Source organism: Ruminococcus sp. OA3, assembly GCF_022440845.1.
GTDB lineage: Bacteria > Bacillota > Clostridia > Lachnospirales > Lachnospiraceae > Ruminococcus_G.
This window is the reverse complement of sequence record NZ_JAKNTO010000001.1, coordinates 1,670,860-1,785,936: the sequence shown is the minus strand read 5'-3', so window position 1 is coordinate 1,785,936 and position 115,077 is coordinate 1,670,860. Positions and strand designations below refer to the sequence as shown.

The following is a 115,077-nucleotide window of genomic DNA, read 5'->3' as shown; positions in this document are numbered from 1 at the left end:
CTCAAGAATCCCCGGAATTTTGGCAGGGCCGCCGGCAGAATGAATCCAAACGGAATAAACATGACTACATTAGCGGCAACCTGTGAAAGCATTTTTTCCCTGCCCATCGCCCATTCCTCCGTGATCCAGCGAAACGGAATCAGGTTGATATCCATCCTGACTCCCAGCACATCCTGACCGTCCGTCAGACCAAGAATCACAGAAATCAGTACCGTTGCCAGCAGGATGATCAGGCAACAGCCCGCCAGCAGCAAAAATGACATCTGCCTCACAAAACAGACTTTTTTCCTCAGTACAAAATAGACGGGCAGATACAAAACCGCAACAGCCGCCATCAATATAAAGCCGATCAATACATCTCCCAGAATTTCTCCCATAACTTCCTCCTCGAAACTGTAAATTCACATGTAAAAAGCACCTCTGGTTCTGATATGATTTTATCAAAACCTGAGATGCCTTTTCTCTGCAAAGCCAATAAAACTTCCTGTTTTTATCTATTGAAATTCTTACAGTTTTCCTACGAGATCGGAAGTGTCACCTCAAATGTATTCCGTTCTTCCTCGCTCTGCACGGTTATTGTTCCGTGATGCAGCTCCACGATCTCCCGGGCGATGGCAAGACCAAGTCCGGCTCCGCCGCTGTTCGAGCCTCGTGCCGTATCCAGCCGGTAGAACTGTTCGAAAATGCGTTCCAGCTTTTCCACCGCTATCGTGTACCCCTGATTCGACACTGTTATCACCACCGCGCCCTCCTTTGATGCTGCCGCAATTTCCACAGTACTTCCTTCAAAGCTGTAATAAACTGCATTCCTCAGCAGGTTATCCAGAACGCGCTGCATTTTATCGGCATCACACGATATCATAAGACCCGGTTCAGCATGCAGTACATATTCCAGATGCTTCTCGTCAAACATCGGTCTGAATTCAAATGCCAGCTGCTCCAGCATGCGGGTCAGATTGACCCTGCTGTATTCCAGCACAATATTAGAAAGATTAAACCGGGTAATTTCAAAAAACTCATCGATCAGTTCCTCCAGCCGTTCCGCCTTGTCCAGGGAAATTCCCAGATATTTTTCCCGAAGTCCCTCTGAAATTTCCTTCTCATCCCTCAGCAGTGTGAGATAGCCGATCACAGAAGTCAGCGGTGTCTTCAGGTCATGAGCCAGGTAGACCACCAGATCATTCTTCCGCTGTTCCGCCAGCTGCGCATCCAGCTTTCGTTTCTCCAGGGTATGCTTGATATCATTGAGCTTTTTTTCTGTCGCCGACAATTCCGGGGACATTGTGATATCATGGGCATCTTCCTGGATCAGCACATCAATTCCGCGGTTCACTTCACCAAAGTATTTCGTAAACCACCTCAGGTAAAACCAGAAAATACAAAAAAAGACGATGCCGATACCCGCCATAAAAATGAGGTCCATATAGTTGCGGAACGTCTGCTGATACAGGTTCAGAGCCTCCTGATAATCCATCCGGAAAAGCATCTCAAAAACCGATATCATCCACTCCGAAAAGCGTCCGAAGAAAATCAGATCATAGATGATCCAGACAACCACTATCGCACCTGCCACCATCATCAGGGTTCTGAGAAAGATCTTTGTCCTAAGCTGCCCGTAACCGTCTTTTTTCTTTCTCTCCCTACGCTTCAATCTTATACCCCACTCCCCAGACCGTCTTTATAAATCTTGGTTTTTTTGCAGGCTCATGCAGTTTTTCCCGCAGCCGTCCGATATGCGCCATCACAGTATTATTATTATCGAAATATTTCTCTTTCCACACCGCTTCAAATAGTTCTTCTGATGAAACCACCTTTCCCCGGTTTTCACAGAGATACCAGAGTATCGAAAACTCAATGGGCGTAAGAGAAACCTCTTCATCAAACAAACGGCAGCTGTGCCTCTCTTTGTTGATCAGAAGTCCTTTGATATCATATTCACTGACCGTTTCTGTCTGCTGATCGCAGTTGCTGTTGTAGCGCATGTACCTTCTCAGCTGTGTCTTAACCCTCGCCACCACCTCCAGCGGATTGAAAGGTTTCGTGATATAATCGTCGGCTCCGATCGTCAGCCCCATAATCTTATCCGAGTCCTCCACTTTCGCTGTCAGCATAATGATCGGAAAAAAGTACTGCTCACGGATCTTCCTGCAGATCTGGAACCCGTCGATATCCGGAAGCATCACATCCAGCACCGCCAGATCTACCTTTTTTGATTCTATGCATTCCAGCGCCTCCGCACCCCTGTAAAATTTATACACGGTATAACCGTCATTTTTCAGATAAACTTCCATCAGATCGGCAATCTCTTTTTCATCATCGACAATCAGGATACTTTCCTTCATAATACTGTCAAACACTTCCTTTCCTGTCAGTCTCATATGTTTCTCCTGTACAGCATATCCCAAACCGTCCCAAAACGCAACGGTATCTGACTGACACATGCTCACAGCTCCCGAAAAATGTGTGTACGCAGTACCCTGTATGCCCCCGCTCCGAATGCTATCGGGATAAGAATCAGGGGTGCATATCCGGCTTTTGCATAATCCAGGTACATATTTCCGGAAAGAAACATGTTGAAAGACATGACATCAATCTTTTCAATTCCCGCCAGATGAATCAGCAGTGGAAATACGATGAGCAGTGTACAGAACACCATCGTCTTCATCGTGTCCCGAAGCATCACGGAAACTGCAAAGACCGTCATCCACAGACAAAGATAGCACAGTCCGCGCAGCAAAAGAAGCAGCAGGAGATACTCCCCGAGTGATATCATTTCTCCAAATGCAGACAGGGAAGGGACCGCCGCACAGGGAGCAGAAAGGGAAGGAAATCCGTAGTTATGAACTGTATAGATAAAATCCGGCAGATATGCCATCACAAACATGACAGCAGACATTGCAAATCCGAGCAGCAGCTTTTTGTGTACGGTTGCAAGCCCCCCGTTCGGACTGCAGGAGAGCAGCCAGATCATACCGGTGTTATATTCCACAGGAAAAACAGCAGAAAAAGCTGCGATCGTCACCATCATGAGCAGAGCCGCATTGATCATATCATTGCGATACCCTTCATACGAATGTCCACTGATGCGGTCATACCCCGTCTCATATACGAAGCCCAGATTTTTTCTGTGAGTCATGGCATAGTCCCTCAGATACCAGAACCTCTGCACCACGCGCTGGAAGGCACTCCTGTTTTTTGTCTGGTCCGACACCAGGCGCTGCACGGCATTCCATTCTACAGCACTGATTTCTTTTGCCTTATACTGCTTCCTGGCATCTGAGAGCATCGTATCATAGTGCAGCAACCGTTCCTGCTCTTTTTTCAGCACCTCCGTCTTTGCCCGTGTCACCGGTCCTTTAAGACGCTCCATATACTGCCGGTAATACTGTTCCTCCACACTGATATAATCCGATCGGTGCACCCCCAGATAGATCTGCAACGCCGCGAACACTGCCAGGATCACAAAAGCCCGCTGCATGACCAGACATTTGTATCCCTCGTGGCTGAACAGGCCTCCGCTGCATCCGCGCACAGCATTTTTATTTCTGCCAATCCCAATTGACTCCGGTACTTTTGCCAGCCTCTTTGCCGCAAATCCATGCAGATTCAGACAGATAAGCATAACAGCCAGCAATGCAAGCATGCCCCAATACAGTGAAATCATATTAACCGGATGCGACAGCAGACTGACGTTGAAATAGTAGCGGTAAATGGAATTCACCCGCAGAAACGGTATCAGATTAATATACTTAACAAGCTGAAAGACTGAGTTTCCATCGATCAGCTGGTAAAGTCCAAAAGACGCTCCGAACAGCAATGCCGTCTGTATATACAGCATCACGGTTCTTCTGGCATACAGCGTAAAAAAGACGAGGATAAGCGATACCTCGTAACAGATTAAGATTTTAGACATCACAAAAAGCAGCAGGTATTCTCCTGCCGTTACAGGCAGCGCACATCCTATGTAGCCGCTGACTGACTGAATGGGTACATCCCAGTCCATCGGACCGTATTTTGCGGTGGCCAGAACCGCATTCATGCCCCAGAAAACCAGATTGGCAAACACGCTGCCGCAAAACAATGCCCCCATCTTCGCCGCGATCAGGTGCCGCCTTCCCCGGAGAAGGGGAAACAACAGTGCCGTCAGTCCGCGCTCCCGCTCCCATGCTACAAGTAGCAGCACCATATAAAACAGCAGACACAGTACCATAAAATCAGTTCCGGGAAAATCCACCGTATCATGAAACGTATGTGAGTTGACAAATACCAGATGCGTACCTGCAAGCGGCTCGAATGCCGCTGCAGTCTTTCTGGCATTCTCCCGTGAAAAGCGGCTTTCATTCTGAAAGATCACAATCCCGCTCTGACGCTTTGCCTTATCCCTGATACCCTCCAGATATGTCTCATACCCTGAGATATCTCTCAGCTGCTTTTCGAACTCCTGTAAAAGCGAGTATTCCTGATAAGCATCCTGTGCGAATTTTGGCTGATATTTCTCTATCTTTACATACTGGTCATACGCCTCAAGCTCATCCGGTTCTTCTGCAAACAACAGCGCTTTCAGCTCCTTTGTACGTTCCTGCACTTCCCGCAAGCGTTCATCTTCTGACAGGCTCAGATAATAGGCGTACGCTTTTTGATACACGGAGGCATCCATCATCACATCCGGAGCCTTTGTATACAGCAGTACGCCGTTTATCAGCAGCAGGACGGCGAGAACCAGCCAGAAGACCGGACTGAACCAGACTTTCACACACTCATTTTTCCATATCCGCATCCCGCCTCACCTCATCCTCGAAACGGTATAAATACACATCTTCAAGCGTCGGATGACTCCTCTGCCAGGGATATTCGACCGGGACTCTGTCCGCGATCACATGCACCATCAGCTGTTCCCCGCAGTATGACACATTGCTGATCAGATACTGCCTCTCCAGTCCCGTGAGCGCTGACGCCGGAACGACGAGATCATACACCTTTCCCGCCAGTTCTTCAATCAGCTTCTGGGGCCGTGCCGCCGCAAGCACATTCCCCTGTTTCATGAGAATCACGTTCTTTCCGATCTGCTCAATATCTGAGACAACGTGAGTTGCCAGCAGTACGATCTTATCTTCTGCGATCTGGGAGATCATATTGCGCACCCGGATACGTTCCCTGGGATCCAGCCCTGCCGTGGGCTCATCCAGGATCAGCACGGCAGGCTGGTTCAAAACCGCCTGTGCAATCAGAATTCTCTGCTTCATTCCTCCAGAATACGATGCCATCCGCTTTTTCGCCTGCTCCGTCATGTTGACAAATTTCAGCACCTCTTTAATTTCTTTTATTGCCTGGCGCTTCGGCATTCCCTTAAGATCTGCCATATAAGCCAGAAAACGGTAGCCGGTAAACTGATCATACAATGCCTGCTGCTGAGGCATAAATCCCAAAACTTTGCGGAAAGTGGCACTTCCGCCTGTGACATCGATATTGTTGTACAGCACTCTGCCGGTGTCAGGTGCAAGATTGCCGGCAATGATATTCATCAGTGTGCTCTTCCCCGCCCCGTTCGGTCCCAGCAGACCATAAACCCCCGGCGTCAGCTCCAGATTCACCCTCGAAAGAGCATTCTTTTTTCCATACGATTTACTAAGTCCCAGTATTTCGAGTTTCAATTTCCATCCTCCGCCGTGTCCCATTGTCCTGATATGGATACCCGCATTTTTACTGTTTATCCTGATCTGTCTCCCACGCAAGTGGAATAAATGACTCATTTCCGTTATAAAAGTCCTCTTTTGTTATCAAACCGGGCTGTCCGTTCTGACCGGCCGTCACGCCATGGATATACACTCCCGGCGTCTGCCAACAGTAAAACACATTCAGTACAGAGTTCTTTAACTCTACCGTCTTCTTCGTCTCCGCTTCATAATACTGATATGCCTCCCCCTCGGACAGGAATACCTTGCCGTCCGCATACTGCGGCTGCTTGTCGGATTCCCCGCATTTTTCGATATCCCCGGATGTTAAATCCGCTGCGTATACCACATACCGTTCAAACCCATTCTCTCCCCAATTCTCACCATCGTCATACATCAGAATGTCTTGTACCATGTAAAAGCCGCCGTTGCCGTCTGCTCCCTCCAGGGTTTTCTCGTATGTCCCCGCCGAAATGTCGTACGCATACCACGTTATCCTCTGTCCGGCCTCTTCAAAATTCAGACCGTCAAAAGGCTTTTCAAAGGAAATCTCCCTGCAATACAGTTTATCCCCCCAAAGCCCTGCAACCTGCAGCGTCGCATTATTCTCTTTTTGTCTGGGTGTCAGTTCTTTTTGTTTTCCATTTTCCAGATCCACTCTGTAAACCCATGTATCCACGACTCCCGTTGGCACCTGCATTCCATTTTCATCCACCTCCAGTTCGTTCGACGTACCAGCCAGATAAAGGATTCCGTCTTTTACCGCAAAAGTGTCCAGGTGGTCCATCGTCAGCTCCGTTACCTTCTTCTGTCCTGAACGGTCAACGGCAGAACTGGTGATCACAGCCTGCTGAAGCATTGGGTCGATCTGTATAATATACAGTTGATCTTCTGACAGAAACCCACCGATTAGTCCGTCACCAAGATAAGAGTGACATCGCTCCTCATCCGGCGTGTCTTCCTGCCATGCTTCGTGTGTACAGTTCGGTTTGTTGCATACCTGTACGTCCTGTTTTTCCTTATTATCATAGAAGTAAAGAAAGTTCCGACTGTCCATATGGTAAAGTCCGTCATCTGTGGCAATGGCAAGACCCATGGCCTGATTGTAGAATGTGGTATCCGATGAATCTATTTTTCGTACGCTTCTCGCCATAACAGCAACTGCAATAATTGCTGCAGCCATAACTGCCAGCACTGATATGGTTACAATCCGCTTTTTCTTCATCCTTCGTACTTCTCCCTCCATTCGGCGAGCTGGCGATTGGCTTCTGATACGATTTTGTCAGCACCGGCGGCTTTTAGTTTTTGGTTAAATACTTCCAGTGCTGCATCCGGATCATCCACATTACCGCTTAACAACTGCCTGGCCTCTTCCGTATATTCCCCATAACTGCCAAATATCTCTGCTATGGCATCTATTTCTTTCTGAACCGGTTCTGGATCAAAGCGGAAACCATTTGGCATATGTGCCTCATTTTCCTTATAACACTGTTCCAGCATGGCGCGTCTGTCTCGGGGCATTCCCTCCCCGGGATAAGTCAGCAGTGGATTTGTAAAGTGTTTTCCATATATACTAAGCATGTTATGTTTCCCATAAATGGCATATCCATTTTCGACTGAGTAGTTTACACCTTCCACACCATATTGAATCAGATTAGCAATGTCTGCATCCGTATACAGCAACGTCAAAAAGTCAAGCGCTTCTTTCTGATGCTTCGACCAGCTGGCAATTCCAGTTGCAGAATCTGCCCCGTACAGAGCAAGCTGCGGCAATTTTTCATTTGGCACTACCACAATGTCAATTTCCTCTTCGCCTTTCCCGTCTTTATAAACTTTATATACAGATTCGTATATTTGATCCGTATCCACATAATAATCGATTGCGAAAAAGTCTCCGCTACTTTGATCTGATGTATTTATCAAGCCCTGATCCTGGAAATCTTTTAATTTATCCAGAGATTTTTTCAGTTCTTCTGTTTCAAAAACATTCACAAAACTGCCTTCACGACTGCATGCAAGTATCTCACACTCATCTATGATCCAAACTCCAATCCTGCGTAACACTCCTCCGTCCATTATATATGGTATTACTTTTCCTTCCTCACCGTCGCGTACTTTCTTCAGTAAATCCTCATTTTCAAAAATATCGGCAGATAATTCTTCATGTTCTATTTCATACTTTTTCAGAATATCTTTTCGATAAGCCACAGCATTGAATGTCCGCATATGCTGAGCAATTCCATATGTCACGCCGTTAACCTGCGATCTTTTTAACTCCGTCTGAGTGATTGCTTCTTTGATTCTTACTCCTTGTTCCGTTTCCAGTATACTATCCAAAGGCTCCAACAAATTTTTTTGAATCATTTCCCGGTAAGGAAAATAAGCATAAAGATTTTTCCCATTCGCATCCCATTCTGTCATGATAGTTGGTATGGATATGACATCTGCCTGCTTGCCCTCCGCCTTGAAATTTTCAAGCGCCTGAGCCGGGCTGTATTGTTTTCCATCTTTTATCGACTCATAATATACCTCAATTTTTACCCGATAGGGCACCCCCCTCTCTCTCAGAAGACGATCAAGAGAGGCCTGCCATATATCCGCAAATCTTTCACCAAGTTCCTGACTTTCATCATAAATCTGCCAGACAATTGTAGGGAACTCCTTCTGCCCTTCTGCTTTCTCCTCCGAAGATACTTGATCTGTATCCCTGCTCTCTGGTCGCTTTTCACTACATCCGACGCAGCTGTACAGAAGCATACATGCGACAATCAACAGGAAAAATTTTTTTATCATAATCATACCCTCTCCCCTCTCATATTGATTAAAACAGCAGCCATGAGCCCCGGGCGATATATGTTGTCCCTGCCCAAATTGGTGGCAAATCAATCTCTACTGCGTATAGCGGGCATAAATAATAATCATTTAGTGAGTACATTTAATATATCAAAGAGATAAGACCCTGTCATTTATTTATACGCTATCCAAACGCCTTTAACGTTGTTTTATGCTCCTGCCGTAACAGTAAAACCACTATAGGTTGTTGTAGCATTCACTGGGTTTGTTACTGCTCCCGGACTAATACTTCCATACCAATACGAAGAATAAGCAGTTCCATTCGTCGATTGTGTCTTCGTTTGTGCACTGTAGACATATCTAAATCTCCCTGTTGCCTTAGGATAGGATCCTCCGGTAACCTGATGCCATGAACTTTTAGTGCCACAATTAGCCGTTACTTTTTTTCCATTATAGTAACTACTGCTTGTACCAGCTGACACCGATACCGGCACCGCTAAAACCATTGTTAATACCAACAAAAATGCGATACATCTTTTTCTCATCATACGTTTCCCCCTGTTCTTAAATGATATGTATGCTTATCTCTTTGATATCAAAACTGTATATTTATTATATTTTTTATTCTATATTTTCGTTCCAACCCCTAATAATTACTAATATTATGCATTAATATTCTTTTTTTGTCAATATTTTTATACTGACTAATTTATTTTTAATTTGTCTGTACTTTTTTATCGATAAATTTATCCGGGATTTTAAGAGTGTTTTGCAGTTGACTTTACGGTATTTAAATATTATAATATAGAACAAAGGAGGTCCCCATGAAAAAAATAAAATTAAGCAATCGTGAAACGGAAGTAATGGTAGTCCTGTGGAATTCAGACAAGCCGCTGGCAGCCACCGACATTCCGGCAATTAATCCGGAACTAAGTGTTAATACCGTTCAGGCGGCTTTAAAAAACCTGCTGAAGAAATCTTACATCAAGGTAGCAGATATCATCTACCACGGAACGGTACTGACCCGCTCTTACGAACCGCTGTTGACACACGAGGATTATATCAACTCCCAGCTGGAAGATACGGTACTGACACCTTATGGTTATGCCGCCTCACTGGTCAAGAAAGAAAAAAATGAAAATATGCTGAATGAGCTGGAGCAAATAATTCAGGAACAAAGGAAAAAACTTAAGAAGAGGTGATTTTTTGATTCTTTCCTTCTCTTCATTTTTGGCAGCCTTTGCCGCAGCAAATGTGATGGTTCTTTTTCTTGCTATACTTTTGAGAAGTAAATCTCCTCTGTCCAGATTCGGGCTCAATGTTTTACTTCTTTTTACAGCATTTATTGGAATTCGCATGCTGTTCCCACTTGAATTCTTTTACACCATTACATTTCCATCTAAAGTAGCTCTGCCGTTTTTATTTAGCTGGTTGTTTGAACGTCCCTTTTCACTGCCTGGCGGCATATCAGTTTACTTATACCAGATACTGCTCACGGTATGGATTTCCGGAACTTTATGTTTCCTTTTCCAAATTATTTCAGGGCACAGGAAATTGCAAAGACTTATCAGGTTCCTTCCAACTCTGAACAGTACACAGGTTTCAATGATATTAAAGGCGGTACAAAGAGAACGGAATGACAACACACAAGTCCGCATCGTTCAGACACCACATATAGCGACGCCTGCACTGACCGGTTTTATCCGTCCGGTGATTCTTCTGCCAGATCTTGCTTTTGAGGATGAGGAACTGCGCTATATCCTGACCCATGAATTAGACCATTATTACAGACATGATCTGCTATGGAAATTGTGTTTTGAGATATTATCTGCAGTTTACTGGTGGAATCCACTGATGTGGATTTTAAAGAAAGAGCTTTCTGCTCTGACTGAATTAAAAGCTGACGATACGGTCATTGAGAATCTGGATGCAGAGAAGCGGATTGCATATCTCGAATGCCTGACCCGCATTCACAAACATCAGGTACAGCAGTTTCAATCTTCTAATTTGTTGCTGACTTTTAGTAATGCCAGACTGGATAGCTTATTGTATAGGGCATACTATATTATTGATGACAGAAAAAAGAGGCATGGTTTTGGACTTATCATTATATGTTCTATGTTGCTTTTGTTATCAACGCTCTTTATTTTTGAGTCATATTCTATAAGCCCAACAGCTGAAGAAGAATCGATGAAAATCATTCCTGAAAAATGTTATTTTATAAAACTTGATGATAATCTGTACGATTTTTATTCAGGTGATGTATATTTAGGTAATGTTTCTAACCCTTATAGAGATAATTTTAAAGATTATCCTATTTACACAAAAGAAAATGAGGTATTGAGATGAAAAAATTAATAATTGTTGGTATGTTGTTCTTGTTAACTTTTAATACAACTTTAATAACCTTTGCAGGCGAAACAAACGTCCCTTCCGTTCATATAACAGAAAGTACTGACTCCCCTGAAAACATTACCCCACGCGCCGATATTATTGACTGGAGGTATAAAAATGTCAACGGGGTTTGCTATATGCGTCTCTACAATTATACTAAAAAGCAATGGGTCGGCGACTGGATTCGCTGCTAATACATAATTCTGGTTACTCTTCCCTTCTTCATACCGGGAAGATATGGTCCTGATGGACGATATCTTCCCGGTGTTTGCTGTCTGCAGGTTAATTGTCTCATACTTCTGCTCTTCCCACTTTCCTGACTCGCTTTCACAACTTACATAGTCACATCCACAAAATCTGTGTTATAGTAAAAGAAAACGGAGGTATCAATCATATGTATACAACATCACGCCATGAAGCAACGATATCGGTACCAGAATACCTGGAGGGATTTGTGGATGTTCCCACATTTTTGGAAGCCTGCAAGGCCTGTCCCAATTATGACCGTGTGTGGTCCTGCCCTTCGTATGACTTCGATGTTCTGAAATACTGGAACCGCTATAAAACTTTCCGTCTGCTGGCAACCAAGATCACATTTAATGACGAATATCTGACAAAAACTTATACCCCGGAAGAACAAAAAGATCTTCTGGATAAGATACTGCCAGCCGAAAAACAGAAGCTGAGTGATGAGCTGCTGCGAGCGGAAAAGCTGAATCCCGGCAGTATCAGTCTTTCTGCCGGAAGCTGTCATCTGTGCCCTCAGTGTACCAAACCGACCGGCAAATCCTGTCTGAATCCGGAGATGATGCGTTACTCCATCGAATCTCTTGGCGGTAATGTCGGACTGACGATTGAGAAACTTCTGGGTCTCAATCTGGAATGGATGGAAGAAGGCAAACTTCCTCACCATTTTGTGCTGGTATGCGGCCTGCTGCTTCCGTGACACGTGTCAAATGTGGATATCAAACATAAAATAACTGCTCTGAATGAAAACTTTCAGAGCAGTTATTTTATATCTGCGGGCTTTGATTCGCCCTCCGGTATTGTTTCGGCGTGATGCCGGTCTTTTTGATAAACATATTGATCAGACTGGTGCTGGATGCGTACCCCACCTCATATGCGATCTCCGTCACAGTTTTCGTAGTGCGTGCAAGAAGTATCTTCGTCTGCTCAAGCCGCGTATTGGTGAGAAATTCTATCGGTGAATATCCCGTCCGCTCTTTAAAACTGTGTGCATAGTAATAAGCACTCAGATTCGCCACAGCTGCCAGGTCATTCAGCGTGAGCTCTTCCCCGTAATTGGCGCGGATGTACCGGATCGACCGATCGATGGGATTGTCACTCTCCTCCGGTTCCAAATCCGGCGTCAGCAAATATTCAAATATCCTGTAAATTCTCGCCGAGCTGTGTATCATGTGCTCAATCCCTCCATCCATATGAAACTTAATCATATTATAAAGCAGCAGACCAATCTGCGCATTACTCTCCTGCCGTATCAGTGGTCCTGCCTTGTCCAGGATATTTTGACAGATCTCGTGCGAATTCGAACCGTCAAAATGCATATACAGAAATTCAAGCCCGTTAAATGCCTGATAGTAATGCGGTTCTGTACAGTCCAGAAGCACCACATCCCCCTTCTCTGCATCAAATACCTGATCACGATACTCCACATGAAACTGTCCTTTGCGCACATAGGCAATCAGAATCGGCGGATAACTTTCTCTCCGAATAAAATAATTCGAGTTGCAGAAATAATGGCCGCACCAGGTAGGGTAAAAATAAAGCTCCCTCGCCAGTTCGGATGGCGTAAAAGAAAAGCAGACAGACTGTGCCTGAATCCCCGGATCCACACTCTTCATGAAATCCCTCCTTTCAAAAAGCAAGAATGACGAATTTTAAAGCAACTGCTATTGTTTACTCTTGTTTTTTTATAGTTTATAATACAATCACAGTAAAGGAAATAAACAAAATAGACAAATTTTTTAGCTATTTCTTGTCTAATTTGACTTTATCGCGCGTAAAAAAGTAAGATCCTTTTATCTTAATCAAAAAACAATGTAAATGAATTATAAAGGAGTGAATATGATGTTAAATGGAGAAAAAAAGATTCCCAGACCTTATCGCTGGGCTATGGTAGGCGGCGGACGTACCGGAGGGGTCGGCTACAAACACCGTCTAGGCGCCCTGAGAGATAACACTGCATTTCAACTGGTAGCAGGTGCGTTCGATGTTGATTACGATCGCTGTATGGACTTTGGAAAAAACCTGGGCATACCCGAAGACCGCCTGTATCCGGATTATAAGACTCTATTTAAGGAGGAAGCAAAACGACCGGATGGCATCGAAGCCGTATCCATCGCTACGCCAAACTTTACACATTTTGAAATCGCAAAGGCTGCCCTTGAAGCCGGGCTTCATGTAATCTGTGAAAAGCCGCTGTTCTTTAAAGTGGAACAGGGGGAAGAGATCAAGGCACTGGCAGAAAAAATGAATAAGATCGTGGGTGTGACGTACGGTTTTTCCGGAAGCCAGCTGCTCCTGCAGATGCGCCAGATGGTTCAGAATGGTGATCTGGGTGATATCCATATGGTAGAACTCCGCTATACACATGGATTTGCCTGTGACGAGATAGGTGACAGAAAGGCGGAAGGGCAGAAATGGCGTGTCGACCCTGAGAAGTCAGGACCTTCTTTCGTACTGGGTGACCTGTCCACCCATACCTTCTATATGTCAGAGCTAATCTGCCCGGAATTAAAGCTAAAACAGCTGCTGTGCGACCGGCAGAGCTTCGTTGGCTCCCGTGCACCGCTGGAAGACAATGCCTATGTATTGATGCGCTATGAAAATGGAGCTGTAGGACGTATGTGGGCATCAGCCGTAGATGCCGGCTGCATGGACGGACACCGGATCCGGATCGTAGGCTCCAAAGCTTCCGTGGAGTTCTCCGATAATCAGCCGAATGAACTGCTGTACCAGGTTCAGGGGGAACCGATCCGCAAACTGATCCGCGCTATGCCGTATCTCTATGATGAGTGCAACGCCGATGAACGTCTGGGAGCACTCCACGCAGAGGGTCTGCCGGAGAGCTGGTCCAACATTTATCTGAAATTTGCCATCGCTATGAACGCAAAAGACAACGGCGATGAAGAAACGTTAAAAAATCTGGTTTATCCCGATATCAATGCCGGCATCGAAGGCATCCGCTGGGTGACAAAATGCGTGGAATCCGCCGACAAAGGCGGAGTCTGGGTGGATTTCCAGGATTAAACTCATAAAATTCAGGAGGAACAACTAAATGGAACTTGCAATTTGTACTGATGTATTTGCTGATCTTGGCTATACCGATATGCTGGATAAAGTAAAATCCATGGGCATTGACGCCGTTGAGATGACCGCCGGAGGCTGGGGCGCCAGAAAGCACTGCAACACAGAGGAGCTGTTATCCGACGCTGAGAAACTGAGCACCTTTAAAAAAGAGCTGGAATCACGGGGTATGCGGATTTCTGCCCTCAACACATCCTGCAACCCGCTCTGGCCGTCTGCTACCGGAGAAGAGTATAAAAAATCCATGTATCAGTGTGCAGAACTTGCCGGAAAACTGGGGGTGAAAAAGATCGTTGCCATGGCTGGTCTTCCCGCCGGCAATGAAAAGGACACGACGCCAAACTGGATCACATCCACGATATCCTGGCCAGCCTTCATGGCACCAGCCTATCAATATCAGTGGAACGTAACGATCGAGTTCTGGAAGGAATATGCCGATCACTGTAAAAGGTGCGGTGTGGAGCAGATTGCGATAGAAGAATTCCCGGGAACCATGGTATGGTCTGCAGAGACGCTGCTGAAACTTAGAAATGCAACGGACCCGATGATCGGTATCAACCTGGACCCCTCCCATATGATTGTGCTGGGCGCGGATCCGATCGCCGCCGCGAGAGCTCTGAAAGGCTGCATTTTCCACGTACACGGCAAAGATGCCCGTATTGAGCGGGGTACATCCGATGTTAACGGACTTTTGGATCCCCGTCCGGTTACAGAGACTGCCGAGCGCATGTGGAACTATGTTGCCGTCGGCTGCGGGCAGGATCTGGCATGGTGGAAAGAGTTTTTCTCTGTTCTCAGTATGCTCGGGTACCACGGAGATGTCTCCCTGGAAATGGAAGACCTGACCATGTCTGTGGAGGCCGGAGTCGCTACCTCCATAGATGCGCTCCGCCAGACTATCAGCAGATAGAGAAGATTACGCTGGCGTATTTCCATATTTCATTGCAGATACCCCCGCTCAGGACGGCAAAAACCGACTGCGCAGGGGTATCTCTGTTTTATCTCACAGGCTGACTGTTTATTTCGTCAGCAGCATCATGATCTTATTGCTTCTCTCCAGGAACTTCGTCATCTGTTCCGGGGAAAGCTGTTTGTGGCTGAGCATCGCCATATCATACAGCTGCTCACAGATCATATCTGTATTCTCGTCCTCTCTGTGGTCCATAATGTAGGACACCAGCGGATGGTTTACGTTGAGCACGAGTGTCTCGTTTCCGCCTCCGAACATGCTGGAATCCATACCGTACATCTTCATCATATCCTGCATCCGGCGGTTTTCCTCGGAGAGTGTCATCATTGCAGAGACACTGTCATCTTTCAGCTTTTCTGCTTTGATATCAAGTTTCTCTACATTCAGAGCTTTCTTGAACATTTCGGTAAGGGACTCTGCCACTTCCTTCAGTTCTTCACTGTCACCCTCTTTAAAGTCCTCTGTCAGGTCTGCATCGATCCTCTGGAAATGGACTTCCTCTTTCACCTGCTCAACATGAGAGATGAACGCAGAATCGATGTTGTGTTTCAGGACAACGGCATCTTTTCCTTCCTTTCGGAACATATTGATATACTGGCTCTGCTGTACCTCATCCGTCACATAGAAAATATTTGTCTTCTCAGCTTCCTTCTTCTCTTCGGAATCTTTGTTTTCCTCCGTCGTCTCTTCTACTGTCTCTTCGGCTGCCTCATCTGTCTTTTCCTCTTCCGGCTTCTTATTCTCCTCGATGCAGTCAGCGAGCGTGAGGTATTTGCCGTCCAGGTTTTTGTAGAGGATATAGTCCATCATTTTCTCTGAGAATTTTGTCTCTTTGATGCATCCGAACTTGATGAACGGACTGATGTCATCCCAGCATTTTTCATAGGCTTCACGGTCTGTCTTGCACATGCCGGTCAGTTTATCCGCAACTTTTTTGCTGATATATTCAGAAATCTTCTTAACAAATCCATCGTTCTGCAGCGCGCTTCTGGATACATTGAGCGGCAGGTCCGGACAGTCGATAACACCTTTTAGCAGCATCAGGAATTCCGGAATAACTTCTTTAATATTGTCTGCGATAAACACCTGATTGTTGTACAGTTTGATGGTTCCCTCAATGGAATCGTATTCTGTATTGATCTTCGGGAAGTACAGAATTCCTTTTAAGTTAAACGGATAGTCCGTGTTCAGATGAATCCAGAACAGCGGCTCTTTATAATCCATAAATACTTTCCGGTAGAATTCTTTATACTCGTCATCTGTACAGTCATTCGGATGTTTCATCCAGAGCGGCTGTGTATCACTCAGGGATACCGGACGTTTGTTTATCTTCACCATGTCACGGGCAGGAGAGATTTCTACGATTTCTTTCTCGCCGTCTTCATTTTCCTGTTCCTCTGTCTTTGCTTCCTCATGGATACGCTCTACGATCACATCATCTTCTCTTAATTCTGACTCCTCGATCGTCTCATATTCCTGCTCAGCATTTTCCTTGGACAAAAAGATTTCTACCGGCATGAAGGAGCAGTATTTTTCTATGACTTCACGCATCCGGTATTCATTTGCGAATTCCAGGCTCTCTTCATTCAGGAACAGTGTGATCTCGGTTCCTACAGTCTGTTTGTCACCCTCACCAATCTCATACTCTACGCCGCCGTCACACTCCCAGTGTACCGGTTTTGCACCTTCTTTGAAAGACAACGTATCAATATGCACATTATCTGCCACCATAAATGCAGAATAAAATCCAAGTCCAAAATGTCCGATGATCTGGTCTTCATTCGTCTTGTCCTTATATTTTTCCAGAAACTGTGTCGCCCCTGAAAATGCGATCTGAGTGATATATTCCTCGACTTCTTCCTCTGTCATACCGAGTCCGCTGTCGATAAATTTCAGAGTCTTCTTCTCCGGGTTTACGATAACATCAATCTTGCATTTATAATCATCCGGAAATGTGTATTCACCCATAATTTCAAGCTTCTTCAGCTTTGTGATGGCATCACATCCGTTTGAAATCATCTCACGTACAAAAATGTCGTGATCGGAATACAGCCATTTTTTAATAATCGGAAAAATATTATCGCTGTCGATTGATAAATTACCGCGTTTTAAATTCTCTGCCATTGCAGTCCACACTCCTTTGTTCAATTAATATACTGTTTGGTAATATCTTAATACCCAGCGTGCAAAAAGTCAAGAAAAAATTAGCACTCATTTTTAGTGAGTGCTAGTAATTTGTATCCATCCATTGAACCCCTGCACTTGTCAAAATCAGATCTTTTTAAAATAACTGGGCGGATACCCCATCACTTTTTTAAACACCCTTGTGAAATAATTCGGATCATAGATTCCCACCTGCTCAGCCGCCTGTCTGACTGTTATCCCATCACTCTGCAGAAACTCCAATGATTTAATGATACGCACACGTGTGACATACTCAAGTGGTGTCAGTCCTGTCACATCCTTAAAAAGCATCCGAAAGTAACTCTCCGACAGCGCTGAATCCCGGGCCAGTTTTACAACATCCAGTTCTTCACTGTAGTGCTCCTCCATATAGGAGAGTGCACTGGCAACTAACTCCCGTTTTCTTGTATTATGCTTCAGAAGCTTCGGAGGCTGCCGGTTCTGTGCCCGTTTGATCGTGACCAGAATGACCTGCAACAGGGATGCTTTGATATATTCTGCACCAAACTGGGCGCAGTCCTGCTCTTCCAGAATCTGCAGCAGCAAAGCCTCCACGCGGATCGCCTCCTGCGGTGTGAGATGAATGATTCCCTGAATATGCGATTTTTCATCATTTGTGAGCGATTGCTTATCACCTGCATCGCCATCGGATATATTGACGAGCAGATTCTCCCACTGTGAGCGGATATCCTCCATACTGTCCGTAGCAGAGGTCGGCGGAAGTGTTTCACGCATCAGCCGCTTCCAGTCCTCACCCAGCTCATCCGGGAAAAAATAGCAGTTCATAAAGCGGATCTGAGAGTTCATGATATAACCGTGTTTCTGATGCGCCGGAACTAAAAACACGTCTCCGGATATCAGCGGCATCTCAATTCCGCGAAACCGGTGCATACATGCACCTTTCGTAATCAGCACAAATTCCTGAAACACATGCGCATGCTCAGCGATCACCGTATTGCTCTCATATTCAGCGGCCTCTACCCCAATCGCAGTATTTTTCAGTGGAAATTCAATATAAGTATCCATATGCAGCACCTCTGCCAAACGACTCATTGTTCTCACTGTTAACTATAACACAGTGCTAAAAGAAGCTCCAGAAAAATCATAAGATTGTGCTACTTTATTCTTGCATCGTTATGCTAAATCAGGCAGACGTTATGTTAAACTGACAATATCAGATGAGTTCATGCATGACTTCAAAAAGACCGATACCAACCTAATGGGACGGGTGCAGCAAAAACGATCCGAACAGAAAAATATCAGGAGGAGAAAATATGACGTCAAGAGAACGTGTATTAAAAACATTAAACTTTGAGGAGGCAGACCGCATCGCCGTTGACTGGGGCAACAATGCCGTTACCGGAATCCAGGCAGATGCCTACCGCAATCTGCTGAAGTATATCGGGCATGAGGAAGAGGAGATTATCATCCGTGATATCAAACAGGGCCTTGCTCTGGTCAGTGATTATGTGCTGGATTATTTTGATGTGGACACACGTCCGCTGCTCACAAATCCACCCAGCGGATGGCAGATGAAGATTGATAAAGACGGGGGCTTCTACGATGAAAACGGCGTCTACTTTAAACAGATGGGCGAATACTTTGATTTCGTAAAAAATCCACTCGAAGACGCCGACACGATCGAAGACCTGAAAGCCTTTAAACCGTCCGACCCGACAGACCCTGCCAGATTTGCCGGCATGAGAGAACGCGCCAGATATCTGAGAGAGAACACAGACAAGGCGATCGTCATCGGGGAGCACGGCTCTGTATTCTATCAGGCATGGGAATGGAGAGGCATGCAGAACTTCATGGGTGACTTTGCGGGCGATCCTGAATTTGCAGATTACCTGATGGATATGGCCGCCGACTGGTGGAGTGCCTGGTATGAGACTATGTTAAAAGAAGTAGGTGAATACGTTGATATCATGTGGCTGGGAGATGACTGGGGTACACAAAACGGTCCGCTCATCCAGCCTGAACAGTTCGAAAAGCGTGTACAGCCGCGTATCAAAAGAGTCATCGAATCCATGCATAAATATTGTGATGGAAAGGTCGCATACCACAGCTGCGGATCGATCTCGTGGGCATTTGACTCACTTCATGACGCCGGAGTCGACATCATCCAGCCTGTTCAGGCAAATGCCGCAGGCATGCAGGACAGCAGAAAACTAAAAGAGATGACTTACGGGAAACTGGTACTGCACGGTGGTCTTGATAATCAGGGGAAATTTGCAGGACCAACGGATGCAGTGATCGCGGACGTTAAGCAGAAGATACGTGACTTTGCGCCGGGCGGCGGGTATCTGTTCGCATGCGGACACAATATCCAGTCCGACTGTCCGCCTGAAAATATTGTGGCGATCTTTGATACCTATAAAAAATATGGTAAATACCCTGTCAGGATCGACGAGGATTAATCTCCCGGTTCATCTATCTATTCTCTTATTAAAAAAGAGGTCCACCGGACAATGTCATTAAGTTAAGATATTATACTAAGATTCCTATATCAGAAATGATATAGGGGTCTTTTTATTTTGTGAAAAACTGTTGACATTTTAGTTCGATTGTGCGGCCGCTTTCACTACTGATGATTTTAAGCGGTAGTGAAAGCGGCCCTTGTAATTAAGAACTATCTTGATTGCAAGGAGGATTCTATTATGTCAGATTTTATTGAAAGTACTACAAAGTCTCTGGAAACTTTAATATCAGAATTAGCAACAAATCCATCACTTTTTCTTAGAAATCCCAGTGTTGATTTTACAAGAAATCGAAAAATTGATTTCAAAACCCTGGTTGGAATTACTATGAATTCTGGTGGTTGTACTATGAATAAAGAGTTATTGGATTTTTTTGACTTCGATGTAAATACACCTACTGTATCTGCCTACACTCAACAACGGTCAAAAGTTTTACCTGAGGCATTCGAATTCTTATTCCAGGAATTTAATGTTCAGAATCAAAGAATCCAAAATCTATATGAGGGATATCAACTGCTGGCCTGCGATGGATGTAATCTAAGTATTGCAACCAATCCCAAGGATTCCGAAACAGCATGGAAGCAAAATCAGTATGGAGGTATAACTAACCATCTACATCTAAATGCCTTCTATGATATACAAAACCGAGTTTATACGGATGCAATCGTTCAAACGGCTTCAGAATATCAAGAACACAGGGCATGTATTCAAATGATGGAACGCTCACATCAGAGCAATGTAATTCTAGTTGCTGACAGAGGGTATGAGAATTACAACATTATGGCTCATGCAATCAATAAAGGGTGGAATTTTTTGATCCGTATTAAAGATATCGGAAGTAATGGCATGGCATCGGGATTAGAACTGCCTGATAAAGAAACGTTTGATCTAGACGTAGATATTAAGCTAACAAGAAAGCAAACAAAAGCAAAGAGAATGGAGGGCTATAAGTTTATGCCAACGTGCCAAACATTTGATTATCTCCCCGTTGGTAGTCCGAATGAGTATACATTATCTTTTCGAATTGCCAGATTCAAAATATCTGAAGATTCCTTTGAAATGGTCGTAACAAATCTTAATGAATTTGAATTTTCTCCTAAAAAACTTAAAGAAATATATCAGTTACGGTGGGGAATTGAAACATCTTTTAGAGAATTAAAGTATGCCATTGGATTGACAAATTTTCATGCAAAAAAAGTCGATTATATCAAACAAGAAATATTTGCAAGATTGACCCTTTATAACTATTGCGAGTTAATTACTGCATATGTTATCAAGCAAAGCAATAAGTTTCATCAAACAAAACAGGTGAACTTTACCATTGCCATCTATATCTGCAGAGAATATCTGCGAAGAAAGCGCCAATTAAGTTCACCTGCGGTGATTAGGCTTATAGAACAGCATACGTTGCCTGTGAGACCTGGGCGTCGAGACCCTCGGAAAGTCAAACCCCAAGCCTCCGTAAGTTTTCTATATAGAGTAGCATAATCACTCATTAATTATATACGTTTTTTGACAGATGAACAATCTGTCTTTTTGTCTTGCAATCAAAAAGAGACTTTGCCTAATTATAATAAAAACATCATCTTAAGCAAAATCTCTTTTCTTGCATGCTATAGAGTTAAAGAATTAACTTAATGACATTGGTCCACCGGACCTCTTTTTTACTTACCGTAAGAACAGCCGGATCAGCGTCTCTTTCCATTTCGTCAGCGGATAATACCGCATCGGAAGGTCCAGCCAGTTGTATTTCTGCAGTACACTCTTCCTGTGGCTGAATGTCTCAAAAGATGCCTTTCCGTGGTAGCTTCCCATACCGCTTGCGCCGACACCTCCGAATCCCATCTGGGACGTAGCCAGGTGAATGATCGTATCGTTGATACAGCCACCCCCAAATGATAGTTCTTTCAGTACCCGGTGTTCCATGGCGGGGTCCCTGGTGAACAGATACAGTGCCAGTGGCTTATCTCCCGCTTTCACACGTGAGATCGCTTCCGGTATATTACAAAACGTCAGTATCGGAAGAATCGGACCGAATATCTCCTGCTGCATAACCGGTGACTTCCAGGTGATATGATCCAGAATCGTCGGTGCGATCTGCATCGTATCCTGATTCGCATATCCGCCCTCCAGTACTGTCTCATCCTTTATCAGCTCCATCAGGCGGTTGAAATGTTTCTGATTGATGATCTTCGGATAATCCGGATGCATCACCGGTTCACTTCCAAGCATTTTGTGAAGCCACTTCCTCAGATATGTGACAAGCTCATCCTTTACGGTTTCTTCCACCAGGAGGTAATCAGGAGCCACACATGTCTGGCCGCTGTTCAGAAACTTCCCGAACACAATACGGCGTGCCGCGAGATTGAGATCCGCGGTGGCGTCGACGATACACGGACTCTTGCCCCCCAGCTCCAGCGTTACCGGAGTCAGATTCTTTGCAGCCTTTTCCATAACTGTCTTTCCGACTTCTACGCCGCCGGTGAAAAAGATGTAATCAAACTTCTGATTCAAAAGCTCATTGTTTTCTTTTCTGCCGCCCTCGACAACTGCCACATATTTCCTCGGAAACACTTCTGAGATGATTTTCCGGATCACTCTCGAAACGGCTGGTGCATATGCGGAGGGTTTCAGTACACAGCAGTTTCCCGCAGCGATAGCCCCGATCAGCGGCTCCATGCACAGCATGAACGGATAGTTCCACGGGGACATGATCAGCGTCACACCGTAAGGCTCCGGAATTACAAAGCTTTTCGCCGGAAAATGGACAAGCGGCGTGGACACTCTCCTTCCTCTGATCCAGAATGGAAGATGGCGTTTGACATAGCGCAGCTCAGCGAGCGTCATGCCAACCTCCGCCATATAGGACTCCGCACCTGATTTATGCAGATCCTGTTTCAGTGCACTTAAGATCTCTGCCTCATTCCTTTTTATGCCCGCTTCCAGACGGCTCAATGCCGTCATCCGGAACTGAAGATTTTTTGTCTGGTTTCCTGAAAAAAACATCTGCTGTATTTTCACCAGTTTTCTGATATCCATAACCTATCCCCTTTCATCTTCTCCGTTCATCGTTACAAAACCATATTAAAATGCTTTCTCCAATATAAAAATAACGTCCTCAAATTTCACATCGCGCGGATTGACGATCATGGCACCGTCATTCATCGCTGTTCTGGCAATCTGGGCAAAATCACTTTTTTTAACGCCGCATTCCCGCAGTCTGACAGGAAGTCCGCACTCTTTATGCAGTCGCATACGCAATTCCCAGACAGAGCGGATCGCTTCTTTTCCCCGCTCACTTTTGGGAGTCTTGGCAAAGACTTCTTCCCCGGCAAGATGCAGCAGGAGTTCAGCATACATCTCTTTGCGCATCCGGTGGTTAAATGCCATGCCGTGCGGCAGCAGGATCGTCATCGCATCCCCGTGCGGAACCCGGCAGACTCCCCCGAGCGCATGGCCGATGGCATGGATCACGCCGACCATGCTGTTTGAAAATGCCGCCCCCGCCATCATGGATGCATTTGCCATGGCAAGGCGTGCCTTTCTGTCTTTTCCATTTGCCACCGCGCGCTCCAGATTATCTGCGATCAGTCGGATAGCTCCCACCGCATACGCATCGCTGAGTGGATTTTTCTGAATACAGGTATATGCCTCAATCGCATGACAGAGGGCATCCATACCCGTGGAAGCCGTCATTCTCGGCGGAAGCGTCTCTGTCATCCGCTCATCCAGCACCGCTGCATCCGGCTGCAGATAATAAGAGATAAATTCCATTTTCAGCCTTCGGGCCTCATTTTTGATCACTGCTACCAGTGTAGATTCCGAACCCGTCCCGGAGGTTGTCGGAACTGCGATAAACGGAATATGATTCATCCCTGTCATATTTTCACAGCCCCAGATATCCAGCAGGTCCTCCACATTCTGAGAAAGGACCATCCGGACTCCCTTCGCAGTATCGATGACAGAACCGCCTCCGACGGCAATAAGACTGTCGCATCCAAGCCTTCTGTATTCTTTTACAATATTATGCACGACCTTAAGAGAAGAGTCCGGCGGAATGCTGGTATAAATTCCACCCGGTTCAATTCCTCCCCCCAGCAGTGCATCCAGCACAATCTTCAATGTACCGATCTTCTTCAGCATTTCATCTGAGAGCACCATCGGTTTTTCAGCCCCCAGATTTTCAAGCTCTGACGGAATGTTTTCCAGCGCATACCGTCCGGACATCACTTTCGCCGAGCTCTGAAATTCATAATATTCTGGTATCATATGTGTTTACGTCTCCTCAAATTTTTTATGCATGCATTTGATGCGGTATGGTTTCTTCTCCTCCGGCGACATCGTATAAGCGCCCCTCGCCGCACCGATCAGTATTCTTGTGTACAGTGCCAGTGTACCGCAGCGCTTTTGTGCCACTTCCTTTAATATCCGCCTGGTCATCACCTTCGGAAAAAGATAGGATTCGACCACATCCACACAGCGTGTCAGCTCCATCGCCGTTCCAACGTCCCCATGCAGTGTAAAAGCATGCGCTGCGTACGCCTGAGCAATTCCCTGCCTTCCCGTCAGCACCATGAATGCCGCCTCCAGACTGCGAAATGTGATACAGGTGTCATAATACCTTTGAATCCTCGGATTCAGACGCTGCAGCTTATCTTTATTTTTGCGAAAAAACAGTCTCGGTCCATCCTTGGAACAGGCAAGGCAGTACGTCATCCCGTCAGGCCAGCTGTCGATCTCTTCCCTCACCCGGCCGTCAATTTTGTGCAGCTCACAGATACCTGCATACATCACATACAGTACGATTGCGCCAAGCCGCTTTTCCATCTTTTGTTTCATCGCTGATTCTATACTCATATGAATATCCATTGTCATTATTCCCCACTCATTTTACGTAAAATACTTCTCGCCGCACTGATGCCGTTTGCACTTGCCTGCTGCAGCCCCCGTGTCACAGACGCGCCGTCACCGATGGCACGGAGCCCTCTGACACTGGTCTGGAAATCACGGTCCACCACAACTTTATTGGAATAGAATTTCACCTCAACCCCATACAGCAGTGTTTCATCACTGGCAATTCCCGGCGTAACCTTATCAAGCGCCATGATCATCTCCGAAATGTCCACCATGATACGGTGAGGCAGCACGAGTGAGAGGTCCCCGGGCACAGAATCTTTAAGCGTGGGTATCAGGTTGTTCCTGCACAGCCGTTCTTCGGTGGTTCTTCTGCCCCTTCTGAAATCCCCAAAAGCCTGAACCATGATTTTTCCGTCACACAGCATGTTGCTCAGCTGCGCGACGGCTTTTCCGTATTCGATCGGTGTTTTAAATGGTTTGGTGAAATTTTTTGAGACGAGAAGTGCAAAATTCGTATTATTCGTCTTAAATTCAGCAGATTTGTATGCGTGTCCGTTTACTACGGCCAGACCGTCTTCGTAATATTCCGTTGCGACTTCGCCTGAGGGATTTGTACAGAAGGTCCGTACCTTATCGTCAAACGTAGGCGTATAGTAGATCAGTTTTGCCTCATACAGATTTTCGTTCAGAAACTCCATGATCTCATCCCGCACTTCTACACGAACGCCAATATCAACTGTCCCGACCTCCGTCTCAATTCCATGATGACGGCAGACATGGCTCAGCCAGTCGGCGCCTTCCCTGCCCACAGATGCGATGATCTCATCTGCCTGATAAACTTCCCCTGCCTGTGTCACAACATTTTTTGCACAGCCCTCTTCTATTGTTATATCAGATACCATGGTGTTAAATTTCATCTCAATCCCCTGTTCCAGCAGATGATCCTCAAGGCGCTGGTAAATCTTATAACCTTCTTCCGTTCCCAGATGGCGGATGGGGCATTCCACCAGTTTTAGATTTGCATTGATCGCTTTTTTCCTGATCTCCCGCAGTTCTTTCTCTTTGTCGAGTCCGTACACTTTCCGGTCCGCACCAAACTTCAGATAGATATCATCGGATTCTTTTAAAAGCTTTACGGTTTCTTCATAGCCTAAAATTTCCGGCAGATTTCCTCCCACATCCGGCGAGAGTGACAACTTTCCATCCGAAAAGGCACCGGCCCCCGCAAATCCTGTGGTGATCGAACATGGGCTGCAGCCCATGCATTTTTGTGTTCTTCGTTTGGGACAGCTTCTGTTCTCAATCGCACGGCCCTTTTCGATCATCAGAATCTTCAGCCCTGGATTCTCTTTGTTCAGTGTATATGCACAGAATATTCCCGAAGGCCCTGCGCCTATGATTATCACATCATATTTGTTATTCATTCAGACTTTACCCTTCTACAATCAGATATTTTCCGTCTGGCAGCTCAAATACTTCACTGGCCTCTCTCAGCTCATCATCTGTCATATCCTGCACGTCCATGCCGGATTCATCCATATAGTCTCGTACCTCCCGGATAGAATCAACTATGACAGCCATGCAGTCCTCCAGAAACGCCTCGGCCTCCGCTATTGTTCCGGCCACCGGTTCATCAAAAAGCTGTGACTGCTTTTTCAAAAATACTTCCAGACATTCTTCACTGTAACTCTGCATGATATTTCCCCCTTTTCCTTTGTATATCCAGTAACTCTTCCGGTCGTTCAATGATATAATGCGCATGGTTTTCTTCCAGTTCCTTACGTTCCCTGAATCCCCAGAGGACTCCGATCGTCAGCATACAGGCCCTGTTGCCGGTCTTCATATCTGTGTCCGTATCCCCTACATACATGCATTCTTCCGGCTTCACTCCCAGTCTGTGCGCGATCAGCAGTGCACTGTCAGGCGCAGGTTTCCGAGGTATGCTCGGCATCTGTCCCTGAATCACATCAAACAGACCATCCCCGTATATTCCGTGAATTGCTCCTACGGCAGCAGTATGCGGCTTATTCGTACAGACCGCCAGACGTACCCCGCGATCTTTCAGCTTAAGCAGTGTTTCCGGCATTCCGATATACGCACTTACATGGTAAAGCGGATCTTCCGCGAATAAATCCCGGTACATCTGCCTTGCCTCATCGAGGTATGACAGATTCCCGCCAGTCCTGACAAAGCAGCGCCTGATCAGTTCATCTGCACCATCGCCGGCAAAATAATTGAAAAGTTCCACCGGAACCGGTCCCAGGCCATAATGTGCCAGCACCTGATTCGCCACATGCGCAATAGACTCTACGGTATCCAATAGTGTTCCATCCAAATCAAATAAACATGCTTTGTACATCCATGTTCTCCTTTTTCGCGCATTTTTGTTTAAAATTCAAAAAAAAGCATACGCTTTAAGTATACCCCGCTCAAATCGGTGCCGCAACCGATTTTCAGTTTTTTTTACTTTATGCTTTCTTTTTTTACAGAAAAGTATTACAATGATTTTAAATTCAGGTTATAAAAAAGGAGAATGATTGCTATGTGCAAAAACAATGTCATAAAAAAACTGGCATGCCTTGCATTAATCGGTGCCGCTATCGGCGGGCTCATTATTTTTTTCAAAAAATTTGAAAAAGAGGATGATGACCTGTTCGAGGAAGGAGAGGATGATTTTGACTCCTGTCCCGGATGTGCCGACACCGGCCGAAGTTATACAACGATCTCCGGCGATGCGGCGGCTGCCCAGGATGAGCATCCTGAAAAAGCGGCAGAAGAAGCCGTGAAAGAGGCTGTTGAAAAAGCAGAAAAAGAAGCAGAGAATACCTCAGAAACCATATAAGCAGCACTACGAAGGAAGAGGCTGATTTCGTCATTTGAAATCAGCCTCTTCTGTAATCTATTTCCATGCCTTGCAAAGCCTGTCTATCCCCTCCCGGATTTCCTCCTCCGACAGTGTCGCATACCCCAGAATCACCGTCTGGGATTCGTCCGCAGTCATACTTCCTGCGGTATCATAGGCTGAAAGACCATAGATACGAACGCCCTGCTTCGCAGCCCGCTCCACGGCTTCCTGTTCCGTCATTCCACTGGTGAATGTAAGTCCTACATGAACCCCTGCATTTTCCCCAAACACCTGACAGATATCCGTCATCTGTTTCAGTTCTGCAAGCAGAACGTCATGTTTGCCTTTATACAGTGCCCGCATCCGATTCAAATGGCGCTCGTAATGCCCGTCACGGATCAGCTGCTCGATAATCCTCTGGTCTACTTTTGAAACTGTAGCAGAAAAATTGCTTCCTCGCTGCCCATACCGTTCTGCCAGCTTCTCAGGAAGAACCATGTAACTGATACGTATCGCAGGGGCAATGGATTTGGAAAAGGTTCCAAGATAGATCACATTCTGATGACCGTCGTATCCCTGCAGCGCAGGGATGGGTTTTCCGCGGTATCGGAATTCACTGTCGTAATCATCTTCAATGATGTAACGCTCCCTGACCTCATCCGCCCACGAAAGTAACTGCATGCGCCGTTTAACCGGCATGACATTTCCCATGGGGAACTGGTGAGACGGCATTACGTAAGCAATATCCGCCCCGCTTTTCTCCAGTTCGTCGATCTTCATGCCTGCATCATCCATGGGTATGCTGCATACCTGATATTCCAGTTCCAAAAATCCCCGATACGCACTCTTATACGTTGGATTTTCCATAGCGATCACATGGTGCTGCCCCAGGATCACCCTCAGCAGCATCAGAAGATAATCGTTTCCGGCACCCACGATAATCTGTCCCGGTGTACAGTGTACGCCCCGGGCATGATGCAGATAGGATGCCAGGACCTGACGAAGTTCCCATTCTCCCTGTGGATCTCCCAGCTGAAACAACGATATGTCGTCCTGCTGAAGGATTTCCTTTGAGATTTTTCTCCACTGATTCTGTGGAAAGCCCTGCGCATCAATACCATTGACTGCGAAATCATAAACGTATTCTCTCAGCTTTCCCGGCTTCTTTTCGTCCTGCATGATCTCTTCTTCATTAAACTGATACACGCCTTCAAGTTCACACACAAAGTATCCCCTGTACGGAACCGATTCTATATAACCTTCCGATATCAGCTGCATATAGGCAAGGTCCACGGTGCTCCTGCTGACCTGCAGATGGCGGCTCAGTGCACGCGTAGAAGGCAGACACTCCCCCGGGAGTATCTGCCTCTTTTGGATTTCCATTTTCAGGTATTGATAGATCTGTTCATACAGCGGAGTTTTAATCTCCCCATCCAGCGATATGGTCAGCTCTTTCATCCTTCACCCTCTTATTTCGGCAGCTTGAATGAACTTTTCAGAGAAACGATACGGTTAAATACAGGCTTATCCTTCTTCGAGTCTTTTACATCCACACAGAAATATCCGTTTCTCACAAACTGAAAACTGTCGTACGCTTTCGCTTCTGTAAGTGCAGGCTCCAGATAGCAGTCTTTTAAGACTGTCAGGGAATTCGGATTCAGATTCAGGGTTCCGTCTTCATTGTATACCCCTTTTTCTTCATCAATGATATTTTCATACAGGCGCACTTCTGCTTTGACTGCAGTCGCAGCGGCAACCCAGTGAATCGTGCCTTTTACTTTTCTGCCTGTAAAACCGCTTCCGCTTCTTGTCTCAGGATCATATGTGCAGTGTACTTCCGTCACACGGCCGTTTTCATCCTTAACGTAGCTTTCGCATTTTACAAAATATGCATTCATCAGACGAACTTCATTTCCCGGAAACAGCCGGAAGTATTTTCTAGGCGGCTCCTCCATGAAATCTTCGCGCTCAATATACAGCTCCTTTGAAAACGGAACTTTTCTGGTGCCAAGTTCTTCATTTTCCATATTATTGGAGACGTCAAAATATTCCACCTGATCTTCCGGATAGTTGTCGATCACAAGTTTGATCGGATCCAGAATCGCCATCATACGCGGCCGCTTCATCTTGAGATCCTCACGGATACAGTATTCAAGCATCGCATAATCTACTGAGCTGTTCGCTTTTGATACTCCGCAGAGTTCAACGAACATGCGGATAGATTCCGGCGTAAACCCCCTTCTTCTAAGCGCCGCGATCGACACGAGACGCGGATCGTCCCAGCCATCTACAATGCCATCCTCTACCAGTTTTTTTATATAGCGCTTTCCCGTCACAACGTTGGTAAGATATAACTTGGCAAATTCAATCTGTTTCGGAGGTTTTTCGTACCCCAACTCCTGAACCACCCAGTCATACAGGGGTCTGTGGTCTTCGAATTCCAGGGTACACAGGGAATGAGTCACTCCTTCCAGTGCATCTTCTATCGGATGTGCGAAATCATACATCGGATAAATACACCACGCATCTCCTGTATTATGATGCGTCATATGCGTTACCCGGTAAAGGATCGGATCTCTCATATTGATGTTCGGGGAGGACATATCGATTTTTGCACGCAGTACTTTTTCACCGTCCTGATATTTTCCTTCTTTCATCTCCAGGAACAGCTTCAGATTCTCTTCTACACTTCTTTCTCTGTACGGGCTGTTTTTCCCAGGCTCCGTCAGCGTTCCGCGGTATTCTCTGATCTCCTCCGCAGTCAGATCGCAGACATATGCGCTGCCTTTTTTGATCAGCTTCACTGCAGCCTCATACATCTGCGGAAAATAATTGGACGCGAGAAACAGACGATCCTCCCAGTCAGCTCCCAGCCATGCGACATCCTCTTTGATTGAATCTACAAATTCCTCTTTCTCTTTGGTAGGATTTGTATCATCAAAACGAAGATTAAACTTCCCATGATATTCCTGTGCAAGTCCATAGTTCAATAGTATGGATTTGGCATGTCCGATATGCAGGTAACCATTCGGTTCCGGCGGAAATCTGGTACATATCTCTTCATATGAACCTTCCGACAGGTCCTTCTCGATGATCTGCTCAATAAAATTTTTGGAAATCATTTCTTTTTCCACTTGTTTTCCTCCTCAGGTGCGAACTGAGCCGCCTGCTCGGTGGGCGACTCAGCTTTTTACATTATTATTTTAGTATCATACCATAAAATTCCGTCTTGTCAAAGGGTCTTACATCATTCCCCGAAACATACTCATCAGATTCTTTGTTCCGGTATCCGCAATAATCGGAATAAAGACATACAGTATCAGGCATACAGCTGCAGCTGTCAGTACCAGCGAGATTATCAGACAGTAAAGTTTGCGGTCCGGCTCCATCCTGACTCCGTGTTCATAACCTCTCAGGAAAAACAGATAACTGATCACAGAAAATATCAAAAACAGCACCACCGCAAATTTGGGGAATGCCAGTGCAAATATCGCTGTCAGCAAAATACCCGCGCTGTCAGCAAATGAAGATACACCGACAGCAGACAACATTTTATGCAGTGTCGTATTCCCTCCAAACATAGTAACAGTTCCCTTAAAGATTCCCGCCTGGAGATATGCTCCGCCAAAAGCAGCTATGATGATCAGGAGAAACACTTTCAGAATCGATATATCCACTACGCCATAGGAAATACTTTTCAGTTTCGATATGGCAACGAGGCTGACCAGAAAACAGATCAGGGCCTTCAGCCCAACCATCTCCAGCCCCATCACACTGTTGTTGCTGTCACTGATCTTTTTGATCGTTGATTCCGGCCTGGATATCAGCGGAATGATCTCTGCGAACATATTCTTTGTATTCTTTACGAACTGACCTTTTTTTTCATTAAACCACTGGGAGTTGAAGTTACCCTGTGGTCCCCCATATGGATTCCCCTGGTATGGATTTCCCTGGTACGGATTCCCTGGCTGCGGTCCCGTGTATGGGGTTCCCTGATACGGATTCCCCTGGTACGGATTCCCTGGCTGTGGTCCCGGGTATGGGGTTCCCTGATATGGATTCCCCTGGTACGGATTCCCTGGCTGCGGTCCCACATACGGATTCCCCCGATACGAGTTCTCCCGGTATGGATTTTCCTTATCCTGGTCTTTCTGCGGATTTTCGGATACCCCCCCGTCATCGTCAGGAATTTTTGCATCATGGTTCGCCTGTCCCGTTGTCCCCCGGGTATCCTGCTGATCCTGCGCCGAAACTTCTGTCATTTTCTCTTCCTGTGAGTTCCAAACAGATGCTGTTTGCCCCGTGCAGTCACAGGGTTGTCCGTTGATCAGCGGTTTCCCGCATTTTGTACAGAAATTTGCCATAGTCCCCTCCTCTTTCATTTTACAGTTTTACCTATGTTAAAATTATAAGATATTCGCGGGTAATGTCAAGTATTTCCCCATCCTCCGGGATATTGACATATCATAAAATATATGATACGTTATATACCAAAAAGAAAGGTGTGATAAATTTAAATGGACGACAGTGACAATTGCCACAGGGAAGCATTCCTTACTTATTATCATATGATGACATTGACTGTTCCATACAGTATTTTAGATAGCTGAGGTATAGCCTGCACTTCATAACCGGAGTACAGACTATGCCTTTTTATGTTCTCTTACATGTCATATTTACGAAAAAGCAAGGAGGTTTCCAATACAATGATTGGAGCAATTATTTTACAGGTTATCCTGATCATTTTAAACGCGACTTTTGCAAGTGCAGAGATCGCCGTTATTTCCATGAATGAAACAAAACTAAGACTACTCACCGCGCAGGGCGATCCCCGTGCAGTAAAGCTATCATCCCTGACCGAACAGCCGGCACGCTTTCTGGCCACCATACAGGTTGCCATTACGCTTGCCTCTCTGTTGGGAAGTGCTTTTGCCGCTGACAATTTTGCAGGCCCTCTCGTTGATGTCCTCATCAGTGCCGGTGTTCCCATCCCCAAAAATATTCTGAACTCCCTGGCTGTATTTCTTATAACACTGATTCTTTCATATTTCAGCCTGGTATTCGGAGAACTGGTACCGAAACGGATCGCGATGAAAAAAGCCGACTCACTCTCGCTCAAGATGTCACATCTTCTGTACGGGGTATCCAAGGTATTTGCACCTCTCGTTGCGCTGCTCACAGCATCAACAAATGTTGTGCTAAGGGTCATGGGAATCAACCCGGATGAAGACGATGAAAAGGTATCGGAGGAGGAGATCCGTATGCTGCTGATGGAGGGAAGCGAGGATGGAACGATTGATATACATGAAAATGAGATTATCCAGAATGTTTTTGAATTCGACGATATCTCTGTAGAACAGATCTGTACCCATCGTATCGATGTGACCGCTCTGTACATAACAGACGATATCGAAAAATGGGAAGATACGATCTACAGCAGCCGTCACACTTATTATCCTGTCTGTGGCGAGAGCAGTGACGATATTATCGGCATCTTAAATACTAAAGAATATTTCCGGATTAAAAACCGGACGCGTGAACATGTACTGGATGCAGCACTTGACAAGCCCTACTTTGTGCCTGAGAGCATGAAAGCCAATGTATTGTTCCAGAACATGAAAAATTCCCGTATCTATTTTGCCGTTGTACTGGATGAATATGGCGGGATGAGCGGAATCATAACCGTCCATGACCTGATCGAAGAGATTGTCGGTGATCTGTATGAGACCGAAGAGCCGGCGGACATCGAACAGGTCAGTGATGACACCTGGTGCATCCAGGGCTGCGCTTCGCTTGACGATGTTTCCGACTGCCTGGGTATAAAACTTCCTGTTGATGATTATGACACGTATGGCGGATACCTGTGCAGCGTCATCGGCAGGGTCCCCAATGATGAGGAGTGTTTTGAATGTGAAACCGATGATATACACGTCCAGGTGCATTCAGTCTTTAACCACCGAATTGGCAGTACCACGGTTAAAAAATTAAAATAATGACCATACACAGGGAGTCCGCGGGCAATTGCCCGCGGACTCCCTGTGTACTCTGCATCATAACCGTATCTGGCTGGTGCACACATAATCAAGCAGTTCCTGACTGTGGCTGACAACAAGCATTCCAATCTTCCTCTCCTTCACTTCCTGAAGCAGAAAGTTCCATATCTGCCCCTGTGTGATCAGATCCAGCATCGTACTGATTTCATCGGCGATCAGATACCGGGTTCCCCGGCCCAGAGCTCTGGCTATACAAAAACGCTGCAGTTCACCCCCGGACAGTTCCTGCGGATACCTGCCGAGCCAATCCGGCTCAATACCCAGCCCGCTGACTACACGTTCTTCTATCTGGTCTCCTTCCTGCAGTACTGCTTCCATTTTCAGCCTGGGGTTGACTGATTTCTCAGGATGCTGCCAGATCATCTGTACGGGACAGTATCCTTTTTTCGGGAGGGGGCAGCCATCTATCAGGACCTGTCCCGAATCCGGCTGCATATACCCTCCGATAATCTTCATCAGCGTAGTCTTTCCGTAACCGCTGGGAGCGGTCACGCCTATGCGCTCCTCCGGTCCCACCTCCAGGCTGACACGGTTCAGTACAGGCTCACCGTCTTCCTGATATGAAAATACAATGTCTTTAGCTTGCAGACTCATGGCTGTGCCCCTCCTCACCCTTGCATTTCACGCAGCGTACGGTTCCGCAGCGTACAATCCGGGAAGTTATCTCCCCTTCACATTCTTCTGAGAACATCGGGCAGCGCGGTCCGAACACGCATCCTTTCGGAAGTTCTTTAACATAAGGCTGATTTCCTGTAATCGGTGAAAACCCATTTCTTGGCATTGCACGCCAAAGAGCTTTCGTATACGGGTGCCGCAGTGTTTCTTCCGCTTCAAAATCCTCAACCAGAGCCTCTTCGACCGTCGTCCCTGCATAAAAAACTGCAATGCGGTCAGCCACCTTTAGTGCCAGTTCGATATCATGAGTGATCAGCAGTACACCGTTTCCTTCATCAGCGAAACTTCGGAAGTCTTTCATCGCCTTTTTGGCAAGTGAAAGCTCAAGTCCAGGTGTCGGCTCATCCGCTATGATCAGTCTCGGGTTTCCCATGAGCGCGGTACTCAGGAGAATTCTTCTGCTCATGCCCCCTGAACACTCAAACGGATACAGATCCTGTGTATCTTCCTGCAACCGATATTTTTTAAACAGTCCCTGCTGCTTTTTTTTGGTCTCGTCGCCTTTCTTGCCCTGGCGCACCTGCTTTCCAACCTTCATCAATGGGTCCAGATAATTGACGCTCTGCGGAACCAGTGCGATCTCTTTCCCCCTCACCTGCTGCTTACGCTTCTGTGTCAGAAGCTCCTGCTCAAAATAAATTTCTCCGCTGGTACTGGCATTCCCCGGCAAAATCCCGAGGATGGCATGTGCCAGCAGGCTTTTTCCCGAACCGCTCGCACCCACCACCGCCACGATCTCACCTTCATGAACGGAAACATTCAGATCCGATATGACCGGAAGGTCAATCTGCCTGGTTCCCCGGTCATACTGTTTAAACGATACTGAGAGATTACTGATCTCCAGTATATGCCACTTATTCAGACAACTCATACTTACCTCCCGTCTTTATTCATGCGCACTGGATGGGTCCAGAAGCTTTCTAAGGCTGCTGCCAGCCACATCAAACAGTACAACTGTCAGTACCAGCATCACACCCGGCAGCACAGCCAGCCACCATTTTCCGGTGATCAGATATTTCATGCTCTCCGAGAGGATAATTCCGATCGCCGGCTGTTCAGAGGAAAGACCAAAACCTAAAAATGTAATACTGGCCTCATGCAGGATCGCATGCGGAAACATCAGGATCAGCCCAACGATAAACTGAGGCAGCAGATGCGGCATCATATGCTTCATGGCAGTCTTCATTTTGCTGTGTCCCAGTCGATGGGCAATCTGGATATACTGACTGTTCTTCAGCTGCAGCACCTCTCCGCGGATGACGCGCGCAAGTGATGGCCAGTGGGTAAGAGCAACTCCAAGTACAACCCCTTTCAGCCCTTTTCCCAGCGCATACGAAATCAGCAGCAGCAGCAGGATATGCGGAATCCCCATAATCATATCGATCACAAAAGAGATCACACTGTCAACTTTATTTCCAAGGACCGCCGCCATCACTCCCAGTAAAAATGCAATGACAGCACTGATCCCGGCTGCCGCTACTCCGATCAGAATGCTGATGGACAGCCCGGTCAGGGTCCTCGCCAGCATATCCCTGCCGAGCCAGTCGGTGCCAAACAGATATGTAAAACCTGGCGCAAGATTCTTCCTGGAAAAATCTGTCACTCTGGCAGCATCGTAACAGAACACACCGGCTGCCGCCACCAACACAAGAAATACCACTGCCGCTGAAAAAATAATAATCGTCTTTTTTCTCTGGTTCATGATACGGTCCCTCCTTTTCTCATTCGGGGGTCGACCACACCGTACAATGTATTTGCTATAAAATTACCGGAAAATACAATCGCTGCCGTGACAAGCGTAATTCCCATCAAAAGTGGTACATCACTGCCTGTGCCCGCGGCAACAGCAGCCTGTCCGAGTCCCGGGTAAGAAAATACCTGTTCGACCAGTACGGAACCACCAATGATCTCACTGATAGATGCAAACTGGAGGGTAAGCGCCGGAAGAATAATGTTGCGCAGGCCATGCCGGCATACCATGCTTTTTTTACTCTCCCCACGTGCCTGTGCGAACAGCATATAATCGCTTTCCATAACATCTATCATTTTCTCCCTGGTATGGAGCGTGATGTTGGAAACACCCGTGATAGAAAGGGTAAGCGCCGGAAGTATCGCATGCTGGATACGGTCGAGGAATGTTACACCGGCAGCCTCCACCCCGATCGGCACGCTTAGGCCAACTGGCAGCACTTTAAGCCATACCGCAAATACAAGAAGGAGCAGCAGCGCCAGCCAGAAAACCGGCGTACTGGCTATCAGCAGGGAATACCCCTTGATAATCTTATCAATCCACGTTCCGCGGAACACACCGGCGAGAATCCCCAGCAGAAAGCCCAAAAGCCCGGATATCATCCAGGCTATTACCATCAGCATCATGGAATTGGCAAGCTTCACTCCGATCACCTCTGTTACAGGCTGGCGGTACAGGAGAGAATCTCCCATATCGCCCTTTATAAAATCTTTTGCCCAGTTCAGATACCGCTGCACAGGGGGTTCGTCCACACCCCAGTAAGATTCCAGCTTCTCTTTCTGTTCCTGACTCATCGCTCCCAGCGCTGCCTGACCCACATTTGCCTGCAGCGGATCAATCGGTGATACACTGACCAGTGTAAAAGTCACCACGCTGACTGCAAACAACAGCAGTATCATTCTGAAGAAATTTTTTCCTATAAATCGTATACCGTAGCTTTTCACTGTCAGTTACTCCATTCCCACTGATCTACATTATTTACAATAGACCATCCATGCCCATGAGGATGAATCTTCTGTTCCGCCACTTTCAGCCCGTCTCTCACGTAATAGAGGTGATCCACATTGCACAGCCAGATCCATGGAATATCTCCTTCCTGAGTGATGCCGGAAGTACCGTCCCACTGAGCTTTCTGCCACAGTTCGTATGATTCTTCCAGACTTCCCGCCTGAAGCGCCTCATCCATATATTGATCCACAGTTTCATTAGCATACGGTGAGTACTCTGCAGTACCTGTTTCACTCATCGTATGATAAATGTTATAAAGTTCCATTGGAGTGTGTGCCCCCCATCCCCACATCAGTGGTTCCGAAAGTGCCCTGTCATATGCTACATCCCAGCCGGCGCCTTCCGTCTTAACAGAAATACCGATCTCTTTCAGCTGATTGGCTGTGTCTTCTGCCAGTGCCTGGCGTACAGAATCATCCGGGTGGAACATCAGTGTGAATTCTGCTTTCACCCCGTCTTTTTCACGAATGCCATCAGAACCTTCCACCCAGCCGGCATCGTCCAGAATCTTTTTCGCCGCTTCCTGATCATATGACACTTCCGCATCCGCGTTATACCAGGGCAGTTTGTCACATACACTGTAAGCTGCCGTCCCGTATCCGCCCAGCACATTTTCGATCATTTCTTCACGGTCAATGCCAATGTTGATCGCTCTGCGGACCGCGATGTCTGAAGTAACATCATTTCCAACTGTCTGTCCGTCTTTTTCTTCAGCCGGTACCGCCGGCAGGTTAAAACCTCTGTTATCAACGGATGCCACCTGCAGGAGGCTGTAATCTGAAATATCCTGATCCGCATAGGAAGCTGCGGTGTGTGCCACATCCACCTGTCCTGCCATTGCCGCAGCAAGTGCCGCGTCTTCATCCATAAACAGCACCGTCAGTTTTTTGATCTTGACTTCATCCCCGTAATAATCCGGATTTGCTTCAAAGATCACCTGCTGTCCCTTGTCCCACTGTTTCATGATATACCGCCCGGATCCAATCGGATTCTGTCCGTAATTTTTGTCATATGCGTGCTCCGGTACGATCCCGACGATCGCCATCGTATACGGCCAGATTGAAAACGGTGTTTCCAGGTGGAATTCTACGGTTGTATCATCTACAGCCACTGCTTCTTTCAGCATCGTAAAATCGTTTACACTGCTGTTTTCTTTACAATTATTATAGGTAAATGCCACATCTTCTGCTGTCAGCGGCTCTCCGTCTGTGAATTTCACATCATCACGGATTTTCACAGTCCAGGTAAGTCCATCCTCGCTGACCGTATAATCTGTCGCCAGATCTTTACCGATCTTCAGATCTTTTGTTGTTGTCGTCAGCGTACTCTGGATGAGCGGCTCATGTACATGTTCCCCGGCTCCCCATCCGTATGCCGGGTCAAATCCGGATTCTGGCTCTGATGTCGTGGGCATCGTCACAATGACAGAATCTGCTTCCGCTGAAGTATCCCCCTCCGGCTTTTCTGCGCTTCCTGCCTCCTGTTTGCTCTCCGTGCCTTCTTTACTGCCGCCGCTGCATCCGGCTAAAACTCCTGCTGTCATCGTCATAATGCATAACAGCGCTAACAATCTCTTTTTCATGTCATTCTCCTTCCAACGGTTTGTGTTAACATATTAACACTCTGGATAAACCTCCACAAGCCCGACCGGGGGATATTTTTTGTATTTCATTTTTGTCGCATCTTCTGATTAAAGTCATAATATAATATTGCAGTACCCAAAATATAAATCGGAGGTATCATGCAGGCAATTTCAAATATGACACTGGAAAATACAATGTACTACCGCGATATTCCGGTATTTGTTTACCAGATTAATTATCCTGTTTTCTCTACTTCGTGCCGGCTGAAGGCAGCCCGGGAAATCAATGAATATTACGCCTCCGCAGCTAAAGATCTTGAATTCTACTGCCGCACTACACTCTATCCGCGTGCCGTGGAGAACGCCAGGTACATACCCAGCAACCGCCCTCCATTCAACAGCTATGAACTGATCGTCAAATATCAGGTTCCATACAATATAAACTGTATCACCAGTTTATATTTTGATCAGTATACTTTTATGGGAGGCGCTCACGGGGAAACCCTGCGCAAATCCAACACCTGGGATTTCTGCAGCGGAAGACAGCTTCAGCTCGCTGATTTTTATCCCCGGGTTTCCACTTCGCCGGAAACACTTTTTAAAGAGCTTGAACGCCAGACAGCAGAACGCCTGCTCACGTCCCCCGCCTCTTATTTTGATAATTATGCTGAACTTCTGAGGAAAAACTTCCGGCCGGAAAATTTTTATCTGAAACCGGAAGGGATTGTAATTTATTATCAGCAGTATGATATTGCTCCATATGCCAGCGGCATTCCGGAATTTTTAATACCATAATTAAAATTTATGTTATAAGCAGAAAGGGGCATCCTCCGCCTTTCTTGTATTGCCATTGTTATAAACAACTGTTTTTTTCGTAATTCTTGTTATTATCCGTCTTATTTCGACTTATTTTGTCTTGTTATGTCTTATTTTACCAAATTTTTTTAATTTACAGCATACTAAAGAATGTTTAACATCAAGGAGGTAGTTGTCGTGTCCCTGCAAGACGTTTTGCTGCTTATTCAGTTTATTTCAGGCCATCCCTGCCGCAAGGGGTATTATCATCTGGCTCTCGCTGTCTATTATTGCTGTCAGGTCCCTGTTTATTCCGGAATTTGTCTCGAACGTCAAATTTATCCCTTGATCTCCAATGAAACCAATCTTCCTGTAAGGTCTATTTCACGCAGCATTTCCCGTGCTGTCTGTGACTGCTGGGATTACGGAAATCACGTTAACCTTGATAAGGTTGCCAACCGCCATCTTATTGAAAAGCCTTCCCCAAAAGAGCTTATCATCTATCTCTGCAGTTATCTCGCCGGGTATCCGGATTTATTATAGGTAACTTTGTTTTATAAAAGAGAGGGTATCATGGACAGGATCACACAGTTAATACAAAAACTTGGCATCCGCTCTACTTACTGCGGATATCATTATTTACACTATGCAATGACTTTATGTCTCAAAGACGAGAATTATCTTCTTCACATCTGGAAATATCTTTACCGTGATGTTGCACTTCATTACGGCAAAAGCCGAAGCAGCGTTGAGCACGCTCTGCGCACTGTTGTCGCCGCCTGCTGGGATCACGGAAACAGGGAATTTCTGCATGAGATCGCCGGCTGTCGTCTCGAAAAGTGTCCCACGGTCGGAGAATTTATTGAAATTCTTTTTCACCGGCTCGAAACAGGCTGATAATTTTATTGAAATTTTCCCGTATCGTGCTATACTACTCTTATGGGGTATTGGCGCAGCTGGGAGCGCGCAACATTCGCATTGTTGAGGCCACGGGTTCGAATCCCGTATACTCCATTGTGAAAAGCCTGTATTTATGCGGGTTTTCAGGAAATCTATTTTTATATCTGTCCTCTCACGGGCAGATATTTTTTGTTTGGGGACTAATTGGGGACCATAACGACTAAGCAAAGTTAAACCGAATGTTATTTTCCATTATTTACCATATCACCCTTTTGTACCCTTGTGCTACACTTAAATCAGGGGTGGTTAAATGAAATTATTTAAAAAGAGACGTAAATCACTGGTCGATGCTATGCATGATGCATTCATGGCTGAGGCTGCGGGGATCGAAAAAGAAGTCGAAAATATTGACTTGCCAGAGAATTCGATAGCAAAAGAGCGGATGCGCCAGAAAATCCTTGAAGAGGCCTAGCGAACTGAATCAAGAAGAAGTGATTATTATTGACAATGTATCCAATACAAAATATACTTTCTATAGAACCAACGAATGATTACGTGTAACGGCAATTGGAGCCTATTGACGCGTAACCATTTGTTAGTTCTGTTTTTTTGTGCAAATAAAAATAGCCCCGGGTGGGAAATCTGAGGGCACATAGCGCAGCGATTTTATCTCCTAATATTACATATCTCTTTTTTTACGTCCACTCTTGTCTATTCTTCTCCATTTTTAGTCGAGTCAGTGTAAAATTATTGTTAGCATATGCACTAAGGGAGGAGAACTTTATGACTTTAAGAGATGTTATTACACTGATTCAGTCCATATCCGGACATCCATGCCACAGAAGCTATTATTGTCTGGCTTTGGCGGTTTACTACAGCTGTCAACTGCCTTTTTACATGGGACTCAATCTGGAACGACAGGTGTATCCGTTGATCTCTCAGGAAACCGGCCTGCCTGTAAAATCGATTGCCAGAAGCATATCCAGAGCTTCCAGCGATTGTTGGGAGTATGGTGATCACACGAAACTGGAACAGATCGTAAAGCGAAAACTAATTGAACCACCCTCTCCCAAAGAACTGATCCTCTATCTCTGTACATATCTTACTGATTTGCCAGCATTTTGATTGCTGGTTAATTTTTGACTTTCATTTGTCGAATTTTGTCGAGAGATTAGTACTACCCGTTAGGCGGGAGCGGTTTTCTGTTGATTCCGCGAGCATAAAGATTTTTCCCCCGGCATAGCGCAGCCGGGGGTTTTTACAAGATATAGCGTCAGAAACTTAGATTGCTAATTGCAACGTCAACGAGTTACACACTTCCCTCCTCCCTGATAAGACTATTTCAAGCCCATCACAGGACAGGCTTAAAGCGCGATCAGATCCCGCAGGGTCTTCTCCCCTGCAACACCGTCTACACCGCCACAAATACCCGGAGACTGCTTCTCCCGGTCTCTCTGATAAGCAGTAATGGCATAGACCGTGTTGTCCCCGCAGCTCCGGTCGAGCTCCAGGACCTTGCCGTCTTTGCCCTTATAACCACGGGCCCTTAAAATTTCCTGTACCAGCAGCACATGAGTGCCGGTCTCTCCTCTTTTCACTGTTTTCATACTGAACATATATACTGCATCTCCTTTCGGTGTTGTCGGTACATCTACCCCACTCCCCGTCACCAGGCTCCAATCCGGCCGGCCGTAACCGCTGACCCGTGAGTTGCCAAGTGCATACGACTTTTTACATACCCCGCCGCCGTTGGCAATCACCCCGGACGCCCCGGACGTATTGCCCTCGATCGTATACACCGTATTGCCGGATACCCGGTACACGATACCGGTATGGCAGATCCTGCTGGAATTATGGAAAAAGACCTGGTCCCCTGCCTGCGGCGCGGCATGCCACTGCTTCTTATTTTTATAATACTGGGCGCTGGTCGGTGTATAGGCAGAGAATCCCCCGCCAAGCAGTTCCCTTGCGTTCTCCTTCCCAAATGCCTGTACAAAACACCAGTCCACAAACATATCACACCAGGCCTGTCCCTGGTAGTTGACGCCCGCAAATGTCCGGTAATCCCTGGCATATTTGGTGTAATTGTTGCTGCCCGCATTGGCTGTTTTGCTGTCCAGCTGGCTGTTGCTCTTCTTTTCCAGGTATCCGACTTCTGCGGACGCCACGCTGATCAGCTTGTCAATCGCATTTTGTTTTGTCATGGCTACTCCCTTCACATAATGATCATAAAACTTCTGCCCTCTGGCTGCCCGGCTCTTACATGTAGCTTCCGTGATCCCGGCCGGTGCTTCAAATTTTCGTAGTACGATATCCGATGCTGTCCGAATACTGGCTGCTGTTTTCAGCACTTTCAGGACACTCGGAAACACATGCTCCAGCTCGTACAGCACATAGTCAAGTTGCACAGCCTCGTCCGCAATCGACACCCCTCTCTGTTTCACCCGCGTGTACAATCCAGACTTGCGCGCCGGGGTTGTCCATTGTGCCAGCCCATAGCCATACTGCTTGCCGGGGATCGGGTGCAGAAATTCCTCGCAGCTAATCTTTCCACTGTCAACCGCAGCCGTATAACTCGTATCAGTGTACACCTTTCCGCGCTCTTTCAGGCGTTTGACGCACAGGTATTCCAGGCGATTACACCAAAACCCATCAGACTCCGCTTCCAGATTTCCGATCAACCCGCAGGCGCCGGCCGGTGTCATGCCTGCAGCAACAAAATGTTTATAAGCCCGTTTTTCGGCTTCTATATTAATGCTCATAAGCTTTTCAGCTCCTCTCTTACCTGGTTAAAAAACGTAAATCTGCAGAGATAGCAGTCACAACAGTCTGGATTCTGCTGATCGGGTGCCACACAGTAGCCGCGCGTATCCTTATCCAGGTATCGTACAAAATCCTCTATCTCCTGCTCTGTCATGGCCGCACCTCTGCAATTAAAAAGAGGACGATTACTCGCCCTCCGTGTTCTTAGTCTGTTTATAAATCTGATTTGCTCCGGTGGATGCCAGCCCCGACACAATACCGACTGCTGCAGCGTTTATGTAATCCGCTGCCGGAAAATCTGGGATAATGAACATACCGGCAATTCCAAGAAAGCCACCTGCTACCCCTACGATTACCGGGATCCATTTGTTATCAATCCCCGTTGCTTTGATCACCTGTCCTACCAAAAAACAGATTACCGTAATTGCTACCACACTTGTAATACCTGTAAAATCCATACTTATACCTCCTGGTCATGTGCTTGTTTGTTGATGTGTTTCTCTATTCTGTCAATAGCCTCTGATACTGGCCCATTGCAGCCCTGTTCTTTCAGCCCTTTCAGGCAGGCAAGAATTCCATAGGTAAGCAGACATTGCTCCTGTTTCATCTTCTCAATCTCCCTGTCCTGGCTATTCTGTTTTAGATACCAACGGTACACGGCAAAAATGACCGCAAATATGGCAGACAATGCTGCGATAACACTGCCTGCCATAATAACCTGTTCTGCTCCGATATACATGCTTAGTCCTCGTTTCGTGTTTTTGCCAATAAATAAGACCGTCTCCGGTCCTGCTCATCATTCCGGTGCCAAATCCTCGCACCCGCTGTCGATCAGGATTTCTTTCACTTTCTCTTTCAGCAATCGCGGCACCTGGTCATATGTTCTCTTTCCCAGCATGATCTGCTGTGCCCATAACATCGCCATCATGGTCTCACCTTCCTTTCCGAATAATAGCCTGCACAATAATGGCTTAATCATAAATCATTGTGCTGACTTCCAGCAGGCATTCTGTCAGCATCTCATTATCAGCCTGCAACTCCATCGTCCGCTGTTTCAACAGCACGATATCATTCATCAGCCTCTGCGCCGTCTCATAATCAATCTTTCCCTCCGGATCCGGCACAATCTCATAAGGCGGGTCTTCAGGCTCCACCGGTTCCTCCGGCAAGCCTTCTGCCAGCTCGTCAATCTCCTCATAGTTATCCGGGCTGTCAGACACCGCCAGCACCATTGCTGTACTGCCGGGGGATGTGGTGCCGACTTTTACGATGAGTTTGCCGGGGTCTGCGAGAAGTTCCGTGTATCCGGGTTTCTGTATAATCTGCATATGTACCACCTCCTTGTGGTTTTGCCGGGAGCCGCAGCTTACAGCGCCCGTTATTGCATACCCTTTATGACGTCAGTGTCCAGTTTTTGGCTGCCGCCGCGGCTTTTAGTTCGTCGGTGAGGTTGGCGTAACCGGTTGAGCCGATTCTCAGTGTGACTGCCGTTGAATCAGAATAGTCCTCCAGCGCGGCTACGAGTGAAGCTACAGATTCTGGAGATAATTTTGTATTATATAAATATGTCTGGTAATTTGTAGACGCCATATTCTTATTGACGGCTCCTTCAAAAACAACATTTTCAAGGCTGGAACATTGGTAAAACAGACTATTGGGTCCGAGACCTGTTGACAGCATATTTGTAAAATTAATTCCTCCTATTGACGTAAGACGTGAACACCCATAAAACATATACGCAAATTTTTCGCCAGCCAGAGTATTTAGCCTGGAAACATTTTCTAACTTTGGACAAGTATTAAACATTCTTTCGAAACTTATTCCTTTCGATACATCCATTGGCGGAATTGTAATCAGGCTCTCGCATGCGGCAAACATGTAGCTAAAGTCCTCCCCATTTGATGTGTTTAGATTAGAGATATCAACCAGCTCATCACATCCAGCACACATGTTGCTAAACCTCGTTACATTTGAAGCATCAAGATCAGGAATCCGTGTAATCAATTTCATATACCGAAATGCATATAAAAAGCTTTCCGAAGCAGATGTGTCAAAATTAATCTGCGCCAATCTTTCATCCGTTACAGTTTTTCTTATATCTGCTGAAGAATAAGGCATCAAAAATCTGTCAGCATACTTGATATTTCCAGAAACATTATTCGATTCAATACGCAGATAATCCGCTGTTTCTTGAGGGGCACCAGTCAACCAGCGCCCCGTCCGTGCCTGTGTTAAATCTACATTTATCAGTACCTCTTTTTGAGGATCAATACTATCCAATGATAAATAGTCTGTGATTAAAACAGAACTAAAATCAATGATTTCATCCTGTTCATGACCGGTAAGGCAAACAGAATACTGTTTAAGGTTGTCTGGAAACGCAATATTTCCTGAAAGACTTTTAGACGCACTTTTCAATATTCCAATGCCTTTTAAACTTGTTGGTAATATTACCTTTTCAATATTTGCAAAATCTTCTATGACCAAACTAAAGTCATTTGCAATTCCACTGAAATCAAGAATCTGAGGCCCGGTAAACCCTACTTTTGTTAATACAACTTCCCTCACGTTGCAATTAATCTCCAGTTTTTCCATACTCGGAACATTAGACGCATATTTCCCATTCACAGTAATCCGCGGAATATGGGGTATGGTACTCTTGATAATAACTGACTTAACCTCTATAGTCCCATCACCAATAACAGGTGAGCCAAAAGATGCTATTGAATTTTCTATCCACACAGATTCTGCTTTTATATTGCCCGCGGTCGGAAAATTAACCTTAGGACAGTTAATAATTTTTAGCAAAGTCAAATTATTTGTTGATAAGACTCCCGTAGATGAATTTGTTGCCAGCTTCACTAGCATTGGCATATTCTGCACATCTACAGATTTTAATGTTGTTGGTAAAATTATGGTTGTGTAATTACTTCCGTCTGTCGGGAATATTACACTTTCCAATGCTGTACCGCTTAGATTTAACTCACGCATATTGTAAACACTGGATAAATCCAGGGTGTTGCCGCCGCCTGAAGCCGTCCCGAGTAACGTACATCCCGTCAGGTTAAGTTTTCTTAAAAATCTATTATTTGCTGATAATCGCACATCCGCAAGCAGCGTTGCCTTCTGGCAATCAAGTTCCACCAGTTTTGTTGCTTCGACCATATTTAGCACAGATGGATTCAACGCTGCGATGTTAGCAATTCTCTTAATCTGCCGGGCATTATAAATAATGATTTCCTGATCTGTACTGGTTGCCAAAGTTGCTGAAAACCTTGTAGATGTCATATTTCCGTTGCTGTCCCGGCCAACCTTCAGTTTCTGCTCCACACCATTTCGCCATACAATCCGGAGATACTGCGGGCTGTATGTATCAATAATCAAATACACGCTTCCCGACTTATTCGCCCTAATTGTAATCGACTGCCTGGTATCTGCCTCATACCCATAGATAGTATCCAGGTACAGTAGCCGCTCTGTAATCCAACGTTTCATATGCTCATAACGGCGCCCATGCAGCATGAAAAGATAATCGCTTTTAAACTGGATATACTTGGCTTCCATGTCGGCGTTATATTGGCGTTCCCCAATCTTAGCCACCTGATCGCCGTACCAATAAGACAGGATGTTATCCAATGTATACCGGGACGCCCGCATGGTCTTATACTTCTCAGCCAGTTCGTAAGCGAACACCGTTGCCACCATCGTCCAGAGCTTAGATCCGGAGGTATTATAGACCCCGGCTACTACATCGATATCGCTTAAAAATTCAAGGTATCCTGTGTTATCCAGTCCCAGCTGCGTATCCATATCATAGAACTGTGGATACCAGATCTGTCCGTCCCACGTAGTCAGCATCATGTTTTTACCCAGGTTATCGACCATGCCGAAGAGATGGACCTGCAGGTAATATTTTAATAGATACTCTTTATTAAAATACTGCTCTACTTCAGCCGCAAAGGTCTCCTCCGTACTGTTTTTCACCCATGTAACTACCCGTTTCATTTTGGTGTAAGCCGCGTCAACCTGTTCGATTGTGCAATCATCTTCATCTGGATACCGCAGCTCAAAGTCTTGTCGCATGGAGGCATCCGAATCGTCCTTGAATGCTCCCGCGCTGGTGTCGGAGTTGGATGCAACCTCAAAGCTGATGGTGTTCTCATCAAATCCAAAACTGTCATTGCAGCCTTTGTCCAGGTTGAAATTGAACACTCCCATATAGACCGGCGTTGTATCATTGCTCTGTGCAATATAGAGCTGCATCGGAAATCCATCAATGGTTGTCCGCACATTGGTATTTGTCTCCTGCGGCGGAACCGGTTCGTCATACAAGCAGTCGTTGATAAAGCGCGCCATACCGGTATTGTTGGCGTGGCTGCTCTCCATGTAGTCTGCCTTTAAACAGAACGTGTCTTCCAGGATACCGTCCGGGAATGGGCTGTATTTGACCTTACTGCCATCCTGATCACGCAGGCGAATTTTATAGTTCTTGACGGCATATTGCAGCGACGATGTACCCTGCCAGCTGACTGAGCAGGCGGGCAAGTCGAAGCTCTCCCCATACTTATTACTGTCCGTGCTGATATACCGGATCCGAAGCGGAACTTTGTTATCCTTGGTCATGGCGCTGGTATCACCATAAAAATACATGGTCGGCATCATGTTCTGGTAGTTCAGCCGGTATTTCTCCTCCTGCTCGACGAGATCCGGGATATCCGCGATGTGGTTCTGGACAATCTCGTCTGCTTCCAAAGCACGCTCATACACACGAATACTGTAAATCTCGCAGTCTCCAAAATAAGCAGGCCCCCATGCTCCTGATACCGTGGCAAGACGGGCGTTCAGATAGATTTTACCGTTATTCGTAAAATCTTCATTCGCCTGGATGATAAAAGCCTCTGTCAGTACGGCATTATTATACACTTTCGCAAGTTTATTTTGCCTGTCGATCACAAAGGTTGCCCTAGAGATTTCTTCTTCCAGCACAGTCGATTTTACTTTCGTGGTCCCGGAATTAAGATACATATTTCCAGTATCCACTGCGCAACCTTTACTGTTGCTGTCACTGCCTCTCATGTCCAGTACACAGTCCAGCTCATCGCCGCTGTCACGGGTGCGGAATTTTACATCTACCGTCAGGCCGTATGGCGCATTGTCTTTGAGCGCCTGTAGGTCGATCTCTACATAGGACCCGCCATTACACTTCAGGGCATTATCTACCCAGCCATTATTGCTGCCCCAGTTAAAGTCCACCAAATTTGCCACGGTGTCGTTGCCGGATTTATCTGTCCAGGCATCCCGATCTGTATCCTGATTGGTGCGTCCGGTTGCATCAAACCAGCAGAGCAGTGATGCATCTGTAACCGGCTGCAGGGGTGTATAACTGGATGCATTGACCCGCAGGGATTTTTCCACGGCAGCCGTCTTGCTACCGTCCAGCGTTGCTACTTCAATCCGCAGCACATGGTCCCCGACTTCCAGGTCACGGGTTGACCAGATGTTGGTGCCTGATTTGATCTCGAGTGTTTTGACGGCTGTTCCATCGACTTTGTAGATTGCCGAAAACTTATCGACGCCCTTAAGACTTACCCGGTACGGGATCTCCACCAGGTCCCGGTAACTCACCTGCTCCACATCATAATCGCAGATGATCGTCAGCGTGTCGGCGTCCTCAATCACGATGTTGTAGGATAAGATATTGGAAATATAAGTCCCGGACTCCGCCTGGATGCTGACCTTGTGTGCGCCAGCCGTAAGAGTCGGAAGCTGCACAATATTATAGCCCTGCTGCCCAGAGGACCGGGTGACAGAGCTATCAATGGTTGTATTAATATAGATTGGATCTAAGCTGATAGTGTCAATAGTAACCGGTATCCGGATAACGGATTTGATCGTAAAATCCTGGCTGTCATCAAATGTGCTTGTGATATCAAGCCCACCAACCTTGAGCGTGAAGGTCAGCCGGTCCGTGGTCAGCCCGCCCCTGTCCGTTACATACATCAGCACGGTATAGTTGCCCTTAACCTGGCCTGGGATTACCACACGGTTGAGTCCCTGCTGGACTTCCTCTGTGATGATTTCGACGTTATTGAGCAGCACATGCAGAATGCCGTATCCCTCATTGGGAGATGACCACCGATACCGGATCTCCACTTCTGTCCCGGCCGCAAAAGAACCGCCCTCAAAAGAACTGTTCATAATGGGAATTGTAGATCCGCCGCCCCCGCCTCCTCCGGTTCCGTTCTCTTCACAGTACCTTGCCACCTTTAAAGGCGTCATCAGCACTTGATCTGAAATACCCGCAATCGCTTCTAATTCGGTAGCGATGGGGTAGGTAACAGCATCCTTCATTTTTTCAACTACGTATTGTTTAGTTCTGAGCGGTGACATCAGCTTGTCATTTGCGGTGCCAGCCAAAGCCTCTGCCTCTGACGCAATCGGGTATTTCCCGGCGCCGTTTTTCAGCTCTGTGATATCGGTTGTGTTGGTACGAACTCTACCGTCAAGCGCATCCAGTTCCTGATTGATCTGGCTCAGCACTTCTTCTTTGACATTTCCAAGATCTGCATTCGTAGCCACAATACTCTGCTCAATCCGGTCAAGGATGATCTGCTGAGCTTCCTGATAAGATTCTGCTTCCGCTTTTATTGTGTTGATATCCTTGGCAGTGGCAATCAGATTTACCTGACCCGCTGCATAGCAGTACCAGGCATTGCCGGTATCGGTCGCCACCGCAAATTCGCCCGGCAGGAGCCTTGACGGGATAAATGCTTCTTTTAATCCTCTTCTATTTCTGATTGCCATTTACTTGCCTCCTATCATACGTTCAAGCCTTGCATGTTCATATCCCTTTTGAGGTGCCTTTAATTCCCATTCAAATTCTGTGTCAGGTTGGCCACAAACAACAAAGTGGTCATACATCTTTTCCTTAACGTATACATTATTTTCAGAATGTGACTGCAAAAATACGAAATAACCAGATGCAATCGTTTCTAAGAAAACCGGATCAATGCTTATGATACATTCTCCGGATGCCTCAATTTTTCCATAACCCAAATCACCAAAAATCGGGCTTGCTGTTTCATATGCATTTAACAGGACTTCCCCATAATGTTCCGTCTTAACACATCGGTTTTTACTACCTGCAACTGTAAATTTACCACCAACATGCACGTTGCCGTTGAAAGTGTTGTTTGCTCCCTCTGAGGTTAAATTTCCATATAAATGCAACTGATGAATCCAGGCATTAAGCGCGCTACTTATAAGCTGACAGCTTATATCACTTATGCTCAAATTAAAAAGTCTGTTTTCATTTCCACTACTGTCAATGACCATATAGGCCACATCCCCGGTATTATCGATCATCATCTTTTTTGTATTTCCTGAGGAAATTTCTTCAACTGTCAAAACATCGATCGTTGTGTCTGCTGTTCGGTATGCTGGTGCAATTGTTGTCCGATATGTTATTCCAGCATTTGTTCTTTCAGCAGTCAATGTTCCATCTGAATTAAAATTCCAACGTCCTATTGATCCTCCACCGGTTATATGAATCAACCCAGAAACATCAAGACCGTCTTTGTCCCATTTCCCCGCCTGTCGTCCATCAGCTCTCAGAATACTTAGTATTCCATTCACATTATCTTTCCCACCTAATGTCAACGTCCCGCCACTGGCCCAGTCAAAACTGATCCCAATCGCAGCAATCACATTCGCGACGATATTGGCATTCTTGTCCATACCACCTACATACGTCTGGCCACCATCCCGGGATATAAAAAATCCATCAATGCTCTTTTTATAGATAATCGTGCTCTGCGATAACACCGGCTTGTCATGCATGTAATTAATAGTACTGCCATCACTCTGCGTCTCATTCGTCTCATAATAACCCATCGCGTTAATAGCTAAGGAGTTCATCTGCTCCACATATTTTGCATATTCCGACAGCTGAAACTGGCTGTCCTTCTTAATCTCCCCGACGATCTTCTCAACTTCGCTATACCGGTCCGCACTGTGCCTGGCTGCCGGCTCCGCGTCACAGGAGATACTTGCGTAGTTGCCGGTGCTATAGCTGATGTTTGTAAGGTAGGTATAATAGCTGTTACCCTTGCGGTCCGTCACAACCGCAGCGTCTCCCGCCTCCATGCTGGGATCCCCGAGACAGCTTGCCGTAAGTGGACGAAACCGCATCCCTGCAATCCGCGCGCCCAGAAAATCCGCGACCTCCTTCGCACGCCCATACTCAATCAGTGGATTTCCTTTGATTGCAAGAATATAACCCTCGACACCACACAGGTAAGTCTCACCCTCGAGTTTCTTCCCTTCGGCGTCCTCACTGTCAGCAGCCGTCACCCGGATCCCGGTGATCATCACGTCCTCGGTGGATACCGACAATGACGCCAGGCTATATATATGGTGGTATGGTAACGGATCCGTGAAGTTCCCTCCATCAGCACTATCACCACTGGAATAATCCGTGAAATTTCCACCATCCAGATCGTCCCCAGTCTGGTAGCTGGGTTCCGTAGTCTGATCGAATACACCACCATCAATAATCCCATCAAACGCAGCCGTATCATACCATTTCAGTTCCAAGTTCCCGTCTGAGTTGCATCTCGCATAGCATCCCGCGATCTGTGCACAGTAGGCAAGGATTGCCCGGTAAGTGATATTGGAGTTGTCATCAAATGGATTTTTGGCAACGCTGTAATTATAGTTTGGAAATTGCCCGCTGATCATCGTTACTCCGCAGCGCTCACAGCAATACTGGACGATCGTCTGTAGTGTCGCCGGAAACGTCAGTTTGCCATCATACACCACATCGAACTTACTCATGTTGTCCAGTGCTTCCAGGGTCAATATAGATGGGGTTGCCGTCGGGTCATCAGTGTTGTAGACCCCTTTTTTCAGCCACTCCATCCGTTCTGGCAACTGCTTGCCTACCCAGACTGTGATCACTGCATCTGTAAAATCATAATCAGAAAACTCATCATACATGTTGTTGAGGCTGATGGTCAGTTTATTGATGATTGCAGACCCGATGTCAAAGCTACTCGTGCTGCTCGTGGCATCCTCAATCTTGATGCCGCCCTGGCTGATTTTGCTATTGGGAATGTCGAGAAGTGTTCCATTTTTTAATAATATCGTAGCTTTGGAAGCACATACGTTGTTTTGCTCCATTGCCTGTTTGAATTCGGTTGTTGTGTTTATCATGGCTGTCTTACCTCTCGATTAAGTCAAAAGACAGTTGGGAATATCGCTTTCTCCCAACTGTCCACATTTTTAACGGTGCTTTCTTATCCCCGGTATAAAACGTCCGGGTTGATGTATGTCCATCCAGTGGATCATAATATTTCACATTTACATATTCAGGATTAAACATCACCAAAAGCTCATGAATCGTATCAGGATCCAGATTGATCCAGGATAATGGGATTGTTCGTTTCTGCCCGATACGATTCTTATGCATGACGGTATCATCCGTTCTGCCGGCATCCGATCCCGAAATATCCATAAGTCCCCACTCCATAGAGGAAGGTTCTTTCGGCAGCTTCTGTCCATCCACTTCCAGTATATTTACGTTTGCCACATCATCAGCCTCCCTCACATGGTTTCACAGACTTCAAATCTCCTGTCACGTTTTACCTTTCCTTCTTTTGCCATCCGATAAATTGTTTCCGGGCCACAAACAAAAGTGAATTCCAATACCGGCGCCGGATCATTTGCCCCTGACCTGGTATTGACCGCCATATAAGCATCCACAACCGCATCATAGACCGCAGGACCGACCGCCTTCGCGATACCGTCCGTAATCTGGTTATTGTTTGCAACTACGTTACGATTCCCCATTTTACCGAGCATTTCCGGGCCGTTTTCATTTGCAATAAACATTTCCCCAGCACGTGGAAATCCGCCGCCAGCATACCACTGTACGCCCATATTCGGGGTAGAATAAGATCCTCCATCTCCCAGGTCATGTGTATTCCAGGACGCGATATACATATGGGGTGTTGGAATATGCACACTCTGCATTCCGTCAACAAACGACTGCATCAGGTATCTTCCCGTCCCGTATAAGCTTCCGACTGATGACAATATTTTATTTGGCACAGACTGCAGCCAGTTCCTTAGCGAGGGCCATGCTGCTACAAGCCCGTCTTGCATGCCCGTAACGATATCCCTGCCTTTTGGTTTCACTTTGCTTTTGATATCACCAATACTTTTATGAACATCTTCTTTCAGTTTCGCCGTTTTGGACAATAACCCGCTCTGCTTTGTTCCCTCATAGCCGGTTCTCAGGCCGATCACGATGTCCTTACCTTTGCCGTTGGTTTTGCCCTTGATATCACCAATCTTGGTAAAGACTTCCCCGCCGATATCTTTGACCTTGTTCAGGAAGGATCCGCTTTTCACGGACTCCCATCCATTCTTCAAGCCTTCAATGGCATTGGAGCCCTTTTCTTTGATCCAGTTTTTTGCATCGCCGGCTTTCTGCTTCACAAAGGATCCGATCTTAGAAACTGTCTGACCCAGTTTACTTTCTTTGACCGCATTCCAACCATTTTTCAGCCCGTCAATCGCATCCTTACCTTTTTGTACCAGCCAGTCTTTTGCGTTTCCAAGCGCTTCCTTGATCTTACCTGGAAGTTGCGTAAACCAAGTGATCACACTTCCGATCGCACCTGTGATTCCACCGAGCAGACCAGAAATGATATTACCGCCCTGCTCTGCCATAACTGTTGAAGGACTGTGAATACCAAAAGCATTCTTAAATCCATCAATGATTGGTTTAAAGATATTGTTATATACCCATTCCCCGATTCCGACAAGCGCATCTACAATACCTTTTAGGATACCAAGTATAACGCTCCCGCCGCACTCCTGCACATTTTGCTGGAAATGAGCCACTGCTCCTTTTACCGCATCGCCAAGAAGTCCTCCAATAAATGACGCCAAGCCTCCTGCTGCTGCACCGATCAGCTGGCAGATGCGACTGATGATTCCAGCCCAGTCCACGTTAACAAGAAATTCTTTTACTTTTTCTCCCAACTGTTTCCAGTCGACATTTTCAAGTGCTGTTATAAATGCATCTAAAATCCCTTTAATCGCTCCTGAGGCCGTTTGTGCCGCTTTCGCCCAGTCAATCGTGCTGATCGCACCGTTAATGCTTTCCGCGATTGCAAGACCAAATTTTGCCCAGTCAAACGTCGTGACAAAAGTATAACCGATATCAATCAGCGTATTGATGCCCTGTCCGAAGGATACACCGACAAGATTCCAGTCAACAGTTGTCAGAAATGTATTCAGCGTCTCCGTAATGCCGGAAACAACATTTCGTACCGTCCCGCGGATCAGCTCCCAGTCGAGATTGCCAAGAGCACCATTAATACCATCACCGGCAGCTTTCCCCAAGCTGTCCCAGTGAAAATTCGTTGCGAAGGTATTGACCATTTCAAAGGCTGTGTTGACACCTTCTGTAAGGGTCCTGCCTACCAGCCCCCAATCTGTGGTTTCAATAAAACCATTTAAGAACGTTGCAACACTCTTGGCAATCTTATTACAGGTGTTCTTGATCTTATCCCAGGGGATACTCTCCAGCGCAGCATTGAGTTTATTACCCAGCATGGAGCCGAGCTCTGTAAAGTCCGCATTTTTCCAGGCTTCCTTGATCTTATCGGCAAGCCCTTTGACCTTATTCTCCACTGGCACCATCTCAAACATATCCGCAGGGGATAACCCACCGCTATCTGGTATTCCGGTCGTGGTTGGAGAACTGCTGTCACCGCCCGAATGGTCATCCATTTTATTGAGCTGGTCAAAGCCCATGACTGTCTTCTGGTACTTCTCATTCTCTTTTGCAGCCTTTTCGGTGCTCTTGACCGAATCATCCATATTGGAGGATGTGTCCGCAATGCTGGCCGCGTAATCCTGATTGACCTTTCTGGCCTTTACATAACTGCCCTGTCCGGTCAGGGATGACATCAACTGGCCAAATACATTGACAACAGAGATGATCTTCTGAATAAATGCATCCAGAATCGGCGCGACAACATTCAGGATCGGCGCAAAAGCTGCAGCAAGCGCATTCTTAAGCTGCGTCAGGGATGACATTAGCATAGAGAGGCTTGCATTCGTCTGCCCACTGTATTGCGCAAGGTTCTGGAAACCTTCCTTTGCCCCGTTCATTGCTCCGCGCAGCACAAAGCTGGCGAACATAAATTTCGCCGTCATCCCCAGTGTCCGGAAGATACTGCCAAGCCCCCGGGACTGTCCACCCAGTCCATTCATCGAACTTTTTGTTCGGTTCAGAAGGGGAATGCCGCTTTTAAATTTTTGTATGAGGGATCCGAAAACACCCGCTACTTTACGTATTGCCGGTGATACTTTCTGAAATACTGCCTTCATGCCGTTAAAAGCTTTGGACCCAACATAGGCTGCATTTTTTGCAACCCTGCCAATAACCGGGATTCTCTTAATGGTTTCGTTTACGCGTCCCTGAATCTCTTTTAGCTTCGTCGGCAGATAGGTGATTGATGCACCCGCACTTTGCAGCCCGCTCCCAGAACTCAGTTTTCCCGGGTTCGTATATGCCGTATCAGCACCAGAGGCTGCCATGCTGGCTTTTTGTGCCTGATAGGACCTCAAGGTGCTCCTGGTGCGATCAATTGCATTCGTTACATCGTTCCATGCCTTCGTATGCTGATACATACTGCCGTCTGCACGCATGTTGTCCGCATCGTCCTGATAGGCAGCAAGCGTCCGCTTTGCTTCTTCCATATCGTACTGCAGGTTCTTCCAGCTCTTACTGTTGTGGCTGACCCCATTGGCATTCATCTTATCCTGACGTGCGACCAGCCCGTTCAGGCGGTTCTGCGCCGTTGCGATACACTTCGCAAGCTCCCGGTACTCTGCTGATTCTTCACGGATTTCAGAATCGGTCATTGCTGCCTTTTTTGCTTCCAGTTTCTCAAGTGCGTTCTCCGCCGCTTCGATATCCTTTTCCAGCTGCAGATAATCATCTGAGTACACTTTAATGCCTGCAGCCAGCTGTGCTTCTTTTACATAGGCTTTGATGCCATCCGCAATGCCGGAAGTAATGGTCCCGTCTTTCAGATCAGAAAATACCCTGCCAATCAGGTTTTTCATATTTGTCAGTTCCGGAGAATTTTCCATGATCTTTTTAACCGGGCTTTTAATTTTTTCGATAGCCTGGTTGATAGAGGATACCATATCTTTGATGCTTTTCCTGGAGCTTTCCGCCCCTTGCTTGAGTTTTGAAGGATTTGCCTCAATGACAACCTCCAGGCGTTCCAGTTCTTTTCCCATATGTCACCTCCTTCCCGCGCAAAAAAGACAGGATTATCCCCGTCTCTGTGCGTTTAATGCACCGGCATACTGGCGCCGGCGTTCCTTATACTGTTCCATTTCTTCCATCTGTCTTAATTTCTCATGCTGATCCCGTTCTGCCTGGAACATGCTGGGGTAATAATCCCACGGCTGAAGAGCCGGTTTCTTATCGAGCGACAAGCCCAGATCAGCTACGATTACTTCCGCAAGCAGAAAGTTCTGTTTTACTTTTTGCTTAAATTCCCGTTCTGCCTTGCGGTTATAAGCCGCAACGGTATCGTAGATCTCCATCAGGGACAGACCCCAGAAACTAGATACCGTTACGCCAGCCTCCAGTGCATAAGGATACAGTTCATCCAGGATATCAGAAACCAGTGCTACAGAAGCTCTTCCGTATTCTTCAGGCTCTCCGCGATCGACCGTTCCTGGCTCTCGGTAAAAAAACCGGACACCGTAAGCGTCGGCATGATCACATCCGACAACAGGTCGATCTGATTACCGCCCTCGTCACACCAGGCATCATAGATCCGCTGTACATCCGCGTAAGAAATGCCATGTTCCCACGGAGTGATTGCTGCCTGAATAATGGTCAGCATAACCGACAGGGGTGGTAATCCGTCATCTGAAATCAGGTTCAGGACATTTGTACGGTACTTACCTTCCAGTTTCGAGATCATAGCTGCTGTAAGCTTCAGTCTGTGTTCTTTGCCGCCCACCGTCCAATAGTGGAACGGCCTGCGTTTTTTCTGTTCGGGAATCGTAACGACTTTCGTCTCCTCTTCTGCCCCGATTTCTTCATCCAATCCGTTCAATCCATCAAATGTTCCCATATGTTACCTCCTTACGCTGGATCCGTGATTACAATATCGCTCTGTACGAACATGGTCAGTTCAAAATCAATCACACCATTGACACCTCCACCAGTACGCTTCACGCCGACCTGTGCGTCATATTCCGTCGTGGTTCCGTCCATAAGCTTCTCCTGGAAGGACAGCAGCTCCCCATCCTCCTGTGCTTTCCTCATTACTCGATAAGGAGAACTCGCTGCTGTATTATCATACTTGAACTTGTAGACCATATCCGGGAGTTCCCCGATTCCAGCCTCGTTTTTTTTATGTGGATCTGTCAAACAGGTATTGTCCGCTTTTTCGGGTTCTACACCGACATCCGGAATCTCTTTCAACCCGGGAAGGTCCGTATAGGATTCTCCACCCTTTTTCTTAAATCCTAACGTTGCACCATTTGCTAACATCGTTCATCATCCTTTCTTTTCTTTTAATTATTCCAATACACGATGTCAGAAACCATATCAATGATCCCTTCATATCGCATGACTTTATGTTTCAGCCCGGACGGATCCGGCACATCCTGACACATCGTCCGGACAAGCCCCAGTGCCGCCACCGCGTCATCCACTGCAAGCGCAGACGCTGACGTGGATTCATTATGCCAGATATCCACCCGATACCGCACTTTTGCCTTATCCTCCTTGTTACAGCTCCGTTCATACACAGAGTTGTCTTCCTCTGTATACTGAATTGCGGGAAAGTGCGCCCAGTCGGACGGATAGGCATCTGACACGTTATCTGTGACTGTACAGAGCGCATCAGCCACCTGATCTTTTACATTTTTCATAACTGCCTCCTTACTGCATCGGCTATGATATTGACGATTTCATCTTCGTTGTTTTTCAGCGCGGGATACATGAACGGACGGGCTGGTGACCCATTGGTAAGATAGCCGATTACTTCCCCATCTTTTCCTTCCACAACGCCAAGACCTTTTGACTCTGCGTAATCACGATCCATCGCATTACCAGGGATCATCCATCCTTTTTGACTGTATGTAACCGCAACATCCGGTGAGATTCCTATGTGGTTGTCCTGTCCAACAGGGCCAGTACCGAATTCTACGTAAGGAGCATAAGCTTTATTGGTATAACAGGTTCCCACAACAGATTCTTCTCTTGTTTCTACGGATACAAAAATGCTGTTTCTTAACTCTCCGGTATTGCTTTTACACGCTTCTTTAGCCGCGCTTCTTACTTTTGCGATCGACTGTCCAACACCCTTTCGCAGATCGGCTTTTGACAACTTGTCCAGTCTTGCTTCCAGCTCCTTCTGACCGATGATCATAACTTTTCCGCCTCCAATCGCAGCGGCTTATAGGGCTTGATCGCGATGATCTTATAATCCGGATCCGCCTCTTTCCCAACATACAGGCACAGGCCGTGGGACTCCACAACCTCAAGCCCATCCGAAAAAACATAATGCAGCACCCCGTCCTGATCAGGTTGGATCGTATAGTTCCCTTCCACCTTCACATTCCGGATATAAGACAACCGCTCACCGTACAGCTCTGCCTGCACTTTCCCCCCTGCTGGCCAGACCTCACCGCGGAATGCAGCAGGATCACCATACACGGTCACAGTGCTGCATTCCGGGTTTTTCTCTGTCCGGTGTTTTTTCAGGTAATACGTCTTAATCCTGCTTCTTTTCATGCGCATGGCCGCCACACCTCACTAACCGATACCTGTTCAACGTGTCATAAATATGCTTCGGGGCACTGTCAAAGCTGTAGCTCTCCCCGGCTTCTGAACGTCCAGATTCTCCTTCCGTTCCCATCCGGTTCAAGGCGATCACCGCCAGATCACGGACAGTTTTTTCAAGCCCTGCAACAAGCTGCGTCCGGTTTGTATAAGCAAGAACATATTCCTCTGCGTCGTCCAGTAAAAGAGAGAGCAATTCATCGTCTCTCTCCCCTGTCAGCAGCTGCAGTTTTTCAATATCTTTCTCCCTACTCATAAGGCCACCTACTCTTTTAACACTTCCAAAAGTTCTTTTTTGGTCAGAGATTCACATCCTGCAATTCCCTTTTCTTTTGCCAGTGCCTTCAGCTCATCAACTTTAAAATCCGCTAAATCTTTCGACTGCTCCACTTCTTCTACCGTCTCGGCCTGCAATAAACGAAAACCATCACTGAGCAGCTTTGCAGCCGCGCCCTCTGTAGAAACTACGCGCTCCACATTTCCTTTGATCAGTCTCATTGAACACGCCCCCCTATTCCGCTGCATCCTTGATACTCAGATAAACAGAATTCAACTTATTATCCAGTACCCAGATATCATGGAATCTCCGGTAATCCATCTGCCATGCATTCAGTTTCTGGTTGATTGTCGGATCAAAGATACGCATAATATCCTGTTTTGTAATCGCAATCGGTGTGGTCCGCGGCATGATCAGGAAATTAATATCCTTAGCAGTCGTCCCTTTGATGTATCCGCCTTCCTCCTGTCCTTCTGTTTTTCCATCGCGGATTGTGATTGCGGTATACATGCGGTTGGAATCTGTAGAGATAAGCGGCACCCGGTCTACTGCCGGTACTGCAGTATCAATCCCGCCTTTGGAAAATGTGGTATTCTGGATTTTCCCTGCCAGTTCCAGTTCCAATTCCATAATGAAGTCCGGCGTAGCGTGGCATACAAGTGGACCATTATATCCCATCTCTCTGACTGCCTTGATACCCTCTTTCATCTTCCTTAACGCAGAAGTCCCGGTGGCTCCCGGCGTATATCCGTATGTAATCATGCCTGCTTTATTTGCCGTGATAGTTTCTGACGCGATCTTAGAGATACGGTAAGCATCGATCTCCGGTACCACATGCATTCTCTGAAACTCTCCCATCACAGAGGCAGCCGTTGTGACAAAGTTGTTTTCATCAATATCAACCGGATCCAGCTGGAACTTCCGGCCACGGTCCTGCGTCATCCTCCGTGTCTCGTATTCCAGTGTTACGCCGCCCTGCTGATATCCGTTATCACGGTCATAATCTCCAAGCCCCTGTACAGACATTTTCGGAATCTTTACCTCTGCACCGCCGTTATAGATCACCTGTCCGGCGTTGGCATCCATCCAGCCGGTCACTGCCTCCTGGAGTGCCACCTTGTCCAACGTATTCTGAAATAATGTTGCTGTTGCTAATGTATTAATTGGCATTTATTTCACCTTTCCTTTCTTACTGTCTTCCCATCATGATATTTTCGACTTGCGTCTCAAGCGCTTTCTCATCACCTTCCGGCGCTTTCTTTGGCGGAGTGCCGCCTTTCAGCCTGTCCTGTACTGCATCCTCCACGGCTTTCTGAAATGCTTTTTCAACAACCGCAATAGACTTGCTGCAGGAATCCGCATCGGTGTAATTTAACACTTCTGCAAGTTCACTTGGGATTTTCTTTGTTGCAAGCGTGTTCTTTGCCTCCGCCATCAATTCCTTTTTCATAATCTCTGACTCTCTGGCGGCAAGTTCCCGCTCCTTTTTCTGATGGAGATAATTGGCTTTTTCCTCTTTCGTCATCTTTGCCAGCTTTTCCGCTTCAGACAGCTTATCATCCGTGAGTGCCTGCCATTTCTGCTGTGCATTGTTGACTGCTGTATCGATTGCTTTTTGTACCCGGCGGTCAAACTCTGCCTGATGACTGGTATCCTTCAAAAAATCATCGAATGATGGAGGGTTGTTGTCTCCCGCGCCATCATCCCCATCTCCTCCATCGTCTCCGGATCCGCCGCCATTGCCGTCATCTGCCCCAGCACCGTCTCCATCTTCTGCAAATACCTGCAGGTTCATTGGGATTTTACAGTTACCATTCAAATATTTTTTTCTCATCTTTCTTCTATCCTTTCCGCCCAGCCTATTCGCATTTGCGCCCGGGCCATTCGTTACAGGTTCATGGTTCTTTTACGCCTGCCATTAAAAGGCATAAAAATAACAGCCTCTCCGGCTGCCAATTACGATGTTACTTATTTTCCTGTTCCGGTTTTACCATCTGCTTCACATACCCTGCCTGTTCCAGCTCCTTTGCCCGCTCTGCAGGATACTCATAAATCTGGCCGGCCTCGCGCCGCTCCTTTGTGACACGGTCATTAAACCGCTGGATCACTTTAACTTTCATGCTCCTCACCTCCATCATGTTTGCACCTTGGTATCAGATACCATATCAAAATCCATGCAAGCGTGTTTACGGGAATCGTGGTATCCATAAAATCCATAAACGGCAGATCTAAGATATCAAGTATCCAAGTGATGGTTAAACACGCGTAGAATATTTGATACATATCTTTTTCTCCCTTCCGACCAACAAAATACCACCGGTCATTTTACTGACTGGTGGTATCACATATTACTTATAAACTGCATGGCTTCTTCTTCGCTGATTTCTTTCACTCGCTCCATCATATCTGTACTGCCGATCCCATATATCGATGGCTCAGATTTCTCATATCCCATAACCCGATCCATCAATATATGCTCCTGATCAACAACCCAGCCCGTATCCTTTTGGTAAAGGTACGGAATGAAATCTTTTAGTCTCCCAATTATGTGAAGATCACTGATCCAATAATATACCGTTTTCATTTACTTTGCCTCAAAAAGTCTTATTAATTCCTGCATGGTGTCCGGTTTATCACAATAAATACTTGCTCCATAATCAATATCATAAAGCAATGTAAACGAAGAGCCTGACAGCGAACAATGATAGTAATCCTCGCTTGGTCCTGTTTTTTTTACACCAATCTTAACATCCGGATTATCTTGTAAGCAACTCAATATACCATTAAAAAGTTCTTCCTCATCAATTCTTTGATAATTGGTAAAACCCAACCTGTTTGGCTCATGATCCAGCTGATAAGTTTTCATGATCATTCCTCCCCTCCGTCTATGCCTGCAATCTTGTCATACTTTTTGTTTGTTGTTGCACTGCTTCGGATAATATCTTGATATGCCTCCTCTTTTGTCAGTCCATATTTTTTCATCTTGTGTTCGACTAATTCCTCAAAGGTAGGATTCGGATGCCCTTTATCCAGTCCTGCTCTTTCCCTCTGATCCTTCATAAGCTCCCTTGCCTGCGTTCGATACTGATTCCTCATTTCCGCAGCCTGTATCGCCTGAGTCTTTAACGGTAACGATCTGTCAATCAAATCAGGAATCTTCCCATCATGGGTTTTATACCACTGGCGAACTTCTTTATTTCCCAGTTTACCGATCAGATTTCCCATTTCTGAAAAATCTTTCTCATTCAAAGTTTTCTGTTTTACAGCTTTCAGCTCTTCCCATTCCTTAGCTTTATTATACTTTAATTCCTGGAACTTTACAAAAGATTTCGGTATCTCATCCCCTAGAATCTCCCGGTATTTCTGATGCTGTGCTTTATCTGCTGACCGGTTCTGAATCTTCTTCTGCTCTGCCTCCGCCACTGGGTTCCCCTTGACGTATTTTTCATACCACTGTTCGTACGTCATGTCAGCCGGAACTTTCATATCCTTACCCGTCGCCGGATCTATTGCAGAGCGTTCCCATTTTTTCAGAAGATCTGCATCCACGTCTGAAATAGTGGTTGATCTGCACCAGGGATGCATCGGCGGGTAATTGATACCGACTTTCCTTTCACTGATCAGAAACACTTTTCCGTCCAATGCCCGGCAGATCGTCGAAGTCCGAAGATCCAGCGTAGCCAGATATCGGTATTTTTTAATGCCGCATTCCTGATATGCCTTGAAATTCAGTTCCCCGGATACATATGCACTTTCCGTCCATATCAGTCTTCGGGCCTTACTGGCACCTCCTGCGAATTTATTGGCAATGATCTCCGATGCTTCCCGGTTCGTCCGGCCGGTGACCAGATTGATCAGCAGCTCTTCTTTCAGGTCCTGCGCAAGAGACTTTGTATTTCCCCAAATACGCTCCGAGTAGTTTTTTCCCGACCAGCGGCTCCCTACCACCTGATCTATCGTATCTGCAGACACATGGTTAAAGCCAAACGCCAGACCCGCGCGCTGCTGAATATTGAAGATACTCCGGTAATAAGATTCACTGGCAAGGTTCGTGTAAAAGCTGGTACTGAAATCCTTTTCCTGCTGGTAGATATTCTGCATCAGAAAATCCAGCTGGTTCTGTGTCTGCCGCAGCCGTTCCAGCCTTGCCTGATAGGCAGGAGCTTCCAGCTGCATGATCAGTTCCTTTTTTTCCTGACTGGATTCACTGCTATTTAATTTCTGCAGCAGCTCGTCCAGCGAAGTCTTATCCTGCATCGTATTGATCAACCGCAGCGCTTCAGCCTGGGACAGTCCGTGCTTTGCCTGATAGCGATCAAAGATCTCATCAGACTGCAGTGCTAAATACCGGGATGCTTTCAGATACAGCTTTGCGATCTGATCCGCGACGTCCTCTGCTTTCTGGAAATGCTGATATTGATCCTGTACCTGGCGGCGTTCCCAATAGGTCAGCTTACTCATCTACCTCATCCTTTTTCTTGGGATCCCTTTTTTCTTCCGGATTTTCCTTTTCATCGCCTGGCGGCGGCTCGTTGATCTGATTTCCAAACATTTGCTGCTGTTGCTCGATTGCTTCCTTCGCTTCTCTCTCCAGGATTTTCAGTTCCTCATCTGGGTCTTCCACAAACGGGATCTGCGACAACAGTGTCTTCTTTCCTACCTTTCCCCACAGATTTGCCACAATCTGGCTGATCTCCAGCAGATTCTTCGGCAGTGCCCGCGTGAAGGTCGGCTTGATCGCTGCCAGATCAATACTGATACCGGATCTGGTGCTTAAGAAGTTGGAGAATATCCGCAGCCGTTTCCGCAGCCCTTTCTTGTAATATCGGGTCTTGATCTTCGTGATATTCTCAAGTCCCAGTAACTTAAACTCCATCGCAACGCCGGAAACATTTCCTCCGAAAGATTCATCCGTCATACATGGAACATGGGAAAATTTGTGAATATCCTGTTCAATGGCTTTCTTTAAGATTTCAATGCCGGACTCATCAAACGTCCGTGTAAGGTATTCTGCCCGTGCGTCCGCCGGTAACTCCAGCAGTCTTTCTCTGCTCAGCTGCTTCATCGCTTCGCGTGTTCCTCTGCCATCCCCTTGCTCTTCGGCGTCCTCATCGCTTAGCAGGGCCCCGTACAAGGCAAGAATAGCATCGATAAACTGCTCCTTGTCTGTCACTCTGTCACTCATCAGTGCATTATAAGCGTCGATCAGAGGTATCTGCAACTCATAATCCCCGATAGCAAGCTTATTATTCAGATATTCCACAATCGGAACTTCACCTTTAAAGTGCCCCTCCGGCTCTTCATAAAAGACTTGCGGACCCTCGATATCCTGAATATTCATGACGTATTTATAGTTTTCAGTCAAGACGGTTGCCACATATACCGTATTGGTCTTATCCCTGGAATCCACCTTTGCATAATAGTAGACGCCAAAAAGTTCATTCTGCTCAATGGTGTCATCGTATACGAGAAACGTATTTTCCGGTTTAAGGTTCTTGATTGTCAGCTCTGTCTCACCCTGCTTGGTGTAAATATATTCGTAGGCCCGGCCATAAATGGATAAGTCCAAGCCGTTATCTCCGTCCACTTCATCGGCGCCAGCGTCTTCCAATGCATCCGTCAAAACAGCGATATCTGATTTACTCTTATAAGTGACCGGGTTTCCGATAAAATAAGAACTGGCAGTATCTGCGATATCTTTTGCATGATTGCAGACAAGCTTATTCTCGCGCTTCGTCTCTTCCAGAATTTTGTGCTCTCCCTTGTAATATCGAATCAGTTTCTTCATTCGATCCACATCTGCCCGGTGCTTTAGTATCAGGTGCCGGATGGATTGCTTATCAATGTTTTGTTCATCCCACTCGCTGGCAGGCATGGTAAATAGGCGCATTTCGTCACCTCCTTTAGTAAAATCCTCGTTTTGCTTTGTTTTTAATCTTTGCTCTCCGATTGGTCATTTCATCCTCCATGCCATAGCGCACAGCATCGATGGTATGATTGTTCTTATCCGGATAGCTGCCTTTAAAGTTCCCATCCTTGTCCATTTCCAGTTCATAACTGGTAAACTCTCTTGTCGCATTGGGGCATCGTTTCGGATCGATGATAATCTCTTCCAATTCGTCTGCCAGAAATTCCATTCCGTAATCCACGGACCCGGGGCCTTTCTTGGCGCCAACTATCCGCAGGCCTAATTCATTCAAGGCAGCAATCGCCCTGGGCTCCTCAGAATCCGCAGTGATCAGTGTATTTAATGGATTCAATCTGCGGATCTCCCTGGCTGCTTTTGTGTTTCCCAGCTTTACCATATAGATTTCTCCAAACAAAAAAAGACGCTTACGAGTCTTATCGTAATGCATCTTGATATATGCCAGTGGATCCGCGCCATATCCAAAGTCCAGGCCGTTTCGGATCCTGTCAAACCGTTCAAGCTCTTCATCGGAGATCGCCCGGACTGTGACGTTCTCAAATACCGCACCGCCGGTTCCAGTCGCAATTCCCAGGTACTCATGCTCGTATGCCTTGGGCTTGGTCTCTTTCAAGTGTTCCGCCTCGATGAAGAATTGCTCCCCCAGCCATTCCCGCGGGACAGTCCGGTAATCGGTATGACTGACTACTGTATCGGACCGCGCCTCCAGTACATCCTGGTTGACCCAGCTGTTCATGCTTTTGGGTGGATTCCAAGAATAGAAAACGAAGTAGTCATCTCCACCTCGCATGAGGGACTGTAAGATTGTACGCTCCTCCTCCAATCCATCAAACTCCGAACGTTCCTCAAACCAGATATACTTGAAATATCCATTCTTCAGCTTGACTGATTTAATTTTTTGTGGGTCATCGGCACCCCTGAATATGATTTTATTACCGAAAGGTATGTATGTTAGTCCTAATGGGGAGAGCCTTACTTTCCATTTATCCGATACTCCAAGTGCGTCGATCGCCCAGCGGAGCTGCTCAAATACAGACTCCTCCAGGAAACGCCCAACTTTTCGCATAGCAATGGCATTTGCGTTCGAATCCTGCATCATACCAAGAATCATCTCGAGACTCACAAAGGATGACTTTGTGGATCCACGCCCACCCGCCAGTTTGTAGTGTGTGTGTCGGTGTTCGGCAACATCCCAGTGCAGGTCATAAAATGCTGGGGCAATCAGATCTGTCAGCCTAACCTGTGTCGTCTGATTTTGGGATGTCATTGACAATCACCACACCTTCCATACCTTTTATATCAAGCTTATCATTCCACATACCTAAATGGCGTCCGAGAAGTTCCAGTGCTTTCTCCTTGTCATTCAGCTTTATTTCAATGCCGTTGGCTCCCTCTTTGATCCCGGCAATTGCCCGGACCTGATCGTCAGACAGCTCATCTGTTGATTTAATACAAACCATTGCCGCGGGGCCGTTGGCTCGCACAGTTACATAGTCTGTAGCTCGCGCAAATGCAATGGCGGCCAGCTCCTGCACAACCATATCCTGAGTGACCTCAGTACGCTTCTGGCGGTCCTGCATCCGTTCTGCGATATAAGCTGCAACCTTAGTATTTCTTAGTAGTTTGCTACCATTTACTGCCGCCGTTTCATCATTCTTGATCCGTGGATAAGCGATCCGGTAAGCCCGCGTGGCATTCAAGTCGATCAGATACTCATCGGCAAATATTTTTTGTTTTTCTGTCATTCAGACTCACCTCACTTTGTGCAATCAAAAAGAGATGACCGAAGTCACCTCTTTATAAAATTTCGGTTTTTGATATGGATAAGAACCGCCAGAAAGCCCTTGCTGTTATGTTACACCTTTTGATATAACATTGTATACACATTTGCAAAAGCTTCTGCCAGTGTAATTCTTTCTGCATTCAAATATTTATTCCATGTTTTTAAGTACTCACTAAAATTTTTGCACTCGGCTGCTGGAAGTTTTTGTATATCTTTTAAAATATGAATATTCCCAAAAATAAATTGATCAAGATAACGAGAAATAGTATTTTGAACCTCTCTACATTTATCATCAGATGCTTCTTTTAACCAACATTCAAATATTACTGGCAAATTATATGAAAAATTATTTATTTGAAAGTTTTTTATTCCCTTAGCCAACTCTGGTTCGCTTTTCCAGTATTTTTCATATAATAGCTCCATGCAAACATCTGTTATCAACATACATATACTTTCTTCAAACCATAAATATGTTTTGGGTATTTTTTGTTCTAAACACCGATGTGTAAATTCATGCGTAAATTGATAAACATCTTGCCTAAACACAAAATCCGTTCTGTGAAGCCCTATCCTCACGTCATCATGTAAACAAATTGGATTACCTTCGCTATAAAGCACTACTACATAGTCTGGTAACTTAGTAAACCATTGGTTCTTATCAAAAATTTCAATAATATCCTTTATAGCCCTTTGTAAATCACATATGTCCTTCATCATATTTTCCGTGCATGTTACCTGACACCAGAAACCGCCATGATTTACTAATTTATATTCCGTATTAATTTCAACATTGACATTGCATATTTTCATTATATTCATTTCATCTCCCCTCCTTTTTTCTATCCTACACCAAAACGCCTCATATTTCTACAGGACGCCTCGAAAAAAAATGTATTTGAGGGGAGATCAGAGGCCAACACATTACAATTGTGCTGGCCTCTGAAAACAGCTACAAAGTTTTAAGGCTCTGCAGCCATTCAAATATTTAAGGAGGGGGAGTGACTGTTTTCAAACTTTCACTAATGTCATATTAACATGGAATCAATTATAAAACACTACACTCTTACTTCATCCGGAAATTCAAAAGCGCTCTCCCGTGTATCTTATAAATGTTGCTCACACAATAACTCATCTTCTCCGCAATCCGCTCCCACTCCATATCTCGTATGTAATGCAGCACCAGGACTGTTTTTTCATCCTCGTTATCCATAGCTTCTATACGGTCAAGCACCCTCTTGTATGTTTGTATCCTCTGATAGCGTTTCTTCATGATCTTCCGCTCCAGTTTGTCCACTGTCACTGCATAACTGGACAGATCGGATTGATCGCTGCCGTGAGGCATCCCATCATTGATGACGCTTGGATACATTTTATTCAACCGCAGTTCCATCAGTTCTTCCTCTGCTCTCGTGACTGCCTTTTTCGAATCCCGATATGACCAGAGGAATGCTTTTTTTCTGTCATTCTCTTCTCTAATTGATTTGTCCAATACTTTCACCTCAAATCTATGCCGTTTCATCGGTTAAAACGGCAGCATATCATCAATCTGCGCTTTATGAGTTTCCTGATCTGTCATATCCCTCGTTACGTACGGATACATAAGCAATAAAAACCGTTTATACTCCTCAAACGCTTTTCGGTTCTCAAATCCTTTGCCATCAGCCATAGAATTAAAAACACTCATGATATGCTTTATGTACAAATACGGGTTGGTAAAATTAATAATATCCTTCCATCCTGCCAGGCAGCCCTTTGGTGCCCCGGCTGAGACAATTGAATCACACTTTCCTTTACAACAGCCTGCGATGCTGACCATCTTGTTTTCACGATTGCTTATGATGTTTAATAATGCTTCCTCCGGATTATCCATAACCTTCTTACCACAGACACTGCAGATAATTTGGCCATTATCTTCAAATACATTTGATTTTTTCATATTCTATCTCCTTTTCTTTTTTAATAAGTTCAAAATCTCACATTCTCACATGAAATCTCACATCATTTTTAGCATAGGTGAGACTGAAAAACCCAGTGTTTATGCGGATTTCCGGGTAGAATCTCACATTCTCACCTGTTTTTCTACTAGAAGGCTATATATTAATACACTCCCTCATTTTAGCAACCCATATATAAAAATACATATTATACGTTCTCTACTAAATATTTATGTGAGAATGTGAGATTCTGTATCAAAGAGCCTGATAAACACTGATGATTTTCGATCTCACCTAAATCTCACATTTTATAAAAAGGTGAGACTAAATGTGAGACTATCCTTTAAAAATTTCATCTGGGTCCACTCCAACCACATCCTCAAGCTCCTCGATGGTCTTTCTTCCCATAATAGTAATCTTTACATAGCGAGCTTTTGTTGTAACCGTCCCAGCTGTTGTTAAAAAGGCGTATTTCCCGTCTAATGTTTTCTCTAAATAACCCATCTGCGCCCATTCCTTTTTCACTGCATCAAAGTTAAAGCCGTTGTCCTCCATAACTTCGCACAACTTGCTTTTGTTAAACAGGCAATAGTTGTCTTTCTCATTAATAACGCCATACTGCTGTATTGAATAAATTGGTTCAAAGGACTTATTATTCAGTGCAATCCAATCCACGATAAAGCGATACGCTCGTTCTGCCTGAGATACTTCACTTGTGTTCTTAAGGAAAATAGCGCTGTTTTTCAAATTCATCGGCTCTTCCCCGGGAAATAAACACTTTTCTGCCAAACGGTCTGCCAGCATGATACATGCCAGGCTCTGCGCCTGTTTCCCGGTGCTCTGTGCCAGTTCAGAGATTTCCTTACACAGCTCCTTGTGCTCCTGGATCAATTGCTTATCCGGGATCCCCTGGACGTATTTCACAAAAGCCTCTCCTGCATATCCGTAATTCTCCCTCACCGTCTCAAGAACGCCTCCGTAGTCCGAAAACAGCGGTCCCTCTACTTCCAGTTCTATCACACGGTTAATAGCTCCGGCACCTGAGCTGTTATTGATGATCGGCTGCTCCCCGTTGAAGAATGAGACATTTTCCCACGTCCCCTGATTCCGTTCTTTGCTATTACGATCCAAACGCCCTCTTTTCTTCCCCTCCGTCATTGAATAGATCAGTTTACTCAGATCTCCCTTCGCAAGCTGTGTTTCATCCACGAATACCGGCAGGTTTTTCATCAGCGCCGCCCGACCGGTACAGTAATTAATGGTAGAATCCACAGAAAGCATCAGGTCATCCGGACGCCCCCAAACAGAGGCCGCCGCCATAAACCCAACCGTCTTTCCTGTCCCTGAAGGTCCCCACAAGTGCACTACAAAACATAAACACCCTAATTTTTTTATCAGGACAGATGCCAGGCTTGCATCTATTAACAACCGGATATACAAATTCTTTCGGTATTCTCTGCAGGCAGCTTTCCACTGCTCAAAATTTCCATAAGGCTTCAGTGCAGCCACGGTCTTTTCCTGCGCAATATCCCCGTCAAAAATAATGCCTTCCATATAGGGAAAAAAGTTGTTTCCCACCCATCCGAAATGTGAGATCGCCTTTTCAATCGGTATGGTTTCCTCATTAATACGATACATATCTGCAAGATACCCCACCAGTGCCTTTGCCGTCTGATCATTTACCTGTATCCCAAGATTTGCAAGCCCTATGATTTTTGTCTTGGTACAGCAGATCGCAGGCTCCACCTTAATATCCTTCCATACGTATCTGCCATTTCTCTTTACGCTGAATGCAAGATTATATTTCTGCTCCCCGGTTTCGATATTTTCCAGCAGTCCTATTGGCAATATTTGTTGATGTGAGGCTGTGATCAGGACTGGCGGGTCTGTTTCTTTTCTTGCCGGCACCCATTTGTATACCCCGTTTTTGTCACAATCCCACTGACCGCTTTTCAAAGTAAGAGGAGCGTCAACAAATTGCGTTACTTTATTTGCTTCTCTGATAACAGCATTAGAATACGGAGTGGTTGATTTCTGATATTTTAATGCACTTTCTACCTTTTGCCGTACCTCTTTATCCGACAGTGGCGGTACACACCTCGTCTCATTCTCCTTTTGGACCGCCGCCAATATTGCTTCATCCGAAAGCCCTTTTGCCTGGAGGCTGCAGGCCAGCTTAAAGATCGTATCATCTCGGCTTCCCTGCATGATTGTTTCCGGCACCTCAAATCGTTTTCTTTCCAGATCTTTTTCCGGCATAATAAAGGAAAAAACCGTTTCATTTGCTTCTGCAATCTGGAACTCATCGGGTGCGTATTCCCATTCATATCGTCTTCCGGAAAAATGCAGACTTGGCGGCGCAATAATATACCCGCCGTCCCCTCGAATATCTACTCCACACTCATTCCCGAAGATATCACGGTTGCAAGAAACCTCACGATCCGTCTTGTAAAAGATATGTTCCCCGCCTTTTCCTGTAATAGATCTCCAGGTATCCTCCGGAAGAGAACCGTGTTCATGTTCCCACTCCCTGAGAGTTTCCCGGCCGTCGATGCCTGCCTCTTTTTTAATATCCAGATCTATCGCAAAAATACCACCAGACCTCTTTCCCAGGGCAATTCCAATATTGGCGTTTGGCCATTCTGCCCACCACCGCTTTATCTGCTCTGGATCCATACTGGCATTCTGAAATCCATTCTTTGTGAGCGGCTTCTTAAAAGCTTTCTCAGTATTTCCCCAGGACTGTATGGGGAACACTGCTAATCCCATTTTTGCGTATGATAATGCATGCTGCATTAAATTGTATGTTTCAGCCATTCAGTGTACCCCGCTCCAGTTACAGAACTTTTCTCACCAGTTCAAATATTATTTTTATAGTCATCGCTTCATATCCTCCTCCGGTCCCCTGCAGAACACCACTGGCAGCCAGTGGTCCGTCTTATAGTCACGTGCTGTCTTGACGATCGGCAGGTCAAGTCCGCCGCCGTCAATCAAATACGTGAAAAATTGTGTCGGTTCTTTATGTATGATGCCTTCCCCCGTCAGCTCATTGATAATCTCAATCGCCTCTTTGTTCCATCCCGTCCAGAATATTACATGGCTGCACTTTCCAGATGTGATATCAAAATCACCATGATAATCGTAGCCGATGGATTCCATAAACTGATTTAATTCCACGTATGATACATGATTGTTTTCGATAATGTAATCAGCAATTGCCTGTTTTACCTGTTCTCTATTCATGCGCATTTCTCCTCTTCTCGGGTGTCGTGATAGTATCAGTAAACAGTTTAATAATGCGCATCTGCTTTGGATCATCACACCTCAAAATATTTGCTACTGTACTTGTCTGATTCCATTCCAGATCCGTCAGCGTCTCCCATTGTTTATCGTCATATTTCCGATTCATTATTTCCGTAAGCTTGTAAATTTCCCTAAGTGCAAATACATTTTTAATGGAATTAACATTCTGTATAATCCCTTCCCGCAGTTCCTTCTTATATTTCGGTTGTTTCATGCCGTTTTTCCTCCCTAACAAACATGCAGTGAGCCATTAGATAAACCCTTCTTAACTTGTCCGGATCATGAATCGCATCCAGCATTTTATTAATACAATCCCTATACTCTTGTTCATTCATCGTGTTTACTCCTCCTTGCAGATCTGTAAGCTCTTTCATATCCGAAATGAAATGCATTTATTACCGCGTCGAGAATATCGAAGTTACTATATTCCTGAAGGCAACGTAATTCACTCATACTTAAATCTTGAGCTACCGGAACATGGTTTTTGCCCGCTTCTATGTATTTTTTCACGTTGGCATTCATTTTGCTGCACCCCCCCTCGGATCCCTCTCAGCTTGCGATGTATCTTATCCTGCTCACACCGAATAAACAGTTCACTTTTAAATACAGCCTGTAACAGATCCGGAGTGATATGTGCAAAGTATGCCAGTTGAAAATAAGGTGCCAGTTCTCTTAAATTTGGATATTTCATACCGCCATACCTCGCTTCCGAAGTTTTTCTTCTTTCTTCTCGATCACTAATCTGCACGCTTCATGAATCAGAATCCTGATGACTCTTGATGTATTGCGATCATCCAACTCCCGCAGTCATTCAATCTCAAATTCCTTAATCTCATCAATCGTAAGCTTTCCAAGCTCTGCAACAATCTCATATGTCACCTTTTTCATCTCATTCACAGGAGTGCCCTCCTCTCTGCGTTCCTCTGGCGCTGCTTCGATAAGCCCTTTCATATCCATAGAAAAAGGCAAACAGCATGATTTCATACACATCATTTGAACTTTTTCGAATTGATTCAAACTCCTCAATCGAAGGGTGATGTTGGTCTATGCAGTGTTGTTTTCCTGACTCTATATACTTTTCAAGGTTAATTTTTCTACTCATAACACTTGTCCTTTCCGACAAGCCATGATATATTTAAGTTGTATATGTACATCATAGCTTGTCTATGTGACCCCTGATTTTAGCCCGCCAGCTTATTCAGGGGTATTTTCATGCCTTAACGCTTCCATTTGCTGCCTTATGGCTTCCAGCTCCTCTACCACCTTGTCGTAGCTCTCCAGCATCTTCTCATACGTCTCCTGTGGGATTGCTATCATCTTCGTCATCATCTTCGACCTCCTCTCCATTTAGATAATCTGCCAATCTGTCCAGGTTGATCAAATATTTGCTGCCGACTCTCCGGTATACAATTCTGCCCTCCAGACACCATTTCCGCAGGCATCCATAAGTAAGCCCTGTTTCATCTGCTGCCTGCTGGATCGTGGCCATACGCGGTACTGCTGCCATCTGATCACCTCCTTCAATACGCTTCTGACAGTTTCAGTGTTCCGTCTCCATATACAATAAGAGTTCTGTACTTGCTGAATTCTTCCTGCTCATTCGTTCGGAATATGTATGCCATACCTACTTCTTCACCGCTTTCGTCAAACGCACCATGCAGATCATACAGCACCATATTTCTCAGGACGCTTGCTGCATCTAAACGATCAATTTCGTATATAGAAACCCCTGCGTTCTCTTCCACGCAATCTTCTGATTCTGAATCTTCATCATCCATACCCTGAGCATGCTCATCGTATCGCTCTTCTACAGCTGTACGTAAACGGCTGATATGATCCAGTGAAGCATTCAATAAATCACAAGCCTCACCATACAGTTCCCGGTATTGAGCGTGGCGCATACGCATTGGGGAGCTTGCTGTATTAACCCCTTCTGCCATCATGCACGTAGCCCATTCCAAGTCATGCTCAATTCGGCTGAATATCTGTTCTGCTTCGCTCATTTCAAAATATAACTTACTCATTGTGTAATCCTCCTTTAATCTGTGAGTAATTTCTTCAATCTATAAACCACATGATTACTCTTCTCTTTTCCACTCCGCTCTGTATACGGAATATCTTCAGGATAATCATGTTCTTTAAGCCACTCTAAGACTTTCTCTGTCACCGATGGAACATACTTCTTGACGGATCCCTGCCAGTTGCCTTTTGACTCCAACGTTTCAATATATTCAGAATCGTTAATATCCAGCTTTTTGATAATGTTGCCGACAGCATCGCTGGCCGGCTTGCCCGTCTTTGTAAAAATTCCGATTTCTCGGGCGATATGTACGGTGTCGTAGTATGGCTGCTCTGTTTGAATCTCAAATGGCAGCTCGCAACCAGCTTTACAGTATAAGGTCTTTGCTGTCAGGAGTTGAATCTCATTACTGAAACCTGCTTTCTCCATCAGTGGCATAAGTGTTTTTACGGCATTGGTTGCACTTGGAAGGCTTTCGATCTTCGGCTGCCTCGGTTTTTTCGGCATTGAGTAGCTGCCTGTTTTTCTTATGGATGGAATCACATCAAATGCCAGCCAGTTCTGGTAATTCTCTGCTGCTGCGTTGCTCGCTTTCATTCCGAGACGGTAAAACAGGGCTTCTGGTATGTAATCATCTTTCCCAACTTCTTGTGAAAAGCCTAACTCCTTACAGTATTCATTTACTCTTGCCCATCTCACAACCTCGTTGCCACTTTTGGCAACGGTAGTCCACCCGAATCCTCTTGCTGTGTCCTCCGCATTAATTGAAATGCTGCCGTCTTCATTTTCCATAACTCTTACCTGAATACCCAGTTCAGGATTTTTAAAAATACTGATTTCGTTTTTGTTCATAGCTTCTCCTTCCTCACAAGTTGGGGAAAATTCCAACTAAGTCACATTATTTTTGTCAGATCCAGACTCATCTGTCCCTCAACCTCCATCCGACGCCTTGAAGCTTTCGCCTTAGAGACCACCAGTCCATCAAGTTTTTCTGCCAACTGCCCCTCTACGCTTCTCAGAGCTTGAACATTCCTGCTCTCATCAATATTGACGTATTTGGAAACACCATCAACTTTGCAATTAAACACTGTCCGCGTCCCGTATTCATCCCTTATCTGCGCCGCCAATTGATTTGCCTTTCGGCGTATCTGCTGTTCTTTAGCCACCTGCGGATCAAACAGGAAGTGAGGTCGTATCAAATCCATAAGATCCTCTGTTTCCATTTCCCCGGATTCTCTCATTATTTGTATAATAACCTCCCTCGCTTTAGGTTCTAATGTTCTTGTTCTTGCCATTATGTATCACCTCTTTCATATAATTTTGAATTCTTAATAACTTGCTGATTGAATCTTCTGTCTCATGTAAATAGGTTTCTGCGGTTTGTGCTGTTATTACTTCACTAAGCATTTTAAATTCTTTCTCATCGGCGTTAATATACATAAATGCCCCTATCGCTTTATGATACTTTTTTGTTACCTTGCCGCACTCATCCATATAAGAGTAAAAATCATCTTTTTTTTGAACTGATGGTGTTTGTGTTTTCTTACTGACAAAATCCAGAATCCTATTTTTTGTAACAGGCTCGCCGACTTCCTTTGCTTTCTGTTTTGCCTGTTCAACAATTTCTTTATTATCTGCCAGTGTTTCAAACTCGTACGTTTGCTTTTTGGAAAAACCTAAGTCTTTCATTGTTTGTTCTTTCGTTTTCTTAACCTCGTTACCACACGGATACGAGGTTAGGTCACTTCGTAACCCACTTTGTTTTGGGATATGCTTTGAAAATTCACCAAGCTTTACATAAGCATCCAGGATTAATTCCGAGAGTAACCTCTGTTCTTCGAGCTTTTGGTCGTATACTTCTTTCGCTAATTGAATTTTTTGAATTGCTCTAATTTCGGCTTTCAGGGATTTCAATTTTTCAACACCAATTAAAGCAAATTTCGCAACATCTTCAATAGTATTAGGAAGTTGTTTTTCTAATGTCGTTAACTCGTTCATGCGTCCTCCCTTTGTTTCAATTTTGAAACTTTTTTAGTAAAAAAATACGATGGAATTTCTGCGATCTCAATATCAAGCAATTCACACCATTTTAATATTTCATCCTGTGAAAGCCCAATTCCATTATTTAATTTCAGGGATATTGACCTGTCTGTGAGATTATTTACAGTCGCAAACTTGCCCTGAGTTCCATAATTTTCAACTATCTTTCCTTTCAATTTACTATAGTCAAAAATAATTTTTTCACGCAATTCTATTCCCTCCTTTCGTATTTCAATTTTGAAACTACATTTAATATACCCTATCTTGTAGACACTGTCAATACTAAATTTTCAATTTTTAAACTTTTTTATTCAAAACTCTTGTATTTCGGTTTCGATTTTGATATTATATATCTAAAGAAAGGAGCATCGTTATGAATGCGCATAAAGAAACCTTTAAAACAAGATTTAACAAAGCTCTTTCTGTAAAAAATATTAAGCCAACAGAATTAGCAGAAAAAACCGGTTTATCAAAGTCAACAATTAGTCATTATATGTCCGGTTATACAAAACCTAAATCTGATAAGCTCTTTATTTTAGCAAAAGCCTTAAACGTAAGTGAGCAATGGCTTATGGGATTAGATGCACCTATGGAACGATTTGATCCAGAGGTATTAAAAGTTCAAAAAGAGTCCCGCAATCAGTATGCAGAGAAATGGAATATTCAATTTTATGAAAAGAAAATGCTTGATTCCTTTTCCAAATTAAATGATGATAATAAAAAGAAAGGAATCTCTTACGCAGAAAATCTTTTGCAAAACCAAATACTAGAAGAAGAACTGAGCGTAAGAGCCGCCCACCAGCGTACCGACCAAAAACCTACCGAAGAAGACCAAAAACACGATGACGATATCATGAACAATGATAGTGAATGGGAGTGATACCATTTGGTATATGATAACTTGCTAATAGAGTCCGAAGATGCCGGACTTGTAGTAAAAGAAAAACGGCTTTACAACAATGATGGGTTAATTAGCGGTGAACGTATTGCCATTCGCAACACAATACCAACTACTGCGCAGAAATGTTGTGTGCTGGCTGAAGAGCTGGGACACCACTATACCACCGCAGGCAATATTCTTGACCAAACAGCCACTATAAACAGAAAACAAGAATACAAAGCCCGCTTGTGGGCTTACGATAAATTAATTGGCTTACAGGGGCTTATCCACGCATATGCGCACGGCTGCAAGACCTGGAATGAAACTGCTGATTTTTTGGAAGTATCTGAAGAATTTCTTCGTGAAGCTGTTGACTGTTATCGCTCTAAATATGGAGTATATGTTGAGATTGATAATTATTTAGTCTATTTTATTCCTGTTTATAATGTACTAAAAATCATTGATTAATATACACTGCTTCTAAAACTCATCGCAAAGAGGTGAACTAATGGCTGAATGTATTGTTTGTGGAAATAAAGGTCTTTTCATTCGAGTCAATGCATACGGGAGATGCAAAGATTGTGAATATGCATACCAATTAGAATTGAAAGAATATAAGTGCCTAGAAGCTATGCGTAATAAAGCGCTTGAAAAAGAACGCCTCCTTAAAGAAAAAGATGATCTTAAGGATGCGGCGCAGGCACTATCTGATATATTAGTTCTATTAGCCTTCCTTGACACTGAGATCAAAGATTATCGGCCATTAAAAAAACGAGGTGATCTTATACCGATCATAAATGAGCGCATAGAAATGTGTGACCAGTATACTACTCTTGTAAATAAAGCTGAAAATTGTCCGCATTTCTTCGATGCATTGAAAAATTTTGCCTACTCATCTGCAAAAACTAATGATTATCGACTATCAGGAGTACAGTGCGGATTAAGAAATCGTATTGAAGGAGGCTACTCTGATCCGTATTTTATGTCAATTAGATATTTACTACATTTCGCTTCAGATCTTAAAGATGCATGGAGAAACGAAAAGAAAGCAATTGAAAAAGAAATAAAAAAAGCAAACACTATTGAAAAAGTGGATAAATAGATGTGTGACCTGTTTAGGGATTTAGGTCTGTCGATTAATCACCCACGTGGTTAATAATAAACCCGGATCACTGTCTGGCAAGGCGGAGGGGCTGTTCTAGGAAAAATAATCTTAATAGGAGGGATGGTATGGCATTAATTAAATGTCCAGAATGTGGAAAAGAAATCAGCGACAAGGCATCTGCTTGTCCAAACTGTGGAAATCCAATGGATAAAATACTCAAAAATAGTAAGACGAATAAAAATTGGGTCTTAAGAATTTTGATAGTCTGCTTTATATTAGTTCTGATCATTTTATTTTTTAATATGACAGGTAGTAACGACAAAAAGCATACATCTGCTTCCTCAGAAAAAAACTTGGAAGTTAATATAAAACCGGATGACTTTTCCTATTCTATTGATCCAGACACTATTAATTTGGAAACTTACAACGGTGATTCTGATATCCTTGAAATAAAATCATCATATGAAATTACTGGAAGTGTATATAACACTAATCTCTCTGAGTTTCAGATATCCAATCATAAGGTTACAACGCTAATTCTTGATGAGGGAATTACAGAAACCAAAACTTCAATTTTCAATGGCAGTGACGTTGAAAAGATATTTTTTCCACAATCAATGAGTATGGTATATGATTATACATTATCATATCTTCATCCTAAAGATGAGAATAAGGTACAAATTTACTACGCAGGTACAGAGGAGGAATGGAATAATATTTTCACAGAATACACTTCTATGGGAGAAAAAGACAGTACGGCAGAAGCAGTCGGGCAAGCCGCCGCAGATTTTATAAATGGTTTAGTAGGCGTAGAATATGACAGTACCTTATTTGAATATCACTTTTCTGCGTCTCCTGAAGATCTGAAATAAGACTACGGTTTAACCGCTTCGGCGATTAATATAAAATATTTAAAGGAGGGGTACCTATGAAAACATGGAAACTGGTATCGGGAATCTTGTCAATCGTTTTATTTGCGTTTGTCAGCTTTCAGTCATGCGCCGCAGGACTGAGCAACACACTGGAAGCTAACGGAGAAGTCGGAGGCAGTGCAGGAATCATTGTCGCTATCATGCTTCTCGCTGGAGGGATTGTTTCTATTGTCACAAGACGTGGAAGCAAGGGCGGAAATATCGCTCTTATTGTACTTTTCGGCATTGGCGCACTTTGTGGTTTTACTATGGCCGGTAGTTATGCTGATTTGTACATATGGGCTGCATGGTGTTTAATCTGCGCAATAACAGCTATTGTTTCACTTATTAAATTAAAAAATACAGACAAGTAGCAAAAACCGCCCCCGGCGGCAACCAGGGACGGCAAGCATACATCCGAAGATATACACATTTTTCTGAACAAAAATATTGTATCATCTTCGGAGCAGCCCCGCAAGCGGAACACATGTTTCCTGCTGGCTGTTATTTTTATACGCAAAAGGAGGATGATACTATGGCAAACATTGAAAAAAGAGGTGATTCTTATCGAATCAAAGTGTGTGTTGGCTATGATTCCAAAGGCAAGAAAATCACGCAATCAACCACTTATCACCCCGAATACACCACCCGCACCGGAAAAGTAAAAGCTGAATCTGTGATCCAAAAAGAGCTTGAGCGGTATGCTGCTGAATTCGAGCGAAAAGTCAAAAACGGTGACCTCCTTGCTGAAAGCAACATGAAATTCTCGGAACTGGTTGAGCGTTATTTAAAAGAATATGCCTATATGGAACTGACGACTGCAACTGCTGAAGGATATGAAACCTATCTAAGAAATAAGCTTCTGCCGCATTTTGGTCATTTTAAGGTTGCCGACCTTTGCCGACAGACCATGAATATTCAAACTTTTTATAATGATACCGCAAAAAAAGCAGGAGACGAACGTGCACTGGCATCCTCTACAATCAATCGTCATATTACAATTTTCAGCAGTGTTATGAGATGGGCTGTTGATATGCACATTGCTCCGAATAACCCTCTTACACGCGTTAAACCGCCACGTACGCAGTATAAAAAGCCGACCCCTAAGAGCTTTACCCTTGAAGAGTTAAATCGCTTTATTCAAGCGCTGGAGCTTCCACAAACAGCAACGTACAAAGCCCACAAGCGAACTCTAAAAGGCGGTACAACATATTCAGTACCGGAGTATACCGAAACACGATTTCTGTCAGAGCAATTCAAACTATTTTATATCATGGCCGCCTTTTCGGGCTGTCGCAGAAGTGAATTGATTGCTCTGGACTGGTCTGACTTTAACTTTGACAAGGGAACCATAAATATAAGTAAAACCGTCAGCAAGACTTCCAAGGGAATTATTGTCAAGGAAACCAAAACATCCAGCGGAACCCGTGTCATCAATATGCCTGTCTCTGTTATGGACCTGGCAAAGCGATGGCGGACTCACCAGCAGGAAGAACGTCTGAAATTAGGAACTTTTTGGAAAGGAATTGATAACGTATTTTGTCAGGCAGATGGCACCCGCATGTATCCTGATACTGTATCTGCAAAATTCAAAGATGTAATACTGAATTATAATTCACAATGCCAGCCGAACGATAAACTACCAGAGATTACACTGCACGGTCTTAGGCATACTTCAGCCAGTATTTTAATTTATCAAAATACAGATATCGCCACCGTCTCAAAACGTCTCGGACACAGTAAGACTTCTGTAACGCTGGATATTTACACTCACGCAATCGCCGAAGCCGATAAAACTGCTGCTAATACACTTGATATTATTGCAAAGAACGCTGGTATCTCCTAGTGGATTTTGGGGACTGTTTGGGGACCAAAGGGAGTAAAAAGCGTAAAAGTTATTAAAACACAAAAAAGGTGAATTCTTGGAGAACCGCATAAAATCAGCGTTTACAGCAAAATATGAAAAATACAAAAGACCAAATATGACTTTCGCATTGTTGAGGCCACGGGTTCGAATCCCGTATACTCCATTGTGAAAAGCCATTTATCTATGTGGGTTTTCTGAACTATTTGTATTTATATATCTGACCTTTGGGGTCAGATATTTTTGCTTTGTGGACTCTTATTATCACTTCCGTTGTTTTTCTAAAATTCTTATAAAGCACTTTATATATCTTTTACCTTCTTGTCACGATTTGTTAAAAATAGCATCACAGTTCCATCACAATTGTTCTGTATACTATTATTATAAACAAAGAGGACAACAGCAGTAAAAGTCAGAGGTAAGTTCAGAGAATGCCGTTGTACCTCGCCTAACAATAATTTACATATATATAGATTTTTTTCATATCTGCCGGGGCTTTTGCCCCGGCTCTCCTTTTGTTAACTCAAATAAATGTTAACAGTTCAAAAAGAGAATATAAATCCAGCTTTCCATATCCCCAGATATTATTCGGATAACTGTCTGACGGTTTCCTTGAAGCCCCTCTCAGGACCAGCGTATTTATATCATTTCCGGTTATCGATGTATAATTCCCCTTGACAACAGCCCATTCAAAAATGATCGCAACTGCGCCGGCCGCATGAGCCGCCGCTGCCCCGGTCCCTGTCAGCGTCATATAACCGTTATTCGGAATCGCACACGGTATTTCAAATCCTGGTGCCGCTATGTCGGGTTTAACCCGTCCAACCCGTGTATAACCACGGCTTGAAGTAAGTAAAATGCTGTCATTATATTGATTGTAAGCTCCCACCGTCAACGCATAATCCGCATTCCCCGGAGAAGTTATCACGGTATCCGGATTTGAGTTTAAGAAATAGGTATCATCTGAGATCATTTCAGCCGAGGGAAGCCAGCAGTGGTAGCAAAAAGGATTACTGTCAATATTTATGACACGCATCCTCCATATTCCTTCCATTGTATCGTTGAAGCGAATCATGATCATCTGTGTTCCGTTCTCCTCCTCGAGCAGTATATTGTTCACCCATACGGTTGTGGAACTTAATATAAAACGATGTTCAACGCATCCGGATATAGACGGATAAACAATTGGCATGGATTCTCCATTTGGTGATATAATCTGAATCGAAAGCCTCGCCAGAAGATCCGGCCAGATCTGAAAAGCAAACATTGGGTCCTTACCGGACACCTTAAGTTCGAATTCTTCGCTGAATGGTGCAGCAGTCACATTACCATAATAATGCCTGCGGTTATTGCCCTCGTTTCCGGCAGCAACAGATATATTGACCTGAGACATCTGCCCAAGATTATTAATATAACTGCTTGTCGCCCCTTCCGCCTCATGCCCTGTCATGCTTGAACTTATGGCAATGCAGATGACAAGCGGCTTCCCCAGCGCCTTAGCCGTATTTAATGCATAACGGATTCCCAGCATGAGATCTGTCTCCTGATAACATAAGACATTTTCTGGGACACACATGATCTTGCGGAGATTCTGCTTTGCCTCTTTAAGTTTAACAACTACAAGTTGTGATTCGGGTACGACACCGGAAAAAGAATTTTCCTCATCCGGGCTGCCTGCTATGATACTTGCGATGGCTGTGCCGTGTCCGTTATCATCCCTCGTAGGAACCACAGACGTTGGTTCTCCGGAGGCAAGCGCGATATTTATCATATCCCTGCTGAATTCCGTCCCAAAGTTAAACCCCTGTGGTCTCTTATCATCCTGTAAGGTCTGGTCCCATATGGAAATGATTCGCGTGGTACCGTCATTAAACCGAAAGGCAGGATGTGTATAATCAATTCCTGTATCAATGACACCTACAATTACACCACGGCCAAATAAGGAGAGCAGTGTATTGGACTGCAGCCGTGTTATCCCGGAGCTGCTGAGGCTGAATTCTGACGATAATGTATACAATGTGGGAAATCTGAAGTATGAGTGCTGCCCCAGATTGCACATGCTAAAATTTTTCACCTCGACATGAAGCATACTGTTTCTGTCATTTAAAAACGTTATTTTATCAGTGTTTTCTGCCGTTCCTGTCGTATTATTGATAATCAGATCGTAATAGTTTTCATCTATCACCTTTTCCATATTTTCTCCCGAAAACTGAACATAAGATATACTTATTTCTTATGTGAAACAAGTTACAAGTATAACAAAAACCACCCTTACGGATGGTTTTAATGTATTTACAGCTGGCGATACATCTCATGAAATGTCTGAAGATGACACTCCTCATCCTTAATAATGCGATGCAGATTTTCTACGATATTCATGTCTTCAATGACTTTTGCCTGTCTGGAATACTTAATAACAGCTTCCTTCTCCGCCTTGATCGATTCAGCTATCATGGACCTCAGCTCCTGGGGGTAGCCGATATACGAAGGCGACCACCAGCGCCTCCTTCCGTTCTTTACACACCAGAGTCTGGGATCTGCCCCGAGCTGTCTCGCGAGCTCTGCGAATATATTGAGATGATGCATCTCCACTATACTGATATTATGAAAACATTCTGATATCTCCCCGTATTTTGGTCCTGTCATTACAGATATGTAAAAGTACCGTGAAACATCACTTATTTCTGATGCAGCATCAGCCATATTGCTGAGCATCTCACGGGCGTAAGCAGAATTTCTTTCTTTTACATGTACTTTCGGATACGGCCCCTCCGCCTTGTAGATGCACTCATTAGATTTACCTTCACTCATTTAGATCCTCCTGATAAAATATATCATTACCCTATATCTATTGGTAAGAGATGACCAATATGACACAAAGGAAAAACCAGCCGTCTCTGAGTATCATTTCACTCACTTTGACGGCTGGTCCAGACATTTATATATCTTCCCACTTCTTTATATAATCTTTTGTAGTAATATTCCTGTTTTTATATGCAAGCACCAATACTACCAAAAACAGAAGAAATCCAGAACAAAGCTTACATTTCTCATAAACCAGAGAAAACGTATCCCATTGGGTGCGATACAGGAATAAAATAACAACGGCTGCGCTTACAAAAATAAATGGGAAGTTCGATGATACAATATAAGAAAATATATTCACATGTCTCTGGCTGAACTTTATATTTCTTGATTCCCAGTTAAATTTGCCTCCCTCATGAAACACACTTAGATATGCTCCGATTTTACATATCCCCTGCATTTTACTGATTACAATCAGATATGCCGGAATAATCACAATATATGACAGGAGGATAAAAATCGTATCTTCCTGCGTCAGTGCAAATGCGATAAACGAAGCAATAAACACATAGAAGAAATTTATCGTATTATTTACAACCGAGTCTAAATGCAACAACTCATCTCTCAGCATTAAATATTCCTGATCCATGTTATCCCCTCTCTATCCGTTTATATTCCATCATTTTTCATCAATCCTGTATATTTTACCAGAACCTTGTGCACCCTGTTAAAAAAAGGAGTATACACGCATGGAAAAACAATCTATTTTCCCGCCAGTTAAAGATATTGTCAATGATTATGACGATGGCAACATCCCGGAAGTGGATCTGCCGAAAGATGTGGCGGAACCGTTACCGGAATCAGAACGACCGCGTAAGGACGGACCTGGAGGGGATTGATCACCCTCCTTTTTTTCCGGAAACAAGAAATCTCCGAAGACACTGATAAAATCAGGTTTCCGGAGATTTAGTCATAAGCTACAGACGGGAATCGAACCCGTGACCTCAACACTACCAATGTTGCGCTCTACCTACTGAGCTACTGCAGCGCGTAACGTTCCGCTACGATTAATAATTCTAACAAAGTCCGTGACTGATGTCAAGCAGAAATTGTATCAATTTCATGTGCCACAATTATGTTTTTTCTGTCCCCGTCACGCATGCTTTGACTTTCTGACGGATACGTTGCAATGCATTGTCAATAGATTTAACAGAACGATCCAGCTTTTCAGAAATCTGAACATAGTCTGCACCTTCCAGATACAGCTTAAGCACCTGATTTTCAAAGTCACTGAGCGCTGACTGTATCCTTTTTTCAATGCCGGCTGTGCTTTCCTGATCTATGATGATGGATTCCGGATTCTGTACGGAAAGCTGGATGAGCTCAGACGCAAACTCTTCATCGCTCAGCGAAACATAAGAATTGAGCGGCTGATGCTTTTGCCTGTTGGAGCTTTGAATGGCATTGTAAAGCTGGCGTTCAATGCAAATCTGAGCAAATGTGGCAAAAGAGGCTGCCTTTCCGGGGCGAAAATCACGCACTGCCTTAAAGAGACCAAGCATGCCCTCCTGTATCAGGTCATCCGTATCACCGCCTACCAGATACATCGCCCTGGCTTTTTTCCTCACCAGCGGTTTGTATTTGTTCAGCAGATACTCTTCCACTTTCCCATCATGATGATTTATTCGTTCTAACAACTCTTCATCCGTAAATTCATCGAAGTTTTTCATTTTAACCTCTCTGTCTGACGATTTCAAAAGCAAGAATTCCGGCAGCTACCGAAGCATTCAGCGAATCAATATCTCCTTTCATGGGTATGGAAGCCACAAAATCACATTTTTCTCTTACAAGACGGCTGACACCTTCTCCTTCGCTTCCGATCACAAGACCGATCGGACCCTTCAGGTCAAGATCATACATGGATTCACCGCCCATGTCGGCACAGACAAACCAGAGTCCTTCTTTTTTCAGCTGGTCAATTTCTGCTGAAAGATTTGTCACCTTTGCAACGGGTGTATAGTTCAGCGCTCCCGCCGAAGTCTTTGCAACTGTCGCCGTTAGTCCGACTGCCCTCCTCTTGGGAATAATCACTCCGTGCGCTCCAGCCAGATTCGCAGTACGGATGATCGCACCCAGATTATGGGGATCTTCTATGTTGTCAAGCAGTATCAGAAATGGAGGCTCTCCTTTTTCCTTTGCCAGCTCCAGCATCGCTTCCACACTGCTGTATGCATAGGACGCAGCATATGCGATCACGCCCTGATGCTTTCCCGTTTCAGAAATTTGATCCAGCCGTTCCCTGGCAACGTAATTGATGATCGTATCCCGTTTTTTGGCTTCCCTTATGATCGTTCTTACAGGACCATCCTGATTCCCATCCAGTACAAACAGCTTGTCAACGCTGCGCCCGGCACGAAAAGCTTCAAGGACCGCGTTGCGCCCTTCAATTTTATTTTCCTCAAACTCACGATTTTCCATACTCTTTATTTTTCCTCCAGACCTGTTTTCATCAGATCGATAATCCGTTTGATATCTCCTGACAGATAAAGATATCCCAGGCTTCAAACCCAGTAGCTCTGCGGTAATCCGACACCGAGGCATTTTTAGCAACCGTATGAGGCTTTGCATTCCTGCCCCTTCTGAACACACTGGCTTCCTCGTCTGTCAGAAGCGGCAGTATCCTGTCCATCATACCCGCCTGCTTCTGTGCCTTTACAAGTCCGCTGGCTCTTTTGTGCATTTTCTGAACCGGGAGATTGCCTTCACTCATAATCATCGTCCGAATCAGAAGATCATAAATGCTGTCTCCGATATAAGCCAGTGACAGCGGCGAATATGACCGCACATCAATATCCGCCAGCTGAAATTGTTCTTTCAGATAACTTAAGCTCTCTTCCATTTCACACCTTCTCTTGTGTCTTCAAGAATGATCCCCTGCGCCAGCAGCTGATCACGGATCTCATCTGCCAGTTTAAAATCCCGGGCTTTTCTGGCATCCTGCCGTTTTGCAATCAGCGCTTCGATTTCCTCATCCAGATTCTCCGCCTTTTTGTCGACGATCAGGCCAAGCAAATCACAGAGGAATTTAATCTCCTCCAGCAATGACGCCGCGTAAGTTTGGGTGCTGTTTTCATCAGCGGTAGTATTAGCAAACTTTACAAGTTCAAATACCGCCGAAATCGCATCTGCAGTGTTCAGGTCATCATCCATTGCCAGCTCGAATTTATCCCGGTATTCTTTCATCTCCCTCAGCTGATCTTCTTCCTGCTGCGTCAGCTCCTGTACTTTGGCACTGTCACACAGCGTCTTCAGATGATCCACGGCAGTTATAATCCTCTCCAACGCATTTTTTGAAGACTCCATGATATCGGCACTGAAATTAAGCGGGCTTCTGTAATGTGCACTCAGCATAAAAAAGCGCAGTACCTGAAGATCGTATTTTTCCCCGATCTCACGGACGGTAAAGAAATTGCCAAGTGATTTTGACATTTTACGGTTATCAATATTCAGGAATGCATTATGCAGCCAGTACCTGGCAAATATTTTACCGTTGCAGCACTCACTCTGCGCAATTTCATTTTCATGATGGGGAAATACAAGATCCTCCCCTCCCGCGTGGATATCGATCTCCTCACCAAGATATTTTTTGGACATCACAGAGCATTCGATATGCCAGCCCGGACGCCCGTCACCCCATGGTGACTCCCAGGATGGCTCTCCTTCTTTTTTCGGCTTCCAAAGTACAAAATCCAGAGGATCTTCCTTTGAGTCTTCCCCTGTCACAAGCAGAGAACGGCCGCCGCTTCGCAGATCGTCCAGATTTTTATGTGAAAGTTTTCCGTATTCCTGGAACTTCCTTGTTCTGAAATATACAGTCCCATCTGCGTTATATGCATAACCTTTGTCAACCAACGTCTGAATCATATCGATCATGCCGTCAATTTCCTGTGTTGCCAGAGGATGTGTCGTCGCCGGCCTGACATTCATTGCCTCCATATCCTTCCTGCACTCTTTGATGTAACGTGTCGAGATCACTTCGGATTCAACACCTTCTTCGATTGCTTTTGCTATGATTTTATCATCAACGTCAGTAAAATTGGACACAAAATTCACTTCGTATCCCTTATATTCCATATAGCGTCTCGCTGTGTCAAACACGATCATCGGACGTGCATTGCCAATGTGGATCAGGTTATATACCGTAGGTCCGCAGACATACATTTTGACCTTTCCTTCCGTAAGCGGCACGAACTCTTCCTTACTTTTCGTCAGCGTATTATACAGCTTCATCTTTATTCTCCTTCTCTTTCATCAATTGTTTTATTCAAAGAAAAAAACTCCGTCTCAGACAAGAGACGAAGTAATCCGCGGTTCCACTCTTATAGAGAGTTATCCTCTCCACTTTCATACAGATAACGCCTGCCTGCGGGGCGGCATACTCATTGTTCTTCCGCCCGGCTCCCGAATGCACTTCCCTGCTTTTCCCCTTAAGACGGCTTACAGCCGATGGCCATCTCTCTCTGAAAGTTTTCAAGCAGGTACTCTAATCGTTCACAGCCTTTTATGCTCTTAGTGTATGCAAAAAAATGCTGTTTGTCAACACTTATCCTCCGCATTTATTTATCTTTTGCACAGCCGCAGCAGCCCTCGCATGGTCTGGTGTTCATCCTGTCCTCACCTGCCAGCTCAAGTACCGGTATGAGGGAGCAGATTGCCTGAGATGATATCCCCTCCATCCTCCCGGTAAAACCAAGCCCCTCCTCCGTGGTCGCTTTTATATTCACCTGGTTTATTTCAATATTCAGCGCACGCGCCACGTTTTCTGTCATCTGTCCGATATATGGCATCAGCTTCGGCTTCTGCGCAATTATCGTCGCGTCGATATTGTTGATAATGTACCGCTCTTCCTCGAGCAGTTTTCCTACTTTCTCCAGAAGCAGAATACTGGAAATACCACGGTACTGCGGATCCGTGTCCGGAAAATGAGTTCCAATATCTCGCAGCGCCGCAGCTCCCAGAAGTGCATCCATAATGGCGTGTACAACCACATCTGCATCCGAATGCCCCAACAGACCCTTCTCATATGAAATTTCAACGCCTCCCAGGATCAGTTTTCGGCCTTCTTCCAGCCGGTGTACATCATATCCCATTCCTATTCTCATATGCATTTCCCTCCGTTTTTTTTATCATACCGTACCATACATCTATTTTCAAACAGAATTTACGCAGCAATATAAACTTTTACTCAGATGAACCACTGCATGTTTACAGATCCAGCAGTGCACGCCAGGTCTTTTTGCCTACAATACCGTCAATTGACAGACCTTTCTGCTTCTGAAATTCCATAACAGCCGCTTCTGTATCCTTTCCGAAGATTCCGTCTGCCCCAGAAGTCCCGATTCCAATTTTATATACATTAGACAGTTTCTCCTGAATCAGCCTGGTTATACCCCCGCTTGCGCCCTTACGCACTGTGGGGCATCCATTCAGTGTATTGGGCCCTGCAATCCCATCCACCTTACCTGGGCGGTAGCCCTGTCTTACCAGCTCCTGCTGCAAACGCAGTACCCAGTTATCCTGTGACGGTGCTGTATTGGTTCCTCCGGGATTTCCCCAGGTTTTCATAAACGAATTGATATTTCCGTATATATTTTTCAGCCGTGACGGTGTACTGCCCCAGTCAGGGAGCTGAAAATGTGGACGGTCCACCGGTGACGTCCAGTCTCCTCCCCATTCCAGTCCAAGAGATTTACCGATCGCCCCTACATGTTCAAAGAAGTTTCCATTTTCATTGTACGCCCCTGTTCCATCATTTCTGTAAAAATCAAAGGCTACCCCCCACTGATGCATGGAGCTGTAGGAACTGCCCGGTGCATTCGTCACAATCTGCCCCGGTTTTGTCCTCCCCTGAGCGTACAGCGCATCCTGCTCTGCCACACTTCGAAAACTTTCACCTATCGCTATCTCATATCCCTGTTTGGCACACTCAGCCTTCAATTCAGCGGCGAGTTCCTGCAGGCGCGGATGACATTTTGATATATCTCTGCCCATTATACATTCTCCTTAATACTTATATTCTAATTGCGAGAGTATACTTTCAGCCACCTTTGTTCAAAAACTTCTCATAACTTCTGAAGCTGCAGCATATACTCTCTTACCTCATAATATGCCAATAGCTTTGCAGGGTGCGTTTATGACATTTTTCATGTTATTCACCCTAAAAAATATTATTTCATTTTTTTTAATTTAGGTATTGACTTTTTCTTTTTACAATTATATAATAGCAGAGCAGGTTGCGGTTGAGACAAATAAAACGTCTGAATCCACTGTAATATTCTGGGATCTTAGCTCAGCTGGGAGAGCATCTGCCTTACAAGCAGAGGGTCATAGGTTCGAGCCCTATAGGTCCCACTTACTTTGAAAAAAGTAAAATTTCATATGTTTTGGCGAGATAGCTCAGTTGGCTAGAGCACACGGTTCATACCCGTGGTGTCGGGGGTTCAAATCCCTTTCTCGCTACTCAAAAAAGTCCCGTAAACTCAGAGTTTGCGGGTTTTTTATTGTTTCGTTTTTTAGTTCTGCCCCTCTTTTCTTTTGCTCTGTTCCAGGCGCTTATCACAATCGTTTTTTGTCACATTGGCACAATTTTTTTCATATTATATCAAAACTGGAAATGAAAGGTAATAATATGAATTCAAACTTTGTTGAAGCTTCTCACTGTCCGAAACAGCATAATCATGAAATACTTGGCAGTACAAAAATTAAAGGGTGTTGTGAAAATGCTCATAATCATAGATTTGCAACCGTATCAGGTGATGCGATCCCCTGTGACGGTAGCCATGTTCACGAAGTAGAATTTACTACTGATTCATGCGATGGTCATAAACACGAATTCTGCGGCACATCCGGTCCTGCTATTGATGTTGGCTGCGGGCGTCATGTGCATCTTATAAAAGGATGTACTTCCTGCAATTCTGATCATAAACATGAATTTGTAGTAGCAACCCTGATAGAAGATCCAATATGTGAATAGTTTTCCCCCCCCCGGCTTAAAAAGCCGGGGGATTCTTTTAAATGACCCGGCACTCTTCCGGTTTCTTATCATAGTGCATCGTCTTAAATACTGCCCGGCGAAAACCGATTTTTTCAGACGGCAGGTATTCAACAGTGCAGACAATCGGTTCAATCCATATAGCATACAGGCATCCTTTGGGAATTTTAAAAAATGGACACTCTGTCTCCACCATGCTGTAGTGACAAAGCCAATTTGAGCTGATCTCAATTGTAACGTGATAATTCACAACGAATTTATCATCCCGGCTATATTTTGCGAGAATGAGACTGCTCATATTGTTTTGTTTTTTAATGTATCCCAGGCAGATAAAATCTTCTGTCTTAATGGCATCTGCTTTTTTCAGCTTTGGCATAAATATACCATCCCTACTGTATTTGAATGTATCTTCAATTGAATCCTCCATTTTTTCTGTATTAGTATGTGTAAAATGGAACTCATTATTTGTCTAATTTTATCTAATGATGTCATTTTTTTCTTCTTTTTCAATTGACTCAGTATAATATTGTATACAAAATACTTATACAAGGATGGTTTATTATGCCGATAAAAAATGTTATATTACTCATTCAGTCAGTATCCGGACACCCATGTCACAAAAGTTATTACCATTTAGCTCTGGCGGTGCATTATTGTTGTGATTTTCAAATATATTATGGATTCTGTCTTGAGCGTCAGATCTATCCATTAATATCTGATGAAACTGAGCTTCCTGTTAAATCAATCTCTCGCAGTATATCCAGAGCTGTATGTGACTGCTGGGATTACGGTAACCGAAAGAAGCTGGACAAGATCGCTAACCGCCATTTAATCGAAAAACCTTCCCCAAAAGAGTTTATTATTTATCTCTGCAGTTATCTGATGGGATTTTCGGCAGATCTGATGATCTGATACACACTGTTTTAATCGATATTTTACGTATGCGTTGAGCGATACCCGTACCTTGGGTATCACTCAAACAACTATCTCTCATTTAAAAGTCCATTATGGGCCCGGTACCACTATCTGACCGGGCATGCCCCGGTCGAACAGTCAGAATCTCCAATATCAAAATCTGATTCTTCGTATTCATACCGTGTAAGAAGCGATGGGTTAAATGGTCTCATAGCTGCTTTACGTGCATCGTACTCCTCCTTAGTAATGGCTTCGTAGGGCAGTAATTCATAAAAGCTGTCATCATAACTTAAAAACGACAGAGCAACCACATCATCCCAGTTGTCCCACACCCACTGTTCCGTATCTTCCCACTCATCTTCCCGCACATGAACAGTGATAGAACAATTATGGTCCACATAATGCTCCATGAACATTTTATAAGTTTCCAGCTGCTCTATTGCGGATACATCTGCCTTCACTTTACCGGCTGGTGCCTTTACCGGGAATTCCACAACCTTTGTTGTCGCATTCTCCGGATTCTGCCCCACCTCAGGCAGCACCGGATATTCCAGTTCTTCACATACCCGGCACAGGGGATCAGCCGCATTAATTCTTACCCTCCTTATATAGTAAGGAGAATGTGAATAATGAACACCGCTTGAAACTGTCGGCAGCAGGGACAACGTCCCCTCCGGTTTGATGGTTGTCACCAGCAGCGGTTTTCCGGTGCCCAGTCTGTCGGCGAGCTGTTCTGCCGCTTCATGAGCTTCTCTGCGAAGTTTATCAAGAAGCTTCCTTTGATTTTCCACAGACATCCCCGTAGCGTTGACCATATCCTGCCACCCAGTCATCGAACAGCCCAAAAGGCGGTCTCTTTTCTGTACAGTATTCCAGCGGTGTATCTCCAGGTCACGGCAGGTCATGCGGTATCCGGCTCTGGCTGACAGCCTCTGTGCCTCCAGCAATGCCTGCTCATCCAGCTTACCATCCCGAACAAATCCCATGACATTCAGTGTCGTCAGATTGCAGAGTCCGTGACTGTCCATAAGTACTTCCCCGCACGGGTTGCATCCGTTAAAATTCGGCCGGCGCTTCTTTCCGGCCTCCTCATTGATCCATCCCGGTTCCCCGGAGTAGCGCATCTGCTGCATATGCCAGTGAAGCTGTTCTCTGGATGGCTTTTTCTTATAATAGATCGAATTGTTGCTCATCTGTCTGTGGGCGATGGACTGATCCAGCTCCCACCGTCCGTTGATCTGGCGGTACAGATTGCTCTTTGCTTTGATACACACCTGATCGTCTGCATCTATAAGACCAATCTCTGATGTCCTCCGTACTCCTCCGGAGACTACATTTTCACCGATAATATTGGCGATGTCCAGCAGGTCGATGGGCTGCAGCTGTGTCCGTGCAGCCTTATCTCTGTCCCCGGCAGCCCGTATTACCCTGTGTATTTTTCCCAGCATTGCCATCATAGACTCATGACCGCTGGCTGTCCCTCCAAAGGTTTTCAATCTTTCTCCTCTGGGACGGATCGAATCATAATTTACCACAATCTCCCGTATTTTACTGTATTCATGATTACTCAGTATATCGAAATAGTGACTCAGAGCCTGAGCCCACCCCTCCTTTGAATCACCGACAGACAGAACTGCCGTGTCCTTAGTGAAAGTCAGATCTGTAAATTCCAGGCGGTCCTGTGGCGGGCAGCCGTCGTATGCCTTGTGCAGTATCTCAATATCCGTGCGGATCTTTGGAAGTCTTTCGGCATCTTCTTTCAATACCCTCACTCCCACGCCACTTCCTACCATCAGCAGATAAAACAGATCATGATAGGCACTGAAATCATCAATCACCTCAAATGCACAGTTGTAATTTGCCATGGGATAGGCATCTGCTACAGGGGTATTTCCAACCCAGAGTGTCCGTCCCGATAAAAACTGACGCAGATGATAAATATTATCGTACAGCTTCCTGGCCTCGTCTTTTGAAGTGGGTGCCAATGAGCAGTTATACTCTACGGCACGCCGCACCGTCTCCCACCAGAATTCACGCCGTCCAAACTTAGGCAGATATCTGGAATAAGTACGGGTGTATACGAAAGATCCGAGTTGTTCCATAGGGTTCGGTGCATGTTTATAAGTGCTCAAAAACTCTCTGTCCAAAAGCCCGTCTTCCCAGCTCCCGCCGGCACGTTCTTTATCCTTCTCTATTCGGTATAAAATGTATGCTTTTGCCGTTTTATAGTATTTCTGTTCAAACAGCGTCTCCTCCACCGTATCCTGGATTTTTTCTATATCTAAGACGTCCGTTTCCATATCTTTCAGTCTGCTCACCGTAAGCTCAGTAGCTTTTTGCACCATAGGCTGATCCATCTCTCCCGCCGCAGCCGAAGCAAGCGCAATCGCCCTCGATATAAAATCCGCGTTAAAAGGAACAACCTTTCCGCTTCGCTTTCTTACATTCATCTACATCCTCCTGTTATAACGTTCAAGTCTCATATTTCCATATTTTGTGTTTTTTTCCATTTATCACACCATATATAGTATATCACTTACAAAGAATTAACAACAGGAAAATTTATGCAGAAGGCATCATTACATTAGTATTTCTCAGCCAGCTGCTATTTAATTCCATAATTCACGCCAGTTTTCTCAGAAATCTTCTCATCATAACCCCGATCCACCCCAGAGATGAGACAACTGCCGGCAACATCCAGATGACTGACTGGTCACAGACTGCTTTTCCAATCCAATAAGAGGGAAGCGGTGAAAAAAGATACTGTATATGATCCGGAACACAATAAGGCACCAAAGCACCCAGCGTCATAAGCGTCGACAATTTTGCCGCTGCCAGTCCTTCCAGCTTATTTGATGACACCGAGACGATCAGCAGTGCGATAATGATGCCCTGCAGTACCCCTCCGGCGCTTAAAAACAGGATCTCCCACATGCAAAGCTCTGTCAGTCTGAAAACCGGAAGAAGAACCAGTGTGACGGCAAACGCGATCGCAGCTGGTACGCCAAGCCGGGACGCCAGATACCCTTTCCTTCCCAGCGTTGTGATAAACAGATAACCTGCGATATGGTCATCTGTTTCTTCCAGAACTACCATCGCAGCCACAAAGCAAAACATAACCGGAGACAGCATGGAAAAAAACATATCCAGCAGTCCGTAGTACGGGGTAAACACACTTGGTCTGGCAAGCCAGCCCGTGAGCACCTCCTCCAGCAGAGGCATTCCGAATCTAAAGAACAGCCCGCAAAGAACCGGGGCAAAACACGCGGCAAACAGCATCATATCACGCCTTATAAAACGAATCATCTGTATGAAACACAACCTTATCGCTTTCATAATTCACCCCTCATGCATTTCTCCACATTTTCAGCACACAGCTTTGCGCCGCAGACAGGAGTACCCCGGTCAGCACTGCAAGAATCAGTATTTCCATTGCCGAAGGTATATACCCGTCCATCATGTTCATACAGATGACCGCAGGATAGTACCGCAGTACATCCGTTGTAATTCCCAGTATATGCAGTACTGCCGGAAGGAAGCTGATAAGCTCAACCGGCATGATCCAGAGTATGAACTGATTAAGGCTGTTTATTTTCGTCGACACAATAATTCCCAGAAGTGTAAAAATCACCGATGATACCGCAGTTCCTGCAAGCACAACAGATCTTGTAACCGTATCTGCTGCTGCTGCAAGCACTGCTGCCACAGCCACAGATATCACACTCAGAGAGAGTACCTTGGCCGCCACATATTCCATGGCACGAACCGGCATAACGGCGAAAGCCAAAGAGACTCTCTGACTTTTTTCAAGCAGAATGATCGCCCCCATAAAGAACAGGCCCATCGCTGCCGGGTCGGAAAAAATCAGAATGGGAGCCACTTTTTCCTGCCATGATTCCGGCATCGCAGACAATACTGCGACGTAAAATACCGTCAGAATAGCATATAGAAAATAAAAGCCATATTTAAACTGAAAACGCATATCCCACAATGTCAGGCTCCATAGTCTCATACCAGTGTCCTCCCCGTTATATCGATGAATATATCATTCAGCGTAGGTTCACTGCTGTGAATCGACTGCAGACGATTTTCCCTGATCAGCGTCTGTAATCTTTTATCCTGAGACAGCCCGTCAAGCGGGCACTCCGCCTGGTGTTCCCCATGTTCAGTCCAGGTATACGCTACCCTTGCAGCTCCCCTTAACATGATCAGACTGTGAGGGCTGTCAAGCGCCATGATCTTACCATTTACAATGAATGCCACTCTGTCACACAGCTCCGCGGCGTCCTGCATATTATGCGTGGTGAGCAGAATCGTTTTCCCCTGCTCTTTCTCCCTGCGGATCAAATCTTTCATGACACGGCTGTTCGCCGGGTCCAGCCCGCTTGTAGGCTCATCAAGGCAGAGCAGCACGGGATCGTGCAGCAGGGCTTTTATAAAGTTCAGCCGTGCTTTCATTCCCTTGGAATATTCCGATACGCGCTTACCTCCCTCTCGCTCTAGTCCTACCGCAGATAAAAGCTCATCAATTGAACGCGGCTGTTTTTCATACAGAGATCCAAAAAAACGGAGGTTCTCTTTTGCCGTAAGTTTTTCATACATGGTGGAAAATTCAAAGTCCACCCCGACGTCCTCATAAAAATGACTCCCCCGGTGTCTGCACTCTGTTCCATTGACCACCACGCTCCCATGGTAGTCAGGGAGCATTCCGATCAATATTTTCTGCAACGTACTTTTCCCCGCACCGGATGGACCCAAAAAGCCGAAAATTTCTCCTCTTCCGACAGAAAAGTTCAGGTCGGTTATAAATGGCTTCTTCGTATAGCTGAAAGAAAGGTTCCTCACTTCAATCATAATCCTCTCCAGACTATTTGACCATTTAGAATTAAATAGTCAAAATATGATTTTTTTGTAGTCCGGCAATATAAACTGCCGGACTGATTTACAGTAACTGTACGACTAACCCGCGAATGAGGTATCGCAGTGCGCCCTCATAATACGGTTCACCGATCTCTTCTTTATGCAATGTTGCCATGTAGATGGCACGAAATGCCGCACCCAATGCCTTTGCATCCACTCCAGTTTTTACAGGAAGCATGGACAACAATTTTTCACTCATGGTACTGTCGTGCCCCAGATGCGCTTCCACAACATCCTCAGGCAGTTTGCGCGCCAGAATCTCCACCTCATCAGAATTGAGCATTCTCAGAACAGGTGCCTCTGCAGCGATTGTATAAATCCTCAGCAGCATATCCGTCAACTGATCTGCTGTAAGTCTGTCGGGCTCAATACTGCTGACTGCCTGGAAAATCTCCTGCTCAATCAGCTCATGCTGTTCCAGTATAACATCAAATAACAGCAGTTCTTTGGATTTATAAAAGAGATAAAATGTTCCTTTGGGAATCTTAACACGCTTTACGAGTTCATCCACCGTCGTATGCCGGACTCCATACTGGGAGAGGCATTTTGCCGCCTCTTCCTTCAGCCTCTTCACGATATATGCTCTTTCCTGATCCGAATAACATTTTGGCAAACAAGCCACCCCTTTTTGACTATTTCGTTGTATTCAGTCATTATATATCCATTTTAAAGTATTGTCAACACGGATCCTCCGTGGCAGACTCTTTACCTCCTGTCAGAAATTATACGTCATCTTCTGTCACGGCAGCGCCCCCGCAGATATTTCTGAAGCAAAGAGATGCCGCATTCCTTATCACCTCTGATTTTCAAAGCTTTCTCTCAGCGATGCGATCCAGGCTTCCATTGCCTCTGCCAGTATATACTGCTGCTGTAACACCGCCCTTCCGGTCTCCGGAATGTCAGTTACATGTTCTTTCAGACGGATATTTTCTTCCATGTACGTTTTCATAACTTTTACATTGTCCTCTATGTTCGTCAGGCAAGCTCTTTGTTCCTCAGGAGTCACACTGGCCAGATTTACGATCACGGCATTAAAATCCAGAAACATATGAATTGGTTTCGATGCAATCTGAAGCATTAGCTTTTTAAATTGCTTTTCTCCCTCCTCCGTCAGAGTATAGACCGCCTTCTCCGCCATTTTGCCCTCCTTAACAGTATTTCCTTTGATATACCCCCTGTTTTCCAACTGAATAACTTTTTTATAGATCGAGGGCGTACTGATTTTTACCCACTTTGAGATATTGCGGTACTCAACCAGTTTTTGAATATCATAGGCACTAAGTGATTCTTTCTTCAATATTCCTAATACGATCAAATCAATGGTTGCCATCGTGTCCTCCTTTTTCGCTTGACATATACTATAAATTATAGTATTATATTGTCCGTTGTCAATATACTATAATTTATAGTATTATATTTTATATCTTTAGTCAGGAAAGGGGTTTGACTTATGGAAGAACAGAACAAAAAAATAGAACTGCTGGGAAACGTCCCCATACCAAAAGCACTGCTGGCAATGGGCCTTCCCACCATGATTGGCATGATGATCAATGCACTGTATAACCTGGTAGATGCATATTTTGTCGGGGGACTTGGAACGAGTCAGGTCGGCGCGATTACTGTCACTTTTCCGCTTGGGCAGGTGATTGTGGGACTGGGACTGTTATTTGGAAACGGGGCTGCGTCCTGCATCTCCCGATTGTTAGGGCGCGGTGAAAACGCTACAGCCGACCGAACCGCAAGCACAGCCCTGTACAGCAGCCTGATCGTCGGAGCGGTAGTCATTATACTTAACATGATCTTCCTGACTCCGATTCTGAAACTTTTGGGCGCAACCGATAGTATCCTGCCTCACGCGTTAACTTATGCGGGAATTTATATCATTTCGTCCATCTTTAATATCTTTAATGTGACAATGAATAATATCGTGACAAGTGAGGGGGCTGCAAAGACTACGATGTGTGCACTGCTGACAGGTGCCGTTTTGAATATCATACTGGATCCGGTCTTTATCTACGTTCTTAATCTGGGGATTGCCGGTGCAGCAGTCGCCACCGCTATTTCACAGGCAGTTTCCACGCTGGTATACCTTGGCTATGTGCGCAGAAAAAAAAGTGTCTTCAGCTTCCGTTTTAAACGATGTTGTTTTTCCAGGCAGACATTATCAGAAATTCTGAAAATCGGTATTCCTACACTGGTATTTCAGTTGCTGACAAGTCTGTCGATTGCACTCGTCAATCTGAGGGCAAGGGAATACGGGGATTCTGTCATTGCCGGAATGGGAATCGTGACAAGAATCATATCCATGGGAAGTCTGATGGTGTTTGGATTCATGAAAGGTTTTCAGCCGATCGCCGGATATAGCTATGGAGCAAAAAACTATAAGCGCTTACACGAAGCAGTCAAGACCTCCATCATCTGGTCAACGGTATTCTGCGCCGTCTTCGGTCTCATAATGGCATCATTTTCCACCACAGTCATATCATGGTTTACCAAAGGGGATACAGAAATGATCACTGTCGGTCAAAAAGCACTGAGAGCGAATGGTTTATCCTTCCTGCTTTTTGGTTTTTATACCGTGTACTCCTCGCTTTTTCTCGCTCTTGGAAAGGCAAAAGGGGGCTTTATCCTCGGTGCCTGCAGACAGGGAATCTGCTTCGTCCCCATTATTCTGATTCTCCCCATGATCTGGGGAATCAGTGGTGTTCTTTACGCACAGCCGGCCGCTGATCTGATCGCTGCCATTGTAACAATACTGATGGCTGTACATCTTCATAAAGAGTTAAACTGATATTGATAAAAAGAAAAGCAGATACCATTGCGATTGTTCCGGACTTATTTGCCGAACGGCATCAAGCCACCTCCTCTGATACGATATTTTTATCATGACAATTTTCTGATAAAACAGCAAGAATTATTAAAAGGCTTCAGTAGAATTCGGATATAATAGGGATGCGAAAGGAGAAAACATTATGCCGAACCAAACTATTGAAAAGATCATACCGGTCATCGACTATCTTGAGGCTCATCTGGCAGAAAAGCCGGATCTGGACCGGGTAGCCAGTGCGACACATTATTCCAAATACCACCTGCACCGCATGTTTACCGGAACAGTTGGACTAACCATACATGAGTATCTGCAAAGACGTCAGCTGACGGAAGCTGCAAAACTCCTCGTTTTTTCAGATAAACCGATTCTTGATATCTCACTGATTGCCGGATATGACAGCCAGCAGGCGTTTACAAATATATTTACCGCTATGTACAAATTACCCCCAGGCAAATACAGGGAAAATGAAAAATTTTACCCGCTGCAGCTCAGGTTTGAATTGAAAGGAAATTATCAAATGCTGAATCAAAAAGGAAAGGCCGTATGGGATATCCGGTTTGCCACTGAGGAGGATATTTCATGCTGGATGGAGCTGGTGCGGCTCGTGATCGGCGGTTTCCCCGGTCTCTGCGAAAATGATTATGTCCGCATCCTGCGTGAAAAAATCGTTACAAAACAGGCGTTGATCTTAAAAGACGGCGATACCGCAATCGGAATCATGCTTTTCTCATCTGAAACCGGAAGCATTGATTTTATGGGAAGTCATCCACTCTACCGAAAGAGAGGAATACCGCGGGCATTCCTTGATAAAGTGATGAATGAATTGCTGATGGGTAAGAACATCAGTATCACGACGTTCCGGGAAGGCGATCGGGCTGATACCGGGCACCGCAGCGAAATCAAGGGGCTGGGATTTGCGGAAGCTGAGCTGTTAGTCGAATATGGATATCCCACCCAACGCTTTATTTTGCCAAAGGAGGACAGCCATGAGTGACCAGAAAAAGCCCGGCGGTACCATGTTATTCCCTGATGAAATCACGCATCTCGCCAGTATCAGCTGCAGGCTGGATGAGGCATTGTTAAATGCCGGGGCTGATGTACGGAAGATAGACCGGGAGTACATGGATACCAAGCGATATATGGTTGAAAACCGGGGAGAAATCGATCCCAATGAGATGTTTCAGAACGAGCTGCTCCTCAGGCAGACGGATCATACAGGTTCGCTGGCCGTCAGAACCCGTGATACTCTGGCCAGAATGAAGGAGTCACCATATTTTGCCCGCATCGATTTTTTTGAAAGTAAAAGTCCGTCTCCCGTCCCCTGTTACATCGGACGATTTACCTTCAGCCATAAAAATGAACTGTTGATCTTTGACTGGAGGGCTCCAGTTTCCAGTATGTTTTACGATTATGAGACGGGACCTGCCGGCTATGATTCCCCTGCCGGCCGGGTTCAGGGTACCCTCACAAGGAAACGGCAGTTTAAAATCACTGATGGTGTGATGGAGTATGTGATTGAAAGTTCTGCTAATATACAGGATGACGTTCTGCAGAGAGAACTTGCACATACGTCCGACGAGAAAATGAAGTCGATCATTGCCACCATACAGAGGGAACAAAACCAGATCATACGGAATGAACATGCAAAGACAATGATCATTCAGGGGGTAGCAGGATCCGGAAAAACATCGATTGCACTGCACCGGATTGCATTCCTCCTTTATCGTTTTAGAAACCAGCTGAAATCACAAAATGTGACCATACTGTCGCCCAATAAAGTCTTCAGTGATTATATCGCAGGTGTTATACCAGAGCTCGGTGAAGAACCAATATTTGAACTGAGTTTTGCTGATATTGCAAAAATACAGCTAAAACAAAATCTTCTTTTTGAACCGGACAGTGGCCCGCTGGAAATACAGGATGAAAACCGGGCGCAGAGAGTGTGCTTTAAATCCACCGGAAAGTTTGTGGAGCTCATGAACGCGTACATAGCACAGCTTCCAGATCGTATCTTTAAACCGCGCGACTATTCCTTCGGCGGTTTCACGGCAGATGCCGGCTGGATTTTCAAACGCTTTTATGCCTATCGCAGTTTTCCTGTAAAACAGCGGCTCTCCATGACTGCAGATGACATCTATCATCGTTTTGAATCAGAAAACATCATGGAGGATGATCTGCCGAGCCCCCGGATGATTTTGAAAAGCCTTACCGCTATGCTTACAGTTAAAAATTCTCTGGCCATATATAAAGATTTTTACCGCAGCCTGAACCTCCCCCGGATGTTCATGATGCCCGCTAAAAAAACGCTGGAATGGGCAGATGTATTTCCATTTCTGTATATCCAGGCTGCTTTCGAAGGTTTAAAAAAGAGTCAGGTCACAAAGCATCTGGTCATCGACGAGATGCAGGATTATACTCCTATCCAGTATACCGTGATTAATCTGCTGTTCTCATGCCCCAAAACGATACTGGGTGATTTTGGACAGTCCCTGAGTCCATACCGACGCCATACCTTATCAGACCTCCGGCAAATCTATGACGGGGCTGAATATGTAGAACTCAGTCAAAGCTACCGTTCCACTTATGAGATCATGACGTTTGCAAAATATATCGGTGGTATTCACACACTGAAACCCATAGAACGGCATGGTGATATCCCTGATGTGGCCTCCTGTGCTGACAGACAGGAGGAAATACAGCGTATAAAAAAAGCAATCTGTGCTTTTATGTACGGTAAGCATGCAACGCTCGGCATAATAACAAAAACAGACAGCGGCGCACGGGAATTGTACGATATTCTGTGCCATGAAGGGAATATACAGCTGCTCACTCCGGAGAGTACGGGTTTTACAACCGGCATAACCATCACTTCCATACAGATGGCGAAAGGGCTTGAGTTTGACGAGGTCATTGTTCCGGATACTGACAGCCTGACATACGGCTCCGATTATGACCGCAGTCTGCTCTATATCGCCTGTACAAGGGCAATGCACGGTCTGACACTGTTGTTCACGGGTGCCCCCTCTCCGTTTATCCTGCCAGCAGAAGAAACCGATACAAAACGGCGCAGCTGAAAAAGCTGCGCCGTTTTACAGGTTTTATAGATTATGATTGTTTAACAACAGGTATCCACACTTCATACTGTGCATTGTTCGGATCCGGATTCAGATAAACTTCGATATCCGGCGCATTTCCATATTCATAGCCGGATGTTGGGAGCCATTCTGTCACAATGCGCTGCTCCAGTTCCTGTATGGACTTATTAGTTCCTGAACCTGAGAAAATCGCCCATGTAGAAGCAGGCACCTCGTATTCCTCCATCGATTCATCGATCGGCTGTGTGCTGGAAACAGCGATAAAATATCTCCACTCTTCTGTATCACCGCAGGCACTGACGCCCAACAGCCCCATCGGCTGCTGATTCATCATACCTGCCAGTTTCGGCACCGTACCGTCGCCCGCCGCATTCTCCCACATCTGCGGAACTATGGCAAAATTCTTTTCAATCTCCCTGTGCAAAGGCTGTGACACTCCGATGATGCGGAAAGACTCTTTTTTTTCAATGCGATAATTCATCTCTTCTACTCCCCTGACTGTAATTTTAAAGCTGACAGGCGGATATGCCTTTACAGAGCATCCACCCCTGCGTACGGCAGAAGGTGCGGCTCCATGAACACTCTGAAACGCTCTGTTGAAAGCTGTCGGGGATGAATAGCCATATTTGAGGGCAAGATCTACTATCTTTTCATCACTGTTTTTCAGCAAGTCCGCAGCTGCCAGCGACATTCTTCTTCGCCGAATGTATTCGGAGAGCGGAATCCCCGCCATATAGGCAAACATCCTCTGAAAATGATATACTGAACAGCAGGCTGTCTTCGCCGCCTCGGCATAATTCAGTTCCTCTGTAATGTGCTCTTCAATATACCTCATTGTCTCATTAAGACGTTCTATCCAATCCATACTGTCTGCTCCTTTTCATACTGTTATTCTAATCGTTTTATCTGGTTTTTTCCTCTCTTTTCATGCACCAAAAAGAGAGCCTGTCTCATTATAACGGTTCAAAAACCGAACGACAACCTGAAATATTTAACAGCCTCTTTCTGACATTATAAAAAGCGAAATACAGCGTTTCGTCTGCATTTCGCTTTTATCGTCCTACGACACTGCATCCGCCTGACCGGAGGCATACGTCATGATTCTGTCCTCCGCCGCTTCTGAATGCATGACCTCACCAGTCACCCGCCCCTCATACATGACGATAATCCGGTCACACAGGGAAATGTTCTCGACCATCTCAGAGGATACCATAATGATGCTCAGCCCCATTTTGGCGAGTGAATCAATAATCTTATAGATCTCTGTTTTAGTCCCCACATCAATCCCCTGTGTCGGTTCGTCCAGAAACAGGATCCTGGGATTGTTCATCAGCCATCTGGCAATGATCGCCTTCTGCTGATTTCCCCCGCTCAGCTTTGTAATCTTCTGTTCCAGCGTCGGTGTTTTGATACTCAGTCTCGCTGCATATTCCTTTACTTTCTCTTCTTCCAGCTTTTTACTGAGAAACCCCAGTTTTCCTCTGATATAACGCAGGTTAACGACAGAAACATTAGACTTGACAGACAGCTTTGAGAGTATTCCCTGCTGTTTTCTGCCCTCCGGCACGAGCCCCATACCATTTTTAATGGCGTCCAGTGTATTTTTGACGGGGACCTGTTTTCCGTCTATTTTGATGATTCCGCTGTCCCGCTTATCGGCACCGAAAACACTCTGCAGTACCTCACTTCGTCCTGCACCGACAAGTCCGGTGATTCCAAGGATCTCGCCCTCGTAAAGTTTAAAGTTCATATCAAAAACTTTGGTCGGAACATTCAGATTTTCAACTTCCAGTATCGGTTTGGCACTGGAATAGTCCGTCATATAATGGTCCCTGACATATTTTTTACTGTACTGTCTCCCTACCATCATAGTGATCATATCTTCCATTGTAGATTCCGCCGTTATACAGGTACCGATCTTACAACCGTCCCGAAAAACGGTAAATCTGTCACTGACACGCATAACCTCGTCCAGCTTGTGGGTGATAAACAGCATGGTTATCCCCTTGGACTTCAGTTCCTGCATAATTCCAAGCAGCCTGTTTGCCTCCCCTGCAGTCAGCGACGAGGTTGGTTCATCGAGAATCAGAACCTTTGAATTCACAGACAGTGCCTTCGCGATTTCAACCTGCTGCTGCTGGGAAACATTGATGTCACGGACTTTCGTATTCGGATCCATTCCGTCAAGCCCCACTTCGTGCAGATATTTCAGACTGTCCTGCATCAGTTTGTCCTTATCAAGCAGCCCCAGCTTTCCCCTGGGAAGACGTGCCTGAAAAATATTTTCTGCAATGCTAAGTGCCCCGGACAGCGACAGCTCCTGATGTATCATGGCAATGCCAATACGCTGCGCATCCAGAGGATTTCTGAGCTTGACCGGCTGTCCGTCAAATTCTATGACCCCCTCAGTGGGCGTATAGACTCCGGAGAGTATGTTCATCAAAGTCGATTTACCCGCACCGTTTTCACCGACGATCGCATGTATCTCGCCTTCGCGTATTTCCAAATCCACATTGTCCAGAGCTTTTACCCCTGGAAATTCTTTCGTGATTCCATTGATCTTATAGATTTCTTTCTGACTCATACTGATCCTCCCGTAAGGTTTGTAAAATCAGTTTTTCATTTTATTTATATCCGGCAAACTATTCGAACATATTTTTCTGCCGGTCCGTGTCACGGGACCGGCAGCAGCTATTATTTGATACCTGTTATCTCGGGAAGTATTCTGCGACATTATCAGGCGTTACAACGTCCAGATTTGTAAAGTCATTGCCTTCCACTTCCGGTGTGCCTGTTACAAGCTGATTGTAAGCAAGGCATACAGGATTTGCGCCCTGAGCATATGGGTCCTGTCCGATGGTCGCCTGAACGCTGCCATCATAAAGGGCATCGATAACCTCTTCCATGAAGTCAAACATTACAACTTTCACTTCGCCTTTGATATTCATCTCATCCAGTGCCTTTGTTACACCCTGCTGGCCTCCTGCCGTGATATAGATGGCCGCCAGATCAGGATTTGCTGTGAGGAAGTCCTTTGTATAGGTGTAACCTTCATCATTGGAATCATGGTTCTCAACTTCTCCTACGATCTCGATCTCATCATACTTATCAAATACTTCCATGGCTCCCAGGCGGCGGTCTTCATGAGCGGGTACCGTAAAATAACCGGTGATGATTGCCACTTTGCCTTTGCCGTCAATCAGGTCCACAATCGTTTCGCCTGCCTTGACACCTGCTGCATACAGGTCCTGTCCCGTGAAGCAGACTCTGCTGGAGTCTGCAACATCAGAGTTAAACGTATAAACTGGAATTCCTGCCGCGGTAGCTCTGTCCACAGCCGGGATGATGGCTTCCGAAGTACCTACGGTGCAGATCGCATCATACTGCATGGTCACACAGTTATCAATCGCCTCTGCAAACAACTGCCCTTCATGGCCTTCGATCGTAACCATGTCAACCGTACAGTTGTAGGAGGGGTCCGCCATCAGCTGGGTAATCTCTTCGATTCCGTTGACAACATCGTACCAGAACGAATTGTTCATGACACACAGCACTGCAATCCTGAATTCTTTTCCTGTGTCGTTTGCCACCGGTTTGTGCGTCAGTTTGTCGTAGATCGTCTGCAGGTCTGCAGATAATGCTGCAGGTTCCGCGGCATCACCGCCGGATGTATCGGCTGTATCTGCCTTTTCCTCCTCCTGGGTATCTGCTGTGTCGCCTCCGGCAGCAGGGGTTTCCTCCGCTTTCTTTGCTTCCCCGGACTTTGGGGGTTCTGCAGAACAGCCCGCAAAACAGGTCATCAATACCATTACGAGTGCCAGTAAAAGTGCTAAATTTCTTTTCATTGTTTTCCTCCTTCTCATTCGCTTTACATGTATTTACAAGCCCTTTCGGGTATTGTACATGAGAGTATGTCTGTTACAGGTCATGATCATTTATTCTTTGCCTGCTTTGCAGATTCTTTTGCGATTCTCTCTGCATTTTCTTTGTGTACCTTCTCGGCAGACGCCGTTCGGAAACTGTCGAGCGCTACCGCGGCAACAATCACGATTCCAATCACGATAGACTGCCAGTACGCGGAAACCCCCAGCAGGACAAACGCATTCTTCAGGATACCCATAATAGCAGCACCGATCAGTGAGCCCCATACCGTACCTTCACCGCCGCTCATGGCAACGCCGCCGATGACGACAGCTGCGATAACATCCGTTTCATAGTTTTTCCCCAGTGCCGCGTCTGCACTCCCCAGATTTCCTGCAACAATGATCCCGCAGAGTGCACACAGCGTGCTGGTGATGACGTATGTCAGGCATTTCAGCTTGTTTACTTTAATACCGGAAAGTGTGGCAGCCCGCTCATTGTTGCCGATCGCATAGATATTGCGTCCGGTCAGCGTCTTTGTTGTAAATACCGTCCCCGCAACAACCGCCAGGAACATGACAATTACGGCAACCGGCACGGCTCCGATATAGCCGCCGCCCAGCAGGGATAAGTATGAGTTAAAAAATATCGGCCGTCCCTGCGTGAGCAGCAGTGTGGCACCGGACAGGATTTTTCCCATCGCAAGTGTCACAATGAAGGGAACGATATTCAGCCTGGTAACAATCAGACCATTCACCAGACCAATCGCCGCTCCCATGAGCAGGATAACGATCAGAACTACCGGCCACGGCATATTCACGGCTTCGGAACTGAAGTATGCACAGTAGCATGCCGTTATCCCGACAACATATCCTACCGACAGGTCGATACCGCCGGAAATAATGATCAGGCTCATCCCCACCGCGATAATACCGTAGCGCGATATCTGATTGAGCACATTAAAAATATTAGTAGGCGTCATAAACACCGGACTTGCAAAGCTCATCGCAATAATCAATATAACCAGTGCAACAAAGACGCTGAACTCGGACGTACTGGTTATTCTTTTCAAAAGAGGCCTCTTCTGTGCCCTGAATTCTACAGTTTTATTTCCATCCATAATTTCTTCCTCACTCCATACATCTTGTCATTCCTCTTTCTTCATTCGTGTTTCTTTTATTTATCACCATTAAATTCATGCAGTGCATCGATCATGGCAATGATATTTTCCCGAGGCGTGTTGCACTGAATACAGTGGATGGCTCCAAAGATAAAACCTCCGTCTTTTGAGAAAACTTCACAGCGTCTCAGAACCTGCTCTCTCACCTCCTCCGGTGTACCGAACGGGAGTACTCTCTGTGTGTCAACTCCGGCACCCCAGAACAGCATGTCATCCCCGTATGCGGCTTTCAGCCTTTCAGGGTCCATGCCCGCCGCAGAACACTGAACCGGATTCACAGAATCAAATCCACTCTCAATCAGCTGAGGGATAACATCGAATACCGCACCACAAGTGTGTTTCAGTGTTTTCCAATTCGTATTCTCATGGATCCAGTTATTCATTTTCTGGTAATAAGGATGGTAATACTCCTCGTAGGTATCGGCTGAACACATACGTGATCTCTGATTGCCCAGGTCTGTCCCGCATATAAACACAACATCTGCGATACTCCCTACAATCTCATAAAACTTTTTCCAGTTTTCGATCGCCATGTCGCTCTGACGGTCGAATACTTCCGCGGTATACTCCGGATACAAAAGCGGAGCGGTCATCCAGCCGGTAACGGTGCGGATTCCCTTCGGGTCCTTGAGTCCCGGACCAGGCACAAATGCAGCATCCCCCAGTGCTGAGCCCCCCACATCCAGAACTACCGCTCTCGTGCTGTCCCGGTATTTTTCCACTTCCCTGCGGTAGTATTCCAGCTCGGCCTCAGAAGCTGCCTGGAATTCTTCCAGATTGTCTTCCACATTCATGTTGTCTTCATCAATCGGTTTCTCACGCTCGATGTTGTCAAAATAAAAGCCGCCTGCCGGCATATGTCCGCTCGGGGGAGCGTTTCTGTCTCCCTGCGGGTACACGTACAATCCGCCTTTTCCGTCGTCACTGTATTCAAATCTCTCCGGAACAAGCAGGTCCACGCCCATGTATTTCATTTCTTTCCACTTACCCGTGTCCTTGAAACCAAACATACCCCCATATGATTTGATAAATTCAACGTCCACACCCATGGCGTCCTTCAGGTCATCTTCAATCAGGCCAACCATGCTGAACACGTCCCATGTCTTGACCGGCCGCTTCTCAAGCCCGTAATATTCGCGCAATTTTGCTACATTTGTCACATGCATCTGTGAGCACGACATTCCTCCAATATCCATCGGTACTTTGTCCGGCTGCTTATGCGCAAACGCGCAGTTTACTCTTTCCTTTGATGTCATAATTGTGATTCCTCCCTTTTCACATTTTGTTTTCGTGTTCGCACACGATTGCTGTTTAATTTTAACTGTGTCATAAGAACACAGCATATTTCATCTCCTGTTTCTTTTTTTATTGATCCTTTAGACATTTCCTCCTCACTTTTATTACTTTGTCGTGTTCGCACACGTTTATATCATATTTTTTTCTCTTTACACGTTGTAAAGAGAAAAATCTATACGGTATACTTCGTTGCTATATAAATATGCATATATACACATGGCTCTACAGGATGTTTGCCGGTCAGCAGATATTTTCCCAGAATATCAACCCCAAGATAGCCCTGCTTATACGGTTCCTGGCACACCGTCGCAAAAACCACATCATCCCTCAGGTATCCTTTGACCACCTCCGTCAGATCATAGGTGATAACCCGGAGTTTGCCTCCCCGTCCCGATTCTTTGATCGCCCGGAGACCGCCCTCCTGTCCTGCACCTGCAAAACAGATTCCCATAAGACCGGGATCTTCCTGCAGTGCCTCCCTGATCAGCCGGTAGGAAGTTTCATCATCCTCATTATTTTCAATAATCCTTGTCACCCTGATATTTTTGTAACCATCTCTGAGTGTATCAAAGATGCCCTTTAACCGCTCCGCCTGTGCCAGCACCATCTGGGACCCCACAACTAATATGACGCGTTCTTCTTTTCCTGAATCCATCATGCCCAGCAGTCCTGCGGCAGCCTTCCCGCTTTTAACGTAATCACAGCCCACATAAGCCAGCCTGTCCGAATCATCGATATCCGTGTTAATGGTGACAACGGTTATCCCTTCCCGCTTCATTTCTTTCAGCTTTTCAGCCACGAGTTCCGAATATACCGGCGTGAGCACCAGTCCGTCTATTCCCTCCTGCCGGAATTCATCCAGCTTTTTCAACTGATCTTTTAAATCAAAACCTTTTGTAAATTTCATGGAGCTTTTGACTTCAAACACTTTCAGCTCATCCAGTGCATCCCTGATCCCTTCCATCACCTCGTCAAAAAAGGGATTTCCTCCGGAACACAGTAGAATTCCAATCCGCTTCGGAGCATATCGTTTCGCCGCAAGTCCTTTCGCCGCAAGATCCGGCTGATATCCCAGCTGATCGGCAATCTCGATAATCCGTTTTGCAACCTCAGGATTTACTCCTCTCCGGTGATTCAGCGCCCGGTCTACGGTGCCCCTCGATACACCCGCCACTTCCGCAATTTTTTTAATCGTTATTTTCATAGTGCCTCCAACGTGTCCGCACACGTATCGTATGAGTTCATTATATATCATATTCTGCCGCCTGACAATTGACGTTTGTCACAAAATGTTTCCCTCAGTTTCGGAACTTTTCCCCAACAACATCTGTCCTTCACACAGTCGATGTCATTCTTCAATGCCGAATATCCTTGCCGGATTGTCATACAAAAGTGCCTTGCCGATACGGCACGCCTGCTCTGTATCCATCAGCCCTTCTTCCACCTTCCCGGAAAGTACCCTGGCAATGTTATTCCTTGCCATAAACTGATGTCCGTAAACACCGTCAATCAGCATATAATCCCCGCCGAAACCACTGATCTTGGAAAAAGAAAACAGTTCCAGCCACTCGTCTAAGATCTGTCTGGCGGCAACCGGTGATACGATATGCGCCCAGCACATATCTACAAAAACATTGGGAAACATCTTGCACAATGCGCCAAGCTCACTCTGATAGGGATAGCCGATGTGAAACAGGTCAAATTTCATCTTCGGATACTCCAGAAATATTTCATTCAAATGCGACGGCCGGCTGTTGGAAAGAATATTTCCGTTCCCTTCCTGAATTCCGGTATGTATCTGCATGACCATTCCCTTTTCCTGTGCAAGACCGGTAATGAAACGAAACAGATAATTCGTGAGAACAGGATCACAGTAATATATCTGTTCCTCCTTATCTATGTATCCGCCCCCGGATCGGAGGAGTTTCAGAAACGCTGCCTCAGCCTCTGCTCTTGTTGCCGGCAGAAAGTCAAGCGAACGTGAGTATGCAATGCCAAGCTTTAATATATGACTGACCTTATCATACTGGTTAAGGCGGATCTCACACGCGCTGAGATAATCTTCAAATGAGGATATGCAGACTCCCGCAGCCTGTTCCAGTTCCAGCATATCCTTGCCCGTCCGGGGCTGGATCAGCGTATCAATCCTGTTGGCAGTAATAAAGTATTCCCTGTCAAAGCCTTCATCTCCCCACGTGTCCAGTATCGACACCTTTATCTTGGACTTCTCTTTCAGGACTGTCCGGTAATGGTTTCCATCAAAACCTTTTTGATATGCGGCATCTAAAGCCTCTATGGTCTCTGCACAGATGCTGTCAATGCCATATATCTCCCGCGCTGCAATCTGCAGGGACTGCCCATATCCGGTATGGCGGCAGACTTCCCAGTATGGCTTTAGCACTTCCCATTTCTCCAGAATGTTCAAAGAACTTCCCTTTAACGCAGCACACTCTTTTCCGGACATTCCTGCGCTTACCAGATCGACATTGAAATAGTGCGCCAGAAATTCTGTGATTACGTCATTTTTCTCCCGCATGTGCTCATATGCCGGAAGGTGTTCATGCGTGTCAATCATCTGCAGCTGCTTTACATAATCATATATTTCCTGTATCATACTGTGTCCTCCTGTTTTTTGCCGATTCCCTGAAGAATCACTTTTATATCTGGTTCTCTCATCATGCGGATCATCTGTTTTATGTCTATTATTATAGGATTATCATGATATAAAATCCAGTAAATTCAGGCAACTCCCCCCTATTTATGATTTTTCATTTCTTTTAGCTGTCATTTGTAGTAAAATTAAAGTCAGTATCAATTATTTCAAAGATAGAAGGAGGAAGTCAATGGATAATTTTACATTTTATGCCCCTACTTATTTCGTATTCGGCAGACAGAGTGAGGAACAGGCCGGCGAATGCGTAAAACGCTTTGGCGGCAGCAAGGTACTGCTACATTACGGCGGAGGCTCCGTCGTACGATCAGGTCTTCTTGACCGTATCAAGGCTTCCCTGGAACGTGAAGATATCTCTTATGTGGAATTGGGCGGTGTACAGCCAAATCCGCGCAGTGGTCTTGTGTACGAGGGAATCTCTCTCTGCCGCAAAGAACAGGTGGATTTCGTACTGGCTGTCGGCGGCGGAAGCACCATAGATTCTTCCAAGGCGATCGCAGCCGGCGCAGTATATGACGGAGATTTCTGGGATTTTTATCAGGGAAAGCCCGTGACTAAGGCACTTCCCATCGGAACCGTTCTTACCATCGCCGCGGCGGGCAGTGAGGGTTCTCCTGACTCTGTCATCACGAATGAAAAAGGCATGTTTAAGCGCGGTGCAACCGGCGAGGCTTTTCGCCCGCGTTTTTCGATTCTGAATCCTGAACTGACGCAGTCACTTTCTCCATATCAGACTGCCTGTGGGATCACGGATATCATGGCTCATCTTTTTGAGCGCTACATGACAACTTCCAGGGAAGTCGAAGCCACCGACCGCCTGCTGGAAGGCCTGCTCCTCACAATGATCCATGAGGGACCAAGGGTGATCGCCGAACCGAACCACTACGATGCACGTGCCAATATCATGTGGGCCGGCATGATGGCTCACAACAACGCCTGCGGTGTAGGCAGAACCCAGGACTGGTCCAGCCATAATATTGAACATGAACTGTCAGCAGAATACGACTGCGCGCATGGCGCCGGTCTTGCAGTTGTTATGCCCGCCGTGATGGAATACAACATGCATCACAATATCATGCGTTTCGCTCAGGCTGCTGTGCGCGTATGGGGATGCCAGATGGATTTCGATCACCCCGAGGCTACGGCGCGCAGCGGAATTGACGCATTTCGCCGGTTCCTTGGTTCCATCGGGATGCCCGGTGATTTCTCCGAGCTGGGAGCAAAAGCAGAAGATATACCTGCCATGGCTCACCGCGCCTGCTTCGGCGACGGCAGAAACGGTATCCTGGAAGGTTTTGCTCCTCTTACCGAGTCAGACGTTGTCAGGATTTATGAATCTATGGTCTGAACTCTTTGACAATATACAAAAACAGTCCCGCTCTGGCCGGGACCGTTTTTGTATGATATCTGTTTTACTTCCACGCATCCAGGATTCGTACGATCTCCTCCTCATAATCGCCCAGAACATCTTCACTCTGACCGCCGTTTCTCACATTCGTCTCAGCCCCGAAGCCATTGTCTTCAAACTCCCAGACATGATATCCCACTCCCCGGTAGTCAAAGTCCAGGCTTCCGCAGCCGTCCACTTCCGTATACCGGTATTCCAGCCGCATATCTTTTAACTTTTGCTGTATTTTTTCCAAACGCATAAAAATTTCCTCCAGTCCTCTTCCTATATGTACAATATAGTCAAAGACCGGAGGAAAATCAAGTATTTCACTTCTCTGTCAGTATTTTAGTATTCCACCCATACACTGCCCTGATCCGCGGAGCAGACGCATCTTTCAATGAATTTCACCCCTTGCACACCATCACGGATATTGGGGAACCACAGGTCATCCATCACATCACCGGCTCGTTGTCCATGGTTCACGCGGTCCATCGCAGTTCCGAACCGGCGGTACAGATTGGCCCAGGCTTCGAACAGGCCTTCCGCATGTCCGCCCCCCATTCTGTCCTGAGTGACCATCTCGTCGTCCTGATACAGATATCCCATTCCCCTGTCCAGGATCTGTACCGGCTGTCCCTGCACTTCATAACGCAGCTGGTTCGGGTGCTCGTCCCACCACTCCACGCTGGCTTTTGAGCCTACCACTCTGATTTTCTGCTGGTGCGTGGAACCGGCATTGACACAGCTCGCCCAGAGATTTCCAACTGCTCCTCCCTTGAAATGCAGCAGTACAAATGCATTGTCTTCAAGCGGGGCACGGCTCTTTACGAAGCTCTGCCGGTTACACATCAGTTCTTCGATTTCCAGTGACGGTATCATCGCCTTTGCCAGATACAACGCATGTGTCCCCACATCACCCAGTACATACGACGGGCCCGCTGTTGCCGGATTGACCCTCCATTTCGTCCCCGCGTCGTTCTTCTCGACTTCTGCGGAGTGAAATCCATGGGCAAACTGCATGTTGATAATGCGGATATCCCCCAGATCACCGCGGGCAATCATGTTTTTAGCCTGGTGAATCATCTGTGCCCCGGTATAGCCATATGTCACACCGATAATCCGGTTTTTCTCCTCTGCCAGTGCAAGCAGCTCATTCGCCTGCGCGCCTGTAAAACACAGTGGTTTTTCACACACTGCATGCAGTCCCGCATTGAGTGCAGCCTTACAGATCTCATAATGCGTTCCGTTGGGCGTTGCGATCGTTACGGCTTCTATCCCATCCGGACGTTTGGCCTCCCCGGCAAACATTGTCTTGTAGTCAGAATAGCAGCGTTCAGGCGGTACACCCAGATTCACACCAAACTCCCTGCCGCGTTCCTCATCGACATCAAAGGCACCCGCTGTCAGCGTGAACAGACGGTCACGCGCTGCAGAACACCTGTGTATATAGCCGATCTGACTTCCTCTTCCGCCTCCGACCATCCCCCATTTAAGCGGATGTTCCAGATGAAATTCCTCATTAAACATTTTCTGTCCCTCCCTCACTTTTATCCGGCCAGTACACTGCACCGGGTTCTTCCACCCACAGGTGCTGCTCCTCAAAATCAGGACCCAGATATGGATTTCCATCCAGATGGCGGATGACCCAGATATAATACATGGCGTAACCAGGCGCCGCAACCTGCGGATGTACTTTGTCCGGTATGATCTTCACCGTATCATTATGCTCCAGCAATATACCCTCATCACCCAGTTTCAGAAGCCCGAACCCATTTTCCGGATAAAATTTATAGAAATAAATCTCCGGCTGAGCATGTGAGTGGGACGGAAATCCCGACCATTTTCCTGGATAATGCACATCTTCGCCGAGCATCAGATTTGAATCAGGTGTCAGTCTGTGGTCCTGGGCTGTCCTTACAATTCTTGTACCGGCTTCATTCATAAACCCCTTTCCCCGAACCTCCTTTACAATGTCGTCTCCACAGCGGACCGCAGACTCAAAACCCCGCTTATTCTCTGTACGCATCACTGCCACTTCACTGTCATCGGCAATACCGGTGATTTTCACCTTTACACC

At 45.5% G+C, this 115,077-nt stretch carries 120 protein-coding genes, 4 tRNA genes and 1 other annotated feature (2 of these 125 cut by a window edge); of the genes, 31 read left to right on the top strand and 93 right to left on the bottom strand.

All coding sequences use genetic code 11. The features are described 5' to 3' along the window. The 8 genes from MCG98_RS08150 to MCG98_RS08115 form a co-directional block, all read right to left on the bottom strand. On the bottom strand, positions 1-377 hold the 5' portion of the coding sequence (locus MCG98_RS08150; RefSeq protein ID WP_240301525.1) for a VanZ family protein. It extends 193 nt beyond the left edge of the window; only the first 377 of its 570 coding nucleotides appear in the window; its start codon is at positions 375-377; the stop codon falls past the left edge of the window. Between the two features lie 140 nt (positions 378-517). Then, on the bottom strand, positions 518-1,579 hold the full coding sequence (gene vanS, locus MCG98_RS08145) for a vancomycin resistance histidine kinase VanS (protein ID WP_240303396.1): 1,062 nt from the start codon (positions 1,577-1,579) through the stop codon (positions 518-520). A 61-nt stretch (positions 1,580-1,640) separates the two neighbouring features. Next, the gene (gene vanR / locus MCG98_RS08140) at positions 1,641-2,342 is read right to left on the bottom strand and encodes a VanR-ABDEGLN family response regulator transcription factor (protein WP_240303395.1); all 702 of its coding nucleotides are present in this window, start codon (positions 2,340-2,342) and stop codon (positions 1,641-1,643) included. 101 nt (positions 2,343-2,443) lie between these two features. Continuing rightward, a complete protein-coding gene (locus tag MCG98_RS08135) occupies positions 2,444-4,777 on the bottom strand; it encodes a hypothetical protein (RefSeq protein ID WP_240301524.1) in 2,334 nt (777 codons plus the stop codon). Continuing rightward, positions 4,758-5,651, bottom strand: coding sequence for an ABC transporter ATP-binding protein (locus tag MCG98_RS08130; RefSeq protein ID WP_240301523.1), 894 nt, complete (start codon positions 5,649-5,651; stop codon positions 4,758-4,760). Before MCG98_RS08130 ends, MCG98_RS08135 begins: the two co-directional genes overlap by 20 nt. Positions 5,652-5,700: 49 nt before the next feature. After that, the gene (locus tag MCG98_RS08125; protein WP_240301522.1) at positions 5,701-6,897 is read right to left on the bottom strand and encodes a hypothetical protein; all 1,197 of its coding nucleotides are present in this window, start codon (positions 6,895-6,897) and stop codon (positions 5,701-5,703) included. Further along, positions 6,894-8,465 (bottom strand): ABC transporter substrate-binding protein, encoded by a 1,572-nt coding sequence (locus MCG98_RS08120; protein ID WP_240301521.1) that lies wholly within the window; start codon positions 8,463-8,465, stop codon positions 6,894-6,896. Before MCG98_RS08120 ends, MCG98_RS08125 begins: the two co-directional genes overlap by 4 nt. A 209-nt stretch (positions 8,466-8,674) precedes the next feature. Then, positions 8,675-9,013 (bottom strand): hypothetical protein, encoded by a 339-nt coding sequence (locus tag MCG98_RS08115; RefSeq protein ID WP_240301520.1) that lies wholly within the window; start codon positions 9,011-9,013, stop codon positions 8,675-8,677. Positions 9,014-9,289: 276 nt separating this feature from the next. On the opposite strand from MCG98_RS08115, the gene MCG98_RS08110 reads away from it, so the two are divergent. The 4 genes from MCG98_RS08110 to MCG98_RS08095 all read left to right on the top strand — a co-directional run bounded on the left by MCG98_RS08110 (position 9,290) and on the right by MCG98_RS08095 (position 11,805). Then, on the top strand, positions 9,290-9,667 hold the full coding sequence (locus tag MCG98_RS08110; RefSeq protein ID WP_240301519.1) for a BlaI/MecI/CopY family transcriptional regulator: 378 nt from the start codon (positions 9,290-9,292) through the stop codon (positions 9,665-9,667). Between the two features lie 4 nt (positions 9,668-9,671). Further along, positions 9,672-10,814, top strand: coding sequence for a M56 family metallopeptidase (locus MCG98_RS08105; RefSeq protein WP_240301518.1), 1,143 nt, complete (start codon positions 9,672-9,674; stop codon positions 10,812-10,814). Continuing rightward, a complete protein-coding gene (locus MCG98_RS08100) occupies positions 10,811-11,053 on the top strand; it encodes a hypothetical protein (RefSeq protein WP_240301517.1) in 243 nt (80 codons plus the stop codon). Before MCG98_RS08105 ends, MCG98_RS08100 begins: the two co-directional genes overlap by 4 nt. Before the next feature lie 200 nt (positions 11,054-11,253). Next, positions 11,254-11,805, top strand: a complete 552-nt coding sequence (locus tag MCG98_RS08095) for a DUF2284 domain-containing protein (protein ID WP_240301516.1) — start codon at positions 11,254-11,256, stop codon at positions 11,803-11,805. Between the two features lie 67 nt (positions 11,806-11,872). On the opposite strand, the gene MCG98_RS08090 is transcribed toward MCG98_RS08095, so the two are convergent. After that, positions 11,873-12,721 carry an AraC family transcriptional regulator gene (locus tag MCG98_RS08090; RefSeq protein ID WP_240301515.1) on the bottom strand — a complete coding sequence of 283 codons (849 nt, stop codon included), beginning with the start codon at positions 12,719-12,721 and terminating at the stop codon, positions 11,873-11,875. A gap of 223 nt (positions 12,722-12,944) precedes the next feature. Here MCG98_RS08090 and MCG98_RS08085 point away from each other — a divergent pair, with 223 nt between their 5' ends. Together MCG98_RS08085 and MCG98_RS08080 are read left to right on the top strand one after the other, a co-directional pair. Next, positions 12,945-14,129: a Gfo/Idh/MocA family oxidoreductase gene (locus MCG98_RS08085; RefSeq protein ID WP_240301514.1), complete on the top strand. Its 1,185-nt coding sequence runs from the start codon at positions 12,945-12,947 to the stop codon at positions 14,127-14,129. A gap of 28 nt (positions 14,130-14,157) precedes the next feature. After that, complete coding sequence (locus tag MCG98_RS08080) at positions 14,158-15,096, top strand: sugar phosphate isomerase/epimerase (RefSeq protein WP_240301513.1); 939 nt, start codon at positions 14,158-14,160, stop codon at positions 15,094-15,096. A 108-nt stretch (positions 15,097-15,204) separates the two neighbouring features. Here the strand turns inward: MCG98_RS08080 and htpG are convergent, their stop codons facing one another. Then, entirely contained in the window at positions 15,205-17,280 is a 2,076-nt protein-coding gene (htpG, locus tag MCG98_RS08075) for a molecular chaperone HtpG (RefSeq protein WP_240301512.1), read from the bottom strand. A gap of 147 nt (positions 17,281-17,427) precedes the next feature. Next, entirely contained in the window at positions 17,428-18,366 is a 939-nt protein-coding gene (locus MCG98_RS08070; protein ID WP_240301511.1) for an AraC family transcriptional regulator, read from the bottom strand. Positions 18,367-18,614: 248 nt separating this feature from the next. Here MCG98_RS08070 and MCG98_RS08065 point away from each other — a divergent pair, with 248 nt between their 5' ends. Beyond that, entirely contained in the window at positions 18,615-19,760 is a 1,146-nt protein-coding gene (locus tag MCG98_RS08065) for a uroporphyrinogen decarboxylase family protein (RefSeq protein ID WP_240301510.1), read from the top strand. Positions 19,761-20,000: 240 nt separating this feature from the next. Then, a complete protein-coding gene (locus MCG98_RS08060; RefSeq protein WP_240301509.1) occupies positions 20,001-21,308 on the top strand; it encodes an IS4 family transposase in 1,308 nt (435 codons plus the stop codon). Between the two features lie 180 nt (positions 21,309-21,488). Here MCG98_RS08060 and MCG98_RS08055 read toward each other — a convergent pair whose 3' ends face one another. Genes MCG98_RS08055 through MCG98_RS08030 form a run of 6 tightly spaced genes read right to left on the bottom strand, consistent with a single transcriptional unit; the run spans position 21,489 to position 27,036 of the window. Then, positions 21,489-22,859 (bottom strand): aldehyde dehydrogenase, encoded by a 1,371-nt coding sequence (locus MCG98_RS08055; RefSeq protein WP_240301508.1) that lies wholly within the window; start codon positions 22,857-22,859, stop codon positions 21,489-21,491. 45 nt (positions 22,860-22,904) lie between these two features. Then, the gene (locus MCG98_RS08050; protein ID WP_240301507.1) at positions 22,905-24,089 is read right to left on the bottom strand and encodes an iron-containing alcohol dehydrogenase; all 1,185 of its coding nucleotides are present in this window, start codon (positions 24,087-24,089) and stop codon (positions 22,905-22,907) included. A gap of 6 nt (positions 24,090-24,095) precedes the next feature. Next, on the bottom strand, positions 24,096-24,677 hold the full coding sequence (locus tag MCG98_RS08045) for a hypothetical protein (RefSeq protein WP_240301506.1): 582 nt from the start codon (positions 24,675-24,677) through the stop codon (positions 24,096-24,098). Positions 24,678-24,694: 17 nt separating this feature from the next. Beyond that, on the bottom strand, positions 24,695-26,101 hold the full coding sequence (locus MCG98_RS08040; RefSeq protein ID WP_240301505.1) for an FAD-dependent oxidoreductase: 1,407 nt from the start codon (positions 26,099-26,101) through the stop codon (positions 24,695-24,697). A gap of 7 nt (positions 26,102-26,108) precedes the next feature. Beyond that, the gene (locus MCG98_RS08035) at positions 26,109-26,372 is read right to left on the bottom strand and encodes a glyoxalase (protein WP_240301504.1); all 264 of its coding nucleotides are present in this window, start codon (positions 26,370-26,372) and stop codon (positions 26,109-26,111) included. After that, positions 26,356-27,036 carry an HAD family hydrolase gene (locus MCG98_RS08030; RefSeq protein ID WP_240301503.1) on the bottom strand — a complete coding sequence of 227 codons (681 nt, stop codon included), beginning with the start codon at positions 27,034-27,036 and terminating at the stop codon, positions 26,356-26,358. The genes MCG98_RS08035 and MCG98_RS08030 overlap by 17 nt, the downstream gene beginning before the upstream one ends. Positions 27,037-27,219: 183 nt before the next feature. Here MCG98_RS08030 and MCG98_RS08025 point away from each other — a divergent pair, with 183 nt between their 5' ends. Continuing rightward, complete coding sequence (locus MCG98_RS08025) at positions 27,220-27,519, top strand: hypothetical protein (RefSeq protein ID WP_240301502.1); 300 nt, start codon at positions 27,220-27,222, stop codon at positions 27,517-27,519. Positions 27,520-27,576: 57 nt separating this feature from the next. On the opposite strand, the gene MCG98_RS08020 is transcribed toward MCG98_RS08025, so the two are convergent. The 3 genes from MCG98_RS08020 to MCG98_RS08010 all read right to left on the bottom strand — a co-directional run bounded on the left by MCG98_RS08020 (position 27,577) and on the right by MCG98_RS08010 (position 31,886). Continuing rightward, a complete protein-coding gene (locus MCG98_RS08020; protein ID WP_240301501.1) occupies positions 27,577-28,980 on the bottom strand; it encodes a PLP-dependent aminotransferase family protein in 1,404 nt (467 codons plus the stop codon). Between the two features lie 11 nt (positions 28,981-28,991). Beyond that, positions 28,992-30,656 carry a glutamine--tRNA ligase/YqeY domain fusion protein gene (locus MCG98_RS08015; protein ID WP_240301500.1) on the bottom strand — a complete coding sequence of 555 codons (1,665 nt, stop codon included), beginning with the start codon at positions 30,654-30,656 and terminating at the stop codon, positions 28,992-28,994. 108 nt (positions 30,657-30,764) lie between these two features. After that, positions 30,765-31,886 carry a YIP1 family protein gene (locus tag MCG98_RS08010; protein WP_240301499.1) on the bottom strand — a complete coding sequence of 374 codons (1,122 nt, stop codon included), beginning with the start codon at positions 31,884-31,886 and terminating at the stop codon, positions 30,765-30,767. A gap of 342 nt (positions 31,887-32,228) precedes the next feature. On the opposite strand from MCG98_RS08010, the gene MCG98_RS08005 reads away from it, so the two are divergent. Then, the gene (locus MCG98_RS08005; RefSeq protein WP_240301498.1) at positions 32,229-33,515 is read left to right on the top strand and encodes a hemolysin family protein; all 1,287 of its coding nucleotides are present in this window, start codon (positions 32,229-32,231) and stop codon (positions 33,513-33,515) included. Between the two features lie 57 nt (positions 33,516-33,572). Here MCG98_RS08005 and MCG98_RS08000 read toward each other — a convergent pair whose 3' ends face one another. Genes MCG98_RS08000 through MCG98_RS07980 form a run of 5 tightly spaced genes read right to left on the bottom strand, consistent with a single transcriptional unit; the run spans position 33,573 to position 38,590 of the window. Then, positions 33,573-34,169, bottom strand: coding sequence for an ATP-binding cassette domain-containing protein (locus tag MCG98_RS08000; protein ID WP_240301497.1), 597 nt, complete (start codon positions 34,167-34,169; stop codon positions 33,573-33,575). Next, positions 34,153-35,121 carry an ABC transporter ATP-binding protein gene (locus MCG98_RS07995; protein ID WP_240301496.1) on the bottom strand — a complete coding sequence of 323 codons (969 nt, stop codon included), beginning with the start codon at positions 35,119-35,121 and terminating at the stop codon, positions 34,153-34,155. Before MCG98_RS07995 ends, MCG98_RS08000 begins: the two co-directional genes overlap by 17 nt. Before the next feature lie 15 nt (positions 35,122-35,136). Then, the gene (locus tag MCG98_RS07990; protein WP_240301495.1) at positions 35,137-35,952 is read right to left on the bottom strand and encodes an ABC transporter permease; all 816 of its coding nucleotides are present in this window, start codon (positions 35,950-35,952) and stop codon (positions 35,137-35,139) included. Beyond that, positions 35,949-36,899: an ABC transporter permease gene (locus MCG98_RS07985; protein ID WP_240303394.1), complete on the bottom strand. Its 951-nt coding sequence runs from the start codon at positions 36,897-36,899 to the stop codon at positions 35,949-35,951. Before MCG98_RS07985 ends, MCG98_RS07990 begins: the two co-directional genes overlap by 4 nt. Before the next feature lie 47 nt (positions 36,900-36,946). Continuing rightward, positions 36,947-38,590 (bottom strand): ABC transporter substrate-binding protein, encoded by a 1,644-nt coding sequence (locus MCG98_RS07980; protein WP_240301494.1) that lies wholly within the window; start codon positions 38,588-38,590, stop codon positions 36,947-36,949. Positions 38,591-38,749: 159 nt separating this feature from the next. Between MCG98_RS07980 and MCG98_RS07975 the strand changes: the two genes are divergently transcribed. From MCG98_RS07975 to MCG98_RS07950, 6 genes are all read left to right on the top strand, one after another. Continuing rightward, entirely contained in the window at positions 38,750-39,385 is a 636-nt protein-coding gene (locus MCG98_RS07975) for a DUF3298 and DUF4163 domain-containing protein (protein ID WP_240301493.1), read from the top strand. 198 nt (positions 39,386-39,583) lie between these two features. Next, positions 39,584-39,928 (top strand): sporulation initiation factor Spo0A C-terminal domain-containing protein, encoded by a 345-nt coding sequence (locus MCG98_RS07970; protein ID WP_240301492.1) that lies wholly within the window; start codon positions 39,584-39,586, stop codon positions 39,926-39,928. A gap of 30 nt (positions 39,929-39,958) precedes the next feature. After that, positions 39,959-40,282, top strand: coding sequence for a sporulation initiation factor Spo0A C-terminal domain-containing protein (locus tag MCG98_RS07965; protein WP_240301491.1), 324 nt, complete (start codon positions 39,959-39,961; stop codon positions 40,280-40,282). A 44-nt stretch (positions 40,283-40,326) separates the two neighbouring features. Beyond that, a tRNA-Ala gene (locus tag MCG98_RS07960) sits at positions 40,327-40,399 on the top strand. A 196-nt stretch (positions 40,400-40,595) separates the two neighbouring features. Next, positions 40,596-40,757, top strand: a complete 162-nt coding sequence (locus tag MCG98_RS07955; protein ID WP_240301490.1) for a hypothetical protein — start codon at positions 40,596-40,598, stop codon at positions 40,755-40,757. A gap of 311 nt (positions 40,758-41,068) precedes the next feature. Beyond that, the gene (locus MCG98_RS07950; RefSeq protein ID WP_240286204.1) at positions 41,069-41,410 is read left to right on the top strand and encodes a sporulation initiation factor Spo0A C-terminal domain-containing protein; all 342 of its coding nucleotides are present in this window, start codon (positions 41,069-41,071) and stop codon (positions 41,408-41,410) included. Between the two features lie 239 nt (positions 41,411-41,649). On the opposite strand, the gene MCG98_RS07945 is transcribed toward MCG98_RS07950, so the two are convergent. The 41 genes from MCG98_RS07945 to MCG98_RS07760 all read right to left on the bottom strand — a co-directional run bounded on the left by MCG98_RS07945 (position 41,650) and on the right by MCG98_RS07760 (position 76,435). Then, positions 41,650-43,047, bottom strand: a complete 1,398-nt coding sequence (locus MCG98_RS07945) for a phage tail tip lysozyme (protein WP_240301489.1) — start codon at positions 43,045-43,047, stop codon at positions 41,650-41,652. After that, on the bottom strand, positions 43,044-43,202 hold the full coding sequence (locus MCG98_RS07940) for a hypothetical protein (RefSeq protein ID WP_240301488.1): 159 nt from the start codon (positions 43,200-43,202) through the stop codon (positions 43,044-43,046). The genes MCG98_RS07945 and MCG98_RS07940 overlap by 4 nt, the downstream gene beginning before the upstream one ends. Before the next feature lie 31 nt (positions 43,203-43,233). Continuing rightward, entirely contained in the window at positions 43,234-43,506 is a 273-nt protein-coding gene (locus tag MCG98_RS07935) for a phage holin family protein (RefSeq protein WP_240301487.1), read from the bottom strand. 2 nt (positions 43,507-43,508) lie between these two features. Continuing rightward, positions 43,509-43,787 (bottom strand): branched-chain amino acid ABC transporter permease, encoded by a 279-nt coding sequence (locus MCG98_RS07930; protein WP_240301486.1) that lies wholly within the window; start codon positions 43,785-43,787, stop codon positions 43,509-43,511. Between the two features lie 57 nt (positions 43,788-43,844). Further along, on the bottom strand, positions 43,845-43,976 hold the full coding sequence (locus MCG98_RS18840) for a CD1375 family protein (RefSeq protein WP_275891317.1): 132 nt from the start codon (positions 43,974-43,976) through the stop codon (positions 43,845-43,847). A 43-nt stretch (positions 43,977-44,019) separates the two neighbouring features. Further along, on the bottom strand, positions 44,020-44,376 hold the full coding sequence (locus MCG98_RS07925; protein WP_240301485.1) for a hypothetical protein: 357 nt from the start codon (positions 44,374-44,376) through the stop codon (positions 44,020-44,022). Positions 44,377-44,440: 64 nt separating this feature from the next. Next, positions 44,441-49,852: a DUF285 domain-containing protein gene (locus MCG98_RS07920; protein WP_240301484.1), complete on the bottom strand. Its 5,412-nt coding sequence runs from the start codon at positions 49,850-49,852 to the stop codon at positions 44,441-44,443. Further along, the gene (locus tag MCG98_RS07915; RefSeq protein ID WP_240301483.1) at positions 49,853-52,261 is read right to left on the bottom strand and encodes a hypothetical protein; all 2,409 of its coding nucleotides are present in this window, start codon (positions 52,259-52,261) and stop codon (positions 49,853-49,855) included. Between the two features lie 7 nt (positions 52,262-52,268). Beyond that, a complete protein-coding gene (locus MCG98_RS07910) occupies positions 52,269-52,637 on the bottom strand; it encodes a DUF6711 family protein (protein ID WP_240301482.1) in 369 nt (122 codons plus the stop codon). 14 nt (positions 52,638-52,651) lie between these two features. Then, positions 52,652-56,374 (bottom strand): hypothetical protein, encoded by a 3,723-nt coding sequence (locus MCG98_RS07905; RefSeq protein WP_240301481.1) that lies wholly within the window; start codon positions 56,372-56,374, stop codon positions 52,652-52,654. Positions 56,375-56,407: 33 nt separating this feature from the next. Then, the gene (locus tag MCG98_RS07900) at positions 56,408-56,686 is read right to left on the bottom strand and encodes a hypothetical protein (protein WP_240301480.1); all 279 of its coding nucleotides are present in this window, start codon (positions 56,684-56,686) and stop codon (positions 56,408-56,410) included. Between the two features lie 86 nt (positions 56,687-56,772). Continuing rightward, entirely contained in the window at positions 56,773-57,225 is a 453-nt protein-coding gene (locus MCG98_RS07895) for a DUF6096 family protein (protein ID WP_240301479.1), read from the bottom strand. Between the two features lie 11 nt (positions 57,226-57,236). Then, on the bottom strand, positions 57,237-57,647 hold the full coding sequence (locus tag MCG98_RS07890) for a phage tail protein (RefSeq protein WP_240301478.1): 411 nt from the start codon (positions 57,645-57,647) through the stop codon (positions 57,237-57,239). A 23-nt stretch (positions 57,648-57,670) separates the two neighbouring features. Continuing rightward, positions 57,671-58,030 (bottom strand): hypothetical protein, encoded by a 360-nt coding sequence (locus MCG98_RS07885; RefSeq protein ID WP_240301477.1) that lies wholly within the window; start codon positions 58,028-58,030, stop codon positions 57,671-57,673. Continuing rightward, positions 58,027-58,530 (bottom strand): HK97-gp10 family putative phage morphogenesis protein, encoded by a 504-nt coding sequence (locus MCG98_RS07880; protein ID WP_240301476.1) that lies wholly within the window; start codon positions 58,528-58,530, stop codon positions 58,027-58,029. Before MCG98_RS07880 ends, MCG98_RS07885 begins: the two co-directional genes overlap by 4 nt. After that, entirely contained in the window at positions 58,527-58,895 is a 369-nt protein-coding gene (locus MCG98_RS07875; RefSeq protein ID WP_240301475.1) for a hypothetical protein, read from the bottom strand. The genes MCG98_RS07880 and MCG98_RS07875 overlap by 4 nt, the downstream gene beginning before the upstream one ends. After that, complete coding sequence (locus MCG98_RS07870) at positions 58,876-59,199, bottom strand: phage head-tail connector protein (RefSeq protein ID WP_240301474.1); 324 nt, start codon at positions 59,197-59,199, stop codon at positions 58,876-58,878. Before MCG98_RS07870 ends, MCG98_RS07875 begins: the two co-directional genes overlap by 20 nt. A gap of 8 nt (positions 59,200-59,207) precedes the next feature. After that, positions 59,208-59,441: a Rho termination factor N-terminal domain-containing protein gene (locus MCG98_RS07865; RefSeq protein WP_240301473.1), complete on the bottom strand. Its 234-nt coding sequence runs from the start codon at positions 59,439-59,441 to the stop codon at positions 59,208-59,210. A 13-nt stretch (positions 59,442-59,454) separates the two neighbouring features. After that, the gene (locus MCG98_RS07860; protein ID WP_240301472.1) at positions 59,455-60,390 is read right to left on the bottom strand and encodes a hypothetical protein; all 936 of its coding nucleotides are present in this window, start codon (positions 60,388-60,390) and stop codon (positions 59,455-59,457) included. A gap of 19 nt (positions 60,391-60,409) precedes the next feature. Then, the gene (locus MCG98_RS07855) at positions 60,410-61,054 is read right to left on the bottom strand and encodes a DUF4355 domain-containing protein (RefSeq protein WP_240301471.1); all 645 of its coding nucleotides are present in this window, start codon (positions 61,052-61,054) and stop codon (positions 60,410-60,412) included. 130 nt (positions 61,055-61,184) lie between these two features. Beyond that, positions 61,185-61,340: a hypothetical protein gene (locus tag MCG98_RS07850; RefSeq protein WP_240301470.1), complete on the bottom strand. Its 156-nt coding sequence runs from the start codon at positions 61,338-61,340 to the stop codon at positions 61,185-61,187. A gap of 221 nt (positions 61,341-61,561) precedes the next feature. Further along, entirely contained in the window at positions 61,562-61,687 is a 126-nt protein-coding gene (locus MCG98_RS18835) for a hypothetical protein (protein WP_275891316.1), read from the bottom strand. 117 nt (positions 61,688-61,804) lie between these two features. Next, positions 61,805-62,086, bottom strand: coding sequence for a hypothetical protein (locus MCG98_RS07845; RefSeq protein WP_240301469.1), 282 nt, complete (start codon positions 62,084-62,086; stop codon positions 61,805-61,807). A 2-nt stretch (positions 62,087-62,088) separates the two neighbouring features. Then, positions 62,089-63,681 carry a minor capsid protein gene (locus tag MCG98_RS07840; protein WP_240301468.1) on the bottom strand — a complete coding sequence of 531 codons (1,593 nt, stop codon included), beginning with the start codon at positions 63,679-63,681 and terminating at the stop codon, positions 62,089-62,091. Beyond that, positions 63,674-65,110 carry a phage portal protein gene (locus tag MCG98_RS07835; protein ID WP_240301467.1) on the bottom strand — a complete coding sequence of 479 codons (1,437 nt, stop codon included), beginning with the start codon at positions 65,108-65,110 and terminating at the stop codon, positions 63,674-63,676. Before MCG98_RS07835 ends, MCG98_RS07840 begins: the two co-directional genes overlap by 8 nt. 13 nt (positions 65,111-65,123) lie before the next feature. Next, a complete protein-coding gene (locus tag MCG98_RS07830) occupies positions 65,124-66,413 on the bottom strand; it encodes a PBSX family phage terminase large subunit (RefSeq protein WP_240301466.1) in 1,290 nt (429 codons plus the stop codon). Next, the gene (locus tag MCG98_RS07825; RefSeq protein WP_240301465.1) at positions 66,382-66,891 is read right to left on the bottom strand and encodes a terminase small subunit; all 510 of its coding nucleotides are present in this window, start codon (positions 66,889-66,891) and stop codon (positions 66,382-66,384) included. The genes MCG98_RS07830 and MCG98_RS07825 overlap by 32 nt, the downstream gene beginning before the upstream one ends. Positions 66,892-67,001: 110 nt before the next feature. Beyond that, on the bottom strand, positions 67,002-67,748 hold the full coding sequence (locus MCG98_RS07820; RefSeq protein WP_240301464.1) for a hypothetical protein: 747 nt from the start codon (positions 67,746-67,748) through the stop codon (positions 67,002-67,004). A gap of 244 nt (positions 67,749-67,992) precedes the next feature. Continuing rightward, a complete protein-coding gene (locus tag MCG98_RS07815; protein WP_240301463.1) occupies positions 67,993-68,418 on the bottom strand; it encodes a hypothetical protein in 426 nt (141 codons plus the stop codon). Between the two features lie 33 nt (positions 68,419-68,451). Continuing rightward, positions 68,452-68,865, bottom strand: a complete 414-nt coding sequence (locus tag MCG98_RS07810; protein WP_240301462.1) for a hypothetical protein — start codon at positions 68,863-68,865, stop codon at positions 68,452-68,454. Positions 68,866-69,199: 334 nt separating this feature from the next. Then, complete coding sequence (locus MCG98_RS07805; protein ID WP_240301461.1) at positions 69,200-71,680, bottom strand: bifunctional DNA primase/polymerase; 2,481 nt, start codon at positions 71,678-71,680, stop codon at positions 69,200-69,202. 60 nt (positions 71,681-71,740) lie between these two features. Continuing rightward, positions 71,741-72,106 (bottom strand): hypothetical protein, encoded by a 366-nt coding sequence (locus MCG98_RS07800; protein ID WP_240301460.1) that lies wholly within the window; start codon positions 72,104-72,106, stop codon positions 71,741-71,743. Beyond that, positions 72,099-72,380: a hypothetical protein gene (locus tag MCG98_RS07795; protein ID WP_240301459.1), complete on the bottom strand. Its 282-nt coding sequence runs from the start codon at positions 72,378-72,380 to the stop codon at positions 72,099-72,101. The genes MCG98_RS07800 and MCG98_RS07795 overlap by 8 nt, the downstream gene beginning before the upstream one ends. Next, a complete protein-coding gene (locus tag MCG98_RS07790) occupies positions 72,361-72,501 on the bottom strand; it encodes a hypothetical protein (RefSeq protein WP_240301458.1) in 141 nt (46 codons plus the stop codon). Before MCG98_RS07790 ends, MCG98_RS07795 begins: the two co-directional genes overlap by 20 nt. 859 nt (positions 72,502-73,360) lie before the next feature. Continuing rightward, positions 73,361-73,495: a hypothetical protein gene (locus tag MCG98_RS18830; RefSeq protein ID WP_275891315.1), complete on the bottom strand. Its 135-nt coding sequence runs from the start codon at positions 73,493-73,495 to the stop codon at positions 73,361-73,363. Beyond that, positions 73,455-73,673 carry an excisionase family DNA-binding protein gene (locus MCG98_RS07785; RefSeq protein WP_240301457.1) on the bottom strand — a complete coding sequence of 73 codons (219 nt, stop codon included), beginning with the start codon at positions 73,671-73,673 and terminating at the stop codon, positions 73,455-73,457. Before MCG98_RS07785 ends, MCG98_RS18830 begins: the two co-directional genes overlap by 41 nt. A 13-nt stretch (positions 73,674-73,686) precedes the next feature. After that, positions 73,687-74,190, bottom strand: coding sequence for a hypothetical protein (locus MCG98_RS07780; protein WP_240301456.1), 504 nt, complete (start codon positions 74,188-74,190; stop codon positions 73,687-73,689). Between the two features lie 14 nt (positions 74,191-74,204). Beyond that, positions 74,205-75,038: a toxin Bro gene (locus MCG98_RS07775; RefSeq protein WP_240301455.1), complete on the bottom strand. Its 834-nt coding sequence runs from the start codon at positions 75,036-75,038 to the stop codon at positions 74,205-74,207. A 41-nt stretch (positions 75,039-75,079) separates the two neighbouring features. Further along, positions 75,080-75,481, bottom strand: a complete 402-nt coding sequence (locus MCG98_RS07770) for a hypothetical protein (RefSeq protein ID WP_240301454.1) — start codon at positions 75,479-75,481, stop codon at positions 75,080-75,082. Next, a complete protein-coding gene (locus MCG98_RS07765) occupies positions 75,453-76,184 on the bottom strand; it encodes a hypothetical protein (RefSeq protein ID WP_240301453.1) in 732 nt (243 codons plus the stop codon). Before MCG98_RS07765 ends, MCG98_RS07770 begins: the two co-directional genes overlap by 29 nt. Then, entirely contained in the window at positions 76,181-76,435 is a 255-nt protein-coding gene (locus tag MCG98_RS07760) for a DUF739 family protein (protein ID WP_240301452.1), read from the bottom strand. Before MCG98_RS07760 ends, MCG98_RS07765 begins: the two co-directional genes overlap by 4 nt. A gap of 164 nt (positions 76,436-76,599) precedes the next feature. On the opposite strand from MCG98_RS07760, the gene MCG98_RS07755 reads away from it, so the two are divergent. The 6 genes from MCG98_RS07755 (at position 76,600) to MCG98_RS07730 (ending at position 80,968) form a co-directional block, all read left to right on the top strand. Beyond that, entirely contained in the window at positions 76,600-77,106 is a 507-nt protein-coding gene (locus tag MCG98_RS07755) for a helix-turn-helix domain-containing protein (protein ID WP_240301451.1), read from the top strand. Positions 77,107-77,112: 6 nt separating this feature from the next. Then, complete coding sequence (locus tag MCG98_RS07750) at positions 77,113-77,574, top strand: ImmA/IrrE family metallo-endopeptidase (RefSeq protein ID WP_240301450.1); 462 nt, start codon at positions 77,113-77,115, stop codon at positions 77,572-77,574. Between the two features lie 40 nt (positions 77,575-77,614). Further along, complete coding sequence (locus tag MCG98_RS07745; RefSeq protein WP_240301449.1) at positions 77,615-78,208, top strand: hypothetical protein; 594 nt, start codon at positions 77,615-77,617, stop codon at positions 78,206-78,208. A gap of 128 nt (positions 78,209-78,336) precedes the next feature. After that, positions 78,337-79,083: a zinc ribbon domain-containing protein gene (locus MCG98_RS07740; protein ID WP_240301448.1), complete on the top strand. Its 747-nt coding sequence runs from the start codon at positions 78,337-78,339 to the stop codon at positions 79,081-79,083. A 56-nt stretch (positions 79,084-79,139) separates the two neighbouring features. Further along, a complete protein-coding gene (locus tag MCG98_RS07735) occupies positions 79,140-79,496 on the top strand; it encodes a hypothetical protein (protein ID WP_240301447.1) in 357 nt (118 codons plus the stop codon). A 161-nt stretch (positions 79,497-79,657) separates the two neighbouring features. Beyond that, positions 79,658-80,968 carry a site-specific integrase gene (locus MCG98_RS07730; RefSeq protein ID WP_240301446.1) on the top strand — a complete coding sequence of 437 codons (1,311 nt, stop codon included), beginning with the start codon at positions 79,658-79,660 and terminating at the stop codon, positions 80,966-80,968. A 541-nt stretch (positions 80,969-81,509) separates the two neighbouring features. Here the strand turns inward: MCG98_RS07730 and MCG98_RS07725 are convergent. The 3 genes from MCG98_RS07725 to MCG98_RS07715 all read right to left on the bottom strand — a co-directional run bounded on the left by MCG98_RS07725 (position 81,510) and on the right by MCG98_RS07715 (position 84,440). Further along, complete coding sequence (locus MCG98_RS07725; RefSeq protein ID WP_240301445.1) at positions 81,510-83,180, bottom strand: S8 family peptidase; 1,671 nt, start codon at positions 83,178-83,180, stop codon at positions 81,510-81,512. A gap of 98 nt (positions 83,181-83,278) precedes the next feature. Beyond that, positions 83,279-83,797, bottom strand: coding sequence for a ferritin family protein (locus MCG98_RS07720; RefSeq protein ID WP_240301444.1), 519 nt, complete (start codon positions 83,795-83,797; stop codon positions 83,279-83,281). A gap of 127 nt (positions 83,798-83,924) precedes the next feature. Beyond that, the gene (locus MCG98_RS07715; RefSeq protein WP_240301443.1) at positions 83,925-84,440 is read right to left on the bottom strand and encodes a hypothetical protein; all 516 of its coding nucleotides are present in this window, start codon (positions 84,438-84,440) and stop codon (positions 83,925-83,927) included. Positions 84,441-84,540: 100 nt separating this feature from the next. Here MCG98_RS07715 and MCG98_RS07710 point away from each other — a divergent pair, with 100 nt between their 5' ends. Further along, entirely contained in the window at positions 84,541-84,690 is a 150-nt protein-coding gene (locus MCG98_RS07710) for a hypothetical protein (protein WP_240301442.1), read from the top strand. A 76-nt stretch (positions 84,691-84,766) separates the two neighbouring features. Here the strand turns inward: MCG98_RS07710 and MCG98_RS07705 are convergent. The 7 genes from MCG98_RS07705 to MCG98_RS07675 form a co-directional block, all read right to left on the bottom strand. Further along, positions 84,767-84,839: transfer RNA gene (locus MCG98_RS07705), tRNA-Thr, on the bottom strand. An 85-nt stretch (positions 84,840-84,924) separates the two neighbouring features. Continuing rightward, positions 84,925-85,521: an RNA polymerase sporulation sigma factor SigH gene (gene sigH, locus MCG98_RS07700; protein ID WP_240301441.1), complete on the bottom strand. Its 597-nt coding sequence runs from the start codon at positions 85,519-85,521 to the stop codon at positions 84,925-84,927. A 1-nt stretch (position 85,522) separates the two neighbouring features. Then, complete coding sequence (rlmB, locus tag MCG98_RS07695; RefSeq protein WP_240301440.1) at positions 85,523-86,269, bottom strand: 23S rRNA (guanosine(2251)-2'-O)-methyltransferase RlmB; 747 nt, start codon at positions 86,267-86,269, stop codon at positions 85,523-85,525. Positions 86,270-86,300: 31 nt separating this feature from the next. Next, a complete protein-coding gene (locus tag MCG98_RS07690) occupies positions 86,301-86,690 on the bottom strand; it encodes a ribonuclease III domain-containing protein (protein WP_345891633.1) in 390 nt (129 codons plus the stop codon). Next, the gene (gene cysS, locus MCG98_RS07685; protein ID WP_240301439.1) at positions 86,675-88,081 is read right to left on the bottom strand and encodes a cysteine--tRNA ligase; all 1,407 of its coding nucleotides are present in this window, start codon (positions 88,079-88,081) and stop codon (positions 86,675-86,677) included. The genes MCG98_RS07690 and cysS overlap by 16 nt, the downstream gene beginning before the upstream one ends. 58 nt (positions 88,082-88,139) lie before the next feature. Next, positions 88,140-88,355: a binding site (T-box leader), on the bottom strand. A 52-nt stretch (positions 88,356-88,407) separates the two neighbouring features. Next, complete coding sequence (gene ispF, locus MCG98_RS07680) at positions 88,408-88,953, bottom strand: 2-C-methyl-D-erythritol 2,4-cyclodiphosphate synthase (RefSeq protein WP_240286096.1); 546 nt, start codon at positions 88,951-88,953, stop codon at positions 88,408-88,410. Positions 88,954-89,056: 103 nt separating this feature from the next. Further along, positions 89,057-89,842 carry a peptidoglycan-binding protein gene (locus MCG98_RS07675; RefSeq protein WP_240286094.1) on the bottom strand — a complete coding sequence of 262 codons (786 nt, stop codon included), beginning with the start codon at positions 89,840-89,842 and terminating at the stop codon, positions 89,057-89,059. Between the two features lie 287 nt (positions 89,843-90,129). On the opposite strand from MCG98_RS07675, the gene MCG98_RS07670 reads away from it, so the two are divergent. From MCG98_RS07670 to MCG98_RS07660, 3 genes are all read left to right on the top strand, one after another. Continuing rightward, positions 90,130-90,202: transfer RNA gene (locus MCG98_RS07670), tRNA-Val, on the top strand. A 34-nt stretch (positions 90,203-90,236) separates the two neighbouring features. Beyond that, positions 90,237-90,310: transfer RNA gene (locus MCG98_RS07665), tRNA-Met, on the top strand. A 169-nt stretch (positions 90,311-90,479) separates the two neighbouring features. Then, on the top strand, positions 90,480-90,824 hold the full coding sequence (locus MCG98_RS07660) for a YmaF family protein (protein WP_240286092.1): 345 nt from the start codon (positions 90,480-90,482) through the stop codon (positions 90,822-90,824). A 37-nt stretch (positions 90,825-90,861) separates the two neighbouring features. On the opposite strand, the gene MCG98_RS07655 is transcribed toward MCG98_RS07660, so the two are convergent. Beyond that, positions 90,862-91,218, bottom strand: coding sequence for a hypothetical protein (locus MCG98_RS07655; protein WP_240286090.1), 357 nt, complete (start codon positions 91,216-91,218; stop codon positions 90,862-90,864). A 185-nt stretch (positions 91,219-91,403) separates the two neighbouring features. On the opposite strand from MCG98_RS07655, the gene MCG98_RS07650 reads away from it, so the two are divergent. Continuing rightward, positions 91,404-91,754, top strand: coding sequence for a sporulation initiation factor Spo0A C-terminal domain-containing protein (locus MCG98_RS07650; RefSeq protein WP_240286088.1), 351 nt, complete (start codon positions 91,404-91,406; stop codon positions 91,752-91,754). Between the two features lie 110 nt (positions 91,755-91,864). On the opposite strand, the gene nrdJ is transcribed toward MCG98_RS07650, so the two are convergent. From nrdJ to MCG98_RS07620, 6 genes are all read right to left on the bottom strand, one after another. After that, positions 91,865-94,207, bottom strand: a complete 2,343-nt coding sequence (gene nrdJ / locus MCG98_RS07645; RefSeq protein WP_240301438.1) for a ribonucleoside-triphosphate reductase, adenosylcobalamin-dependent — start codon at positions 94,205-94,207, stop codon at positions 91,865-91,867. Positions 94,208-94,379: 172 nt separating this feature from the next. Further along, positions 94,380-95,093, bottom strand: a complete 714-nt coding sequence (locus tag MCG98_RS07640) for an ABC transporter permease (RefSeq protein ID WP_240301437.1) — start codon at positions 95,091-95,093, stop codon at positions 94,380-94,382. 10 nt (positions 95,094-95,103) lie between these two features. Further along, positions 95,104-95,769: an ABC transporter permease gene (locus tag MCG98_RS07635; RefSeq protein ID WP_240301436.1), complete on the bottom strand. Its 666-nt coding sequence runs from the start codon at positions 95,767-95,769 to the stop codon at positions 95,104-95,106. Continuing rightward, positions 95,766-96,611 carry an ABC transporter ATP-binding protein gene (locus MCG98_RS07630; RefSeq protein WP_240301435.1) on the bottom strand — a complete coding sequence of 282 codons (846 nt, stop codon included), beginning with the start codon at positions 96,609-96,611 and terminating at the stop codon, positions 95,766-95,768. Before MCG98_RS07630 ends, MCG98_RS07635 begins: the two co-directional genes overlap by 4 nt. Positions 96,612-96,699: 88 nt before the next feature. After that, positions 96,700-97,299 (bottom strand): TetR/AcrR family transcriptional regulator, encoded by a 600-nt coding sequence (locus MCG98_RS07625; RefSeq protein WP_240301434.1) that lies wholly within the window; start codon positions 97,297-97,299, stop codon positions 96,700-96,702. A 171-nt stretch (positions 97,300-97,470) separates the two neighbouring features. Then, positions 97,471-98,007: a PadR family transcriptional regulator gene (locus tag MCG98_RS07620; protein ID WP_240301433.1), complete on the bottom strand. Its 537-nt coding sequence runs from the start codon at positions 98,005-98,007 to the stop codon at positions 97,471-97,473. Between the two features lie 120 nt (positions 98,008-98,127). Here MCG98_RS07620 and MCG98_RS07615 point away from each other — a divergent pair, with 120 nt between their 5' ends. From MCG98_RS07615 to MCG98_RS07605, 3 genes are all read left to right on the top strand, one after another. Continuing rightward, positions 98,128-99,468 (top strand): MATE family efflux transporter, encoded by a 1,341-nt coding sequence (locus tag MCG98_RS07615; RefSeq protein WP_240301432.1) that lies wholly within the window; start codon positions 98,128-98,130, stop codon positions 99,466-99,468. 181 nt (positions 99,469-99,649) lie between these two features. Then, positions 99,650-100,501, top strand: a complete 852-nt coding sequence (locus MCG98_RS07610; protein WP_240301431.1) for an AraC family transcriptional regulator — start codon at positions 99,650-99,652, stop codon at positions 100,499-100,501. Next, complete coding sequence (locus MCG98_RS07605; RefSeq protein WP_240301430.1) at positions 100,494-102,581, top strand: ATP-binding domain-containing protein; 2,088 nt, start codon at positions 100,494-100,496, stop codon at positions 102,579-102,581. Before MCG98_RS07610 ends, MCG98_RS07605 begins: the two co-directional genes overlap by 8 nt. Positions 102,582-102,612: 31 nt before the next feature. Here the strand turns inward: MCG98_RS07605 and MCG98_RS07600 are convergent, their stop codons facing one another. From MCG98_RS07600 to MCG98_RS07570, 7 genes are all read right to left on the bottom strand, one after another. Continuing rightward, on the bottom strand, positions 102,613-103,467 hold the full coding sequence (locus tag MCG98_RS07600; protein ID WP_240301429.1) for an AraC family transcriptional regulator: 855 nt from the start codon (positions 103,465-103,467) through the stop codon (positions 102,613-102,615). A 195-nt stretch (positions 103,468-103,662) separates the two neighbouring features. After that, positions 103,663-105,186, bottom strand: a complete 1,524-nt coding sequence (locus MCG98_RS07595; protein ID WP_240301428.1) for a sugar ABC transporter ATP-binding protein — start codon at positions 105,184-105,186, stop codon at positions 103,663-103,665. A 124-nt stretch (positions 105,187-105,310) separates the two neighbouring features. Further along, entirely contained in the window at positions 105,311-106,447 is a 1,137-nt protein-coding gene (locus MCG98_RS07590; RefSeq protein WP_240301427.1) for a sugar ABC transporter substrate-binding protein, read from the bottom strand. A gap of 86 nt (positions 106,448-106,533) precedes the next feature. Further along, a complete protein-coding gene (locus tag MCG98_RS07585) occupies positions 106,534-107,583 on the bottom strand; it encodes an ABC transporter permease (protein WP_240301426.1) in 1,050 nt (349 codons plus the stop codon). Between the two features lie 56 nt (positions 107,584-107,639). After that, positions 107,640-108,899, bottom strand: coding sequence for a uroporphyrinogen decarboxylase family protein (locus tag MCG98_RS07580; RefSeq protein WP_240301425.1), 1,260 nt, complete (start codon positions 108,897-108,899; stop codon positions 107,640-107,642). A gap of 212 nt (positions 108,900-109,111) precedes the next feature. Beyond that, positions 109,112-110,143 carry a LacI family DNA-binding transcriptional regulator gene (locus MCG98_RS07575; RefSeq protein WP_240301424.1) on the bottom strand — a complete coding sequence of 344 codons (1,032 nt, stop codon included), beginning with the start codon at positions 110,141-110,143 and terminating at the stop codon, positions 109,112-109,114. A gap of 144 nt (positions 110,144-110,287) precedes the next feature. Then, positions 110,288-111,553, bottom strand: a complete 1,266-nt coding sequence (locus MCG98_RS07570) for an amidohydrolase family protein (protein WP_240301423.1) — start codon at positions 111,551-111,553, stop codon at positions 110,288-110,290. A 229-nt stretch (positions 111,554-111,782) separates the two neighbouring features. Here MCG98_RS07570 and MCG98_RS07565 point away from each other — a divergent pair, with 229 nt between their 5' ends. Continuing rightward, entirely contained in the window at positions 111,783-112,958 is a 1,176-nt protein-coding gene (locus tag MCG98_RS07565) for an iron-containing alcohol dehydrogenase (RefSeq protein ID WP_240301422.1), read from the top strand. Between the two features lie 64 nt (positions 112,959-113,022). Here MCG98_RS07565 and MCG98_RS07560 read toward each other — a convergent pair whose 3' ends face one another. From MCG98_RS07560 to MCG98_RS07550, 3 genes are all read right to left on the bottom strand, one after another. Continuing rightward, positions 113,023-113,259, bottom strand: coding sequence for a kinase (locus MCG98_RS07560; protein ID WP_240301421.1), 237 nt, complete (start codon positions 113,257-113,259; stop codon positions 113,023-113,025). An 86-nt stretch (positions 113,260-113,345) separates the two neighbouring features. Beyond that, positions 113,346-114,527: a Gfo/Idh/MocA family oxidoreductase gene (locus MCG98_RS07555; protein WP_240301420.1), complete on the bottom strand. Its 1,182-nt coding sequence runs from the start codon at positions 114,525-114,527 to the stop codon at positions 113,346-113,348. Beyond that, a protein-coding gene (locus tag MCG98_RS07550) for a 5-deoxy-glucuronate isomerase (protein ID WP_240301419.1) crosses the window boundary here: on the bottom strand, positions 114,520-115,077 show its 3' portion. Its footprint extends 258 nt past the window's final position; only the last 558 of its 816 coding nucleotides appear in the window; its start codon lies beyond the right edge, outside the window — the gene reads right to left on this strand; it ends in the stop codon at positions 114,520-114,522. The genes MCG98_RS07555 and MCG98_RS07550 overlap by 8 nt, the downstream gene beginning before the upstream one ends.

What these genes read in the sequence shown, in the direction of transcription:
- vanS (WP_240303396.1), bottom strand. Translation starts at nt 1,579, where the DNA reads ATGATGGTGGCAGGTGCGATAGTGGTTGTCTGGATCATCTATGATCTG.
- vanR (WP_240303395.1), bottom strand. Translation starts at nt 2,342, where the DNA reads ATGAAGGAAAGTATCCTGATTGTCGATGATGAAAAAGAGATTGCCGAT.
- MCG98_RS08135 (WP_240301524.1), bottom strand. Translation starts at nt 4,777, where the DNA reads ATGCGGATATGGAAAAATGAGTGTGTGAAAGTCTGGTTCAGTCCGGTC.
- MCG98_RS08125 (WP_240301522.1), bottom strand. Translation starts at nt 6,897, where the DNA reads ATGAAGAAAAAGCGGATTGTAACCATATCAGTGCTGGCAGTTATGGCT.
- MCG98_RS08120 (WP_240301521.1), bottom strand. Translation starts at nt 8,465, where the DNA reads ATGATAAAAAAATTTTTCCTGTTGATTGTCGCATGTATGCTTCTGTAC.
- MCG98_RS08115 (WP_240301520.1), bottom strand. Translation starts at nt 9,013, where the DNA reads ATGATGAGAAAAAGATGTATCGCATTTTTGTTGGTATTAACAATGGTT.
- MCG98_RS08110 (WP_240301519.1), top strand. Translation starts at nt 9,290, where the DNA reads ATGAAAAAAATAAAATTAAGCAATCGTGAAACGGAAGTAATGGTAGTC.
- MCG98_RS08100 (WP_240301517.1), top strand. Translation starts at nt 10,811, where the DNA reads ATGAAAAAATTAATAATTGTTGGTATGTTGTTCTTGTTAACTTTTAAT.
- MCG98_RS08095 (WP_240301516.1), top strand. Translation starts at nt 11,254, where the DNA reads ATGTATACAACATCACGCCATGAAGCAACGATATCGGTACCAGAATAC.
- MCG98_RS08090 (WP_240301515.1), bottom strand. Translation starts at nt 12,721, where the DNA reads ATGAAGAGTGTGGATCCGGGGATTCAGGCACAGTCTGTCTGCTTTTCT.
- MCG98_RS08085 (WP_240301514.1), top strand. Translation starts at nt 12,945, where the DNA reads ATGATGTTAAATGGAGAAAAAAAGATTCCCAGACCTTATCGCTGGGCT.
- MCG98_RS08080 (WP_240301513.1), top strand. Translation starts at nt 14,158, where the DNA reads ATGGAACTTGCAATTTGTACTGATGTATTTGCTGATCTTGGCTATACC.
- htpG (WP_240301512.1), bottom strand. Translation starts at nt 17,280, where the DNA reads ATGGCAGAGAATTTAAAACGCGGTAATTTATCAATCGACAGCGATAAT.
- MCG98_RS08070 (WP_240301511.1), bottom strand. Translation starts at nt 18,366, where the DNA reads ATGGATACTTATATTGAATTTCCACTGAAAAATACTGCGATTGGGGTA.
- MCG98_RS08065 (WP_240301510.1), top strand. Translation starts at nt 18,615, where the DNA reads ATGACGTCAAGAGAACGTGTATTAAAAACATTAAACTTTGAGGAGGCA.
- MCG98_RS08060 (WP_240301509.1), top strand. Translation starts at nt 20,001, where the DNA reads ATGTCAGATTTTATTGAAAGTACTACAAAGTCTCTGGAAACTTTAATA.
- MCG98_RS08055 (WP_240301508.1), bottom strand. Translation starts at nt 22,859, where the DNA reads ATGGATATCAGAAAACTGGTGAAAATACAGCAGATGTTTTTTTCAGGA.
- MCG98_RS08050 (WP_240301507.1), bottom strand. Translation starts at nt 24,089, where the DNA reads ATGATACCAGAATATTATGAATTTCAGAGCTCGGCGAAAGTGATGTCC.
- MCG98_RS08045 (WP_240301506.1), bottom strand. Translation starts at nt 24,677, where the DNA reads ATGAGTATAGAATCAGCGATGAAACAAAAGATGGAAAAGCGGCTTGGC.
- MCG98_RS08040 (WP_240301505.1), bottom strand. Translation starts at nt 26,101, where the DNA reads ATGAATAACAAATATGATGTGATAATCATAGGCGCAGGGCCTTCGGGA.
- MCG98_RS08035 (WP_240301504.1), bottom strand. Translation starts at nt 26,372, where the DNA reads ATGCAGAGTTACAGTGAAGAATGTCTGGAAGTATTTTTGAAAAAGCAG.
- MCG98_RS08030 (WP_240301503.1), bottom strand. Translation starts at nt 27,036, where the DNA reads ATGTACAAAGCATGTTTATTTGATTTGGATGGAACACTATTGGATACC.
- MCG98_RS08025 (WP_240301502.1), top strand. Translation starts at nt 27,220, where the DNA reads ATGTGCAAAAACAATGTCATAAAAAAACTGGCATGCCTTGCATTAATC.
- MCG98_RS08020 (WP_240301501.1), bottom strand. Translation starts at nt 28,980, where the DNA reads ATGAAAGAGCTGACCATATCGCTGGATGGGGAGATTAAAACTCCGCTG.
- MCG98_RS08010 (WP_240301499.1), bottom strand. Translation starts at nt 31,886, where the DNA reads ATGGCAAATTTCTGTACAAAATGCGGGAAACCGCTGATCAACGGACAA.
- MCG98_RS08005 (WP_240301498.1), top strand. Translation starts at nt 32,229, where the DNA reads ATGATTGGAGCAATTATTTTACAGGTTATCCTGATCATTTTAAACGCG.
- MCG98_RS08000 (WP_240301497.1), bottom strand. Translation starts at nt 34,169, where the DNA reads ATGAGTCTGCAAGCTAAAGACATTGTATTTTCATATCAGGAAGACGGT.
- MCG98_RS07995 (WP_240301496.1), bottom strand. Translation starts at nt 35,121, where the DNA reads ATGAGTTGTCTGAATAAGTGGCATATACTGGAGATCAGTAATCTCTCA.
- MCG98_RS07990 (WP_240301495.1), bottom strand. Translation starts at nt 35,952, where the DNA reads ATGAACCAGAGAAAAAAGACGATTATTATTTTTTCAGCGGCAGTGGTA.
- MCG98_RS07985 (WP_240303394.1), bottom strand. Translation starts at nt 36,899, where the DNA reads ATGATACTGCTGTTGTTTGCAGTCAGCGTGGTGACTTTTACACTGGTC.
- MCG98_RS07980 (WP_240301494.1), bottom strand. Translation starts at nt 38,590, where the DNA reads ATGAAAAAGAGATTGTTAGCGCTGTTATGCATTATGACGATGACAGCA.
- MCG98_RS07975 (WP_240301493.1), top strand. Translation starts at nt 38,750, where the DNA reads ATGCAGGCAATTTCAAATATGACACTGGAAAATACAATGTACTACCGC.
- MCG98_RS07965 (WP_240301491.1), top strand. Translation starts at nt 39,959, where the DNA reads ATGGACAGGATCACACAGTTAATACAAAAACTTGGCATCCGCTCTACT.
- MCG98_RS07955 (WP_240301490.1), top strand. Translation starts at nt 40,596, where the DNA reads ATGAAATTATTTAAAAAGAGACGTAAATCACTGGTCGATGCTATGCAT.
- MCG98_RS07950 (WP_240286204.1), top strand. Translation starts at nt 41,069, where the DNA reads ATGACTTTAAGAGATGTTATTACACTGATTCAGTCCATATCCGGACAT.
- MCG98_RS07945 (WP_240301489.1), bottom strand. Translation starts at nt 43,047, where the DNA reads ATGAGCATTAATATAGAAGCCGAAAAACGGGCTTATAAACATTTTGTT.
- MCG98_RS07940 (WP_240301488.1), bottom strand. Translation starts at nt 43,202, where the DNA reads ATGACAGAGCAGGAGATAGAGGATTTTGTACGATACCTGGATAAGGAT.
- MCG98_RS07935 (WP_240301487.1), bottom strand. Translation starts at nt 43,506, where the DNA reads ATGGATTTTACAGGTATTACAAGTGTGGTAGCAATTACGGTAATCTGT.
- MCG98_RS07930 (WP_240301486.1), bottom strand. Translation starts at nt 43,787, where the DNA reads ATGTATATCGGAGCAGAACAGGTTATTATGGCAGGCAGTGTTATCGCA.
- MCG98_RS18840 (WP_275891317.1), bottom strand. Translation starts at nt 43,976, where the DNA reads ATGATGGCGATGTTATGGGCACAGCAGATCATGCTGGGAAAGAGAACA.
- MCG98_RS07925 (WP_240301485.1), bottom strand. Translation starts at nt 44,376, where the DNA reads ATGCAGATTATACAGAAACCCGGATACACGGAACTTCTCGCAGACCCC.
- MCG98_RS07920 (WP_240301484.1), bottom strand. Translation starts at nt 49,852, where the DNA reads ATGGCAATCAGAAATAGAAGAGGATTAAAAGAAGCATTTATCCCGTCA.
- MCG98_RS07915 (WP_240301483.1), bottom strand. Translation starts at nt 52,261, where the DNA reads ATGATAAACACAACAACCGAATTCAAACAGGCAATGGAGCAAAACAAC.
- MCG98_RS07905 (WP_240301481.1), bottom strand. Translation starts at nt 56,374, where the DNA reads ATGGGAAAAGAACTGGAACGCCTGGAGGTTGTCATTGAGGCAAATCCT.
- MCG98_RS07900 (WP_240301480.1), bottom strand. Translation starts at nt 56,686, where the DNA reads ATGGAGATCTACGATACCGTTGCGGCTTATAACCGCAAGGCAGAACGG.
- MCG98_RS07895 (WP_240301479.1), bottom strand. Translation starts at nt 57,225, where the DNA reads ATGGGAACATTTGATGGATTGAACGGATTGGATGAAGAAATCGGGGCA.
- MCG98_RS07890 (WP_240301478.1), bottom strand. Translation starts at nt 57,647, where the DNA reads ATGTTAGCAAATGGTGCAACGTTAGGATTTAAGAAAAAGGGTGGAGAA.
- MCG98_RS07885 (WP_240301477.1), bottom strand. Translation starts at nt 58,030, where the DNA reads ATGAAAAATGTAAAAGATCAGGTGGCTGATGCGCTCTGTACAGTCACA.
- MCG98_RS07880 (WP_240301476.1), bottom strand. Translation starts at nt 58,530, where the DNA reads ATGATCATCGGTCAGAAGGAGCTGGAAGCAAGACTGGACAAGTTGTCA.
- MCG98_RS07875 (WP_240301475.1), bottom strand. Translation starts at nt 58,895, where the DNA reads ATGAAAAGAAGCAGGATTAAGACGTATTACCTGAAAAAACACCGGACA.
- MCG98_RS07870 (WP_240301474.1), bottom strand. Translation starts at nt 59,199, where the DNA reads ATGAGTAGGGAGAAAGATATTGAAAAACTGCAGCTGCTGACAGGGGAG.
- MCG98_RS07865 (WP_240301473.1), bottom strand. Translation starts at nt 59,441, where the DNA reads ATGAGACTGATCAAAGGAAATGTGGAGCGCGTAGTTTCTACAGAGGGC.
- MCG98_RS07860 (WP_240301472.1), bottom strand. Translation starts at nt 60,390, where the DNA reads ATGCCAATTAATACATTAGCAACAGCAACATTATTTCAGAATACGTTG.
- MCG98_RS07855 (WP_240301471.1), bottom strand. Translation starts at nt 61,054, where the DNA reads ATGAGAAAAAAATATTTGAATGGTAACTGTAAAATCCCAATGAACCTG.
- MCG98_RS07850 (WP_240301470.1), bottom strand. Translation starts at nt 61,340, where the DNA reads ATGAAAGTTAAAGTGATCCAGCGGTTTAATGACCGTGTCACAAAGGAG.
- MCG98_RS18835 (WP_275891316.1), bottom strand. Translation starts at nt 61,687, where the DNA reads ATGGATCGGGTTATGGGATATGAGAAATCTGAGCCATCGATATATGGG.
- MCG98_RS07845 (WP_240301469.1), bottom strand. Translation starts at nt 62,086, where the DNA reads ATGAAAACTTATCAGCTGGATCATGAGCCAAACAGGTTGGGTTTTACC.
- MCG98_RS07840 (WP_240301468.1), bottom strand. Translation starts at nt 63,681, where the DNA reads ATGAGTAAGCTGACCTATTGGGAACGCCGCCAGGTACAGGATCAATAT.
- MCG98_RS07835 (WP_240301467.1), bottom strand. Translation starts at nt 65,110, where the DNA reads ATGCGCCTATTTACCATGCCTGCCAGCGAGTGGGATGAACAAAACATT.
- MCG98_RS07830 (WP_240301466.1), bottom strand. Translation starts at nt 66,413, where the DNA reads ATGACATCCCAAAATCAGACGACACAGGTTAGGCTGACAGATCTGATT.
- MCG98_RS07825 (WP_240301465.1), bottom strand. Translation starts at nt 66,891, where the DNA reads ATGACAGAAAAACAAAAAATATTTGCCGATGAGTATCTGATCGACTTG.
- MCG98_RS07820 (WP_240301464.1), bottom strand. Translation starts at nt 67,748, where the DNA reads ATGAATATAATGAAAATATGCAATGTCAATGTTGAAATTAATACGGAA.
- MCG98_RS07810 (WP_240301462.1), bottom strand. Translation starts at nt 68,865, where the DNA reads ATGAAAAAATCAAATGTATTTGAAGATAATGGCCAAATTATCTGCAGT.
- MCG98_RS07805 (WP_240301461.1), bottom strand. Translation starts at nt 71,680, where the DNA reads ATGGCTGAAACATACAATTTAATGCAGCATGCATTATCATACGCAAAA.
- MCG98_RS07800 (WP_240301460.1), bottom strand. Translation starts at nt 72,106, where the DNA reads ATGAATAGAGAACAGGTAAAACAGGCAATTGCTGATTACATTATCGAA.
- MCG98_RS07795 (WP_240301459.1), bottom strand. Translation starts at nt 72,380, where the DNA reads ATGAAACAACCGAAATATAAGAAGGAACTGCGGGAAGGGATTATACAG.
- MCG98_RS07790 (WP_240301458.1), bottom strand. Translation starts at nt 72,501, where the DNA reads ATGAATGAACAAGAGTATAGGGATTGTATTAATAAAATGCTGGATGCG.
- MCG98_RS18830 (WP_275891315.1), bottom strand. Translation starts at nt 73,495, where the DNA reads ATGATGACGAAGATGATAGCAATCCCACAGGAGACGTATGAGAAGATG.
- MCG98_RS07785 (WP_240301457.1), bottom strand. Translation starts at nt 73,673, where the DNA reads ATGGCAGCAGTACCGCGTATGGCCACGATCCAGCAGGCAGCAGATGAA.
- MCG98_RS07780 (WP_240301456.1), bottom strand. Translation starts at nt 74,190, where the DNA reads ATGAGTAAGTTATATTTTGAAATGAGCGAAGCAGAACAGATATTCAGC.
- MCG98_RS07775 (WP_240301455.1), bottom strand. Translation starts at nt 75,038, where the DNA reads ATGAACAAAAACGAAATCAGTATTTTTAAAAATCCTGAACTGGGTATT.
- MCG98_RS07770 (WP_240301454.1), bottom strand. Translation starts at nt 75,481, where the DNA reads ATGGCAAGAACAAGAACATTAGAACCTAAAGCGAGGGAGGTTATTATA.
- MCG98_RS07765 (WP_240301453.1), bottom strand. Translation starts at nt 76,184, where the DNA reads ATGAACGAGTTAACGACATTAGAAAAACAACTTCCTAATACTATTGAA.
- MCG98_RS07755 (WP_240301451.1), top strand. Translation starts at nt 76,600, where the DNA reads ATGAATGCGCATAAAGAAACCTTTAAAACAAGATTTAACAAAGCTCTT.
- MCG98_RS07745 (WP_240301449.1), top strand. Translation starts at nt 77,615, where the DNA reads ATGGCTGAATGTATTGTTTGTGGAAATAAAGGTCTTTTCATTCGAGTC.
- MCG98_RS07740 (WP_240301448.1), top strand. Translation starts at nt 78,337, where the DNA reads ATGGCATTAATTAAATGTCCAGAATGTGGAAAAGAAATCAGCGACAAG.
- MCG98_RS07735 (WP_240301447.1), top strand. Translation starts at nt 79,140, where the DNA reads ATGAAAACATGGAAACTGGTATCGGGAATCTTGTCAATCGTTTTATTT.
- MCG98_RS07730 (WP_240301446.1), top strand. Translation starts at nt 79,658, where the DNA reads ATGGCAAACATTGAAAAAAGAGGTGATTCTTATCGAATCAAAGTGTGT.
- MCG98_RS07725 (WP_240301445.1), bottom strand. Translation starts at nt 83,180, where the DNA reads ATGGAAAAGGTGATAGATGAAAACTATTACGATCTGATTATCAATAAT.
- MCG98_RS07720 (WP_240301444.1), bottom strand. Translation starts at nt 83,797, where the DNA reads ATGAGTGAAGGTAAATCTAATGAGTGCATCTACAAGGCGGAGGGGCCG.
- MCG98_RS07715 (WP_240301443.1), bottom strand. Translation starts at nt 84,440, where the DNA reads ATGGATCAGGAATATTTAATGCTGAGAGATGAGTTGTTGCATTTAGAC.
- MCG98_RS07710 (WP_240301442.1), top strand. Translation starts at nt 84,541, where the DNA reads ATGGAAAAACAATCTATTTTCCCGCCAGTTAAAGATATTGTCAATGAT.
- sigH (WP_240301441.1), bottom strand. Translation starts at nt 85,521, where the DNA reads ATGAAAAACTTCGATGAATTTACGGATGAAGAGTTGTTAGAACGAATA.
- rlmB (WP_240301440.1), bottom strand. Translation starts at nt 86,269, where the DNA reads ATGGAAAATCGTGAGTTTGAGGAAAATAAAATTGAAGGGCGCAACGCG.
- MCG98_RS07690 (WP_345891633.1), bottom strand. Translation starts at nt 86,690, where the DNA reads ATGGAAGAGAGCTTAAGTTATCTGAAAGAACAATTTCAGCTGGCGGAT.
- cysS (WP_240301439.1), bottom strand. Translation starts at nt 88,081, where the DNA reads ATGAAGCTGTATAATACGCTGACGAAAAGTAAGGAAGAGTTCGTGCCG.
- ispF (WP_240286096.1), bottom strand. Translation starts at nt 88,953, where the DNA reads ATGAGAATAGGAATGGGATATGATGTACACCGGCTGGAAGAAGGCCGA.
- MCG98_RS07675 (WP_240286094.1), bottom strand. Translation starts at nt 89,842, where the DNA reads ATGGGCAGAGATATATCAAAATGTCATCCGCGCCTGCAGGAACTCGCC.
- MCG98_RS07660 (WP_240286092.1), top strand. Translation starts at nt 90,480, where the DNA reads ATGAATTCAAACTTTGTTGAAGCTTCTCACTGTCCGAAACAGCATAAT.
- MCG98_RS07655 (WP_240286090.1), bottom strand. Translation starts at nt 91,218, where the DNA reads ATGCCAAAGCTGAAAAAAGCAGATGCCATTAAGACAGAAGATTTTATC.
- MCG98_RS07650 (WP_240286088.1), top strand. Translation starts at nt 91,404, where the DNA reads ATGCCGATAAAAAATGTTATATTACTCATTCAGTCAGTATCCGGACAC.
- nrdJ (WP_240301438.1), bottom strand. Translation starts at nt 94,207, where the DNA reads ATGAATGTAAGAAAGCGAAGCGGAAAGGTTGTTCCTTTTAACGCGGAT.
- MCG98_RS07640 (WP_240301437.1), bottom strand. Translation starts at nt 95,093, where the DNA reads ATGAAAGCGATAAGGTTGTGTTTCATACAGATGATTCGTTTTATAAGG.
- MCG98_RS07635 (WP_240301436.1), bottom strand. Translation starts at nt 95,769, where the DNA reads ATGAGACTATGGAGCCTGACATTGTGGGATATGCGTTTTCAGTTTAAA.
- MCG98_RS07630 (WP_240301435.1), bottom strand. Translation starts at nt 96,611, where the DNA reads ATGATTGAAGTGAGGAACCTTTCTTTCAGCTATACGAAGAAGCCATTT.
- MCG98_RS07620 (WP_240301433.1), bottom strand. Translation starts at nt 98,007, where the DNA reads ATGGCAACCATTGATTTGATCGTATTAGGAATATTGAAGAAAGAATCA.
- MCG98_RS07615 (WP_240301432.1), top strand. Translation starts at nt 98,128, where the DNA reads ATGGAAGAACAGAACAAAAAAATAGAACTGCTGGGAAACGTCCCCATA.
- MCG98_RS07610 (WP_240301431.1), top strand. Translation starts at nt 99,650, where the DNA reads ATGCCGAACCAAACTATTGAAAAGATCATACCGGTCATCGACTATCTT.
- MCG98_RS07605 (WP_240301430.1), top strand. Translation starts at nt 100,494, where the DNA reads ATGAGTGACCAGAAAAAGCCCGGCGGTACCATGTTATTCCCTGATGAA.
- MCG98_RS07600 (WP_240301429.1), bottom strand. Translation starts at nt 103,467, where the DNA reads ATGGATTGGATAGAACGTCTTAATGAGACAATGAGGTATATTGAAGAG.
- MCG98_RS07595 (WP_240301428.1), bottom strand. Translation starts at nt 105,186, where the DNA reads ATGAGTCAGAAAGAAATCTATAAGATCAATGGAATCACGAAAGAATTT.
- MCG98_RS07590 (WP_240301427.1), bottom strand. Translation starts at nt 106,447, where the DNA reads ATGAAAAGAAATTTAGCACTTTTACTGGCACTCGTAATGGTATTGATG.
- MCG98_RS07585 (WP_240301426.1), bottom strand. Translation starts at nt 107,583, where the DNA reads ATGGATGGAAATAAAACTGTAGAATTCAGGGCACAGAAGAGGCCTCTT.
- MCG98_RS07580 (WP_240301425.1), bottom strand. Translation starts at nt 108,899, where the DNA reads ATGACATCAAAGGAAAGAGTAAACTGCGCGTTTGCGCATAAGCAGCCG.
- MCG98_RS07575 (WP_240301424.1), bottom strand. Translation starts at nt 110,143, where the DNA reads ATGAAAATAACGATTAAAAAAATTGCGGAAGTGGCGGGTGTATCGAGG.
- MCG98_RS07570 (WP_240301423.1), bottom strand. Translation starts at nt 111,553, where the DNA reads ATGATACAGGAAATATATGATTATGTAAAGCAGCTGCAGATGATTGAC.
- MCG98_RS07565 (WP_240301422.1), top strand. Translation starts at nt 111,783, where the DNA reads ATGGATAATTTTACATTTTATGCCCCTACTTATTTCGTATTCGGCAGA.
- MCG98_RS07560 (WP_240301421.1), bottom strand. Translation starts at nt 113,259, where the DNA reads ATGCGTTTGGAAAAAATACAGCAAAAGTTAAAAGATATGCGGCTGGAA.
- MCG98_RS07555 (WP_240301420.1), bottom strand. Translation starts at nt 114,527, where the DNA reads ATGTTTAATGAGGAATTTCATCTGGAACATCCGCTTAAATGGGGGATG.